The sequence below is a fragment of the Paenibacillus sp. FSL R5-0810 genome (assembly GCF_038002285.1).
GTDB classification, from domain to species: domain Bacteria; phylum Bacillota; class Bacilli; order Paenibacillales; family Paenibacillaceae; genus Paenibacillus_AQ; species Paenibacillus_AQ lactis.
In genome coordinates this window covers 2,309,215-2,424,557 of sequence record NZ_JBBOCF010000001.1, presented here as the reverse complement: position 1 = coordinate 2,424,557, position 115,343 = coordinate 2,309,215, and the positions used below count along the sequence as shown (strand labels likewise).

113 protein-coding genes and 1 other annotated feature (2 of these 114 only partly in view) are annotated in these 115,343 nt (G+C 51.1%); of the genes, 84 read left to right on the top strand and 29 right to left on the bottom strand.

From position 1 onward, the window contains the following. From MKX76_RS10915 to MKX76_RS10890, 6 genes are all read left to right on the top strand, one after another. Window positions 1-489, top strand: the 3' portion of a protein-coding gene (locus MKX76_RS10915) for an SDR family NAD(P)-dependent oxidoreductase (RefSeq protein WP_007130037.1). Its footprint begins 285 nt before the window's first position; 489 of the gene's 774 nt are visible here — the last part of the coding sequence; its start codon lies beyond the left edge, outside the window; it ends in the stop codon at window positions 487-489. A gap of 122 nt (window positions 490-611) precedes the next feature. Next, on the top strand, window positions 612-1,499 hold the full coding sequence (locus tag MKX76_RS10910) for an aldo/keto reductase (protein ID WP_007130038.1): 888 nt from the start codon (window positions 612-614) through the stop codon (window positions 1,497-1,499). Window positions 1,500-1,965: 466 nt separating this feature from the next. Next, the gene (locus MKX76_RS10905; RefSeq protein WP_007130039.1) at window positions 1,966-3,312 is read left to right on the top strand and encodes an ABC transporter substrate-binding protein; all 1,347 of its coding nucleotides are present in this window, start codon (window positions 1,966-1,968) and stop codon (window positions 3,310-3,312) included. A 119-nt stretch (window positions 3,313-3,431) separates the two neighbouring features. Next, a complete protein-coding gene (locus MKX76_RS10900) occupies window positions 3,432-4,289 on the top strand; it encodes a carbohydrate ABC transporter permease (RefSeq protein ID WP_007130040.1) in 858 nt (285 codons plus the stop codon). A gap of 21 nt (window positions 4,290-4,310) precedes the next feature. Further along, window positions 4,311-5,183 carry a carbohydrate ABC transporter permease gene (locus tag MKX76_RS10895; protein ID WP_007130041.1) on the top strand — a complete coding sequence of 291 codons (873 nt, stop codon included), beginning with the start codon at window positions 4,311-4,313 and terminating at the stop codon, window positions 5,181-5,183. 167 nt (window positions 5,184-5,350) lie between these two features. Continuing rightward, window positions 5,351-5,767, top strand: coding sequence for a MerR family transcriptional regulator (locus tag MKX76_RS10890; RefSeq protein WP_007130042.1), 417 nt, complete (start codon window positions 5,351-5,353; stop codon window positions 5,765-5,767). Window positions 5,768-5,838: 71 nt separating this feature from the next. Here MKX76_RS10890 and MKX76_RS10885 read toward each other — a convergent pair whose 3' ends face one another. Both MKX76_RS10885 and MKX76_RS10880 read right to left on the bottom strand, forming a co-directional pair. Further along, window positions 5,839-6,756 (bottom strand): NAD(P)-dependent oxidoreductase, encoded by a 918-nt coding sequence (locus MKX76_RS10885; RefSeq protein WP_285852552.1) that lies wholly within the window; start codon window positions 6,754-6,756, stop codon window positions 5,839-5,841. Window positions 6,757-7,163: 407 nt separating this feature from the next. After that, the gene (locus MKX76_RS10880; protein ID WP_251536766.1) at window positions 7,164-7,625 is read right to left on the bottom strand and encodes an Hsp20/alpha crystallin family protein; all 462 of its coding nucleotides are present in this window, start codon (window positions 7,623-7,625) and stop codon (window positions 7,164-7,166) included. A 119-nt stretch (window positions 7,626-7,744) separates the two neighbouring features. Between MKX76_RS10880 and MKX76_RS10875 the strand changes: the two genes are divergently transcribed. From MKX76_RS10875 to MKX76_RS10850, 6 genes are all read left to right on the top strand, one after another. Continuing rightward, window positions 7,745-7,966 (top strand): spore germination protein, encoded by a 222-nt coding sequence (locus MKX76_RS10875; RefSeq protein ID WP_007130045.1) that lies wholly within the window; start codon window positions 7,745-7,747, stop codon window positions 7,964-7,966. 17 nt (window positions 7,967-7,983) lie between these two features. Continuing rightward, window positions 7,984-8,211 (top strand): spore germination protein GerPB, encoded by a 228-nt coding sequence (locus MKX76_RS10870; protein WP_040738616.1) that lies wholly within the window; start codon window positions 7,984-7,986, stop codon window positions 8,209-8,211. A gap of 41 nt (window positions 8,212-8,252) precedes the next feature. Further along, window positions 8,253-8,867: a spore germination protein GerPC gene (gerPC, locus tag MKX76_RS10865; protein WP_341033749.1), complete on the top strand. Its 615-nt coding sequence runs from the start codon at window positions 8,253-8,255 to the stop codon at window positions 8,865-8,867. After that, window positions 8,845-9,030: a hypothetical protein gene (locus MKX76_RS10860; RefSeq protein WP_007130047.1), complete on the top strand. Its 186-nt coding sequence runs from the start codon at window positions 8,845-8,847 to the stop codon at window positions 9,028-9,030. Before gerPC ends, MKX76_RS10860 begins: the two co-directional genes overlap by 23 nt. Further along, complete coding sequence (locus MKX76_RS10855) at window positions 9,027-9,446, top strand: spore germination protein GerPE (protein WP_341033748.1); 420 nt, start codon at window positions 9,027-9,029, stop codon at window positions 9,444-9,446. The genes MKX76_RS10860 and MKX76_RS10855 overlap by 4 nt, the downstream gene beginning before the upstream one ends. A gap of 243 nt (window positions 9,447-9,689) precedes the next feature. Further along, window positions 9,690-10,316, top strand: a complete 627-nt coding sequence (locus tag MKX76_RS10850; protein ID WP_341033747.1) for a LysE family translocator — start codon at window positions 9,690-9,692, stop codon at window positions 10,314-10,316. Between the two features lie 78 nt (window positions 10,317-10,394). Here the strand turns inward: MKX76_RS10850 and tlp are convergent, their stop codons facing one another. Continuing rightward, window positions 10,395-10,619, bottom strand: coding sequence for a small acid-soluble spore protein Tlp (gene tlp / locus MKX76_RS10845; protein ID WP_007130050.1), 225 nt, complete (start codon window positions 10,617-10,619; stop codon window positions 10,395-10,397). A 212-nt stretch (window positions 10,620-10,831) separates the two neighbouring features. Here tlp and MKX76_RS10840 point away from each other — a divergent pair, with 212 nt between their 5' ends. The 11 genes from MKX76_RS10840 to MKX76_RS10790 all read left to right on the top strand — a co-directional run bounded on the left by MKX76_RS10840 (window position 10,832) and on the right by MKX76_RS10790 (window position 23,834). After that, window positions 10,832-12,127: a WD40/YVTN/BNR-like repeat-containing protein gene (locus tag MKX76_RS10840; RefSeq protein ID WP_341033746.1), complete on the top strand. Its 1,296-nt coding sequence runs from the start codon at window positions 10,832-10,834 to the stop codon at window positions 12,125-12,127. 201 nt (window positions 12,128-12,328) lie between these two features. Then, window positions 12,329-12,748, top strand: a complete 420-nt coding sequence (locus tag MKX76_RS10835) for a DUF2500 domain-containing protein (RefSeq protein ID WP_007130052.1) — start codon at window positions 12,329-12,331, stop codon at window positions 12,746-12,748. Between the two features lie 65 nt (window positions 12,749-12,813). Further along, window positions 12,814-13,563 carry an SDR family NAD(P)-dependent oxidoreductase gene (locus tag MKX76_RS10830; protein WP_007130053.1) on the top strand — a complete coding sequence of 250 codons (750 nt, stop codon included), beginning with the start codon at window positions 12,814-12,816 and terminating at the stop codon, window positions 13,561-13,563. A 374-nt stretch (window positions 13,564-13,937) separates the two neighbouring features. Continuing rightward, the gene (locus MKX76_RS10825; RefSeq protein ID WP_341033745.1) at window positions 13,938-16,265 is read left to right on the top strand and encodes a helix-turn-helix domain-containing protein; all 2,328 of its coding nucleotides are present in this window, start codon (window positions 13,938-13,940) and stop codon (window positions 16,263-16,265) included. Between the two features lie 131 nt (window positions 16,266-16,396). Continuing rightward, entirely contained in the window at window positions 16,397-18,019 is a 1,623-nt protein-coding gene (locus MKX76_RS10820) for an extracellular solute-binding protein (RefSeq protein WP_007130055.1), read from the top strand. Window positions 18,020-18,131: 112 nt separating this feature from the next. Continuing rightward, on the top strand, window positions 18,132-19,073 hold the full coding sequence (locus MKX76_RS10815; RefSeq protein WP_050954030.1) for an ABC transporter permease: 942 nt from the start codon (window positions 18,132-18,134) through the stop codon (window positions 19,071-19,073). An 11-nt stretch (window positions 19,074-19,084) separates the two neighbouring features. After that, window positions 19,085-19,966, top strand: a complete 882-nt coding sequence (locus MKX76_RS10810) for a carbohydrate ABC transporter permease (RefSeq protein ID WP_007130057.1) — start codon at window positions 19,085-19,087, stop codon at window positions 19,964-19,966. A gap of 14 nt (window positions 19,967-19,980) precedes the next feature. Then, a complete protein-coding gene (locus tag MKX76_RS10805; RefSeq protein WP_341033744.1) occupies window positions 19,981-21,108 on the top strand; it encodes a glycoside hydrolase family 88 protein in 1,128 nt (375 codons plus the stop codon). A 355-nt stretch (window positions 21,109-21,463) separates the two neighbouring features. Next, entirely contained in the window at window positions 21,464-22,129 is a 666-nt protein-coding gene (locus MKX76_RS10800) for a copper resistance CopC family protein (protein WP_007130060.1), read from the top strand. Next, window positions 22,129-23,217 (top strand): copper resistance D family protein, encoded by a 1,089-nt coding sequence (locus MKX76_RS10795; protein ID WP_007130061.1) that lies wholly within the window; start codon window positions 22,129-22,131, stop codon window positions 23,215-23,217. The genes MKX76_RS10800 and MKX76_RS10795 overlap by 1 nt, the downstream gene beginning before the upstream one ends. 167 nt (window positions 23,218-23,384) lie before the next feature. Beyond that, entirely contained in the window at window positions 23,385-23,834 is a 450-nt protein-coding gene (locus MKX76_RS10790) for a GNAT family N-acetyltransferase (RefSeq protein WP_007130062.1), read from the top strand. Between the two features lie 103 nt (window positions 23,835-23,937). Here the strand turns inward: MKX76_RS10790 and MKX76_RS10785 are convergent, their stop codons facing one another. Then, a complete protein-coding gene (locus tag MKX76_RS10785; RefSeq protein WP_007130063.1) occupies window positions 23,938-24,231 on the bottom strand; it encodes an RNA polymerase alpha subunit C-terminal domain-containing protein in 294 nt (97 codons plus the stop codon). Window positions 24,232-24,393: 162 nt separating this feature from the next. On the opposite strand from MKX76_RS10785, the gene MKX76_RS10780 reads away from it, so the two are divergent. From MKX76_RS10780 to MKX76_RS10765, 4 genes are all read left to right on the top strand, one after another. Next, window positions 24,394-26,097, top strand: a complete 1,704-nt coding sequence (locus tag MKX76_RS10780) for a GAF domain-containing sensor histidine kinase (RefSeq protein ID WP_007130064.1) — start codon at window positions 24,394-24,396, stop codon at window positions 26,095-26,097. Continuing rightward, entirely contained in the window at window positions 26,090-26,734 is a 645-nt protein-coding gene (locus MKX76_RS10775; protein WP_007130065.1) for a response regulator, read from the top strand. The genes MKX76_RS10780 and MKX76_RS10775 overlap by 8 nt, the downstream gene beginning before the upstream one ends. Window positions 26,735-26,905: 171 nt before the next feature. Beyond that, the gene (locus tag MKX76_RS10770; protein ID WP_341033739.1) at window positions 26,906-27,526 is read left to right on the top strand and encodes an FMN-dependent NADH-azoreductase; all 621 of its coding nucleotides are present in this window, start codon (window positions 26,906-26,908) and stop codon (window positions 27,524-27,526) included. A gap of 79 nt (window positions 27,527-27,605) precedes the next feature. After that, the gene (locus MKX76_RS10765) at window positions 27,606-28,436 is read left to right on the top strand and encodes an NmrA family NAD(P)-binding protein (protein WP_007130067.1); all 831 of its coding nucleotides are present in this window, start codon (window positions 27,606-27,608) and stop codon (window positions 28,434-28,436) included. 261 nt (window positions 28,437-28,697) lie between these two features. Here MKX76_RS10765 and MKX76_RS10760 read toward each other — a convergent pair whose 3' ends face one another. Further along, on the bottom strand, window positions 28,698-29,600 hold the full coding sequence (locus MKX76_RS10760) for an AraC family transcriptional regulator (protein ID WP_341033737.1): 903 nt from the start codon (window positions 29,598-29,600) through the stop codon (window positions 28,698-28,700). A gap of 197 nt (window positions 29,601-29,797) precedes the next feature. Here MKX76_RS10760 and MKX76_RS10755 point away from each other — a divergent pair, with 197 nt between their 5' ends. Then, complete coding sequence (locus MKX76_RS10755; protein WP_341033736.1) at window positions 29,798-32,476, top strand: glycoside hydrolase family 78 protein; 2,679 nt, start codon at window positions 29,798-29,800, stop codon at window positions 32,474-32,476. A 1,134-nt stretch (window positions 32,477-33,610) separates the two neighbouring features. On the opposite strand, the gene MKX76_RS10750 is transcribed toward MKX76_RS10755, so the two are convergent. The 3 genes from MKX76_RS10750 to MKX76_RS10740 form a co-directional block, all read right to left on the bottom strand. Continuing rightward, a complete protein-coding gene (locus MKX76_RS10750; RefSeq protein ID WP_244152709.1) occupies window positions 33,611-34,471 on the bottom strand; it encodes an IS3 family transposase in 861 nt (286 codons plus the stop codon). Between the two features lie 11 nt (window positions 34,472-34,482). Next, entirely contained in the window at window positions 34,483-34,779 is a 297-nt protein-coding gene (locus tag MKX76_RS10745; protein WP_007129247.1) for a transposase, read from the bottom strand. Window positions 34,780-35,127: 348 nt separating this feature from the next. Next, a complete protein-coding gene (locus MKX76_RS10740) occupies window positions 35,128-35,550 on the bottom strand; it encodes a hypothetical protein (RefSeq protein ID WP_341033734.1) in 423 nt (140 codons plus the stop codon). Between the two features lie 514 nt (window positions 35,551-36,064). Here MKX76_RS10740 and MKX76_RS10735 point away from each other — a divergent pair. The 4 genes from MKX76_RS10735 (at window position 36,065) to MKX76_RS10720 (ending at window position 39,369) form a co-directional block, all read left to right on the top strand. Beyond that, window positions 36,065-36,487: a cell wall hydrolase gene (locus tag MKX76_RS10735; protein WP_007130406.1), complete on the top strand. Its 423-nt coding sequence runs from the start codon at window positions 36,065-36,067 to the stop codon at window positions 36,485-36,487. Window positions 36,488-36,538: 51 nt separating this feature from the next. Continuing rightward, entirely contained in the window at window positions 36,539-36,967 is a 429-nt protein-coding gene (gene gerQ / locus MKX76_RS10730) for a spore coat protein GerQ (RefSeq protein ID WP_007130405.1), read from the top strand. A gap of 425 nt (window positions 36,968-37,392) precedes the next feature. Then, a complete protein-coding gene (locus tag MKX76_RS10725) occupies window positions 37,393-38,712 on the top strand; it encodes a hemolysin family protein (RefSeq protein ID WP_007130404.1) in 1,320 nt (439 codons plus the stop codon). Between the two features lie 312 nt (window positions 38,713-39,024). Further along, the gene (locus tag MKX76_RS10720; protein WP_232239339.1) at window positions 39,025-39,369 is read left to right on the top strand and encodes a hypothetical protein; all 345 of its coding nucleotides are present in this window, start codon (window positions 39,025-39,027) and stop codon (window positions 39,367-39,369) included. Window positions 39,370-39,441: 72 nt separating this feature from the next. Here MKX76_RS10720 and MKX76_RS10715 read toward each other — a convergent pair whose 3' ends face one another. The 4 genes from MKX76_RS10715 to MKX76_RS10700 all read right to left on the bottom strand — a co-directional run bounded on the left by MKX76_RS10715 (window position 39,442) and on the right by MKX76_RS10700 (window position 43,831). Beyond that, window positions 39,442-40,257 (bottom strand): DUF4367 domain-containing protein, encoded by an 816-nt coding sequence (locus MKX76_RS10715; protein WP_007130402.1) that lies wholly within the window; start codon window positions 40,255-40,257, stop codon window positions 39,442-39,444. Then, entirely contained in the window at window positions 40,235-40,825 is a 591-nt protein-coding gene (locus tag MKX76_RS10710; RefSeq protein ID WP_007130401.1) for an RNA polymerase sigma factor, read from the bottom strand. Before MKX76_RS10710 ends, MKX76_RS10715 begins: the two co-directional genes overlap by 23 nt. Before the next feature lie 366 nt (window positions 40,826-41,191). Then, complete coding sequence (locus tag MKX76_RS10705) at window positions 41,192-42,421, bottom strand: aminopeptidase (protein WP_028405501.1); 1,230 nt, start codon at window positions 42,419-42,421, stop codon at window positions 41,192-41,194. 177 nt (window positions 42,422-42,598) lie between these two features. Next, the gene (locus tag MKX76_RS10700) at window positions 42,599-43,831 is read right to left on the bottom strand and encodes an aminopeptidase (protein WP_007130399.1); all 1,233 of its coding nucleotides are present in this window, start codon (window positions 43,829-43,831) and stop codon (window positions 42,599-42,601) included. A gap of 152 nt (window positions 43,832-43,983) precedes the next feature. Here MKX76_RS10700 and MKX76_RS10695 point away from each other — a divergent pair, with 152 nt between their 5' ends. Beyond that, entirely contained in the window at window positions 43,984-44,268 is a 285-nt protein-coding gene (locus MKX76_RS10695) for a hypothetical protein (RefSeq protein WP_007130398.1), read from the top strand. 139 nt (window positions 44,269-44,407) lie between these two features. Here the strand turns inward: MKX76_RS10695 and MKX76_RS10690 are convergent, their stop codons facing one another. Then, the gene (locus tag MKX76_RS10690; protein ID WP_007130397.1) at window positions 44,408-45,760 is read right to left on the bottom strand and encodes a TrkH family potassium uptake protein; all 1,353 of its coding nucleotides are present in this window, start codon (window positions 45,758-45,760) and stop codon (window positions 44,408-44,410) included. Window positions 45,761-45,839: 79 nt separating this feature from the next. Here MKX76_RS10690 and MKX76_RS10685 point away from each other — a divergent pair, with 79 nt between their 5' ends. From MKX76_RS10685 to MKX76_RS10655, 7 genes are all read left to right on the top strand, one after another. After that, entirely contained in the window at window positions 45,840-46,757 is a 918-nt protein-coding gene (locus MKX76_RS10685) for a DMT family transporter (RefSeq protein ID WP_341033732.1), read from the top strand. A gap of 120 nt (window positions 46,758-46,877) precedes the next feature. Further along, entirely contained in the window at window positions 46,878-48,014 is a 1,137-nt protein-coding gene (locus tag MKX76_RS10680; protein ID WP_007130395.1) for an alcohol dehydrogenase catalytic domain-containing protein, read from the top strand. Between the two features lie 190 nt (window positions 48,015-48,204). After that, window positions 48,205-48,930: an AzlC family ABC transporter permease gene (locus MKX76_RS10675; RefSeq protein WP_007130394.1), complete on the top strand. Its 726-nt coding sequence runs from the start codon at window positions 48,205-48,207 to the stop codon at window positions 48,928-48,930. Further along, the gene (locus MKX76_RS10670; protein ID WP_007130393.1) at window positions 48,921-49,247 is read left to right on the top strand and encodes an AzlD domain-containing protein; all 327 of its coding nucleotides are present in this window, start codon (window positions 48,921-48,923) and stop codon (window positions 49,245-49,247) included. Before MKX76_RS10675 ends, MKX76_RS10670 begins: the two co-directional genes overlap by 10 nt. Before the next feature lie 206 nt (window positions 49,248-49,453). After that, window positions 49,454-50,170 carry a glycosyltransferase gene (locus MKX76_RS10665; RefSeq protein WP_007130392.1) on the top strand — a complete coding sequence of 239 codons (717 nt, stop codon included), beginning with the start codon at window positions 49,454-49,456 and terminating at the stop codon, window positions 50,168-50,170. A gap of 11 nt (window positions 50,171-50,181) precedes the next feature. Beyond that, entirely contained in the window at window positions 50,182-51,408 is a 1,227-nt protein-coding gene (locus tag MKX76_RS10660; protein WP_007130391.1) for a glycosyltransferase family 4 protein, read from the top strand. A 19-nt stretch (window positions 51,409-51,427) separates the two neighbouring features. Next, the gene (locus MKX76_RS10655) at window positions 51,428-51,592 is read left to right on the top strand and encodes a hypothetical protein (RefSeq protein WP_007130390.1); all 165 of its coding nucleotides are present in this window, start codon (window positions 51,428-51,430) and stop codon (window positions 51,590-51,592) included. Window positions 51,593-51,685: 93 nt separating this feature from the next. On the opposite strand, the gene MKX76_RS10650 is transcribed toward MKX76_RS10655, so the two are convergent. Further along, window positions 51,686-52,312, bottom strand: a complete 627-nt coding sequence (locus MKX76_RS10650; protein WP_007130389.1) for a DUF1796 family putative cysteine peptidase — start codon at window positions 52,310-52,312, stop codon at window positions 51,686-51,688. A gap of 196 nt (window positions 52,313-52,508) precedes the next feature. Here MKX76_RS10650 and MKX76_RS10645 point away from each other — a divergent pair, with 196 nt between their 5' ends. Continuing rightward, window positions 52,509-52,844 carry a hypothetical protein gene (locus MKX76_RS10645; RefSeq protein ID WP_341033729.1) on the top strand — a complete coding sequence of 112 codons (336 nt, stop codon included), beginning with the start codon at window positions 52,509-52,511 and terminating at the stop codon, window positions 52,842-52,844. A gap of 12 nt (window positions 52,845-52,856) precedes the next feature. Then, window positions 52,857-53,924, top strand: coding sequence for a glycosyltransferase family 4 protein (locus MKX76_RS10640; RefSeq protein ID WP_028405508.1), 1,068 nt, complete (start codon window positions 52,857-52,859; stop codon window positions 53,922-53,924). Window positions 53,925-54,397: 473 nt separating this feature from the next. Here the strand turns inward: MKX76_RS10640 and MKX76_RS10635 are convergent, their stop codons facing one another. Continuing rightward, window positions 54,398-55,315 (bottom strand): NAD-dependent epimerase/dehydratase family protein, encoded by a 918-nt coding sequence (locus MKX76_RS10635; RefSeq protein ID WP_210095281.1) that lies wholly within the window; start codon window positions 55,313-55,315, stop codon window positions 54,398-54,400. Between the two features lie 190 nt (window positions 55,316-55,505). Here MKX76_RS10635 and MKX76_RS10630 point away from each other — a divergent pair, with 190 nt between their 5' ends. From MKX76_RS10630 to MKX76_RS10600, 7 genes are all read left to right on the top strand, one after another. Beyond that, on the top strand, window positions 55,506-57,422 hold the full coding sequence (locus MKX76_RS10630) for an LTA synthase family protein (RefSeq protein ID WP_341033728.1): 1,917 nt from the start codon (window positions 55,506-55,508) through the stop codon (window positions 57,420-57,422). Window positions 57,423-57,835: 413 nt separating this feature from the next. Next, entirely contained in the window at window positions 57,836-58,831 is a 996-nt protein-coding gene (gene bioB / locus MKX76_RS10625; RefSeq protein ID WP_007130384.1) for a biotin synthase BioB, read from the top strand. A 142-nt stretch (window positions 58,832-58,973) separates the two neighbouring features. Next, a complete protein-coding gene (locus MKX76_RS10620; RefSeq protein ID WP_007130383.1) occupies window positions 58,974-59,363 on the top strand; it encodes a rhodanese-like domain-containing protein in 390 nt (129 codons plus the stop codon). Window positions 59,364-59,542: 179 nt separating this feature from the next. Further along, window positions 59,543-59,881 carry an antibiotic biosynthesis monooxygenase gene (locus MKX76_RS10615; RefSeq protein WP_007130382.1) on the top strand — a complete coding sequence of 113 codons (339 nt, stop codon included), beginning with the start codon at window positions 59,543-59,545 and terminating at the stop codon, window positions 59,879-59,881. Window positions 59,882-60,043: 162 nt separating this feature from the next. Beyond that, window positions 60,044-61,404 (top strand): IS1182 family transposase gene (locus MKX76_RS10610; RefSeq protein WP_341033727.1). Its coding sequence is split into 2 segments (ribosomal slippage): window positions 60,044-60,611 and window positions 60,611-61,404, totalling 1,362 coding nucleotides; the frame shifts between segments, so codons are not numbered across the junction. 229 nt (window positions 61,405-61,633) lie between these two features. Beyond that, on the top strand, window positions 61,634-62,884 hold the full coding sequence (locus tag MKX76_RS10605; protein ID WP_251535236.1) for a DHH family phosphoesterase: 1,251 nt from the start codon (window positions 61,634-61,636) through the stop codon (window positions 62,882-62,884). Between the two features lie 180 nt (window positions 62,885-63,064). Further along, a complete protein-coding gene (locus MKX76_RS10600; RefSeq protein ID WP_007130380.1) occupies window positions 63,065-63,607 on the top strand; it encodes a GrpB family protein in 543 nt (180 codons plus the stop codon). Window positions 63,608-63,853: 246 nt separating this feature from the next. Here the strand turns inward: MKX76_RS10600 and qoxD are convergent, their stop codons facing one another. From qoxD to qoxA, 4 genes are all read right to left on the bottom strand, one after another. Further along, window positions 63,854-64,141: a cytochrome aa3 quinol oxidase subunit IV gene (gene qoxD, locus MKX76_RS10595; protein WP_028405513.1), complete on the bottom strand. Its 288-nt coding sequence runs from the start codon at window positions 64,139-64,141 to the stop codon at window positions 63,854-63,856. A 1-nt stretch (window position 64,142) separates the two neighbouring features. Then, entirely contained in the window at window positions 64,143-64,739 is a 597-nt protein-coding gene (gene qoxC, locus MKX76_RS10590) for a cytochrome aa3 quinol oxidase subunit III (RefSeq protein WP_028405514.1), read from the bottom strand. After that, window positions 64,736-66,679, bottom strand: a complete 1,944-nt coding sequence (gene qoxB, locus MKX76_RS10585) for a cytochrome aa3 quinol oxidase subunit I (RefSeq protein ID WP_007130377.1) — start codon at window positions 66,677-66,679, stop codon at window positions 64,736-64,738. The genes qoxC and qoxB overlap by 4 nt, the downstream gene beginning before the upstream one ends. Window positions 66,680-66,743: 64 nt before the next feature. Further along, window positions 66,744-67,745, bottom strand: coding sequence for a cytochrome aa3 quinol oxidase subunit II (qoxA, locus tag MKX76_RS10580; protein WP_028405515.1), 1,002 nt, complete (start codon window positions 67,743-67,745; stop codon window positions 66,744-66,746). Window positions 67,746-68,251: 506 nt separating this feature from the next. Here qoxA and MKX76_RS10575 point away from each other — a divergent pair. The 5 genes from MKX76_RS10575 to MKX76_RS10555 all read left to right on the top strand — a co-directional run bounded on the left by MKX76_RS10575 (window position 68,252) and on the right by MKX76_RS10555 (window position 73,577). Beyond that, a complete protein-coding gene (locus MKX76_RS10575) occupies window positions 68,252-69,403 on the top strand; it encodes a sensor histidine kinase (RefSeq protein ID WP_210095285.1) in 1,152 nt (383 codons plus the stop codon). After that, a complete protein-coding gene (locus MKX76_RS10570; protein WP_210095323.1) occupies window positions 69,400-70,032 on the top strand; it encodes a response regulator in 633 nt (210 codons plus the stop codon). Before MKX76_RS10575 ends, MKX76_RS10570 begins: the two co-directional genes overlap by 4 nt. A gap of 212 nt (window positions 70,033-70,244) precedes the next feature. Beyond that, window positions 70,245-71,177, top strand: coding sequence for an ABC transporter ATP-binding protein (locus tag MKX76_RS10565; RefSeq protein ID WP_341033724.1), 933 nt, complete (start codon window positions 70,245-70,247; stop codon window positions 71,175-71,177). Between the two features lie 16 nt (window positions 71,178-71,193). Then, window positions 71,194-72,474: an ABC transporter permease gene (locus MKX76_RS10560; RefSeq protein WP_210095287.1), complete on the top strand. Its 1,281-nt coding sequence runs from the start codon at window positions 71,194-71,196 to the stop codon at window positions 72,472-72,474. Further along, window positions 72,474-73,577: an ABC transporter permease gene (locus tag MKX76_RS10555; protein WP_210095288.1), complete on the top strand. Its 1,104-nt coding sequence runs from the start codon at window positions 72,474-72,476 to the stop codon at window positions 73,575-73,577. The genes MKX76_RS10560 and MKX76_RS10555 overlap by 1 nt, the downstream gene beginning before the upstream one ends. Before the next feature lie 189 nt (window positions 73,578-73,766). Here the strand turns inward: MKX76_RS10555 and pdxR (MKX76_RS10550) are convergent, their stop codons facing one another. Beyond that, a complete protein-coding gene (gene pdxR, locus MKX76_RS10550; RefSeq protein WP_210095289.1) occupies window positions 73,767-75,212 on the bottom strand; it encodes a MocR-like pyridoxine biosynthesis transcription factor PdxR in 1,446 nt (481 codons plus the stop codon). Between the two features lie 140 nt (window positions 75,213-75,352). On the opposite strand from pdxR (MKX76_RS10550), the gene MKX76_RS10545 reads away from it, so the two are divergent. Continuing rightward, complete coding sequence (locus MKX76_RS10545; protein WP_007130373.1) at window positions 75,353-75,973, top strand: LysE/ArgO family amino acid transporter; 621 nt, start codon at window positions 75,353-75,355, stop codon at window positions 75,971-75,973. Window positions 75,974-76,250: 277 nt separating this feature from the next. Here the strand turns inward: MKX76_RS10545 and MKX76_RS10540 are convergent, their stop codons facing one another. Both MKX76_RS10540 and MKX76_RS10535 read right to left on the bottom strand, forming a co-directional pair. Then, window positions 76,251-78,140, bottom strand: coding sequence for an ABC transporter ATP-binding protein (locus MKX76_RS10540; protein WP_028405516.1), 1,890 nt, complete (start codon window positions 78,138-78,140; stop codon window positions 76,251-76,253). Then, a complete protein-coding gene (locus tag MKX76_RS10535) occupies window positions 78,133-79,869 on the bottom strand; it encodes an ABC transporter ATP-binding protein (protein ID WP_213616907.1) in 1,737 nt (578 codons plus the stop codon). The genes MKX76_RS10540 and MKX76_RS10535 overlap by 8 nt, the downstream gene beginning before the upstream one ends. 199 nt (window positions 79,870-80,068) lie before the next feature. On the opposite strand from MKX76_RS10535, the gene MKX76_RS10530 reads away from it, so the two are divergent. From MKX76_RS10530 to MKX76_RS10520, 3 genes are all read left to right on the top strand, one after another. Next, on the top strand, window positions 80,069-80,989 hold the full coding sequence (locus MKX76_RS10530) for a M15 family metallopeptidase (RefSeq protein ID WP_445669842.1): 921 nt from the start codon (window positions 80,069-80,071) through the stop codon (window positions 80,987-80,989). Further along, on the top strand, window positions 80,989-81,510 hold the full coding sequence (locus MKX76_RS10525; RefSeq protein WP_144870112.1) for a VanZ family protein: 522 nt from the start codon (window positions 80,989-80,991) through the stop codon (window positions 81,508-81,510). Before MKX76_RS10530 ends, MKX76_RS10525 begins: the two co-directional genes overlap by 1 nt. Before the next feature lie 159 nt (window positions 81,511-81,669). Beyond that, complete coding sequence (locus tag MKX76_RS10520; RefSeq protein WP_007130368.1) at window positions 81,670-82,077, top strand: hypothetical protein; 408 nt, start codon at window positions 81,670-81,672, stop codon at window positions 82,075-82,077. 159 nt (window positions 82,078-82,236) lie between these two features. On the opposite strand, the gene MKX76_RS10515 is transcribed toward MKX76_RS10520, so the two are convergent. Beyond that, window positions 82,237-83,145, bottom strand: a complete 909-nt coding sequence (locus MKX76_RS10515) for a phosphotransferase (protein WP_341033722.1) — start codon at window positions 83,143-83,145, stop codon at window positions 82,237-82,239. A 229-nt stretch (window positions 83,146-83,374) separates the two neighbouring features. On the opposite strand from MKX76_RS10515, the gene MKX76_RS10510 reads away from it, so the two are divergent. Beyond that, on the top strand, window positions 83,375-84,316 hold the full coding sequence (locus tag MKX76_RS10510; protein ID WP_210095291.1) for an aminoglycoside phosphotransferase family protein: 942 nt from the start codon (window positions 83,375-83,377) through the stop codon (window positions 84,314-84,316). 7 nt (window positions 84,317-84,323) lie between these two features. Here MKX76_RS10510 and mraY read toward each other — a convergent pair whose 3' ends face one another. The 3 genes from mraY to MKX76_RS10495 all read right to left on the bottom strand — a co-directional run bounded on the left by mraY (window position 84,324) and on the right by MKX76_RS10495 (window position 88,683). Next, window positions 84,324-85,274, bottom strand: a complete 951-nt coding sequence (gene mraY, locus MKX76_RS10505; RefSeq protein WP_028405522.1) for a phospho-N-acetylmuramoyl-pentapeptide-transferase — start codon at window positions 85,272-85,274, stop codon at window positions 84,324-84,326. Between the two features lie 338 nt (window positions 85,275-85,612). Beyond that, on the bottom strand, window positions 85,613-86,482 hold the full coding sequence (locus MKX76_RS10500) for a cation diffusion facilitator family transporter (protein ID WP_007130364.1): 870 nt from the start codon (window positions 86,480-86,482) through the stop codon (window positions 85,613-85,615). 248 nt (window positions 86,483-86,730) lie between these two features. Beyond that, entirely contained in the window at window positions 86,731-88,683 is a 1,953-nt protein-coding gene (locus MKX76_RS10495; protein ID WP_341033720.1) for a translation factor GTPase family protein, read from the bottom strand. Window positions 88,684-88,984: 301 nt separating this feature from the next. Between MKX76_RS10495 and MKX76_RS10490 the strand changes: the two genes are divergently transcribed. The 11 genes from MKX76_RS10490 (at window position 88,985) to MKX76_RS10440 (ending at window position 101,552) form a co-directional block, all read left to right on the top strand. Further along, window positions 88,985-89,428 (top strand): GNAT family N-acetyltransferase, encoded by a 444-nt coding sequence (locus MKX76_RS10490; RefSeq protein WP_341033719.1) that lies wholly within the window; start codon window positions 88,985-88,987, stop codon window positions 89,426-89,428. Between the two features lie 231 nt (window positions 89,429-89,659). Next, window positions 89,660-91,465 carry a cache domain-containing sensor histidine kinase gene (locus MKX76_RS10485; protein WP_341033718.1) on the top strand — a complete coding sequence of 602 codons (1,806 nt, stop codon included), beginning with the start codon at window positions 89,660-89,662 and terminating at the stop codon, window positions 91,463-91,465. Beyond that, window positions 91,455-92,228 (top strand): response regulator transcription factor, encoded by a 774-nt coding sequence (locus tag MKX76_RS10480; RefSeq protein ID WP_341033716.1) that lies wholly within the window; start codon window positions 91,455-91,457, stop codon window positions 92,226-92,228. Before MKX76_RS10485 ends, MKX76_RS10480 begins: the two co-directional genes overlap by 11 nt. 209 nt (window positions 92,229-92,437) lie before the next feature. Then, the gene (locus tag MKX76_RS10475; protein ID WP_028405527.1) at window positions 92,438-93,355 is read left to right on the top strand and encodes an ABC transporter permease; all 918 of its coding nucleotides are present in this window, start codon (window positions 92,438-92,440) and stop codon (window positions 93,353-93,355) included. 51 nt (window positions 93,356-93,406) lie between these two features. Further along, window positions 93,407-94,282 (top strand): carbohydrate ABC transporter permease, encoded by an 876-nt coding sequence (locus MKX76_RS10470; protein ID WP_341033714.1) that lies wholly within the window; start codon window positions 93,407-93,409, stop codon window positions 94,280-94,282. Window positions 94,283-94,318: 36 nt separating this feature from the next. Further along, entirely contained in the window at window positions 94,319-95,947 is a 1,629-nt protein-coding gene (locus MKX76_RS10465; RefSeq protein WP_341033712.1) for a hypothetical protein, read from the top strand. Then, entirely contained in the window at window positions 95,944-96,831 is an 888-nt protein-coding gene (locus MKX76_RS10460) for a DUF6528 family protein (protein ID WP_341033711.1), read from the top strand. The genes MKX76_RS10465 and MKX76_RS10460 overlap by 4 nt, the downstream gene beginning before the upstream one ends. 32 nt (window positions 96,832-96,863) lie before the next feature. Continuing rightward, complete coding sequence (locus MKX76_RS10455) at window positions 96,864-97,736, top strand: sugar phosphate isomerase/epimerase family protein (RefSeq protein WP_341033710.1); 873 nt, start codon at window positions 96,864-96,866, stop codon at window positions 97,734-97,736. Window positions 97,737-97,761: 25 nt separating this feature from the next. Beyond that, entirely contained in the window at window positions 97,762-98,796 is a 1,035-nt protein-coding gene (locus MKX76_RS10450; RefSeq protein ID WP_341033709.1) for a DUF6528 family protein, read from the top strand. A gap of 163 nt (window positions 98,797-98,959) precedes the next feature. Next, on the top strand, window positions 98,960-99,448 hold the full coding sequence (gene infC / locus MKX76_RS10445) for a translation initiation factor IF-3 (RefSeq protein ID WP_341033708.1): 489 nt from the start codon (window positions 98,960-98,962) through the stop codon (window positions 99,446-99,448). Window positions 99,449-99,513: 65 nt separating this feature from the next. Continuing rightward, window positions 99,514-99,780 (top strand) — a binding site (T-box leader). A 74-nt stretch (window positions 99,781-99,854) separates the two neighbouring features. Continuing rightward, window positions 99,855-101,552 carry a glutamine--tRNA ligase/YqeY domain fusion protein gene (locus tag MKX76_RS10440; RefSeq protein ID WP_341033706.1) on the top strand — a complete coding sequence of 566 codons (1,698 nt, stop codon included), beginning with the start codon at window positions 99,855-99,857 and terminating at the stop codon, window positions 101,550-101,552. 65 nt (window positions 101,553-101,617) lie between these two features. Here the strand turns inward: MKX76_RS10440 and MKX76_RS10435 are convergent, their stop codons facing one another. Beyond that, window positions 101,618-102,475: a pentapeptide repeat-containing protein gene (locus MKX76_RS10435; RefSeq protein ID WP_341033705.1), complete on the bottom strand. Its 858-nt coding sequence runs from the start codon at window positions 102,473-102,475 to the stop codon at window positions 101,618-101,620. A 200-nt stretch (window positions 102,476-102,675) separates the two neighbouring features. Here MKX76_RS10435 and MKX76_RS10430 point away from each other — a divergent pair, with 200 nt between their 5' ends. From MKX76_RS10430 to MKX76_RS10385, 10 genes are all read left to right on the top strand, one after another. After that, window positions 102,676-103,101: a DMT family transporter gene (locus MKX76_RS10430; protein ID WP_341033704.1), complete on the top strand. Its 426-nt coding sequence runs from the start codon at window positions 102,676-102,678 to the stop codon at window positions 103,099-103,101. Between the two features lie 44 nt (window positions 103,102-103,145). Next, on the top strand, window positions 103,146-103,847 hold the full coding sequence (locus MKX76_RS10425) for a Crp/Fnr family transcriptional regulator (protein WP_007130348.1): 702 nt from the start codon (window positions 103,146-103,148) through the stop codon (window positions 103,845-103,847). Between the two features lie 47 nt (window positions 103,848-103,894). Beyond that, window positions 103,895-104,374, top strand: a complete 480-nt coding sequence (locus MKX76_RS10420; RefSeq protein ID WP_028405533.1) for a DMT family transporter — start codon at window positions 103,895-103,897, stop codon at window positions 104,372-104,374. A 2-nt stretch (window positions 104,375-104,376) separates the two neighbouring features. After that, a complete protein-coding gene (locus tag MKX76_RS10415) occupies window positions 104,377-104,781 on the top strand; it encodes an NUDIX hydrolase (protein WP_007130346.1) in 405 nt (134 codons plus the stop codon). Window positions 104,782-105,039: 258 nt separating this feature from the next. Continuing rightward, window positions 105,040-106,284: an MFS transporter gene (locus tag MKX76_RS10410; RefSeq protein ID WP_007130345.1), complete on the top strand. Its 1,245-nt coding sequence runs from the start codon at window positions 105,040-105,042 to the stop codon at window positions 106,282-106,284. Between the two features lie 222 nt (window positions 106,285-106,506). Beyond that, window positions 106,507-106,959, top strand: a complete 453-nt coding sequence (locus MKX76_RS10405) for a DoxX family protein (protein WP_341033701.1) — start codon at window positions 106,507-106,509, stop codon at window positions 106,957-106,959. Between the two features lie 27 nt (window positions 106,960-106,986). Then, the gene (locus MKX76_RS10400; protein ID WP_007130343.1) at window positions 106,987-107,613 is read left to right on the top strand and encodes a TetR/AcrR family transcriptional regulator; all 627 of its coding nucleotides are present in this window, start codon (window positions 106,987-106,989) and stop codon (window positions 107,611-107,613) included. Further along, entirely contained in the window at window positions 107,610-108,071 is a 462-nt protein-coding gene (locus MKX76_RS10395; protein ID WP_341033699.1) for a DUF2269 family protein, read from the top strand. The genes MKX76_RS10400 and MKX76_RS10395 overlap by 4 nt, the downstream gene beginning before the upstream one ends. Window positions 108,072-108,346: 275 nt before the next feature. Then, a complete protein-coding gene (locus tag MKX76_RS10390) occupies window positions 108,347-109,561 on the top strand; it encodes a Bcr/CflA family efflux MFS transporter (RefSeq protein ID WP_007130341.1) in 1,215 nt (404 codons plus the stop codon). Between the two features lie 60 nt (window positions 109,562-109,621). Next, window positions 109,622-111,268, top strand: a complete 1,647-nt coding sequence (locus MKX76_RS10385; protein ID WP_341033697.1) for an alkaline phosphatase family protein — start codon at window positions 109,622-109,624, stop codon at window positions 111,266-111,268. Window positions 111,269-111,284: 16 nt separating this feature from the next. On the opposite strand, the gene pdxR (MKX76_RS10380) is transcribed toward MKX76_RS10385, so the two are convergent. Continuing rightward, window positions 111,285-112,703, bottom strand: coding sequence for a MocR-like pyridoxine biosynthesis transcription factor PdxR (gene pdxR, locus MKX76_RS10380; protein ID WP_341033695.1), 1,419 nt, complete (start codon window positions 112,701-112,703; stop codon window positions 111,285-111,287). A gap of 120 nt (window positions 112,704-112,823) precedes the next feature. On the opposite strand from pdxR (MKX76_RS10380), the gene MKX76_RS10375 reads away from it, so the two are divergent. The 3 genes from MKX76_RS10375 (at window position 112,824) to MKX76_RS10365 (ending at window position 114,351) form a co-directional block, all read left to right on the top strand. After that, complete coding sequence (locus MKX76_RS10375; protein WP_341033693.1) at window positions 112,824-113,321, top strand: DMT family transporter; 498 nt, start codon at window positions 112,824-112,826, stop codon at window positions 113,319-113,321. After that, window positions 113,296-113,799: a DMT family transporter gene (locus MKX76_RS10370; protein ID WP_341035038.1), complete on the top strand. Its 504-nt coding sequence runs from the start codon at window positions 113,296-113,298 to the stop codon at window positions 113,797-113,799. Before MKX76_RS10375 ends, MKX76_RS10370 begins: the two co-directional genes overlap by 26 nt. A 201-nt stretch (window positions 113,800-114,000) precedes the next feature. Beyond that, entirely contained in the window at window positions 114,001-114,351 is a 351-nt protein-coding gene (locus tag MKX76_RS10365; RefSeq protein ID WP_007130337.1) for a DUF2512 family protein, read from the top strand. 103 nt (window positions 114,352-114,454) lie between these two features. On the opposite strand, the gene MKX76_RS10360 is transcribed toward MKX76_RS10365, so the two are convergent. Further along, complete coding sequence (locus MKX76_RS10360) at window positions 114,455-114,961, bottom strand: DUF3231 family protein (RefSeq protein ID WP_007130336.1); 507 nt, start codon at window positions 114,959-114,961, stop codon at window positions 114,455-114,457. Window positions 114,962-115,144: 183 nt separating this feature from the next. Here MKX76_RS10360 and MKX76_RS10355 point away from each other — a divergent pair, with 183 nt between their 5' ends. After that, window positions 115,145-115,343: the start of a manganese catalase family protein gene (locus MKX76_RS10355; RefSeq protein ID WP_007130335.1), read on the top strand. Its footprint extends 656 nt past the window's final position; only the first 199 of its 855 coding nucleotides appear in the window; its start codon is at window positions 115,145-115,147; the stop codon falls past the right edge of the window.

Here is a 115,343-nt window from a genome sequence, read left to right as displayed (position 1 = left end):
GCCGGAATGAATATCCGCACACCTGCTCTTGAAGTGACGGACGACGAGTGGGAGCTGATCGTGCAGACCAATCTGAAATCTGCTTTCGTTGCTTCCCAGGCGGCTGCAAGGTACATGAAGGAACAGAAGGAAGGACGCATCATCAACATCGCTTCAGTCGGCGGACATACCGCGCTTCGAACCGGGGTTGTGTACGGATCAACGAAGGCGGCCCTCATTCATATGACCAAAGTATTGGCCATGGAGTGGGCGCAATACGGCATCCAAGTCAATGCGGTCGGCCCGTGGTATTTCCGCACGCCGCTGACGGAGAAGCTGCTTAGCGACGAGGCCTATCTGAAGGACATATTGGACCGTACGCCGATGAAGCGGGTCGGGAAGCTGGAGGAGGTCGTCGGTCCCGTTGTTTTCCTGGCATCCGATGCCGCGAACTACATGACGGGACAGACGCTGCTTGTGGATGGCGGGATGAGCATTTACGGCTTTTAGAAAATTTGGGAATCCCAACTGACCCCTGTTAGAAAAGGGTTCAATAATGGGTAATAAAGTATGGAACTTTGTTAAATTTTAAGATCGGATGCTGCGATCAGACAGTAGAGGAGCGTGAAGGGATGGAACGGAGAGCGTTTGGAAACACGGATATGTCTGTCAGTATTTTGGGATTCGGCGGTGCGGAAATCGGGGAGGCCGACCAGCGCACGGTTGATCGGCTGCTGCATAGCGCCATGGATGCAGGACTGAATATGATCGATACGGCGGAATGCTACGGCAACAGCGAGGAACTGATCGGGAAGGCATTGGCCGGCAGACGGGATGATTGTTATCTGTTTACGAAATGCGGTCACGCGTCAGGGATGGATTATCCGGATTGGGATCCGGTGCTGCTTGCAAGAAGCATTGACCGCAGTCTGAAGCGCCTCAAGGTAGACTATGTCGATGTCGTCCATCTCCACAGCTGCTCTGAAGAAATTCTCCGGCGAGGAGAAGTAATCGAGGTGCTGCAGAGAGCCAAGGAGCAGGGGAAGACGCGATATATCGGATACAGCGGCGATTCGACGAGCGCCCGATATGCGGTTGAGACCGGCGTCTTTGACAGCTTTGAGACCTCAGTGAACATCGCGGATCAGGAAGCCATCGAGCTGACGATCCCCTTGGCGGTGAAGCAGGGAATGGGGATCATCGCCAAGCGCCCTATAGCGAATGTAGCCTGGAAGCATGAGCGTTTAAGCGAGGATGATTACGCGTATCCGTATTGGCTGCGGCTTCAGGAATTGAACTATGATTTTCTGAATGATGTGCAGCAGGGCGTCGAAATCGCGATGAAGTTTACATTAAGCACGCCAGGCGTCGCTACGGCTATCGTCGGTACGGGCAATCCGGACCGATGGCACCAGAATGCGCAGCTCCTGCGAGATGGCATGCTGCCCCAAGAGACCTATCAAGCGATCCGAAGCCGGTGGAAAGAGGTTGCCGGAAGTGATTGGGTCGGCAAAGTATAATGATTTCGATATTTTAGTCGCAAAAGCTCGATTCGGGATTGATGGTGACAAAGTCAGCCTTCCGTGCCCGATCCGGGCTTTTTTTTATGGTCAGAATCGGCATGGTTCTAAGCAATATTAGCACATCAACACATCTACTTATTCCAATATTACACAATATGAAAAATTCACAATAGAAACGATATTAACCTCCCTCGTATCTATCTCCTGTGCTCCAATCACGGTTACCCAAGCCTCACCTATTTACGTTTGAGCGTTGCATTTTTCGTGCTAAACAGGAGTCCTTCCGTGCAATATTCAATCAGGAGGGAAATGGAAATGAATTGGATATCCCTTGATTCCCTTGGAAATATTTCCCCCATCAGAAGATGATTATCCCCCTTTCGGTCCAACAAGGCATGGACTAAAATGCTGGTAGACAGCAAGTAATACATACGTCATGAAAAAATACTTAGGGGGATTCCAAATGAAAAGGTCTTCAATGTTACTTCTGAGTGTCATGCTGATGCTCACGATGTTCCTTGCCGCTTGCGGAAACAACGGGAACAACGGTGGCACGACGCCGGCGGCGGATGGCGAGAAGCAGAACACGGAAACGCCTGCGCCTGATAAGAAGGATGACGCAGCTCCCGTTTCTCTCCGCGTGTTCTCGACGTTCGGCGGCACGGACGCAGCACGTGAAGCATTTCAGTCCGCACTGGACGAATTTACGGCAGCGCATCCGAACGTAAAGATCGAGAATGATACGATGTCCGCCAACGATGACGGATTCAGAACGAAGGTCAATACCGATATGAACAGCGGCAATGAGCCGGACCTGCTGTTCTACTTCATCGGGGCTGATGCTGAAGGCTTCGTGAATGCAGGCAAGGTCGTTCCTTTGAACGAACTCCTTGATGCCAACCCGGACTGGAAGAACGGCTTTATCCCGGATGCGCTGGAGCTTGCAAGACAGAAGGATGGCAACATCTACGCGGCTCCACTGACCGGTTTCTATGAAGGGTTGTTTGTTAACAAGAAGATTTTCGAGGAGAACGGCTTGGAGCTTCCTACCGACTGGGAGAAGCTGACGACAGCTGTGAAAACGCTGTCCAAGAAGGGCATTATTCCTTTATCCGTACCATTTGACCAATCCCACTATCTGATCGAGCATACGATTCTGTCTGCAGCCGGTCCTGAAAGCCAGGCCAAGGGCCTGATCGACAGTATCGATCCGAACTGGGAGAAGGGCTATGCAGCCATGAAGGAGCTGTATGACCTTGGAGCGTTCCCGAAAGACGCGGCTACGATTGACCTGGGCATGGCAGGAAACTACTACAGTGAAGGCCTTGCAGCCATGATTCTGGAAGGATCCTGGGCTGTCGGCGGCTGGAGCGACGAGACTCGCGACAATTCGACCGTCGTGCCATTCCCGACTGTCCCTGGCGGCGCCGGCAGCGGCAACGATATCGTCGGCGGTTTCGGATCCGGCTTCTATCTATCGAAGAAAACCTATGATGATGCAGCCAAGAAGGATGCTGCGGTTGAGCTCTTGAAGCATTTGACTTCTCCGGCAACCATTCAAAAAATCGCTTCCGCGAACGGCGGTACGCCTGCAGCTGACGTTGAAGTAACCGGCTTGCCGCAGGTTGCGCTTGACGGCTTCGCGATGGCAGCGAAGGCGAATTCGATCAGCTCTCCGGTAGACAGCAAAGTGTCGCAGGAAACATTCAGCAATCTGCGTGCGAGCGTTCAGCCAGTCGTTGAGGGCAAAAAATCGCCAACAGATGCGATCGCCGAAGCGAAAAAGGTTGAAGACGCCAACAAAAAATAATTCATGTTTGTAGAAACGGTAGAATTATAAGTGACGAAACGCCGCCCCTGTTGTTTTTCATTCGGGCGGCGTAGTCATTTCGAGAGAATTGCACAAAATAACCTCAAAGGTGATGAAAAATGAAGGGTGATCGAAAGTATATCGTACTGTTTTTATTGCCTGCGGTAGCGATCATGACAATCTTTCTGTACTATCCGTTCTTTAAGAGCTTGTACCTGAGCTTCTATCGGACCACCGGTTTCTTCGACAAGAAATTTGTCGGCTGGGCGAACTACGAGAGACTGTTCACGGATAAATTGCTCGGCGCGGCAACCTTGCATACCTTAGAAATCATGCTGTATGTTATCGTGTTCCAGGTCGGTATTGCCCTCGTGCTCGCCGTCCTTGTTGACAATATTTCCAAGCTGAAATCATTCTACCGGACCGTTTTTTTCTTCCCTGTCGTCATTTCCGGTACGGCTATATCGCTATTGTTCGTCCTGTTCTACAATTACAATTTCGGCTTGCTAAACAATTTGCTTGCCCAGTTCGATATCGAGAAGGTGCTGTGGCTGGATGATAAGAATGCGTTAAAAGCGGTATCCATTCCGACCGTATGGCATTATGTCGGGTTTTATTTCGTTTTGTTCCTCACAGCGATGTCCAAAATTCCTTCGGACTATTACGAGGCAGCAAAACTCGAAGGGATATCGGCCTTCAAGAGAACGACGATGCTGACCATTCCGCTGATTATGAGCGATATCAAGGTTGTGATCACACTGGCGATCACCGGTACACTGAAAGTGTTCGAGTTCGTATGGGTGATCACGAGCGGCCAGAATGGGACCGAGGTGCTCGGAACCTATATGTACAAAAAGGCCATGGTAGACCAGAACTTCGGCTACGGTTCGACCGTGGCGATCTATATGGTGGTCTTCGGCGTCCTGCTGGCGGTCATCGCTAACCGATTGCTGAAGAGAGATGAGATTACATACTAAGCATTATAGGGGTGTACAGTTATGGAGCCAACCATCGTCGTTGAACACAAAACGCAGCGAGTGAAAAAGCGTCGGTTTAAAATAAGCACCGCTGTGATGTATATCGTATTGACCCTATGGTCTTTAACAACGATCTATCCGTTGTTCTGGATCGTCAACAACTCCTTCAAGGTTTCCAGGGACGTTATGAATAATTCCTTTGCCATCTCCTGGGATCCGGTGTTCGTAAATTATCAAAATGCGTTTGACCGTATCAATATCGGGCGCAGCTATATCAACAGCTTGATCATGTCGTTCGGCACCGTATTTCTGGTGCTTCTGCTCGGGGGATTAGCCGCCTACGTGTTATCCCGATTCAACTTTAGAGGAAAGAGAACGATTTATTCCATTTTGTACGCGACGCTGCTTATTCCTGCGTTTGCAACGGTCGTTCCCGTGTACGAGCTTCTGATCAAAACGAGTCTCGTCAATACGTACTGGGGGTTAATCTTCCCTCAGACGGCTGGCAATCTGACCTTTGCCACTCTCGTGATTGCGGGGTATATGTCCACCATTCCGAAAGAGCTGGAGGAAGCCGCCTTTATGGACGGCTGCAATCGGTGGCAGATGTTTGCCAAGATCTTCGTGCCGATCTCTCAGCCCGTATTTGCATCGGCAAGTATATTTGTTTTCATGTGGTCTTATAACGATCTCTTCTCGGCGTTGATCTTCGTAAACAAGGAGAATGTTCGCCCGATCGTGGCGCTCCTTAACGAAATCAGCTCCCAATACGGGACGGACTTCGGCTTGATGGCTACCGCCGTTTCCTTGACTGTCATCCCGGTGCTTATCGTGTATCTGTTCATATCAAAATATATTCAAAAGGGATTGACGGAAGGCGCGGTTAAAGGCTGATCCGAGCTGCGGAACCAACGAATAGGCAAGTCAAGAGCCGACCTTTGGGCCACTCGGTTGACTTGCCTATTCGTTGTGGGCTAAGAGTGCAAAATATTCGTTGACCTTGACACTAGTGTCAAGGTTTATAATGGAAGGGAATCCCTGTTTACCGAGGAGGTTTCTTCATGAAAATTAGCCAGCTGTCTAAACTGACAGGTGTAAGCGCCCGGTCGATACGCCATTACGAGAAGAAACGGCTGATTCGCCCGAAGCGCCTGGATAATGATTACCGGGAGTTTGATGAGGACGCGGTCGAAAGGGTCAAGGCCATCCAAATCTATTTGGGAATGGGATTGACGACGGATGAAATCGCGGAGGTTCTGGACTGTAATGATGATTATTCGGAAGTATATGAATACTGCGAAGAGATGATGGATTTCTACGAAGACAAGCTGGACGAAATTAATGCCAGGATTCTAAGGCTCGCTGCCGTCAAGCAGAGGCTTGAGGAGAAAATCGGCGAGATGAACCGGATGAAAGACGATGTGCCGCAGATGGCGGAGGACCGCATGTCCGAAGCCGGCTACGGCGTTATGAATTGAGGCCCGAACGGCGTTTAAAACGCCGTTCGGGCTTTTTTTCCTCCGTTCCGAGCGTTGATTCGAGAGCATCGTCACCGTTTATGGAACTCAACGAGACGCGAGAAGCCTTCCTCCCCGAACCCTGCCTGAATCGCCTTGTTGGCGACTGTCAGTCCCGCACCAAGTATGCTGCTGTCAAGGCCGTGATGCTCCGCAACGTGCGTGATATGCTCCATTGAGGCAGCCGCAGAGATAATGTTCGAGCGGTCCCCCGGATAGACGCCGCGGTCGGCTTCTTCTGCAAGTTGGGTCATGATGGCAGGCATGATCTCTACGATACCATGGGCATAAGGAGCCAGATCAGAGGCTGCAATGTTCTTGGCCCGTGCAAGGGCAAGCGAATGCATATAACCGTTCATGGCCGTCCAGTAAAGATTAAGTAAGGTAATGTCGTAAGCGGCCGCACGCCCGGGATCCCTGCCGAGGTAAGACGCCTTTCCTCCCAAGCTGGCCAATGTTTGCCTATGCCGCAGGTATACATCCTCCGAGCCGCTGTATAAAATGACAGCCGTGGCCTCGCCAATGGTCGGGGTTGGCGTCATAATGGCCCCGTCCACGTAATCAATGCCGTTGGCAGATGCCCAGCCGGCCATCTCCCTGGCCCGTTCCGGCGTGTCTGCCGTCAAATTGATGACGGTTCGGCCTTTCAGTTCTTCCACAGCCGGTGATAGAATGGAGCGCACGGCATTATAATCGAGCACGCAGATAATGATCAGCTCGCTTGCGGCTGCTGCATCCGTCACGGATTCCGCAAGAACAGCCCCTTGCCGGGTCAGTTCATCCGATTTGCCGGGCGTGCGATTCCATACGGTCACCGGATGACCGTTCTTCAGAAAGGCGCCTGCGAGCGCTTGACCCATAGGCCCAAGTCCGAGCACCGAGACGGCTTCTTTCGTTTGCCGTTCTGAATCATTGTCAATAGGGCTGGAAAATCCCCATTCGTTACCCATTAGATGTTCCTCCTTATATGTGTCATCCGGTCTTATTCTAAACCTTGGCACTAATGTCAAAGTCAACATGGTATTCGCGAAGGCAGCAAAAAACGAGTCGCGTCACGATCTCAACGCAATTAAAAACGAATGGCATATCGACTGCTACCGGTCCGGAGCGATAGGATGTAGATTTTGAACAGAAACAACCTGATAAAAACACCATGTGAAAAATTCATAATAGAAAAAAGCATTTCTCTCTCCCTAGTTCTTTTCCACAACTTCCCACCATTAGATCTTACCTAATGCATATCGAGCATGTTTTAAATGGAGGGGTTAGAGACCCCATATTAAACAGCTTGCTGCGCGCCATCGGTGTAATGGCCCGATTTGACGGTGATGGCGCGCATTTCGCTGCTCCCGAACAATCATAGAAACCGGATCTGTACGTCGTGATAGCGTCCGCTGCTCAATTTAGGCATTTTGATTTGCAGGGAGGACTGTTTGTACGTAGCGATGCTTTGTGAGGGCTGCACGGGCGCAGGAAGCTGAATGATCTGGACATGCTCTTTCGGAAGTCCATTGATTTTAATATGTGTCCGGTTCACCTGCACCCATAAATTCTCAGGGTGAATGCGCATGGGAACATGGCATTTCACAACAAGGAATTTATGGGTATCAAAGGTTTCATAACGCAGCTCGGACGGTTTCGAGAGAATATCATTTCCTGATATAGCCTGATTGATGGTGTTTTTTACATAATCCTCTATCATGGCCGCATCCAGCTGAACTTCTTCACTCAGATTGTTCAAGTCTTTGAACGGAAACGGGTTGCTGCTGAAGAAGGAATCCTGGGTCAGCCATTCGGGACGTCGATTCTTGGAGCTCAAGTATGCTTCACCCCCTTTTGCCATTGATTCATTGTATGGGCGAATGAAGGTCGCAGTGACATCTGGGCATATATCTACATAACCTATTTAAGGACGATTCTGATTAAAGAGGTGGAATTGTGGTTTCGATTATCGGCAATATGAAGATTGTTAACGTGGGCCCCAGTTCTACGGTCTTGGTTGGAAATACCGGCGCTATTGTATTGAACAGCTCCGCGAAAACCTATTCGGGCTCCAACTCGTTCAATACCGGCGACAATATCGGTCTCAATATCGCGAATAACCAGGGCAACAGCTTAAATACGGTGGATCCGGACCTTATCGATTCCGCGAATGCTTAGTAAGGTTGTGATACATTGTGAATGTGACGGTTCATCAGAGCATTACGATTCATCAACTGCGCGTGGAAGCCGTAACGAATTCATCCGTGCTCCAGATTGGGACTGCGGGAGAAATCAGAGCCTTATCCAATATATATAATACCGGTGGTTTTACCGGACCTGCGCCAGAGTTCGAGCCTATCGATAACGCCAGCCCGATCGTTCCCCTGCCTGCTCCCGAGGAAGGATTGTACAGGCAAGAATGACGCGATTCCACCCTGCATACAATTGCAGGGGAGGGGGTTCTATGTACCCGTATCATTTACAGCAGCTGCTGAACGGTCTTCAACTCCAAGCGGAGCAGTTACGTCGGATCGAGCAAATGGTGAAGGATTTGAGGACAGAAATGGATACGCTGCGCCAGTCCAAATCGAGTGCTGCCGACCGGATTGAATATCATTTTGATTTATTAAAAATCGAGAGGCTGGAAGGAACATTGAATATCGGAGTCATGCCTACAGGCGGCAAGCCGGAAGGGGATATTGAGGTTAACGGTCAATCTCTGGTCCCGCCGCAAGGGGGCAATGGCGGAAGCGCAGCATATACCGATATTTACGAAGACGTTACGCAATATCTGGATAATGATATCGCCGGGGAGCTTGACAGGAGTCTGAAAAAGCTTCCGGTCGATTCAGCAGGAACTAGTCTTTCCATTATTCTCGAGGACATTCGCAAACAAGTCGGGGAACGCATCAAGGTATATATGGACCAATACGGCCGGAGCGGCGAAGAGCCGGACGCCGTGCTGATGAAGCAAACCATTGCGCAGCAGGTCAAAAAGGAGATTGCTTACGCAATCAATCAGCATCTTCAACAAGTGCAGGGGAAGTGGAAAAGGAATGAAGCTGACAGTCATCAATAAGGAGCTGCATGTGGGCTCCATCCGGGTAACCGCGGTATCCAGCTCGTCCGTACTGTTAATCGGAGATACGAAAATCATCAACAGCTCATCGATATACGATACGCCATCGGAGTCGTTACTCGTCAGTCCGCTCGTACCGTTAGCATCGGGATCCGCTCCATGAAGCGAAACGTATTTGTGGAGAACATGCATATCATTAACATCTCGGACGGCTCGGCATGTATTTGCGGTAAATCCGAGGATCTTCATGCGTATACACAGGCACTCGCCGTACAACGGCAGGTGCCCGTCTTTTACGAGGATGAAGGCCGCTTTGAAGATTACCCTATTTTTACGAGAGATATCCCGAAATTACCGGACTCATCGGATGTAGATATGGACGTCATCCAAGAGCATAATCTGATCCGTGTGAATCGTGTCGATGTCTTGTCTGTCGCATCCGCGTCCACGGTCCAAATAGGAACCACGGAGCAGCTTGATCTGGAAGCGCGGGTCAAGGCCATTCGCCATTTTATAACAGACCAACCGATGGCGCTGGAACGTTATAAGGGCATCATTATTTTGCCCTATCCTGATTGAAAACGAATAGGAGAGTCTGCTCGGGTAGGGGGAAGCGCCCTGCCTGATGCAGGCTCTTTTTACCGGAAGATGCAGATGGCCCAGGACAGTAATGATTCCATTTATCATTTTTCCCGCCAGTCATGACGCTCCTGTGTTAAAATATGTTGTGGTTAAATAACGTAATCATTCAATGCAGGGGGATCGATTCACCCTTTCCATGGCAGGATCGCAGCTCAACATGATAGAGAGAGGACCGAATATATGTTTACCATCACTTCTTTAATGCTGTTTCTAGGATCGGCGATATTGCTTATTCTGGTGCCGGGTCCGGATCTGCTGTTTGCCGTAACGCAGGGCATGACCAGCGGCAAGCGGGCCGGCATTTTAAGCGCCGTCGGCTTGAGCTTAGGCAATATCGTACATACGCTTGCAGCTGCGCTCGGCGTATCCATCATCATTAAAGCGTCTGCGACGGTGTTTACGCTGTTTAAAATCGCGGGCGCCTGTTATTTATTCTATCTTGCCTATAAGTCGTTTAAGCACCGGAAGGATCCGATCGGTCTTCGGGAAGGCAGTCCTGAATCCGGCCGGAATTTGATCTTAAAGGGGTTTCTCATGAACGTGCTGAACCCGAAGGTGGCGATTTTCTTTCTCTCTTTCCTTCCGCAGTTCGTCAATGATAAGCAAGGTCATGCCGGTTTACAGCTCTTTATCTTAGGCATGATGTTCCTCATCCTGACCGGTCTGATATTCGGGATCTTGGCGTACTTTGCGGGGGCATTCAGCCAGCGGCTTCTATCGAAATCGCGTTTTGGCGAATGGATGAACATCCTGGGAGGCTGCATTTTCACCATCATCGGCATGAAGCTGGTATTTACCCGATTATAGGAAGGTTCATGTATTTACAAAAAAATCAGGAGGCGCATAAGAAGCGAACCTCCTGATTTTCTTATTGCAACATCCCGATTATTCGCCCTGATGGGCGGCCTCGTCTTTAATTTCCTCACGGAAGCCGGAGATGCTTCTCTTGCGGCGCTCATTGCGATCCTCGATTTGCTCCTTCTCCGAGGCAGGAATCTCATCGCCGAACTCTTCCAAATAGTCCTCAGCTTCGCGGAAGTTTTCAATGGTGTTCTGCACGGCATCCTGCAGATGCTCTACGTTATCTTCGCGATTGTCCGGTTTTGCCACGAAAATCACCCCCTGGGCATGATATGGTTTCTTGCACCTCAAAAGTTTTCCAATCCGAGGGCTCCCTTATGCATCTTGACGAACAATATCCGTAAAAAGCTACAGGATTGTAAATATTGCAAGCCGGATCTGTACTTATCTGATCGAATGAATATGTTATAATGTCGAAGAAACGCAACCTGGCTTAGTGGTATGGAAGAGGAGGAACCGTTTTGAGACCACGACGTTTTCTATTGCGGCTTAGCACGCTGGCATTCATTGTATGCATGTTAGCGTCATGTACCTCGGAGCCGGTAAAAAAACAACAGCAGCCTTCGACAGAAGGACCTCCTGAACCGATCATGCAGGATGCAGCGGAAGAAGAAGGACAGCTAATTACGCTTGTAACGCCGGAGACTAGCCAGAAAGCTCCGGAGGAGAAGAGCAAATACCAGATACATACCCGGCTCACCGACTTTCACCTGTTAAGCGAAACGACAGGCATCGCCTGGGGAATCACCAACGCTTCGCTCCGACTCTATCAGACGCAGGATTATGGTGAAACGTGGATGGACATCTCGCCTTCGTCCAATGTCGAATTCGGCAGCAAGCTGGTGTATGGGAAAGATATCGTATTTACCGATAAGGATCATGGATGGATCATACGGAACATGCAGGGCTCGACGGAGACCGTGCTGCTTCACACCTCTGACGGGGGAAAAAGCTGGAAAATATCGGCGCTTCCTAAATCCGGCATCGTGACGGCGCTATCCTTTGTGTCCTCAGAGCAAGGCTGGATCATGGCTTCAGGCAGTTCCTCCAAAGGCTTGGAGGAGAAGCTGCTGTATCGAACCAACGACGGGATCGTATGGCATGAGGTTATGCAGAATACAGAGTACCCAAGAACCCGTATACCGGGAACGGTGATTCCAAGAACAGGCTCCATGATCGGCATGAGGTTCACCAATCCTCAAGTCGGGTTTGCAACGGTGCAGGAGCTGCAATCGTCCAAGCTGTACATCACACGCGACGGCGGGAGTCAATGGAAATCTTCCGCTCAGGTATTCCAGAGCGATTCGCTCGACCGCTGCGGTTCGGTCTATGCAGGTACGCCCCAAGCGCTCGGTTTCGTTGGCGAAGAGGTCTATATCCCCGTTGTGTGCATGATCAAAGATGCCCCTAAGTACATGGGTTATTTTACAGCCGATACTGGGAGGTCATGGAATTTGGTTTCGTTCCCAATGACGGGGGATCCGAACAAAGGCAGCATCCAACCGGTGTTCCGCAGACTGCATGACGGATGGGCAATGGTGAACGGCATCGTGTACCATACAACCGATATGGGCCGGAATTGGAAGCCGTATCCAAGGGATGAGCTGTTGACAAGCAATTTGAAAAAGTACCCGAAAGTGGTGAAAATGCAGTTTATTTCATCAGACGTCGGCTGGCTCCTGATTGAAACGGAAGACAAGAAACGCTCCCGTCTGATGATGAGCACGGATGGCGGGGTATCTTGGCAAGGTCTATAATCATGAATAAGCCAGGCTTTACCGGCGGGAGATCCGTGACGGTGAAGCCTTTTTTATATGGGATATCGAAAAGCGACGCGAACAACGCTCTCTGGTGGACAACTTTCCTAAATTTTTCGCTAAAACTTCCCTTTCGAAGGAGTTAAATTGTCCGAGTCTAAGCATATACATATTTCAAGACAAGGTGGAGGGGGGAGCCGCATGGGATCGGGATCGGAGTGGATGTTCGATTTTTTCGGCAGCGTTATGCCCATATTTTTCATCGTCGTCATCGGGATTATTATACTGTCGGCAGGGAAAGGAATATTGCAATGGAGCCAGAACAACCGACAGCCTTTGCTAACCGTCGATTCTAAAATTGTGAGCAAGCGGACCGAAGTGAAGCATACGCATCATACAGATGAAGCGATGTCGAGCCGTACTCGAACCACCTATTATTTAACGTTCGAAGTCGAAAGCGGCGACAGGATGGAGTTTGTCGTGAATGGCGAGGAATTCGGCATGTGTGCGGAAGGGGATGAGGGACTGCTGCGTTTTCAGGGGACCCGCTATTACAGCTTCGTCCGGCATCCGAAGTCGAATCGTGATACCGTCCGAGGCTATGGGCATCACAAAACCTAATTTGCAAGGATTTTAGTCGGGCTCCTCCTGTGGTATATAATGAAGGAGATAAAGGAGGAGCTCGCATGAAATTTAACAATAAATCGGTGATCATAACCGGTGCCGCAAACGGTATCGGACGCGGATTGGCGGAAGCGTATGCCTCCAGAGGCGCGCAGGTCGTATTAAGCGATATCGATGAAACGCGCGGTGAGGAGACGGCAGCTGCCTTGAGGGAGCAGGGATTTACCGCGCTCTTTGTACCTTGCGATGTCCGCAAGGAGGAGGATATCCGCCATCTGATGAATGAAGCGGTAAAGCAGTTCGGCGGAATTGATATTTTGATCAACAATGCGGGGGTTTCGCGTTTCAAGTCGCCTTTTGATTTGACCGTCCAGGATTGGGAGGATGTGCTGAACACGAATGCAAGAAGCTGCTTTTTGGCTACCCGGGAAGCGGCTGTACATATTAGGAAATCCGGCCGTGGCGGTGCCGTTGTCAACCTGTCTTCCACCCGCTCCATGATGTCGGAGCCGAACTCGGAGGCTTACGCCGCATCCAAGGGGGCGATCGTTGCATTAACCCATGCCATGGCGGTCAGCCTGGGACCGGATCGAATCCGGGTGAACTGCATCAGTCCGGGGTGGATCGAGACCGGCAGCTACAAGGAGCTTCGCCCGGAAGACCACAGCCAGCATCCGGCCGGCAGGGTCGGGGTTCCATCCGATATTGCGAAAGCATGTTTTTATCTGACCGATCCGGAGAACGATTTCGTCACGGGCACACATCTGGTCGTCGACGGCGGAATGACACGTAAAATGATATATGAGCCATGATAATGGATAAAGAGAGGGAGCCTACCCACGGAATTTGCTGTTTGGGGACGGGCTCTTTTTGCATTTATTTTTATGGTCAGCGGTGGGATTCTAAAGCCCTAGCCTGAATGCATGGATGATTAGCGCCATTCTCTCTTGTATAAAACCCTCCTGTAGTATTTTTATATTCCCGTAAGGATTTTACATAATCCTCGTAAAGAAATGGTGCGGCATCCCGCTTGCCGAAAGACGCCTTCCAGCGGGAATGATACGATTTCGTGATCGATTAACATTTTTCAAGAAAGTCTGTTCATGAAAATTAATTCCAGTATGATGGAATTAATCTAATGTGGTCATCATGAATCATTCAAATCGAACTGGAGGGAAGAAAGTAGATGGGAGTATTTCCAACTAGATTGAAAGCCGAACGATCGAGCCGTACGTCCGTATTTGTTACATTGCTCCTATCCTATCTTGTAGTGCTGCTCATTCCGGTGATCGTATTCGGAGGGCTGTATACGAGAATCGAAAGCATCATGGTCGAGAACGCCAACAACGCCAATATGGCCCTGATTGAACAGGCTAAGCAAGTGGTGGACGGTCGGCTGGATGAGATGCATCTGATCTCCCGGAATACTTCATCGCATCCGAAGCTGGACACCCTGCTCAAGTCTGGAACGCTCCAAACCGCCGAGGAACGGTATGATTATTTGAGCTTTATGAAGGAGCTGGAGCGTTATCGGAACAGCAGCAGCTTCATTACGGATTTTTATGTGTATCTTCGGAAGAGCGATACGGTGGTGAGCCCGGGCTTCAAAACGAATTCATCCATTCTGTTCTCGGAAATCTACGGCTACCCCAATTTAACGTATAAGCAGTTTCAGGACGATATCCTTCACGGCGTTCATTTTAATCGCTTTCTCCCGGTAACCGAAGTCGGCAAGGGCTTAAACAAGAAACGAATGCTAACCTATTTGCAAACGCTTCCATTCGGGGAAAAGAGCAGCCCGAAGGGCGCTTTGGTGATCCTCATCGAAGAACGGCAAATCATGGGATTGCTTGAGGAGATCGTGAAAGCGAATCACGGCACGATCTACATCAAGGATGCGGAGGGGCAGGTCCTGCTCAGTGCGGGTGAGAGGAGTGAGCTCGCTAACGGGGCATCAGCTTCGGAGAGCGGGATGATGACCGTGTCTACCACTTCAGCTCGTAACGGCTGGGAGTATGTATCGCTCGTTCCCGAAAATGTATTTATGGCGAAGGTGATCATGGTCAAGCGAATGGCGGTCGGTGTTCTGGCCTTATGTCTGGCTGCCGGAATTATCGTGTGCGCATATATGACCTATCGGGCTTATCATCCTCTTCGTGACATCATTCGTTTTATCCGGCAATCCCATCCGACTAAAGGAGGGAATATCCGAAACGAATATGAGTTTATCAAATCCACCATGGCGGATTCCTTCGGCAAGCAGGTGGAGATGGAAGAGCAGCTGTTCAGGCAGACGCCGGCCATCCGCGCGAATTTCCTGCTTCGCCTGTTAAAGGGGCATGTCGATACGGATGATATTTCGCAGCAGTCCCTTTCATTCATGGGCATAACCTTCCCGCACTCAAGCTTCGCCGTGGCGCTGATTGAGCTCCGGGACGCAAGCGGCTTTATTCATCATGATTGTGAGCGGGAATGGGCGTTAATCCGATTCGTGACCGGGAAAGTGGCGGAAGAGATGCCGGGTTATGCCGCCTACGCCGTTGAGCTGGAGAAGAACGAAGTCGCCATTATTCTGAACGTTCCTGAGGAATGCGGTAAAGGAGTTGAGCTGTATGAATGGGCCGAGCAGGTGAAAAGAGTCATCGAGCAGCGCTTCCGGACGGTGACCACGATCGGAATCAGCAGCATCCATGCAGGGATGGGGCAGCTGCCAAGCTGTTATGCAGAGAGCGTAAGAGCGCTGGAGTACTCGATCTTTACAGCCTATAAACCCATTCTGTTTTATGAAGAAATGAAACGGGAAGCGGAGGTGTATTATGACTTTCCGATCGAAACGGAAATCCAGCTGATCAATGCGATGAAGAGCGGGGACGCGGTGAAAACGAAGGACATCATTCAGCAGCTGTATGAAAACAACTTTACAGGGAAGCAGATTACCCCGGAGCATGGGCGGCTGCTGTTTGCGAATCTGCTCAGTACCTTGTTTAAATTGCTGAATGCTTTGAATTTAAAGTATGAGGATATCTTGGGGACGCCTGCAAAGCCCATTGAAAACATGACGGAAGCGGGTTCTCTGGAAGAGCTGTATTCGGAGATGCAGTTTATGTTCCATCAGGTTTGCCTGTATGTAAAACAGCAGAGGGGCGATTCCTCAACGCTGCTGCTGGAAAAAATCAAAAAATACATTATCGAGCACCACGACGACGCGATGATCAGTTTGGCATCCATTGCCGAGCAGTTCAATATTACGCCGCCGTATTTATCGGCTTTCTTCAAGAAGAACAGCGGCTCGAATCTGACCGATTATTTGGCGAAGATCCGAATTGAGCGCTCCAAGGAAATGATGAAGGATGCGGGGAGCACCATCTCGCAGATCGCCCGATCAGTCGGGTATACCAGCGACGTCGGCTTTATCCGGGTATTCAAGAAATACGAAGGGATTACGCCCGGAAAATATAAGGAAACGCTGCATTCCCTATCATCCACATTAAGAAAAGATCATGCCGAATCTTAATTGGTGTTTACCGATATTGAAAATGTATGATGTACGATCCCGGCGCTTTCTCCCTAATATTAGGCAAGGGCGGCAGAGCTGTCCCGAGGCTGACACGAAAATCATGCATTCAAAAAAAGGAGGCGTCGACTATGGGAACCATTCGAAAACGTACGGCAAAAATGGCGATCTTGATCTTAATCGTGGCGATGATCGCCGGCTGCAGCGGTAAAGGCTCCGGGGCGGAGGAGCAGGGAGGCGAACAAGGCAAGGAGGTTGCATCCGGCGGTGAGGTCGGTTATCCCGGCAAGCTGACTTATTGGGTGACATTAAATGCAAACGCTTCCGCGACCATGCAGGACATGAATGGCATCGCTGCCTATCAAGAACTGGAGAAGACGACAGGTACCAAAATCACCTTCCAGCACCCTCCGGCCGGGCAGGAAGCGGATGCCTTCAATATTATGGTGTCCTCGGGCAATTTACCGGACGTCATCGAGTATGGGTGGGCAAACGTATCCGGCGGTCCGGATAAGGCGATCTCGGATGGCACGATCATCCGACTCAATGAATTGATCGAGGAGCATGCGCCGAATTTAACCAAGGTATTGAATGACAACCCGGAGTACCGGAAGCTCATTACGACCGATGACGGCAATATATACGTGTTCCCGTTCCTGCGGGGAGACGAATACTTGCTGACGTTCAACGGGCTCATTATTCGGCAGGATTGGCTGGACCAGCTCAAGCTTGAGGTCCCGGAGACGATCGATGAATGGTATGAGGTTCTGAAGGCGATCAAGACGGGCGATCCGAACGGAAACGGGAAGGCGGATGAAATCCCGCTGCTGCTTGACCTGGACATGACGGGGATCAACCATGCTTTCGTGGGTGCGTGGGGAATTACGACCGGATTCTATCAGGTCGATGGTCAGGTGAAGTACGGTCCGATCCAGCCGGAGTTCAAATCTTATCTGGAAACGATGAGCAAGTGGTATGCCGAAGGGCTGATCGATCAAGATTTTGCCGCCACGGACGCCACACTGAAGGACGCAAAGGTCACGAACAGCCAAGTGGGTGCTTTCTCGGGCTACATGGGCAGCAGTTTGGGTCGTTATACCGAGCTAATGAAGGCATCCAATCCGGATGTCAAGCTGGCGGCAGCGCCAAACGTCGTGCTGAAGAAAGGAGATATGCCGATTCTGGGTCAGAAGGACTCGGCGTATAACGGCTTTGGAGCAGCGATTACGAAGGCCAACAAAAATCCGGCCGAAACGGTGAAATGGCTCGATTACAAATACGGCGAAGAAGGGCATATGCTGTTTAACTTCGGCGTCGAAGGCGTCAGCTACGAGATGAAGGACGGGTACCCGACGTATACGGATGAAGTGATGAAGAATCCGGACGGGCTGTCCATTACCCAAGCGCTGGCCAAATACAATTTGGCGAGCTACTCCGGTCCATTCGTGCAGGACCGCCGGTATATCGAGCAATATTCCGCGCTGCCTGAGCAGAAAGCGGCGATCGAGACCTGGATGAAGGCGGACAACAGCCGCCTGATGCCGGTCATTTCCCCTACGGCTGAAGAGAGCACGCGGTATGCATCCATCATGAACGATGTAAACACCTATTACGAGGAAATGGTGAACAAATTCATTATGGGCGTGGAGCCGATCAGCGGATTCGACAAGTTCGTCGAGACGATTCAGGGTATGGGGATCGAGGAAGCGGTGAAGATCCAGCAGGCGGCGCTGGACCGTTTCAACAGCCGTTAAGCCCGTTAGGGCATGCTTCGCCATGCGGGAGGGCAGCCGGATTGGCGCTTGTCTCCCGCATGGTTCTATTTTCCAAGTCAGGGGAGGGCTGAAATTGCAGCTTAAGCAGGAGATGAACCCAATCGTCAGACCGGTGAAAAAAGAAAGCTTCAGGACCAGGGCAGCAAGGGATTTCCGGCGGAATTCCGTGATTTATCTCATGCTGCTCCCGGTGGTGGCATTCTATGCCGTATTTCATTACGGGCCATTGTACGGCCTGCAAATCGCGTTTAAAAACTTTTCGGCCGGACTTGGCATATGGAACAGCCCCTGGGTGGGCTTCGATCATTTCATTGAATTTTTCAATGGCTTCTTCTTTGAACGCGTCGTCACCAATACGATCGTCCTGGGGCTCTATGACCTGATCTTTGTATTCCCGGCCTCGATCGTGCTGGCACTGCTGCTCAATGAAGTGAGGAATCGGATGTTCAAGCGGACGGTTCAGTCCATCACGTATATTCCGCATTTTATCTCGGTTGTGGTCGTCGTCGGCATGCTGGTGGATTTTTTGTCCGTTGACGGGCTGATCAATCAGTTGATCGCTTATTTCGGCGGCAAGCCGATATCATTCATGCGGCTGCCGGAATGGTTCCGCACCATATATACCTCGTCTGCAATATGGCAGGGAATCGGCTGGGGCTCGATCATTTATCTGGCAGCCATATCGAACATCGATCCGTCGCTGTATGAGGCGGCGAAGGTCGACGGGGCGGGACGCTGGAAGCAGATGCTTATGATTACGCTGCCCGGCATCATGCCGACGGTGATCATTTTGCTGATCCTGCGGATCGGTTCCTTCATGGCGCTGCAGGATGAGAAAATACTGATTATGTACAATCCGGTCACGTACGAAACGGCGGATGTGATCGGGACTTATGTCTACCGCAAGGGCATCTTGGAGGCGAGCTACAGCTTCAGCGCCGCGGTCGGCATGTTTAATTCCTTAATCAATTTTGTACTGCTTATAGGGGCTAATTACCTCAGCAAACGATTTACCGAAACGAAGCTGTGGTAGGGAGGGGAAGCATGCGAACTTCGAGATCTGTGAGTGAAATCCTATTCGATACGGCCAACGTCGTCTTGTTGTGCCTGTTATCCATCGTGACCTTGTATCCGTTTTTGTACGTCTTGTTTGCATCCGTCAGCACGCCCTCCGAATTCGTTCAGCATCGCGGGATTCTGCTGTGGCCCAAGGGTTTCTCGCTGGACTCCTACCGGATGGTGTTTGAGAATCCGAATATTATCCGAAGCTATCTCAACACGCTGCTGTACGTGGTTGTCGGAACGACGCTGAACATTTTCATGACCGCGCTGGGCGCATACGGCTTATCCCGGAAAAATGTCATGTGGAAAAGCACCATCATGATGCTGATCGTGCTGACGATGTTTTTTGACGGCGGACTGATCCCGAAATATTTGCTCGTAAAAAATATCGGCCTGCTGGATACGTACTGGGCGCTCATTATTCCCAGCGCCATGACGACATGGAATCTGATCATTATGCGTACGGCCTTTCAGGGGGTTCCGGTGGCACTCGAGGAGTCTGCACGGATCGATGGGGCCAATGATTGGACGATTCTGTTCCGCGTCATTATTCCGCTATCGCTGCCAGTCATCGCCGTCATGATTTTGTTCTATGGCGTATGGCATTGGAATAAATGGTTTGATGCGCTTATTTATTTGAGAGACCGAAATTTGTTCCCGCTGCAGCTGATCCTGCGCGAGATCCTCATCCAGAACGACACGAACAGCATGATGACATCCGTCGGAGGCGGCGATCGGATGCCGGTGGGCGAAACGATCAAATATGCGACCATCATGGTGGCGACGCTGCCGATTTTGTTCTTGTATCCATTTTTACAGAAATACTTCGTGAAGGGCGTCATGATCGGCGCGATCAAAGAATAGGAGGTCTTTAGGTTATGTGGGAGCAAGCGATTCGCGATGCGGTTGAGAAGACGAGAAGAAATCTGGAACGACACCCGATGAAATTTCCGCATATCACGCAGGAGCAGCGTTATGAGTGGGGGGAGAGCACGGATTGGATCGAAGGCTTCTACACAGGGATGGTCTGGCTGTGCTATGAGCACACGCAGGACCCGTTCTTTAAGGAAACAGCGCTTCTGCAGATGGATGATTTTAAAATAAGGCTGCAGGAACGCAAGCATCTGGATCATCATGATATCGGCTTTCTGTATCTGCCTTCCGCATTGGCCGCATGGATCTTGGACGGCCGGGATGAGGGGAGGGAGCTCGCGCTGAAGGCTGCGGATCACCTGATGCTCCGTTTCCGGGAAGGCGGGCAGTATATCCAGGCTTGGGGGCCTAAGGGAGACGAGAAGAACGGCGGCCGCATCATTATCGACTGCATGATGAACATTCCGCTCCTGTACTGGGCACACCAACAGACCGGAGAGGAGCGGTACTTCAACGCCGCCATAGCTCACGCAGAAAAGAGCCGTCGCTACTTGATGCGCGGGGACGATTCCTCCTACCATACCTTTTATTTCGATCAGTCCGACGGCACGCCGCTTCGAGGAGGAACGCATCAAGGCTATCATGACGGTTCTACCTGGACACGCGGACAGGCTTGGGCGATCTATGGATTCGCGCTGTCGTACCGGTACACCCGCAATCCGTTGTATCTGGAAACGGCGAAGCGTGCGGCTCGTTATTTTATTCAGCATTTGCCGGAGGATCACGTCGCGTATTGGGATTTCGATGTGCCGATCGAGCCGGGGACTCCGCGTGACAGCTCGGCTTCGGCTATAGCCGCATGCGGTATGCTGGAAATAATGGAGTTTCTCGCTGAAGGGGACGCGGACCGGGTGCTGCTGAACGAAGCGGTGCAGAAATCGATGAGCTCGCTTGTCCGGTCGTATTCCACAATGCATGAGCCTGAAGAGGAGGGGCTGATCAAACATGGCTCCTATTATGTAAGAGGAGGCATGGGGCCCGACGATTACATGGTCTGGGGCGACTATTATTATCTGGAGGCGCTGATGAGGCTAACGTCCGGTATACCGGGTTATTGGTATGAGCGAGAGTAGCTATATAAGATGAACTTAAGAATACGATGCAGGCAATAGAGAAGAGGATTGTCGAAAAAGTCGAATACTTTCTAAGGGAAACAGCTACATCGGAAGCAGGTGCAGTAATTGATGGGAGGATATCCGATGTCAATGGCCATTAAGGGCTACCTCTCTTATGATCAGGTCATCCGAACGATTCGGGTGGCCTTCTTGTTGTTCACGAAGATACGGCGTTGGCCGGGAAAATGCGGGCTGCCCCTGCCTATCCGATCAGGTAAAGAACGTTCACAAATTACTCGATAGCTTTAGGATAATCTCTTTGTTATGATGGGGATGATTAAAATTTAAGATACGTGGTGTGGAGGAGATTAGCATGTTGAAATCATTAAAGACCTCATTCTTATTAACGTTGGGTCTCCTGCTTGTGCTGGTATTTCCTACAGCAACCTGGGCCCATTCCAAACTAGAGACCAGCAGCCCGGCTGCGGATGCCAAGCTCACCGAAAGCGTGAAGGAGTTCAGCCTTACTTTCAATGAGAATATAGACGAGAATCTAAGCACGCTCAAAGTGAAGAACGAGAAGGGGGAAGAGGTCCAGCTATCCGGAACGCAGGTAAGCGGAAAGACGTTGTCCGCAGCGGTTGACGAACCGCTTCCTTCCGGAACCTATACCGTAGAATGGAAAATTGTAGGCGGCGACGGACATCCGGTCGACGGAACCTATTCCTTTCAAGTGGATGCTCCCGAGAAAGAGCCTGTCCTGGAAGAAGAGCCTGCTCCTGATGCGGCAGCAGGTACCGATAATGCATCAACGAATGGCGGCACGGCTTCGAATGGAGAAGCTGACGCGGGTCAAACGGACAGCGCAGCAGATACGGATCAGCAAGCAGATAACGGGGCGGATACCGAGCAGCAAGCAGATAACGGCGAGCCGAAGCAATCCGAAGGCGGAAATTCGACGGTTTGGATTGTAGTCGTTGTTATCGTAGTATTTATTGCGGCCTACTTCGCTATTAAAGCTTCACGCAAGAGAAAATAATGTCTTACTATTGGATAACCGAACCGCTGCTGTATTTCGCCTATGCTCTTCTTGCAGGACTGACCGTCATGGCACTGATTACAAGAAGCAGCACGCCTGGCGTGTCCGTTCCGGCCTGGCTGGGACCGGCTGCCTCCATTACGGTGGCGGCATGCAGCTTTATCCCGCTTCTCAAGATCATTATGTTCTTTAAGGATGACATCGGATTCTGGCAGTCCTTCAACAGCATCATGTTCAAATTCAGCGAAGGCGAGCGCTATGCATGGATTTTGGTGCTTTCCATCGTGATGGCCGTGTTGACGGTAACCGTGCGGCGGAACCCGGGGTCGATGCTTCGCTGGCTGATGCCTGTTGCTTTGCTGGGCATAGCGGCGGCGATGTCCTCTTTTAATCATGCGGCATCGTTGTTCGAAAGCGCCGGGCAGCTGGCCTTCTTCGGGCATTTTACGGCCATGGCGATATGGTCGGGCACCCTGCTGCTTGCGGGATGGTTCGGCAAGGCGCTGGACCGTTGGGACGCCTTTTTGAGATGGTTCCACCCGATGGCCATCATTTGCGTTATCACCGTCATTGGTTCAGGTCTGTTTCTGATGACAGGCGTCACGCCGGACCCTGTAAACAGCTGGGCTTTATCTTACGGGCAAGCGCTGCTGGTCAAGCATATCCTGATTCTGCCGCTGCTCGTGTTCGGGTTCGTTAACGGGTATTTGGTGAAGCGGAAGCTGTCCCGAGACCGGTCCTTCCAGCCGGAGCGCTGGGCGAAGTGCGAAGGAATCCTGATCGGACTGGTGTATATCGTGACCGGATACATGAACCAGCAGCCGGCGCCTCACGAGGTTGCCGATACGCTCGTCGTATACGGACCGGCACCAACCTTTGAATGGTTTCACCCGGGGTATGCATCCGGTTCGCTTACTTTTGGCTGGAGCTGGTACGGGATCGTTAGTCTAGGGATCGGCTTGGTGCTTCTATGGAACGTGATCCGGGCCTTTCGCAAAAACCGGAGCGCTCTTGAAGGGTTGCTCAGCGGGATGGCTGCCGTTATCCTTCTGTATTCCGGTCTGATGTTTTCGGTAACCGCCATATAACCAAAGGTCATGACAATGAAGGTCCTTGCTGCCTGGTGCAGCAAGGATCTTTTTTATGCCTCTGTTAATTACGGATGAATCACTCGTGGGCTGGACTGGATAATGATGGTATACTAATAGGGATTCTTGCATTCAGAAGACTTCGGGAAACGTTGGGAGTGGATTTCATGAATCGAGTACCAAAGGTGCGTTTGGCCACAAGCTCGGATGCGCCGGCTCTGGTTAACTTAAACGATGAATTTAATGGAGGAAAGATGCCGGTCGCTACCGTGGAGCGGCGCTTGCAGCATGGAGACGAGATCGTCGTGATTGCCCTTCTGAACGATGAACCGGTCGGCTTTGCTTGCGCGCAGACCTACACGTCGTTCTGCTATGAGGAGCTGCTGGCTGAGATTACGGAAATGTACGTGCAGGAACAGGCCCGGGGCATCGGGCTTGCGGGGATGATGATCGAATGCATTGAAGAGCAGCTGCGTACGCAGGGCGTCGCTACCATTAAAGTGCTGACTGGCTGCGATAATGATGCGGCGATCCGTGCTTACGGGAAATCAGGCTTCGTCAAGGAAGATGAAATCATGCTTGAGAAGCAGCTATATGTGAGCCCGGATCAGGCATAGGAAAGAGGGCTCTTTAAGCTGAGCCCACTTGAGAGGGACGCGCGCACCGATTTTTCCTCAATCGGTATGCAGACAATGAGATTCAGGCAGGCATATTCCGTTGCTACTCTTTGAACGATAACCCCCTGGCTTCCAAAGCCGTTCGCAGCTTCGGCAGTGAAGCGGGTCCCATCCCGTGAAACTTCAAAATGTCCTTCTCGCTGTAGTTCGACAGCTCCTGCAAGGTCGTGATTCCGTGATTCTCCAAGGCCCGTCTTGCAGGTGCCGAGAGCAAGGAGAGAAATCCGTTTTCAGGCTTTAGATCCTGCTCGCAAATGGGACAGGTCGGACAATCGCTGCTTTTATAATAAGTATGGCCTTGGCTGCATGTCCTTTTATTTTTGCTTGAGGTTGTCATTGCCTTTAGCTCCTTCATCTTAAAATGGGTGCTGACCGTGTTATCAACTTCACTTTCGAATACTACTTCGCTATCAGCATGAAACTTCCTTTTCCAAATTCGAATGAAATGATCCCTATTTATTATAAGTTACTATTTTCCGATAGACGAGGTGTGGCCTTTATGTTAGAGCATCCGGAGCAGCATGTAAGAGAGCTTACGATCCTTAAGACCATCGCAGAGACGCTCAACCAAAGCAGCGACATGGTGCAAATGCTGCAGACTACGCTTGAGAAGCTGCTGGCTTTGACTCAGCTTGAAACGGGCTGGCTGTTTCTGGCCGGCGATAAACCGGAGTACAGCATGATGGCAGACCGTCATTTGCCCCCTGCCTTAACTTGGGAGGGGAAGAAGCCTATGCGCTGCGGCGACTGTCTATGTCTTCGAATGTACTGGTCCGGCAGCCTGACAGAGCCGGTTACGATCATTGAGTGTGAGCGGCTGCATAATGCAATTAAAGAGAACTGGGGCGAAACTCATCAATTAACGCACCATGCGACGATCCCTCTGACAGTGCAAGGGAACCGTATCGGGATTCTCAATGTGGGTTCTCCAGGCAAAGAGCATTTTTCGGAAAGCGAGCTTGCGCTCCTGCAATCGGTCGCTTACCAGATCGGAACCGCTGTCGAGCGGGCCAGATTGTATGAACTGAGGGAGAAGCAGGCGGTGAGCAGCATGGCCCGCTTCATTGTTGATTATTATGCGAAAGCAACGAGGGTGACCAGATATCTGTGGAAGATCAACGATTTAAATCGGATGTATACGGCGATCGTCGAGCAATTGTGCGCCTCCTTTGACTGGCCGAGCGTCGCCTTGATTACGGCCGAGAAAGATGATGAGCTTTACCTGCATACCCTTTGTCATCATGGTGTGACGCACAGCCCCATGAAGCCGGTCCGTAAAAGCACGCGAAAGTCCGGCAAGGGTGAAGGAATCGTCCATCGAGCTTTTGCTGAGCAGCGAGTCGTAGCCCATGAAGGTCCTGTACGGGTTCTGCCTGGTATTGGGCCCCATCCCCATTCGGCGGCCCTGCCGTTAACCCATCAGGAGCGCACTTTTCAGACCAAGGAATCTATAGGCGTGCTTTTCATCGGGCGGGATAGCGTGCCGTTCAGCGAGCTGGAAATGGAAATTCTCGAGATGCTTGCTGAGCATATCTCACTTGCAATAGAGAAAATTTGCATTTATTACGAATGGCAGGAATTGCTTCTGGCTGAGGAGCGTAATCGTCTTGCCCGTGATCTCCATGATTCGGTCAACCAGAAGCTATTCTCCTTATCGCTCCTAGCGCAAGGGGTTCGCGAGCGGACGCTGATCGAGGATCCGAATACCGCAGAAGCGATCCATGATATCGGGCAGTTAGCCCAAGAGACGCTCGCAGAAATGCGCTCGCTTATTTGGCAGCTGCGTCCATTCGGGGAAGCAAGCGGGATCTTGTCCTCCCTAAAGGATTATGCTGAAAAGCTGGGCATCCAGATCACTTTCCTCATGAAGGAGCTCCCCGAGCTGGCGAAGGAAGTGGAAGAGGCGCTGTACCGGATCGGACAGGAGGCGCTTAACAATATCAGCAGGCATGCGGGCACGAATCGTGCCTGGATCCGGATTGCGCGGGAAGGCTCCAATGTATTCATGAAAATCTCGGATCAAGGACGGGGATTCGTCCCGGGGACCATCGAGAAAAAGCAGCGTTCGCTTGGGCTCACCAGCATGAAGGAGAGGGCTGAGGAAATCAACGGCACCTTAAGCATTAGCAGTGAGGAAGGCATGGGGACCGTTCTTACGGTGACGGTTCCTCTACAGGCCAGGAAAGAGGGAACGGATGAATAAGATAAAGGTATTGATCGTGGATGATCATCTGGTAGTATTAAGAGGTTTACGATATTTCCTGCAGACGCAGCCCATGATCGAAATCGTGGACCAGGCACTGAACGGGCTCGAGGCGCTTGAAAAAGCCGAGCTGCTGCAGCCTGACGTTATTCTGATGGATCTGGTAATGCCGGAAATGGACGGGATTGAAGCGACGAAGCAAATTATGGCCCGTTTTCCCAAAATGAAGGTCATTATACTTACCAGCTTTGCCGACCGTGATTCAGTTCTGCCGGCGATTAAAGCAGGAGCGATCGGGTACCAGCTCAAGGATATCGAGCCTAGGGTGCTGGTTGAGACAATCATCGCGGCAATGAACGGAAACCGCACGCTCCATCCGCAAGTGACGAATCAGCTGATCGCCCATGTGGCAACAGGCGACGAAGCGGCCAAAGGCATCCACATCCTGACTGCCCGCGAGCGGGATGTGCTGGAGCAAATTACGATGGGGCGAAGCAACAAGGAAATTGCGGCTGCATTGCATATTACCGAGAAGACGGTCAAGACGCATATTTCGCATATCCTCGGTAAAATGGAAGTCCAGGATCGGACCCAAGCCGCGCTGTACGCAATCAAGAATGGATGGTTCAAGACATAAATCCTTATACGACCAAGGTCGTAGATCAAGGTCTTATCTTCGGATAAGGCCTTTTTGGTATGCCAAGGTTAGACTCGTGCTGGACGTTCCGCTCCGGATTTTTCGATTTAATAGAGATAAGCACTTCACAGGATTTCTTTAAACAAATCTAGATACCGGAGGGAAACAGGGATGAGTACCGTATTATTCGTCAAAGCAAATGATCGTCCGGCGGAGGAGTCTGTCAGCGTCAAAATGTATGAGGCGTTTTTGAAGCATTACAAGCAGACGCATGCGGAGGACACGATAGTCGAGGTTTATTTGCACGAGCAAGAGCTGCCGCTGCTGGGCTGGGATATGATCCAGGCTAATTACAAATCGGCCACCGGGAAGGAGCTAAGCGGGAAAGAAAAGCATATCCGTTCCATTGTGGAGAAGCATCTGGAGCAGTTCATTTCCGCTGACAAAATCCTCATAGCGTTCCCGCTGTGGAATTTGAGCGTGCCTTCCGTTCTTCATGCGTACCTGGACCTCATGCATCTTCCGGGTAAAACATTCAGATACACGGAGGCAGGACCTGTTGGACTGTTGTCGGATAAAAAAGCTGTGCTGCTGAATGCACGGGGTGGTGTATATGGGGAGGATGCCCCGTCCGAAATGGCCGTTCGTTTCGTTAAAAATCATTTGAATTTCTTCGGAATTACGAACATTTCGACCGTCATCATCGAAGGACATCATCAGTTCCCCGACCGGGGGGCAACCCTTATTGAAGAGGGAATGCGGAAGGTCGTCATGGAGGCGAAACGGTTTTAACATGAGCAGGCTGCTGGTGGAATTTTGGTGGAGTGAGTCACACATAAGTGCTCAAACCGAATATAAGAGGAGGATTACAATGACTATTTTAGTTACGGGCGCGACGGGAAGAGTGGGCCGTCAACTTATCCAAGAGCTGCTGAACGAAGGGCACCGCTTAAGAGCGCTGACCCGGAATCCGGCTTTGGCTAAATTTCCTTCGGAGGTTGAAGTATTCGCAGGTGATCTTAGCGATCCGGCAACGTTGGCGCCAGCGCTTCGTGGCGTAACCGCCCTGCATTTAATAACGACCGGGGCAGGTTATATTCCGCTTACGACAGGGGATGAGATCATACGGATGGCTGAGAAAGCCGGCGTAAAGCGCGTGACCATCCTGTGGGATGGAAGGAAGGGAACGATTGAGCAGGCCGTTGAAGCAAGCGACTTGGAGTGGACGCAGCTGCAGCCGGTGGACTTTATGTCCAATGTGTCTAGTTGGAAGGAGTCCATTCAAACGGAAGGCGTCGTTCGGGATCTATTCGGGGATTCTTTACAGGCTTCCGTCCATGAAGGAGATGTGGGTCGTGTTGCAGCTGCGGCCTTGACGAGAGACGGTCATGCAGGTAAAACGTATTCGCTCACCGGACCCGAGGTTCTGACCGTTCCCCAGAAAGTGGACATTCTGAGCAAAGTCATTGGTAAGGACATCCGGTTCGTTCAGCTAACGGAAGCAGAGGAACGTGCACGCATGGCAAAGATGGGCGTTGAGGAAGAGATTATTGACTACGTCATCAATTGGCATAAGCATCCGCCGGTCGAGGCCTATACCGTCAACTTCACAGTGGAGCAGGTTACCGGCACACCTGCCAGAACGTTCACCGATTGGGCTCGGGAGCATGCGGGTTACTTTGCAGGAGAGTCTTCGGGATAACCTTCAACGGATGGGCAATTACGCGGGGGAACCTCAAATCTTGAAACAGGAAGGGGAGATCCACGAATCCCGCGGGGAGTAGAAAAAGGCATTCCCAATCAGAGCGGAAATGACGCCTATTGCACGGCGACATTTTTCCGCTCTGATTGCGTTACATAAGCTCGTATATTGTGATGCGGTGAAGCATAAACATGGTCGCCATGTTGAAAAAATCAGGGAGAGTGCGAGCCCTTTAAGACCGCTTTCACGTAGATACTCCATTTAAAAAGGGTCCATCAGTCCCCGGGTCTCCATGGAGCGACGAATATCTTTACGGTATTGTCCCGGGGTAAGCCCCATCCGCCGCTTAAATACCCTGTTGAAGGAATGGATGTCTTGATATCCGACCTGCTCGGCAACGGCACTGATCTTGGACGATGTGCTGCGCAGCAGCCTGCGGCTTATACGGATGCGAACCGTCTGCAGGTAATGATGCCATGTCATCCCGGTATACTGCAGAAACAAGCGCTGCAGATGACGCTCGCTGAAGCCGCTCGCATGCGCAAGATGCGTTAACGTCAGCTCCTTCATATAATGGTTCTCCACGTATTGCAGGACATCCTGAAAGGAATGATCGTTTGCCGGCATGGATCCGGCAGGTTCGAGCTCGGCTTTGGCTCGTTTCAATTCGATAATAAGCTGCAGCAGAAGCGCATGCAGGTAATCATTGGAGCCGGACATGGACCTGGCATTCTGCTCATACAGCGCATCGAATAATTGCTCGAAGCGATCATTTCGGTCCGCAACGGAGAGATGACCGAGAACCCCCTCCTCCATCTGCTTCAAGAAGGAGACAATGCCCGGATCCGACACAAAGGCGATCAGCTTCGGCAGGAGAAGGACCGAGAAGATGCAATTGTTGACAATGAGCGTTTTTCCGTTAGCGGAGGTGGGCCTGAACACGTGAGGCACGCCGAGCGGGATGAAAAACAGCTGCCCTTTGCGGACCTTTTGCACCTGATCCTCAATGTGATGAAAGCCTTCTCCCTCCGCAATGTAGGCAATCTCCAAAAAGTCATGATTATGGTAAGAAACCGAGAAGCTTTCCGAGCTCCGATTCACAAATACCATGGCACCCTGCCGGAAAAAATAGTCTCCGCGGTACGTTTCCATCGGTCGCTTCATGGCTTGTCGCCCCTTATTCATTATCGTAAATTATGTCCATTATACCTCATCTAAATGTCCTTTTTACAATCAATACTGAACATAGCAATCCCTATAATGGAAGTTGAGCCTCTCCTTGCAGAGGAGTCTAACGAGGAAACTTTTATCTGAAAAAACATTCAAAAACGCGTACATCACTCATGAACGGAGGTATGAACATGTTGGAAGTGACGGATCTTCGGTGCGAATATTGGCATCATCCGATTGGCATCGGGGAGAGACATCCAAGATTAAGCTGGCGGCTGCAATCGGATAAGCGGGCTGTCTCGCAAAAGGCTTATGAGCTTGAAGTGGCCGAGGACGAGCAGTTTACGATCCCATGCTGGAAGTCAGGGAAGGTGGATTCGGCGCAGTCGGTTCATGTTGAACTCAGCAATTTCGAGGCAGTATCTTGTAAGCGCTATTACTATAGAGTGCGGGTTTGGGATCAAGAAGGGGAATGCTCCGAATGGTCGGATACCTCCTATTGGGAAATGGGCAAGCTGGAAGGGGATGCATGGGATGGTCAATGGATTGCAGCCCCTTTGTCTCTAATCCCGGAGGATTCGACTCAACTGCCGCTGCTGCGGCGAGACTTTCGTCTTGAGGCCGCCGTGAAGGAGGCTAGAGTGTACGCAACCTCGCTTGGGCTGTATGAGCTGGAAATGAACGGACAGCGGGTAGGAGACAGATACTTTACGCCGGGTTGGACGAGTTACACACATACGATCCAGACGCAAACCTTTGATGTAACCCGGATGCTGAAGCAAGGTAATAATGCCATGGGCGCATGGCTGGGTAACGGCTGGTATAAAGGCAATTTAGGATGGCAGGGCGGTCGCAATATCTACGGGAGCCGGCTCGCGCTTCTGCTTGAGCTTCACGTCGTTTACGAGGATGGCCGGAAGGAGATCATCGGAACCGATTCCAGTTGGATGGCTGCGCCGGGACCGATCCTGATGTCGGAGCTCTATCATGGGGAAACCTACGATGCCCGGTTGGAGATACCCGCATGGAGCACTGGGGATGATGAAAACGGTGGGTGGCAGGCCGCTGAGGTGATTGATCATGGGTACGATATGCTGAAGCCTCAGATCAATGAACCTGTACGTGCGATCGAAACGATCCGCCCGGTACAAGTGGTCACGACCCCCGAAGGAGACACTGTCCTTGATTTCGGACAGAATTTGGTTGGCTGGGTCCGGTTTCGTGTTGCGGGTCCGGCAGGAACGTTGGTGACGTTGCAGCATGCCGAGGTGCTGGATGCAGACGGAAATTTTTATACCGATAATCTTCGGACGGCGAAACAGACTATTTCTTATACGCTTAAAGGTGAGGGAACTGAAACGTATGCCCCGCGGTTTACGTTCCAAGGATTCCGGTACGTTCGGCTCGCGGGGTTCCCGGAACCCATTGATATGGAGGCGTTCGAAGCCGTCGTTCTTCATACCGATATGGAAGAGACGGGGACGTTTCGCTGCTCCGAGCCGCTTGTCAATCAGCTGCAGAGCAATATCCGCTGGGGCTTGAAGGGGAATTTCCTGGATATCCCGACGGATTGTCCGCAGCGCGATGAACGTCTCGGCTGGACAGGAGATGCGCAGATGTTCATCTGGACCGCCGCGTTCCTGTCGAATACGGCACCGTTCTTTACCAAGTGGTTGTCCGACTTGGCTCATGATCAGCGGGAGGATGGGGCGGTTCCGTTCGTGGTGCCCAATATTCTCGGTGATTCGTTCGGATCTGCGGCATGGGGAGATGCCGCCGTGATCTGCCCCTGGACGGTTTATGTCAGCTACGGCGATGGACGGATCCTGGAGCGACAGTATGAGAGCATGAAGCAATGGGTGTCATATATTCAAGCGCAGGGCGAGCAGGAGTTTTTATGGAATACGGGGTTTCATTTTGGAGATTGGCTGGGGCTTGATGCCAAATCGGGCGACTATGTCGGCGCAACGGAGCGGGACATTATCGCTTCGGCTTATTACGCCTATTCGGTGGATTTGCTTCAGAAAACGGCAGTTGTGCTGGGTAAAGAGGATGACGCCCGGAAGTATGCCGATCTTCGCAGCAACGTAGTAAAGGCGTTCCGGGAGGAATTCGTGACGCCTGCCGGACGGCTTGCCGCTTCCACTCAAACGGCGCATGTGCTCGCGATCTTCTTCAATCTGCTGGATGAGCCGGCGGAGAAGCGGGCGGCGGCCAAGCTGCACCGTCTGCTTGAAGAGAGCAAGTTCCACTTGACGACAGGGTTTGTCGGCACGCCTTACATCAGCCATGCATTAAGCAAACATGGCATGCACGAAGCAGCCTACAAGCTGCTTCTGCAGCAAGATTTTCCATCTTGGCTGTACCCAGTCACGAAAGGCGCGACAACCATCTGGGAGCATTGGGACGGCATTAAGGAAGACGGAAGCTTCTGGAGCAGCGACATGAATTCATTCAACCATTATGCATACGGCGCCATCGGCGATTGGTTATACCGGACTGTGGCTGGCATCCAAACGGTGGAGGCTTCTCCAGGGTATAAGCACATGGTAATAGCTCCTATCCCGGGACCGGGCCTGACGTGGGCGGAGGGCTCGATCAATACCATGTACGGGCCAGTGCGGTCGTTCTGGAGGCTGGAGGAGGCCGACGGCCTTATGAAGGTGGAGGTAACCATTCCGCCGAATGCGACGGCTGAGGTTCGATTGCCGGGTACAACCGATCCTGCAAGCATTACAGAGGGCGGGGGCGTGCCGCTAAGCCAAGCGGCAGGCATACTTTCGATTAGCGCTGGTGAAGAGGATGTCGTAGTCCAAGCCGGCTCTGGGGAGTACAGCTTTCAGTACAAGTATCGTTTGCAGGTGTCGTAAGGTCACGGGGAATCGGATAACACATCCGGCTGTTTCAGACTTAGGATTCTCGTGAGTTGAGATGTGTTTGCTTAGGAATCGTGATGTTTGCGATTGTTGTTAAAGCTTGTGGATACCATTTGAAATTGTTTGCAGTGATCGAATGCTCAGTAGTGGTAAAATCTCAGTGATCGCAAAGCCTCAGTATGATAAAGTCTCAGTAATTGTAGAGTTTCAATGATTGTATAGTCTGATTGACCGTATTGTCTTTAGTTCCTTAATAATTGGTCAGAGAGCCTCCTCTTGAACGGGTGTTCCGTTCGAGAGGAGGTTTTTGTTTGTATCATTTTAGAGGAGTGAAGTTCCAGAACCTTGTTTCGAGCTCCGCAGTCGCAGCAAGTCCTCAAAAGGGACTTGTGCGGGTAAAAGGGAGCTCCGCAGGCGCAGCAAGTCCTCAAAAGGGACTTGTGCGGGAGAAAAGGAGCTCCGCAGGCGCAGCAAGTCCCTAAAAGGGACGTGTGCGGGAGAAAAGGAGCTCCGCAGGCGCAGCAAGTCCCTAAAAGGGACGTGTGCGGGTGAAAGGGAGCTCCGCAGGCGCAGCAAGTCCTCAAAAGGGACTTGTGCGGGAGAAAAGGAGCTCCGCAGGCGCAGCAAGTCCTCAAAAGGGACTTGTGCGGGTGAAAGGGAGCTCCGCAGGCGCAGCAAGTCCCTAAAAGGGACTTGTGCGGGTGAAAGGGAGCTCCGCAGGCGTGGCAAGTCCTCAAAAGGGACTTGTGCGGGTGAAAAGGAGCTCCGCAGGCGCAGCAAGTCCTCAAAAGGGACTTGTGCGGGTGAAAGGGAGCTCCGCAGGCGCAGCAAGTCCTCAAAAGGGACTTGTGCGGGAGAAAGGGAGCTCCGCAGGCGCAGCAAGTCCTCAAAAGGGACTTGTGTGGGAGAAAAGGAGCTCCGCAGGCGCAGCAAGTCCTCAAAAGGGACTTGTGTGGGAGAAAAGGAGCTCCGCAGGCGCGGCAAGTCCTCAATAGGGACTTGTGCGGGTGAAAGGGAGCTCCGCAGGCGCGGCAAGTCCTCAATAGGGACGTGTGCGGGTGAAAGGGAGCTCCGCAGGCGCGGCAAGTCCTCAATTGCTCTTCTGTCAAGAAAGTAGACACCTCTAAGCTAAGCTATGCACTCGTAATAGCACTGCTCAAAACGCACCGGGGACATATACCCAATCGTACTGTTAGAACGTTTTCGGTTGTAAAAAAATTCAAGGTAACGGTACAGCTTCTGCCCGGCTTCCTCTTTTGTTTTAAACTTAGGTTTGCTGTAAATGAATTCTCGCTTTAGGATACTGTGAAACGCTTCAATACAGGCGTTGTCGTAGCAGTTTCCTTTGCGGCTCATACTGGGCTTCATGTTAAATTGCTTCAACTGTTCACGGTACTCTTTAGCGGCATATTGCGAACCGCGGTCGGAATGGTGAATCAATCCCTTCGGAGGCTTCTTCGCAGCATACGCCATCTTTAGGGCATCGAGGGTAAGGTCTGTGGTCATCCGATCGCTTAGCTTCCAACCGACGATTTGTTTGGTGTACAGATCCAGGATGCTCGCAAGATAGAGTTTCCCTTGGCGGCAGGGGATGTACGTGATGTCAGCGACCCACTTTTCGTTGGGCTTTGTGGCTTTGAAATTTTGTTCCAACACGTTAGGGGCAATCGGGAGATCATGCTTGGAATCGGTCGTAACCACTCGGAACTTACGGGCCATGCATGAACGAAGGCCATGTTCGCGCATAATGAGGCCCACCGTACGTTCCGATACCGTCCATCCTTCCTTCACCAGCTCGTTTCGTATTCGGGGACTGCCGTAGGTTTCATCGGAGTCATAGAAGTGCCATTTCACACGTTCAGCCAGCGTTGCCTTACGTTTTTCCCGTTCAGAAGCTTCAGAGGTACGCCATTTGTAATAACCGCTCCGAGACACGTGAAAGAGAACGCACATCTTCTCCAATCGAAACTCGGAGCGATGATCTTCGATAAACTGGAACCTTAGTTCTTTTCTTTGCTGAAGATGTGCATGGCCTTTTTTAGAATCGCAATTTCTTCTCTCAAATCATCAATTTCGCGTTTTTGGTCTTCGATAAGTTGGGTTTGCTGACGTAAGGTTTCCCCATGATTGACAGGCTCGTGCTCGAATGCTCGATACTTTTTGACCCAGTTACGTAATGTGCCTGGATTAATGTTCAACTCATCGGCGATCTGCTCCAGCGTCTTCGACTGTTCTTGCACGTACTTTACGGTTTCACGCTTAAATGTCTCGTTGTAATGTTGTCTATTGCCACTCATTTTTTTTTGACACCCTCTCGTCTGCTTTGTTTCATTATCGTTTTATCACTAAGGGGTGTCCACTTTTTATTCTAGCTGCAAATAGGGACTTGTGTGTGCATCTTGCGTGCCGCTAAAAGTAAACTTACTTCATGTAGTGGGTCGCATCATCGGCTAGTGTATATCGGTGATAGCGTTTTGCATTTGGATTAAGCGGTTTAATAAGCCCCTTAGCGAGTAAACTATGCATGATTTTAATAGACTTGTTTCGAGAAATTTTGAAGTGTCGCCGTACGTCCGCAAGGGCGAATGGGGTGTGTAACGTGCTGAAATATCGCATGGCCTCTCGTTCATATAAGGATAACTCTGCTATTTTGGGCATGGTGTGACTGTAGTAATCAAGAATATCGGCCAATGAGTTTCTGCAAGTCTCCGGGCGCTTCTCGATATCATCCATGCTGAATGGCAGGCTGCCATGGTTCGAATTTTGCTTCTTTCGAAGCTGAACCGTTCACGGGTTATCGTTTCGGCGTGCGCAGCGAATCCCTCACATTCCAAACCAAGCCGAAGCGGAGTATAAAAGACATCGATAAACAATGACACACCCGCGGAGTTCTTAATTCGATACTCCAGATCCACTCCTTGAAGGGTGCCGAGGACTGGCAAGACAACATTCTTAATTAGAAGCTTAGTACCTGTCATATCCCGATTCAGCATTTCAAGGCGGCGTTTGTCGGTTGTGCTTTTTTGTTCCTTGAGAAATAAATTGAACCTATCTTCAAAGCTAATCATAATGTCCTCCTTTTCAATCAGAGTACAAAAAAAGCCTCGATTGTTCCTGACGGAACTTTCGAGGCGTTCTTCGCTAACGGTAATACTCTGCAATATTTACTTGATTTCATTCTACTGCATTTAGTTTACCAAGTAAATGAATATGAAATTGCATTCTGTTCCGGGCAAGGTAAATGCGTAGCTTACAAATGATTTGTTGTGAAGGTCATCTGCCAGGTATGAGTGTGCGCCGTAAAAGTTAGCTAGCAAAGATCTAAATTGGACGGAGCAGCAGCGAGTATTTCAAGTGAGCGCCCTATCCGGAACGAAAATTCCCTTGTGCCTCAGCGAAATGAATACCGGCGGAAATGGTACATAAACGGGATCAAGGTTATGCTGTTGGTCCCCTGACCGCGCATGAATTTACACAACTCCCCGCTCAAACCATTCCAGCAAAAATTTTGCGAGCACAGGCACATTTCTGGGCGAATGCACATACGATACAGAGTGATATCAAGGAAGCGAGGGGAAATCTGTGGCAGTCATCAATGTCAACTCAAACGATGTGGATCTGCTGGCTAGACTCATTCGCGCAGAGGCGGAGGGCGAAGGAGAGCAGGGGATGCTCATGGTGGGGAATGTCGGCGTAAATCGCATTCGCTCCAACTGCTTGGACTTTCAAGGCATCCGCACCATGAACCAAATGGTGTTTCAAAACCCGGGAGGATTTGAAGCCACACAAAAGGGATACTTTTATCAAAGAGCCCGGGATAGAGATCGGCGGCTTGCTCAACGAGTCATCAACGGGGAACGAATCTGGCCTGCTTCTAACGCCCTCTGGTTCTTCCGCCCGGCTGGAGAATGCCCGGCAACCTGGTACAATCAGCAGAATACAGGGCGTTTCAAGGCGCACTGCTTCTTCACCCCGTCCTACGCCGATTGTCCGAGTGTGTTTTGATTTATTCTGTAAACCACCGCATCTTGCGGGCATATAGAAGGAGGAATACTTATGTTTAATCAAGGCGTGCCACCTGTGAATTACATGAATGGAGTTCGTTATCCGGGCGTACCAAGCCGTGGAACCGCAGGGTATACCGGAAATGTACCGCCACAAGTTTCAAGTGGGAGCCAAATTACGCAGGGAGGCGCCGTCATGCCGATGCCTCAATTCGAGCAGTCCTACGTTGAGAACATTCTTCGTCTGAATCTAGGCAAAACCGGCACCTTTTACATGACTTATGAAAATAACTCGCAGTGGAACGCCAAAGTGTTCACTGGCGTAATCGAAGCCGCTGGCCGCGATCATATCATTATCAGTGAGCGCTCAACCGGCCGTCGCATTCTTCTCCTGATGGTCAATCTCGACTATGTCGTGTTTGACGAGCCGCTTCAATACCAATATCCGGGTGTGATCGGCAACCCGCCGACCGGTCGGTAAATCCGATCATATTCACCGCTCGCTAATGTAACCTTCGCTTCCCTGGGAAAGCGAAGGTTATTTAGCATGTGCAACGGGCTGCAGAGAAACCAGTGCTGACGTTTATCGAACATGAGGAACCAATTCTATCTGTTATTAATAGAATATATCAATTCCCGGGAAACGAGGGTTAAGTGAAGAAAATCAAAACATAGCTTGTAACAACGCGTTTTAATGTCATAAGACAAAGTTTGACTGTGTATCGTAGTACTATATAATTACTTATATAGCTCGTAAACGTCGGAATAAGATAAGGAGATGAGTCCATTGGGAAGTTGACGCTTTGTCCGAACAGGTCGTTATGCTTAATGGCACCACACATTTTTAATAACCGAAGGAGGTGTTCCTGTTCGTCATCGCATCTGGAATGACGGATAGGAGATCGATTGAGTGACCCCTTACCGAGTTTGATTAGTCTTACCTTGGTATTGTTTCTCGTATTGTTAAACGGTTTTTTTGTATCGGCTGAAATCGCTTTGGTTAAAGTGAAGAGCAGTCGAATTGATGCATTAGCTGAAGAAGGGCATCGGAACGCAAGGTATGCCCAGAAAATATTAAGAAATCTGGACGGATATGTATCGGCCTGCCAGTTCGGCATAACCTTGGTGTCGATTGGACTCGGGTGGATCGGCGAACGGACGATATCCTCCCTGATCTCGCCATGGTTTACCGGAATCGGCTGGAGCGAAACGGCCATCCATGCGGTATCTCTGGTGATTGCATTCGTACTTATCTCCATCATGCACATTGTGTTCGGGGCGCTAGCGCCAAAAACGGTTGCTGTCCGCAAGGCAGAACGAATTGCGCTGTTATCTTCAGCACCGCTCAGCGTATTTTACAAGATTATGTTTCCTTTTATCTGGTTCGTCAACGGATTCTCGAATACCATTCTGCGCCTGTTCCGCATGCAGCCGGTGGTTGAACGGAACGTTCACACCGAAGAAGAGCTTCGGGATATGATGAAGGAGAGCAGTGAGATCGGCCTGATCGATAATACGGAAATGACGCTGGTCGACAATATCTTCGAATTCTCCGATACGACAGCCCGAGAAATCATGATTCCCCGAACTGAAATGATCTGTCTCTACAACAATTTGCCGATGGAAGAAAATATGAAGATCGCCAGCGAAGGCATGCGGACCAGATATCCCGTCTGTGATGAAGATAAAGACCATATTATTGGCTTCATTCATATTAAAGACTTGATGCGTGGACACATCCGTGACCAGCTTTCCTTGATTCGTCCGATTCTCGCCGTGCCTGAATCGATCAAGATTAGCGAGCTTCTGCGCAGAATGCAGCGAAGCAAGACGCAGATCGCAATTCTCATTGATGAATACGGCGGTACTTCCGGTCTGGTAACATTGGAGGACATTATGGAAGAGATCGTCGGCGAAATTCAGGACGAATTCGATGAAGAGCGGCCGGGAATTGAGTTGGTGGGGGAGGATGAATACTCCATCGACGGATTGATGCTGATTGAAGAAATTAACGAACAGTTTGGTCTGGATATGGAAACGGAGGACTACGACACCATCGGTGGATGGCTGTCATCGCGTCTGGAAGTTTTGCATCCGCATAAAGGCCAATTCGTCATGTACGGAGATTATTCGTTCATGATTGAGGAGACGGAAAATAAACGAATCTCGCGCATCCGCCTTGCAAGACAGCAGCAGGAGCTGCTGCAAGAGGAAGCAGGGGCTTAAACTGGGTGTTATAAGAAACAACGACAATAATTGTCGTTGTTTCTTTTTATTTGCAGAAAAGTTTCAAAAAATATATCAAAAGATGAAGAAAACGATAAGATTGCATTAATAGACTATGTTAAAATATGGATGTTCCTATCAAATTGAGAGAAAGGTGATGTTATGTCAAACGTACGCAGTCCTAAACGTATGGTCTCCGCTCTTGCAGTAAGTGCACTTTTAAGTTTAACCTTGGCGGGAGGGGCTTACGCGGATTCGGCTACAGACATTGCACCCGGTGCCTTAACTCCTCCGCCACCAGTGGAATTGAACGTGAATTCTATGAATCTGATGGCCAACAACTATCTTACGAGTTACTACTCTTCGATCAGCAAGGCTAGCAGCTCGCAGGTCAGCGTTTATGGCTCTACGAGTGCCGGACAAGCCGTCGACGCCATTGGCATCCAGTTCGTCCTTCAGCGATGGACGGGAACCGCGTGGGTCGATGCAGGCGCGTCTTCCGATAACGGGACGAACAAAGCTTCCCACAGCGCTACCAAGACATTCAGCGTGACTCAGGGCTATTATTATCGTGCCAAGACTACGCATTGGATCAACGAGAATGGTACATATGAAGATGGGGTTTATTATACGAATTCCTTGCTGGTAGAAAAATAAGCATAATGAAGAAGAGCACCCAATGAGGTGCTCTTCTTCTATACAACCGACTTCACACGCCTTGCGTGTGGCTTACCGGATGCCGTTCGCGATCTTGAGAAACTCTTCCTTCGAAATAAACCCGCTGATCATAACAAGGATCTGGTCATTATTATGCAGGAAACGAAGGTTTGTTTCCGTGATATAAGCAGCAGCTCCGGAATCCAGCTTCAGTGTGCCCGTTACCTCGCCGCCTACGCTGATGGCTTTATCGGCGGTTATTTCGATAAAGCTTACATGGATTACTTTACCGTCCCCATTCATATATTCGAGTTTCAGATCCTCGATAGGGCCGTCTTCTGAATTGGAGATTCCTGACGCCTGGATGAACTCATAGCCATTAGGAATATAGCCGACTTCAGGAATCTTGAAATTCACGCGTTTCTGGGATTCGGTTAGGGATGCATCCGAATCGGTGAACTCATAGGTCTCGGTTTCAATCAGTTCGGCAGGTGGCACATATTCTTGACCAGGTACAGACGATACATCCGGCGGAGGCGGGGTGAGGGCTTTGCTCTCGTCAACAGGTGCTTTCTTGCCAAAGATTTGACCGGCTAAACCGTTGCCCCAATCCACAATCTGCTGATAAATCGGTGATACCGCTTGCGTGACCGTAGGCTGCGAGAACATGAAGGCGCCGAAAGCCATCGAAGCGGCAACAATTCCGGCATATTGAAATCTGCGCCGGCGTTTCTTGCGCTGGTTCAGCTTCTCAAGCTGCATCTTGACTTGCTGCCAGGATTGACGCTTGCTATCGTCGTTCGTAGGGTATGAGGAGCTAGAAGCTGCACGATCGAAGGCTTCATCAAAAGCCTCATTAAACCAATCATCGTATTTTTCGTTGCTCATCTAATTCACCCCACTCTCTATATAGCATTTTCTTCACGGATTCCCTAGCTCGAAACAATCGCTGCTTGACGATCTCTTCCCGAGTATCGAGCAGGTCAGCAATTTCCTTGTAAGTCATGTTATGCTTCCAGCGGCACTCGATCAAAAGCCGGTATTCCGGCTTTAACTGATCCAGGTATTGCACAATCGCCTCTTCCAGCATATTCGACTCCACCTGCTGCTCAACATTGGTGGAAGAAACCACCATTTCTTCTTCATTAATAAAAACACGTTCAACATCCACTTGGTTACGGTATTTTTTATTTTTTCGCAAATAATTCATGGTCGAATTTTTGGCGACGACCCGGAACCATCCGCGCATCTTGCTCTCCATGTCAAATGTAGGCTTACTGGTAATGACTTTAATAAAGGATTCTTGAATTATATCCTCAACAGCAGCATGATCCCGGACTACATACAAAATTTGTCCATACACAAGATCATAAAATTCATAATAGATTTCTTCCTGAATAGGTTCACTGAGTTCCGTGAAATCTGCTGCAAGGAGGAGTTGTAATCGGTTAGACACGCGATATTCCCCTCTCTGGTGTAACCATCCTATTTCTCTCATCATTTTACAACACATTGAAAGAAAAAGCCCTATGATTTCAATTAACAATTACAGTAAGAGACTCTTATAAGAATATGCCAGCGGTCTTCACGATATTATCGGGTAAATCATTCAGGGTCGAACAAGCTGGGTTGAATAGAAGGGGATAGGCAGGACATGAGAATGCTGGAACACCAGTTAAGGAGGGCATGAGTATGCTGAAACAGCAATCAAGCAAAAGAGGCCGTCCCGGTAGATAACTCCACGTTTGGACAGCCCCTGTGCCACATTCAGATGAGGTTGTAACGATGATCAAGTTGAGCCAAGGCTTTTTAGAGAATGAGCTTATGCCCAGTTTCCGTTAATGAAGACAGGCTCTTCTCTGCCGTCACGGGTAATGCCGGTAATTTGCAAATCTTTGGAGCCCATCATGAAATCGACATGCGTAATACTGGAGTTCAAACCGTGTTCCTGAAGCTGTTCAGGTGTCATCGTCTTGCCTCCTTCGAGGTTAAAGGCATACGCGCTGCCAATGGCGAGATGACACGAGGCATTTTCATCAAACAGGGTGTTGTAGTACAGTATTCCGCTTTCGGATATCGGTGAGCGATAAGGCACGAGAGCGACTTCACCCAAGTAATGCGAGCCTTCGTCCATAGAAATGAGACGGGACAGCGTATCCTCGCCTTGCTCGGCAGAGAAGTTGACGATACGCCCGTTCTCGAAGGTCAGGGAGAAATTGTCGATAATGTTACCGCCATAGCTGAGCGGCTTCGTGCTGCGAACCGTTCCGTTGACTCCGGTTTTGAGCGGAGCCGTGAATACTTCTTCTGTCGGGATATTGGCCACAAAGCGCTCGCCCTTTTCATTATGACTGCCGGCTTGTGCCCAAATATGCCCTTCCGGCAGCTCGATTGTGAGATCGGTCCCGGGGGATGTAAACCGCAGCTTGCTGTATTTCTTTTGGTTCAACTCATCAGATTTGCGCTGAAGCGTTGCGATATGATCTTCCCAGGCTTGGATCGGATCCTCAAGATCGGCACGCACGGCGTGAAAGATGGCGTCCCACATTTTATCCACCTGTTGTTCTTGGGGAACGTCAGGGAACACCTTGGCGGCCCAATCGGGCGAGGCGTAAGCAAGACCCGTCCAGCTCATTTTATCCGCTTGCTGGTATTGACGGTATTTCGACATGGCGGCGCCGTACGTGCGTTGATAATTGGAAATCCGCTCCGGGTCTACCCCTTTAAGCAGATCCGGATTTGAGGACAGGATCGTTAGAAATGCTGCCCCCTGCTCCGCGAGCTCCGTAACTTCCTCGGCATAGTATTTCGGCGGTTCAAGAAAGGATTCGTCCGGCGCCAAATCGTAACGGATCCGGTTGACAACCTCATCACTGTAATTCACCTTTACCAGCTTGGCACCGATTTCATAAGCCTTCTTCACGATTAGGCGCACGAGCGGGGCAGCATCAATCATGGCATTGACGACAAGCGTCTGGCCCGGCTGCACATTGGCACCGACTTTCACGGCAAGTTCTGCGTAATTTTCTAATTTTTGTTCAAAGCTTAGCATGGATGATCCTCCAATTCTTAGCGTAATTCCGAAGGTCCCCGCAAAAGTTATGGAATTATGCTTGCGCCTCCACAATCTCTTTGCGAATCGACCTCAGGTCAATAAAAGGTGAAGCTTAGCTTGTTAAGAAAGCAGCTGCTTAGGAAGCAGCTGCTTTATGTACGATTCATCGAGTGCTTAAAATGCCCAATTTCCTTTCAGGAACACAGGCTCTTCACGTCCATCCTCGGTAATGCCGTAGATATCCATTTCGGCCGAGCCGATCATGAAATCCACATGGGTAACGCTCGTGTTCAGGCCCTTCTGAGCAAGCTGCTCTTGATTCATGTCTTTACCGCCCTCGAGGCAGAAGGCATATGCGCTTCCTAAGGCGAGGTGATTGGAGGCATTTTCATCGAACAGGGTATTGTAGTATAAAATGTTGGACTCGGAGATTGGGGACTGGTGGGGTACCAGCGCGACTTCGCCAAGATAACGGGCACCTTCGTCCATGTTCAGGAGACGTTCCAGTGTTTCGTAGCCCTGCTCTGCCGTGAAGCTGACAACCTTGCCGTTCTCAAAGGTAAGCGAGAAGTTGTCCACGATATTGCCGGCATAGCTCAATGGCTTCGTGCTTGCGACCGTCCCGTTGACACCGGTCTTCAGCGGCGCTGTAAACACTTCTTCCGTCGGCATATTCGCAACAAAGGAATGGCCGCGCTCATTGATGCTGTCGCCTTGCGCCCAAATATGACCCTCCGGCAGTTCAATGGTGAGATCCGTACCCGGCGCGACGTAATGGAGCTTCTTGTACCTCTTAGCATTCAGCACGGAGGACTTTTGCTCCAGCACAGCCAAATGCTTGTTCCAAGCTTCTACAGGATTCTCCTGGTCCACGCGGACCGTATGGAAGATGGCATCCCACAGCTTCTGTACTTGCTCCGATTCAGGAACATCCGGGAAAACTGCGGCTGCCCATGCTGGCGACGGAATCGCGATCAAACACCAGCTGAATTTATCAGCTTGCTGGTAAGCACGGTATTTCTTCATTGCCTCGCCGCGAGTTTTGTAGAAATTCGCGATTCGCTGCGGGTCAATTCCGCTCAGCAGGTCCGGATTCTCCGACAGCACGTGCAGAATAGCGGCACCGTTCTCGACAAGCTCCGTCAGCTCCCCCGCATACCATTTTGGCGCTTCGGTGAACACGTCATCGGCTGCCTTCTCGAATTGTAGACGAGTGATGGCTTCATCGTTCCACATGATCTTTACCAGGCGCGCACCTGCTTCATATGCCTTCTCGGCAATCAAACGGGTAAAATCGGCGGCTTCTACAGGGGCATGCACGACCAAAGTTTGCCCTTCCTGTATGTTAACCCCAACCTTTACGGCCAGCTCGGCATACTTGTGGAGTGATGTATTCAAATCGGACATTTGGTACCCTCCATTGCGATAATTAATTTTAACACTCATATTATATACTAGACCAAGCATCATATGAAAAACAATAATCAGGAGCAAATAAAAGTGATATACTAAAATTCTATGATGAGTCATCATCGGATAACCGAAGGAGAGTGAAACACATGTCACAAGTCCGGATTGAACGTGCGGACATGAAACGTGATGAAGAGGATCAATTCGTGGGATACACCGTGTTTTCCATAGATGGACATGCAGCATCCTATGAAATTACATTCCTGAGCAAGAACGGCCGGGATTGGGATTACAGCCTGAACTTTGCGGCCGAGCCCGGGCTTGAAGAGCAATTCCTGCAGGTGGATGAACGTCTTGAAGAGGACGACGAGCTTTTTGACGATCTGTTGGATGCCGCGATTGATGCGGGCAATTTCGATGACGCTTCGGAATGAAGCATTGCCGTTCCCGGGTAATTCACCGTTAGCCGTTTGAAATTCTTGACGATGAGAAACAACAAACCGTACACTTCCGGTTCATGAGGAGGCGTACGGTTTGTTTTTCGCGTGTACGAAGGCAAATGACTTCAGCCGTCTAACCGATTGTGATACGGCCTTCCGGGTGCCGGTACAGCTCTTTGCTGTTCTTTCTGCTGATCGCATACGCCAGTGTCAGCGGCCCAAGACGGCCCAGGAACATGAGTAATGCGATCGTGATTTTTCCGATCCCGGACAGCTCGCCGGTGAGGCCCATGGATAATCCGACGGTACCGAATGCCGAGACGGCTTCGAACAATATTCGCAGAAATTCGCCGGATTCGGTGATGGACAGGAACATTGAAGCACCGACAAGGAGCAGCAGGGACAGAATGGTTAGCGTAACGGAACGGTAAACAACGGCTTGCGAAATTCGGTGCCGGTAGAGGACCACATCTCGTTTCCCCTGAATCATCGTAATGACCGCGCCGATCAGAACCGCAAACGTTGTTACTTTGATGCCTCCGCCGGTTGAACCCGGGGCAGCTCCAATGAACATGAGCAAGATCATGAAGAATTGGGTCGACTGCTCCAAGCTTGCAATATCGAGCGTGCTCACGCCACCTGAGCGCGGCGTAATGGACTGAAAGATGGCGGCCATCCATTTCGCCGGGTACGATAACGGACCAAGTGTCTTCGTATTATGATATTCCAGCACGAAAATCATGAGGGCTCCGATGACGATCAGGAGCGAAGTGACGGTCAATACCACCTTGGAATGCAGCGACAGCTTCCGGCACTTCGGATATTCAATCAGGTCGAAAATGACGATAAACCCGATGCCTCCGAGAAAAATCAGCACCATCAATACAATATTGACGAACGGATCCGTCACGTAGCTGGCAAACCCGGCAAAGGGTCCGTGAATTTGGCTCATGAGATCAAATCCGGCATTATTGAATATGGAAATACTTTGAAATATCCCAAAATAGGCAGCCTCGGATAGCGGCATCATCGATGAGAACCGCAGTGTCAGCAGGAGAGCGCCGGTGCCTTCGATGATCAAGGTGTAGATCAGAACCCGGCGAATCAGATCGACGATACCCTGGATTTGATATTGTCCCATGGCCTCTTGAAGTATCATTCTTTCCCTCAGCGAGATTCGCCGGTTGAACATCAGGGCGACCCAGGTTGCAGAGGTCATGAATCCCAAGCCTCCAAGCTGAATCAGCAGAAGCATGACGACTTGTCCGAATCCGGACCAGTGCAAGCCGGTGTCTACGACCGCCAGGCCGGTTACGCTGATGGAGGATACGGCCGTAAAGAAAGCATCGATGATGGGCGTCGATGTTCCGTCTGCCGTTGAAATTGGAAGCTTAAGTAAAAACGTACCCAACAAGGTGATCGCCGCAAACCCGATCGCAAGAAATTTTGGCGGGGTCATTTGGTTTCGCAGATCTTTCTTTTTCATTCCCTTTTGATCCTTTGCATGTAAAATAATATTGAAATCTTTCTCTAATATAACACGAAAGGTGAATCATACAACTAACATGAAGGCAGACAGAGCACCTATCCCCGTATCCATCCCTTTATTTATAGGCATTATTGCCATTTCATTCTCTTCCATTTTTGTGAAATGGTCCGACAGTCCTGTATCCGTCCAGGCCATGTACCGCCTGATGATCACAGCGATCATGATGCTGCCCTTTGCGGGCAAGTATGCGGGCGATGCCAGATCGTTAAAGCGCTCGGAATGGGGGCTCTTGGCTCTCTCTGCTGCGATGCTGGCCCTTCATTTTCTATTGTGGATGGGCTCCTTGCAGTGGACCAGCGTCGCGAGTTCCACGATCATTTTAGCGCTTCAGCCGGTATTTGTCATGATTGGAGCGTACTTATGGTTCAAGGAGAGAACCTCGCTCGGAGCGCTGTTTGGGATGTCGATTGCATTCCTGGGCGTATTTCTGCTGATCGGCAGCAGCAGCTTCGGCGGACAGGAAGGACATTTCAAAGGCGATCTCATGTCTCTTCTCGGTACGGCTGCCGTTGCGGTCCATATGCTGCTCGGACAGCTTCTTCTAAGACGTCTTCCTTCCTTTCTGTACAGCTGGCTCGTGTTTGTGATGGCGTCACTGATTCTGGCCGTCTATAACCTGATTCAAGGCTATTCCTTTACCGGATACTCGGGCAGGGAGTGGGGAATCTTCCTGCTGCTTGCCATCGTGCCCACGGTCTTCGGGCATTTGCTGTTCAATTGGCTGATGAAGTTTGCATCGGCTTCAACCGTGTCCATGAGCGTGCTGGGGGAGCCGGTTGGAGCAAGCGTGCTGGCTTTTCTTATCCTTCACGAAACGATGTATCCGCTGCAGGCTGCCGGCGGAGCGCTTGTGCTGCTGGGGCTTATTCTGTTTTTGCGGGTCGGAGCATCCCCTAAGCGTCCGAAAGAGTTTGAGCAGAAGGGAGCGGCTTAAAAGCGCTTCGCCTCTTGCTGCCGACTAGTTACGCGTGTAATGGCGCACACTGAGATTATATTGCCCGATGCCATATATTTGTTCGCATGGGCTGCGGACGGTCAAAGGAGAATCTTGCGTGTGAAAGCTGTTACCTATCAAGGCCGGCATAACATCAAAGTCAAAGAAGTGAAGGATGCATCGCTTCTCCGCAGGGATGACATCGTGATCCGGGTTACAACGACGGCCATATGCGGCTCGGATTTGCATTTGTACAATGGCGAGCTCAGACAGATGACCGATGATTATATTATCGGGCATGAACCGATGGGCATTGTTGAAGAGATCGGGCCCGAAGTCGGCAAAGTGAAAAAAGGGGACCGCGTCGTCATCCCGTTCGTCGTCTCTTGCGGGAAGTGCCTGTACTGCCTGAACCAAATGGAAAGCCAATGCGATTATGCCAATGACGCGAGGGACACCGGAGGCTTCTTCGGCTACAGCAGCGCTTTTGGCGGTTTTCAGGGCGCGCAGGCTGAGCTTCTGCGGGTCCCCTACGGAAACTTCATGCCATTTGTCATCCCGCCGAGCGCCGAAATCGAGGATGAGAAGCTGCTGATGCTGTCCGACGCGCTGCCGACGGCACTATGGAGCGTGGAGAATGCCGGCGTGAAGCCAGGCGATACGGTTGTAGTCCTCGGAAGCGGCCCTATCGGTTTGTTAACCCAGAAGTTTGCCTGGCTCAAAGGCGCCGAGCGTGTCATTGCCATTGACCATGTAGATTACCGACTTGAGCATGCCAAACGGACGAACCTTGTGGAAACCTACAATTTTCAAAGCTTCAAGGAGATCGAAGGGTATATCCGGGAAATTACCAAGGGCGGGGCCAGAATTGTCATCGACTGCGTTGGTTTGGATGCCAAACGGACGGGGCTGGAGATGGTAGGCACGTTGATGATGGTGCAGGGAGGGTCACTCGGAGCATTCCGGATGGCAGCCGGCATGGTCCGCAAATTCGGGACGATTCAGCTGACCGGGATTTACGGGCTGAAGTATAGCGCATTCCCGCTTGGTCAGCTGTTCGAACGGAATATTACCCTGAAGATGGGGTTGGCTCCCGTGACTCACTACATTCCGGTGATCTATCAGATGCTGAAGGACGGAATCGTCGACCCTTCGGATATCATTACGCACCGGCTGCCAATTGATAAAGCTCCGCATGCGTATGACATTTTCAATGAGCGCAAGGACGGATGCATTAAAGTCCTATTAAAGCCTTGACGGTGCGAGACCTGCGGGACCGGAGGACCGAAGGATATAGAAGATTTGAAAATGCTGCGTTTCGACAGATTCCCAATCTGATCGAAGCGCTTTTTTGTGCGAAGCGAAAAGAAACAAGGCCGTTGACAGAATGTTTGGAAGTATTATAGTTATTAGAAAAAGAAATGGGAGTAGGAGAGGGATCACCAACATGAGCATCAGATACAGCGAGCTCACGCCGGATGCGGCAGAGCACTCGTTTCTGCAGGGGGTTAAAGACTGCATTCCGACCTTGCTCGGATATTTAAGCATCGGCTTTGCAGCGGGGGTCGTTGAGCGCACGGCAGGCTTCAGCCTGCTTGAGATTGCGCTGATATCGCTCCTGCTGTATGCAGGTTCAGGACAATTTATCGCGGCCGGCATGGTTGCCGCAGCTAGTCCGGTCATCTCGATTATTGTGACCATTTTTTTTGTGAATGCGAGGCATTTTCTCCTTAGCGCGGCCCTAGCGCCCTATTTCAAAGGCTTGTCGCTAGGAAAGAGCTTCTTCATCGGATCCCTGCTGACAGATGAAACCTTCGGAGTGGCATCGGCGAAGGCGGTCGAGGAGAAGAGACTGGGTTATAAGTGGATGGTCGGGCTTAATATAACCGCTTATCTGTTCTGGTGCGCAGCGAACGTTGCTGGTGGATTGGTCGGAGAGTGGATACCGGATCCGGAGCGGTACGGGCTGGATTTCGCGTTGCCGGGCATGTTCATCGGCCTTCTGGCGCTGCAGCTGATCAGTCGCAAGAAGTATAAGCTGGATTTGCTGGTTGTTGTCGTTTCAGTGATTGCCGTCATGGCAGCAAGCACAATCGTGCCTGGCAGCGCTGCGGTAATTATCGCGATTATGGCCGCGGCTACGGCGGGATTGGCGGTGGAACGATGGAAATAAGATGGCATATCGCTCTTCTCATTATCGGCTCAGCCGTGGTCACGCTTATACCGCGTGTGCTGCCGCTTATGATTCTTAGCAAGCTCCGTATCCCCGAGTTGGCGATCCGTTGGCTCGACCATGTGCCGATCGCCGTGATGTCCGCGCTGCTTGCCTCAGAGCTGCTGCTTTCGGACGGCCGGGTTGATCCCGGCAGCCATTTGCTTGAGTTGATCGCCGCTGTGCCTGCTTTTCTTACCGCCTTTTTGACAAAGAGCTTGTTCGCCACGGTGGTGGTCGGCATTCTATCCTTGGTAGTGCTCCGACTGATCGTTTGATATCAAGCGCTCATCAAGTCACAACAGCTATTCTTGCCTGCCGGACAGCAGACAGGAATAGCTGTTTTTATATGAAACAGGGATGAATTGGTCTAATGTCAGGGGACAGGGGTCCTAGCGGACAGCGGAGGCGCTGCATATGGTGTACTAACCCATGATGTGTTAACACGAGGAAAGAAACAAGGCAGAAGGAGGAGAGACGGGGGATGATGCCGACGGTTACGATAGTCGTACCTTTCTATAACTGCCCGTATATACAGCAAGCACTGGATAGCGCGGTCCAACAAACGTATCCCGCGGTTGAAATCATCGTGGTGGACGACGGGTCGACGAGTCACGCAGATCTGATCGCTCCTTACACGAACAGGGTCTACTATATGGGGAAAAGCAACGGGGGGACGGCCAGCGCCTTAAATCACGGAATTTTGCATGCTTCGGGAGAATACATTGCTTGGCTCAGCTCGGATGACCGGCTGGTTCCCCAAAAGGTCGAGCGACAGATGGCGTTCATGTTGAGCCGGGGGCTCGATATCAGCTACACTGGTTTTTCCTTAATCAATGAGCATACCCACATGATCAAGCCCTATGAGGGAATCCCGATGGCCAGCACAGCCGATCTATGCCGCAAGTTCATCTATTCCAATCCCATCAACGGATGCACCGTTATTGCGAAAAAAGACTGGTTCCTCCGAGTAGGCATGTTTAACGAGCATCTTCGTTACACCCATGATTACGACTTGTGGATTCGACTATTAATGAGCGGCGCGGCCTTCGGCTTCTTACCGGATATGCTTACGCTGTACCGCGTGCATTCACAAATGGGAACGCTGCGTTATAACGCGACGATTGCAAAGGAATATGAAATGGTCAAAAACAATTATCGGGGCATTCTTGAGCATCTTGCTCGGAAGCACGGCGGATAGCGGGGGATACGATGAAGATTTTGCTTGCAACCCATTGGCTGGTCCCTCATGTAGGCGGCGTTTGGAACTTCATGCAGCAGCTCAAGTACCGACTCGAGCTGCTCGGTCATGAAGTCGATTTGCTTGGCAACAGTCCGGACTATAAAAAAATCCATATCGTCAACCGAGGACTGGAGCTCTCTAAAGACCACCTGGTGCCTATGCTTGAGGCCAAGCTGACTCCCCAGGCGGCGCCGGGATTGAATCAGCACTTTGCTATTCGCCATTATGAGCTCGAGCGCTATTGCATGGAACTGGCGGCAGCCTACTTCGGGCTGGAGCAATACGACTTGATCCATACCCAGGATATTTTCTCGGCTAGATCACTGGGCCGCGTAAAGCCGAAGCGCACCCCGCTCATTTCCCATGTCCACGGTTCCGTAACACAAGAAATGACCGACTATTACCGGGATCACCCTGAAGCCGGCGTCAACGAGAGCAGCCCGGCTTGGCGTTATTTTCCGGCTGTCGAATATCATGCTGCTATGGGCTCTGACCTGATGATCACGGCAAACCAATGGTGTAAAAACATCCTGGTCCACCGGTGCGGGATCCCGGATTACCGAATCACCGTGTTTCAATACGGCCTCGATGCCGAAGCCTTCTGGGCCAAATACCGGGAAGGAAGCACACTGCGGAGACCACCCGGCAAAAAGGTCATTATCTGTCCTGCCAGACTTGTTCACGTCAAAGGAATCCACGTCCTGATCTCTGCACTTGCGATCCTCAAGCAGATGCGCAGCGATTGGGTTTGCTGGATTGCCGGGGACGGTGATCTGCGCAGCCAGCTGGAGGCGCAAACGTACTCGGCTTCCTTGCAGCATGACGTGTTCTTCCTTGGCGAGCATCATAATGTTCCGAGTCTGTTGAAGGAGGCGGATATATTCACGCATACGTGCATTCAGGACAATCAGCCGTTCTCGGTCATGGAGGCGCAGATGGCCGGTCTTCCCTCCGTCGTTTCTTCCGCAGGGGGCCTGCCCGAGATGGTTACGCACGGCCAGACCGGCTTGATTGCCCCGGTAGGCGATCCGCTGGCAACGGCGCAGTTCTTGTATCTCTTGTTGGAGAAGGATGAGTACCGTAAACAGCTGGGGCAGAATGCGAAAGCCTTTGCGCTGCAGCATTGGTCCATGGATAAGATGATCAGCAGGATGCTGAAAATATACGAGGGCGCAATCTTGCAAAAATCGGGATAGAGAGGAGAAGGTGCACGGCATGAACCAGCAGTCTTTTACGGTAATGAGCGATCTGTACAATCGAATCTTCGTTAATCAGGTGTCAACGCCGGAGCTGCTTGTGGATTACACGGTGTGGAACCGGATTCTTCAGTCGCTGCCTAAGGAATACAAGCTGCCGGACGAACCGGTCAATTACGTCTAGCCATCCGCAAGAGCAATGGAAAGGCAGACCATGTTGATCATGGCCTGCCTTTTATACTGTAAACGAAGCGAGAACGATACATAAGCTTTTTCATTAGACGACGAAAATGTCCCGAAATAAAAAGCTCCACCGATGCCTGTTGCTGATCCATATGTCGACGTTCGGCATCAGGACAGGGCATACATGCTTCAAATTCCAGTCCTGCCATTCCAACTCGACGACCGGAGCATGGTTGACGACAAGCACGTGGAATGGGCCTGTACACAGCTCTTTCAGCACAGCTTCCAATTCTTTGACTTCCTCGTAGTTGGAATCCGTTCGGATAAAGAGAATTCGTCCCCCGCTCTCCACGTATTGTAAAAATCTAGCGATGCGCCGGTCATATTTTGCCTTGATTTCAGGAAAAGCGGCAAAATGAGGGGGGAAGTTGTTATGCGTGTAAAAATCATGGTTCATGTAAAGCTCGTATTCCCGGTCCAATACGTTATACAGCTCATCGCTGGCTTGATTGACGAGAACCAAATTCGGGTAAACGAGCATCCCTTGAAACCGATTGCGGAGCATTCTCGAGATTTGAGGCAGCACGGGAGTTCCCATCCAATCAATGGGACCGGCGAACTTGCGAAGGCCGTGTGCCTTCATTTCCATACCCGGTAAGCAATTTGACCCTAGGCTGAATACTGCCGAGTACACGCCCTTGATATCCTGCAGCGTTGCCATGAGAAGACACAGCTCCTTTCATTTTTTGATATTTTATTCTTTCAATATATTAAATGCGGGCCGGAGGGAAGCGGCTTGGACCGGGTGAACCCTTCCACAGAATTGGTCGATCGTCCTCAATGGATTGGCCCTTCCGCCGATAGGTCGTCATACATACCCTGTTATTAATGATCCTTCAATAGCAGGGGGGAATACGATGTCCATCTTTCGATTAGATGCTGCAGAGTACGGAAGTATTGATGCGCGTTATATCCAGTCGGTCGATCTGACGATTACGAACACGGGCGGGGAGGACTTTGACGTATTGATCCACGGGTATTATCCCCATGGCGTTTATTACGTCGGGCTGGTGCATGCCGCAGCGGGGGCTACCGTATTTGTGCCAGATATCACGAACCAAAATATGACATTCAGCTTGCTGCTGGTAACGAACATCAACTATTCATACTCCTCGCAAATTACGGTTCATGCCAAAAATCAGGGCCAGCTTGTGGCTGTATTTTCAAAATCCGATTTTTATACGATTGAATAAGGAGGGCGCGACATGAAGGTGCTGTTCGTATACTATGTACCGAGCGGAGGCGTCGAGACATTGAACAGACAGCGGTGCCGTGCACTCCGCCTCGCAGGGATTGAATCTCATTGCCTGTATTATTCCTGGGGCTCGGGTATGCAAAATCCTGCGGACTTTCCGATATATGTGACCCGGAACGATATCGAGATCAAGCATATTTTGGACTCGTGCGGTTTTAATTGCATCGTTGTGACGACGGATCATGCAAGCTTTCCAAGATTCCGCATGCTGGGTTACCAAGGGAAAATGCTGCTGGAAATCCAAGGCTACGGACCAAGGAGCGTTGCCCAAGCACAGCTGACACAAGCCATTCCTTATGTCAATGCCTATGCGGATGGGCTGCTCAATCCGAACACGCCGCATATTTCCGCGTTATTCCGGGATTTATATCCCAACAAACCGCAATTCAATTTCAATAATTGCTTTGATGGCACCGAATTCACATACAGGCCGTCCGGGATTCATGCCAGCCCGATCATAGCGTGGCTCGGGCGCATTGAGGACAATAAGAACTGGCGCGAATTTCTTCATATTGGACATCAGCTTATGGCTCACGTACCGGATCTGCAATTATGGATGTTCGAGGATAATCAGCTCAGCATTCCATCGGAACGCGAGCAGTTTCATGCACTGATCGCCGAGCTCGGCTTGTCCGACCGGCTTACGATCCGTGCGAATGTCCCGAATGCACAGATGCCGTACTATTACTCCATCATCGGGGACTCCGGCGGCTTTCTGTGCAGCACATCGAAGGTGGAGGGAGCGCCGTACGCGGTGCTGGAGGCGATGAGCTGCCGTTGTCCGGTGCTTACGACGGATTCGGATGGTGTCTCAACCTCGGTGTATCATAATGAAACAGGAAAGTTCTATGTTCTGGGGAACATCCAGCATGCGGTACAGGAGGGGCTTGAGCTGATGAGGAATCCGGGATTGCGTGAGCACATCCGGACACGGGCGAAGAACCATGTGCACGAGAGTTTTAATCCGCATTTGTATGCGATGAACTTTGCATCCATGCTTCAGGCTATCGGGCTGTGAGGGGCGCGAGCACGGCCTGCTTTGTACGAAGTGTCGTACAGAGCAGGCCGGTTTGCATGGGTTTCGGCCGGAATGGTCCGGAAGAACATGCAAAGTGGGTCAGTTCGGGTGAACAATTACTTGATCTTTACGGAGCTCTGAAGGCGGATCACGTCCCGAAAAGGGACTTGTGCGAGTGAAAAGGAGCTCCAAGGGCGCAGCACGTCCCGAAAAGGGACTTGTGCGAGTGAAAAGGAGCTCCAAGGGCGCAGCACGTCCCGAAAAGGGACTTGTGCAGGTGAAAAGGAGCTCCAAAGTCGCAGCACGTCCCAAAAAGGGACTTGTGCCGCTGAAAAGGAGCTCCAAGGGACTTGCACCGTGACCAATAGCCCGGCTCATTCCACTTCAGGAATCGAGCCGGGCTATTTTTTAAGTGATTACCGTCAGCTCTACCCGCCCGAAAAGGGGCTGCGGAGAAGGGGCTTCGGGCCTTCCTATGTCGGCTGCACCCAGGAATGGTAGGTTTCCGCAATGCCTTCCTCAAGCCGGTAGCGGGGATACCATTCCAGGATCTCGCGAGCTCGGGAATTGTTCAGGCAGCTATGGACGATGTCACCCGGCTTAGCCGGGTGATATTCAATATGGATCGGTTCGGGATGATTACAGCGAATCAACTCGACCAGGTGATTGATCGGTTGGCTGCTTCCGGTGCTGACGTGCAGAATCTCTTGATCGCCATGATGGATGGCTGCCAGATTGGCTTCCACAACGTCCTTGACAAAAATAAAGTCCCTCGTCTGGCTGCCGTCCCCATATATGTGCAGCGGCAGCTTCTGCAGCAGTCGAGCCCCGAAAACGGCAACGACGCCGCCTTCGCCTTTGGGCGTCTGACCCGGACCATATACGTTGCCGTAGCGCAGAATCGTGTAAGTCAAGCCGAAGAAACGGTGATAGAGCCTCACGTAATGTTCGCCTACCATTTTCGATAACGCATAGAAGGAGATTGGCGATAGCGGGTCGGTTTCATGCAGCTCGGGCTTTTCAAGATCGCCATATACGCCGGCGGTCGAAGCGTACACGAACTTTCGCACACCCGCTTTGCGGCATGCTTCAAGCAGGTTCAGGGTGCCCATGATGTTCGCATCCGCGTCCAGTCTGGGACTCTGAATGGATCGCTGCACATCGGCCTGGGCGGCTAGATGAAAGACGACGTCCGGTTTTAACATCGCGATATATTCCGTAGTATGGAGGCTGTTCACATCGGCCACATGCAGAATCGCCTCACTGTGAAGGCGGCCGGGATCACCGGTTGTCAGATTATCTATAACATGAACCTCGTATCCGCGATTAACGAGTCCGTTCACCAGGTGGTACCCGATAAAACCCGCTCCGCCGGTTACAACCATCTTCATGAATGGTCCCTCCAGCCTTATAGTTTAGGATGCTCTATCCTACGCTGAACGGGGCCCTTCCGCTTGAGACAATTGACCCCACATGGAAAGGATTGGGCGGGGGGAGGCCTTGGAATTAGATCGGATTTTACATTCCTGTTATAATGGAGGCTGCACGTTTAAATTCATTTTACAAAAGAGGGATCGAGTCATGGATCGGAATCATGAGCAAAGGTTAAAAATATATATTTTTATGTTTTTGACGTTATTTTTGAAGCTCATCCTATTAAGGGTATTCTTGTTTAACGGGGTGGCATGGGGAAAGGTGCTTACGGATGCGTTGTCCCTTCTGGCCCTGCTCAGTTTGCTGGAGCTGCTTCTCCCGATAAAAGGCAAGAAAACCGCCTATGGGGTGATCAATCTTGTCTTCTCCTTCATTCTGTTTGCCTCGGCTGTGTATAACGTTCATTTCGGGTCAATCCCGACGTATACAGCCATGGCCGGTTTGGGGCAGGTGAATCAGGTGAGGTCCAGCATTATCCCTTTGCTGGAGCCGGCGCATTTTTTATTCTTTCTGGATTTGCTGATCATTCTGCTGGTCATTATTTTTCGGAAAATCCGCTCAAGAACCCATAGAGGACTGCACTTCAGCACGCAGCGCTCTTATATTTCCTCTGCCAGATCAGGAATGAGATGGCGTTTGGCCATGGGAGGCATTCTGGTGCTAGCCCTGGTGCTCTCTACTCTGATCGTAAGGAAGGCATGGGGGATCGAGAATGAAATTGTCCGGGCAGAGAATATGGGCTTCATGAACTATCAGGTATCTGCCGTCGTCCGGCAATCGCAGGAGAACCGCGCACTGGCACAAGGAAATCTGCAAGAGAAAATCGGGGAGATCCGGCAGCTGCAGGCATCGTATCCCTACGGTGAAGACAAAGGGAAGCAGCCGGAAGGATTTGGTGCCGCAAAAGGCAAAAACCTGATCATCGTACAGATGGAATCGCTGCAGCGATTCCCGATCGGGCAGTCCCTGGACGGTCAGGAAATTACACCGGTTATGAACAAGCTGACGGAAGAAGGCTTGTATTTTCCGCATATCTTCCAGCAGATCGGCCAAGGAAATACGTCGGATGCCGAGTTCGCCGTCAATACCTCCATCTATCCGACGGGCACGGTTGCGATGTCGACCGGCTTTGGCAGCAAGGAACTGCCAAGTCTTCCGAGACTCCTGGGGCAGCAAGGGTATGTCACCAGCACATTCCACGTAAACGATCTGAAGTTCTGGGATCGGAATAAACTGTATCCTGCCCTGGATTTTCAACAATTTTTTGATAAGCCTTATTATAAAAATGATCATTTTAATGATTTCGGCCCTTCGGATGAAGAGCTGTTTCGCGTCGGGATGGAAAAGCTGCTCGAGAACCGGCAGCAGAATAAGCTGTCATATGCGCATATGATTACGGTCTCGAATCACTCCCCGTATACCGTGAAAGAGGAGTACGCGAAGTTGGCCCTGCCTGCAGAGCTAAGGGGAACCCATCTCGGGAACTACCTGCAATCGGTGAACTACTCCGATTATGCGCTGGGCACTCTGGTGGATCAGCTTAAGCAAAGCGGGATGTGGGACGAGACGGTGCTCGTCGTGTACGGCGATCATTTCGGCATCAATCCGGCGGAAGCCGATGCGAATATGATCTCGCAGACATTGGGCATTCCCTACCATGAACGGATTAGCCGCTTTAACATTCCGCTGATTATTCATGTTCCGGGTATGGACAAGGGGCGCACGATTGAACAAGTGGGAGGGCAGGTTGATATTCTCCCGACCGTAGCAAACCTGCTCGGCATTTCGCTGGCGGACGAAAAGTTTACGGCATTCGGCCATGATCTGCTGAATGTGAAGCGGAATGTGATTGGCATGCGTTACTATCTGCCGACAGGCTCGTTCTTCAATAACGACATTCTGTTCGTTCCGGGAGACGGCTTTGAGGATGGGTCCGCCGTATCCATCAAGACGATGGAGCCTGTTGAGGACCTATCACCCTACCGGCAGGATTATGATTATATATTGCAGTTAATGAAGCTGTCGGACGACTATGTCAAGATGCTTCCGAAGCGGGAACCCTGACTTAAGGGATAGGTAATGACTAAGAGCTGTTTCACGAAGCGGTTAAGCGCTTGTGGAGCGGCTCTTTTGTTCGTTCATAAACAACAATATCTCTTAAAAGAACGAGCAGCTTGGGCAGTAGGCAGAGAATAACGGAAAATACATGGATTCTGTGCAAAGAGTTCAGTAACAGGCAGCACAGAACTGTCAGCACAGTACCGAGCCTCCCTGCATCAGCCGCTTTGCGTCAACCGCTCTGAATAAAGCCGAGTTTGATTGGTATGTAGCAGCCTATCGAAGGCAGATCCGTGTTTAAAGACAACGCATAAGTATTGTTGTCCCCGCTGATCGTGTGGTATGATTACCCATATTGTCAACCTATAATAGAAGTTTTTAGGTTGACGTATATTTGATTGGTAGAGGAGAAGTGAGAGATGACGACTTCCGTTCAGTTGGATTGGCTGAAGCTGGCAGAGCAAATTGTGCAAGGGTATTCTATAAAGCCGGAAGAAGCGCTGGCGATCCTGCAGAGTGACGATGGAGAGCTGCTGACGGTAATGCAAGCCGCTTACCGGATCCGCAGAGAGTATTACGGCAATAAGGTAAAGCTGAATATGATCGTAAACGCCAAATCGGGGATGTGTCCCGAGGATTGCGGCTATTGCTCCCAGTCAATCGTATCCGAAGCCCCGATCGAGAAATACGCATGGCTGACCAAGGAGAAAATTCTGGAGGGGGCCCGGGAATCGATCCGCCGCAAAGCCGGTACCTATTGCATTGTTGCTTCCGGCCGGCGTCCGTCCAACCGGGAATTGGAGCATGTGGTTGAAGCGGTGAAGGAAATCCGGGCGACAACGGATTTGAAGGTTTGCTGCTGTCTGGGTTTTCTAAGCGAGCAGCATGCGGCACAGCTTGCTGAAGCCGGGGTGCACCGGTACAACCACAACCTTAATACGTCCAAAGACAATTATGCGAATATCACAACGACGCATACCTATGATCAACGTGTAGAAACGGTCAAGCAGGCGACTACCTCCGGCATGTCTCCGTGCTCAGGTGCCATTTTCGGAATGGGCGAAAGCCTGGAAGAACGGGTGCAAATAGCATTCGCACTGAAAGAGCTTGATGCCGATTCGATCCCTTGCAATTTCTTGAATGCGATTGACGGCACGCCGATGGAAGGTAGGAAGGAGCTGACTCCGAGGATGTGTCTAAAAATTCTTGCGATGATGCGCTTTGTCAATCCGTCGAAGGAGATTCGGATTGCCGGCGGAAGGGAAGTCAATCTCCGATCCCTGCAGCCGCTCGGATTATATGCAGCCAATTCCATTTTCATCGGTGATTACCTCACAACGTCCGGCCAGACGCATACAGCCGACTGGGGCATGATTGAAGATATGGGCTTTGAAATTGAGGAATGCGCATTATAAACATGGGTTGACAATTGGCAGGGAAGCACATACTATATACCCGTAGGGGTAGAGAGGCGTGGGAGATAACCATCGCTTGATCTATCGGTTCCTTGGCGAGTATCTGCCAGGTACGAAATAACAATTACGGGGGAGTGCTTCCATGCTGATTGCATTTGCCTTTTTAATAGCGGCCTTCGTCGTTCTATACCGGCGCTATGTGCCAATCGCCGACTTGCAGCTGATGAAGTGCAGCGACCTGCAGCAAGCGAGGAAGGAATGCCCGGATTTGAAGCTGTTGGATGTCCGCGATGTCTCTGAGTTTACGCCGGACCCACATAAAGAAATGATCAATATATCGCTCGGAAGATTGCCTTATGTATGGGAGAAAGAGCTTCGCCCAGGCGATCATGTTGTAATCGTAACACCCAAGCGCTCCGACGGCTTCCGTGCGGCCCGGAAACTGAAGAAAGCAGGGTTTCGTACCCTTTCCTATCTGCAGGAAGATTGCAAGGGTTGTCAATCCGTGCGGCGTCCAACGCTAAATTCATGAAGGTCTGGTCAGCAAACTGATTGCTGACCAGACTTTTTTCAATCCGAAACATGCGCTTAATTAACCGGCGAGCTGGAACAGATGTCTCCATTGGTGCTGATTTGACAATGATAATCGTTATCATCTAGAATGGAGTTATTATGTAAATCGTATTATTATCAAAGGAGTGCTTTTTGAATATGTTAATTGAAACGAAAACCATCGTCGTAAAAGCCGGCACCTCGCATCTTGTTGTCGAGCGCTTCAGCAAGCCCGGGCCGATTGAAGAAATCGAAGGATTTATCGATCTGAGCGTTCTCGTTAAGAATGCCAAGCGGAGCGATGAGACCGAAGAAGTGATCGTCATGATCCGTTGGGAAGACAAGGAAGCCTGGAAGCGCTGGGAGACCAGTCCAGCTCATATTCAAGGGCACCGCGATTCCCGCGGCAAGCCGCAGCCCGAACATGTCATCAGCTCGAGCCATGCCATGTATGAAGTTAAGGCAACGAAAGGTCCAAGATCTGTTCAACAGGCTTAATTAGATCATAGCTGCATTTTTGAACGAGGAAGCGTATTCGCATACGCTTCTCAGGCTGTCGAGAAAGTCTCGACAGCTATTTTCTTGTGAATTTAATTCAACACGACACCGCGTTAATGTTGTATAATGGTATTAAATAAACCGTTCGGAAGGGTGTTACATATGTTGCGTTCGAATCGAGAAAAACAGCAGGCTTACGAATTTGTTTCGATTGAAGAATTGGTTCCTCAAGATCATCTGCTCCGTAAAGTGGACAAGTATATCGATTTCTCTTTCATCGACGAAAAGGTTCGTCCGCTTTACTGTGCTGATAATGGGCGGCCAGCTATCGACCCTGTCGTGTTATTTAAAATGATTTTCCTCGGTTATTTTTATGGCATCCGTTCCGAACGCCAACTCGAACGTGAGATTCAAACCAATCTTGCTTACCGCTGGTTTTTGGGGTTAGGTCTAACCGACAAAGTGCCTGACCATTCTACGATTAGCTGGAATCGTCGCACTCGCTTTAAAGACACCGAGATTTTTCAGGAGATCTTCGATGAGATTGTGCTTCAAGCTATCCAGCACCGTATGGTGGGCGGACGTGTCTTAGTTACCGATTCAACCCACGTCAAAGCGAGTGCGAACAAGCATAAATACACAAAGGAGCAGGTTTTACAAAACACCCGTGACTATGTGAGTGAACTTAATGCTGCCGTGGAGGCTGACCGGAATGCACATGGAAAAAAGCGCTAAAGCCTAGAGAGGACGTGATCGAGGAAAAGGAAGTCAAAGTGAGCACGACAGATCCCGACAGCGGTTATATGATCCGTGATGGGAAACCGGAAGGATTTTTCTACTTAGATCACCGTACTGTGGACCTGAAATACAATATGATTACGGATGTACATGTCACCGCTGGAAATGTCCATGATTCTGTACCGTATTTATCCCGTTTGGATCGTCAACAACAACGATTTGGTTTTAAAGTCGAAGGCGTTGCTCTGGACTCCGGGTATTTGACTTCACCCATTTGCAAAGGGCTGCAAAGCCGAAATATTTTTGCCGTTATTGCTCACCGAAGATTTCACTCAACCCAAGGTTTATTCCCAAAATGGAAGTTCACTTATGACGCACAGCGTAATGTTTATGTCTGTCCAGCGAAGCACGAATTACCGTACACGACGACCAACCGCGAGGGATACCGGCAGTACGCTTCGGATCCACAGCATTGCAAGAACTGCCCGTTATTAAACGAATGCACACGGTCTCGCAACCACCGAAAGGTGGTAACCCGTCATGTCTGGGAGGACAGCAAAGAGTGGGTGCGAGGCAACCGGTTGAGTCGATCCGGGAAATATCTCTACCGAAAACGAAAAGAAACGATTGAGCGAAGCTTCGCGGATGCCAAAGAGCTCCATGGGTTTCGCTATTGCCGTTTGCGCGGTTTGCAGAACGTCAGGGAACAGGCCTTGATGACGGCAGCCGTGCAGAACATGAAGAAGATGGCGATCCACCTGGATCGCCTGGAAAAACGGGGGTAGCCCCCTCATATTTTTCTTAACTTAGTTACTTTGGAAATACAGAGAAACCCTGATCCTTTAAAAGGACAGGGTTTCTCGACAATCTGGGAAGCGTATTCGCATACGCTTCTTTTTTTTGTTGATCACGGTCATCTGATCCGGAGATTAAAACGGAAGATATTAGGGAATCGTATGGTGTGGAGATTGTCCTGATTGATTCTATATACGACCTGCAAGGAGGATGCTGGATATGTACCATCTCTACAGTCACAACGACCTGGATGGCGTTGGCTGCGGCATTATTGCAAAATGTGCGTTCGGCGATGGAGTCGACGTGCGCTACAACACGATCAATGGATTGAACCAGCAGGTTGCAAGATACTTGAACCGCTTCTCCTTAGAAGAGCATCCCTACGACATGTTATTCATAACGGATCTGTCGGTAGCACCCGACATTGAGAAGCAGTTGAATCTGTTCGTAGAGGAAGGCGGACAGGTACAGCTTATTGATCATCATAAAACCGCGCTCCATTTAAATGATTATATGTGGGGCCAGGTGACGGTAACGCACAGGGACGGACGATTGGCATCGGCAACCTCCCTGCTCTACGAGTATCTCATTCAACACGGGCATCTCAGCCAATCCGAATCCCTCGATCAATTCGTGGAGCTTGTGCGGCTGTACGATACCTGGGAATGGGAGGAAGCCGAGAAGCCGGAGGCCAAGCGGCTGAACGATCTGTTCTACATGCTGTCCATCGATGAGTTTGAATCGAAGATGGTCGAGCGTCTGCGCAGTGCGGAAGAGTTTTATTTCGACGAGTTCGAAGAAAAGATTCTGGACATGGAGGAGGACAAGATTGGGCGCTATATTCGGCGCAAGCAGCGGGAGATCATTCAAACCTTCATTGATGAGTACTGCGTCGGCATCGTATATGCAGAGTCCTATCATTCTGAATTGGCCAGTGAGCTGGGGACGATCTACCCGCATCTGGACTATATCGCCATTTTGAATATGGGCGGCCGGAAAATGAGCCTGCGGACGATTCACGACCATGTCGATGTATCCGAAGTGGCAATGCGTTACGGAGGCGGTGGCCACTCCAAGGCATCCGGGTGCACGATCACGGAGGAGGTGTACAGGCTGTTTGCAGCCGAGCCTTTCGAATTGGAGCCGATCCGGCTGGATGCGCACCGGAATCAATTCAATCTCAAAGGCTCCGAATCGGGAGTGCTGTATGAGAGCTGGGGAGAGGACCTTGTTTTCGTGTACTGCCGGTCCGGAGAATGGATCGTGGAGTGGAACGGGGAGGAGCTGCCTTTTCGATTCGGCTCCTTCGATGAAGCGGAGCGGCACTTGAAGCGGCAGTATGGCGTCTGGCTCGCCCGGGACGATGCATTCGTCCGCATGCTCAAGGATCAGCTGATGCAGAGACGCTCCGGCGAACGGTTAGCCCTGTCAACCGATATGGAGGAGGAAAAGCTGCTCGAAGAACTATAATTCTCGTGCTCGATTTAAAGGGAGGCTGTCCAATAAGATCTCTAGATCTTTGGGGGCCTCCTGTTTTTGTTTGGAAAGACACTCCTTATGGCTGGATATAATTGACAAAGCCATCATCAAATGATACTCTTGGAGGTCCTGTTATATTTAGCGCCCTGATAAGGGAAGGAGGATGAATCAATGTCTAAGTATGTGGTCAAAGTAGTATCGTACAAAACGGAATGGTCTCTGGAATTTGAGAAAGAGAAAGACCGATTGCTTAACGCTCTGGCCCCTCACATCGTCACCATCGAACATGCAGGCAGTACGTCGATACCGAATCAAGATGCCAAGCCAATCATCGATATGTACGCGGCCGTCCACCCATTGCTTCAAAAACAAGACTATGCAGCTTTGCTTAGCAATTCAGGCTACCGCTTTATGGAGAACGGCATGACCGGACGCTATTTATTCATAAAAGAACATGCTGGGGTGCGCACGCATCACTTGCATATCCTGCCGAAGGAGGGATTTTACGAAAGAAAGGAATTGCTGTTTCGCGACTACCTCCGGGCTCACCCCGATTTGGTCCTGGAATACGGCGAACTTAAACGCATGTTGGCTGAACGGTATCATGACGATCCGGAAGAATACACGAAGGCAAAAACAGCCTTTATCCAGCGCGTTGTTGATTTAGCGCGAACAGAACGGGGACTTCCCCTTGAAAGCGTATGGGAAACGTAAGGTTAGGGCAATCGTAAGACTAGTACTCTTACATAAATGCTACAGGAATCGTAAGATCGGAAATCCTGCAAATGCTATGTCGAAAACGTAAAGACGGAGAAGAGCAGCCCCATGGCTCTCAATATCCACGGGTTTGATCGACAACATAAAAAAACTGTCCCGCCGTAGAAAACCTACGAATGGGACAGTTCCTTGCAGTCTAGATCTATTCTCATATTCATTTGCCGCGCTGCGGCGGACTCCCGTTTAGGAGTACCAGCCCCATACAAAGATGAACAGCGTACCCAGGATGGTCACTAGCGCAACGAAAAGGGCATAGGCGATATTGATGTAGACGGACTTCTTATCCTCGCTTTCTCCGACGTGCATGAAGAGCATAAGCTGAACGGCAGCCTGCAAAACTGCAGTTACCAGCAAAATGGCCATTTTCGATCCTGCCGGAATATCCAGCAGGACGACAAGGGCGACGGCTGAAAGGACGAGGGACGAGATATAACCCGCTACATGCTTAATAGGAAACAGCTGTTTTAACATGTCACATCAGTCCTTTCAGATAAACAAAGCTGAAGATAAAGATCCAGACAACATCAAGGAAATGCCAGTACAGCGAGAAAATGAAGGACTTGTTCGCTGTTGAATGATCCAGCCCGTATTTCTTGAGTTGAATGAGGATCGCGGTCCCCCAGAGCAGACCGAAGGTCACGTGAGCTCCGTGCGTACCCAGAAGGGTGAACAAGCTTGATGCGAAGGCACTGGTAGACAGCGTGACGCCTTCGTGCACATACGTAAAGAATTCGAAAATTTCGATTCCGAGAAAGCCTGCTCCCAGGAGAAGCGTGATGATCATAAAGATCATCATCTGCTTCTTAAGGCCAAGGCGCATCGCGTGAACCGCAAGGCCGATGGTAAAGCTGCTTGTCAGGAGCACGAACGTTTCAAGCAGTACCGGCGTAATTTCAAAGATTTCCGCTCCGCTCGGACCGCTGGCATGGCGGTCTGCGAGGACGAAGTAGACGGTAAACAAGGTAGCAAAGAGCGCAATTTCAGCTCCGAGGAACAGCCAGAATCCAAATATGCGATTACGGTTCTCCTCTGTTCCATATTCCAGCGGCTGAGAGGCATCTATTTTCATACCGTATCACCCCGCAGTTTCTGTTCGGTTTGAACGATCTCTTCAACCGGAATGTAATAACCATGATCACGGTCAAAGGACATGGTAGCCAATATGATCAGCACGGCAATACCGGCGATGATGGACGGAATCCACCAGCTGAATACCAGGAAGAAGCCAAGGAAGAAGAAGGCGATGCCCAGAATAAACGGCTTTCCGGTATTGCTCGGCATATGAATCTTCGTAATTTTCTCATTCGACAGCGGTTCGTTATTCTTCTTCGAGAACCAGAATGCATCGCGGCCTTTAACCTCAGGCGCAACCGCAAAGTTATAGACTGGCACTGGGCTTGGCGTAGACCATTCAAGTGAGCGTGCATCCCATGGGTCACCCGTTTTATCCCGCGGCTGATAACGCGTACTCCAGTAAATGTTGTATACCAGCAGGATAAATCCGATCGCCAGGCCGATCGCACCGACCATCGACAGCATGTTCAGAGGACCGAAGCCGGTCTCGGCCGAATACGTGTACGTCCGGCGCGTCATACCCATCAGTCCCAGGAAGAACAGCGGGAAGAAGGTGACGTTGAACGAAATCGCGATGAACCAGAATGCCGTTTTGCCAAGCTTTTCGTTCAGGCGGAAGCCGAATACTTTAGGGAACCAGTAATGGAAGCCGGCAATGACGGCGAATACGGCACCTGGAATGAGCACATAGTGGAAGTGGGCAACCAGGAACATCGTATTATGATATTGGTAGTCTGCGCTGGCCATAGCCAGCATGACGCCGGTCACGCCGCCAATCGTAAAGATCGGGATGAAGGCGAGTGAATAAAGCATCGGTGTTGTAAAGCTGATTCGGCCCTTATGAAGCGTAAAGAGCCAGTTGAATATTTTGACACCCGTCGGAACGGCAATCGCCATCGTGGTAATGGAGAAGAAGCCGTTGACCATTGCGCCTTGACCCATCGTATAAAAGTGGTGGGCCCAGACTAGGAAGGACAGGCCGGAGATGACAACCATACTCGCGACCATTGAGCTGTAGCCGTACAGATTTTTCCGCGAAAACGCCGAGATAATCTCACTGAAAATCCCGAACGCCGGGAGAATAACGATATAGACTTCAGGGTGACCCCATACCCAGAACAGGTTGGCCCACAGCATATCCATACCGCCATTGGCCATCGTGAAGAACTGGGAACCGAAGATACGGTCGAACATCATCAGCAGCAGGGCGATCGTAAGGACCGGGAATGCAAAAATGATGATGACACACGTAATCAGCACGGACCAAGTAAACATCGGCATGCGCATCAGAGTCATGCCTTTCGCACGCATCTTCAGGATGGTTACGATAAAGTTAACCCCCGTAAGCAGCGTACCGATCCCTGAGATCTGAAGCGCCAGGGAATAGTAGTTGTTACCGACTGTCGGACTGAATTCGATACTTGCCAATGGGAAGTATGCGGTCCAGCCGGCATCCGGAGATCCTCCAATCACGAAGGAGATATTGAACAGCATCGCTCCGGCAAAGAACAACCAGAAGCTGATCGCATTCAATTTGGGGAACGCAACGTCGCGCGCGCCGATCTGCAGCGGCACGACAACGTTCATAAGACCGAAAATAAACGGCATCGCCATAAACAGAATCATGATGACGCCATGGGTTGTAAATACCTCGTTATAGTGCTGTCCGTCAAGAAACTTCATATCCGGCGCAGCGGTCTGCGCGCGCATCATGATTGCGTCCACGCCGCCGCGGAACAGCATGATCAGTGCACAGATGATGTACATGACACCGATTTTCTTGTGATCCACGGTGGTCAGCCATTCCCGCCAAAGATATCCCCATTTCTTGTAATAGGTCAATCCGAAGAGGATTGCGAGCGAGACGAGAACAATGCTCACCATGGCACCGTAAATTAACGGTTCACCGGTAACGAAAAATTCGTCCCATTTCATAAAGGCCTAGCTCCTTTCTAGATGTATGAAGTCGATCAGACGCTTCGCATCAAAAGCTTCCAAATTAATGTCCATCATGTTGATGTGTTGAACTTTCTTCAGCCGGGGAAGTTGGCAGCGGCTCATCCGGATTGACGTTGCTCTCACTGTCGAACTCCGTTTCTTCCGTTGTGGCAGGGTCCGGATGCAGCTCTTTATGTCCCTGGTGCTCTTCATTGCCGTTACTGTCGCCGCCATGATGATGACCTTCAGGCGGAGGACTGAACTCCAAGTGGTTGGTCGAGAAAGTCATTCTTCCGACATGCTCGGTTTTCAGAAGCTTATTGAATTCGTCCTGTGTCAGCTCAGGAGCCGTATCCTTCACGTCCTTGACCCATTCTTCGTAATCGGCAGGCGACATCGCCAGCGCCTCGAATTCCATGTGGGCGAAGCCTTCGCCGCTGAAGTTTGCGTTCCGGCCCAGCATGGAGCCCGGCTCGTCGGCAACCATGTTCAGCTTAGTGACCATATCGCTCATCGCGTATTTCTGGCCGTGCAGCTGCGGGATCCAGAAGCTTGTAATCGGGCCGAACGAGTAGAGTCTGAACTCGATCGGTCGGTTGGTCGGGATGTTAACGTAATTGACGGTTTCGATCCCTTCTTCCGGATAGCTGAAGTGCCATTTCCAGTTGGATGAGGAAGCATAAATGACGAGAGGCTTCTGATTCTCGTAGCCTTCTGGCACTTTTTCAACAGCCACCGTTGTCTTAACCGTGACGACAGACAGGATCGCGACGATCACAATCGGGATGGCCGTCCACAGGATTTCCAGCCATTTGTTCCCTTCCTCGTGAGGAGGCTCATATCCCTCGTTGGATTTTCTCGCCCGGTATTTGGTGAGCATGAAGATGTAAAGCACATAAACTACAACCAAAATTCCGATCATCATCAGAATGGAGAATATGATTGTATCGGATAGGGTTCTGGCAGCCGGTCCTTTCGGATTTAATACCGTAAGCGAGCTGCATCCCGATAAGAGCAAGGTAAAAATTACAAACATTGCAAATAACGGCCCTCTTTTGTTCATGATGTACCCCTTTCCTTGAAACGGCTTCGTTCGATTCAATGTTCTTGTCACCTATATACTAGGAAGTTCTGCAATGCTTTGCAAAAGACATAAACAGGTTTTGCTAACATAAAAATCCAGATATTTGTCAATGTGTTTAACGTTATGTGTGCAAATTGTTACAAAACGAGGGGGCTATGAGAGAAATCATTGTAATGGCGCGGTTTTTCGGCAGTTCATACTTTGTTCAAAACTTCACGAGAGTTACCAGTTTCGTCACAAATCCGGGCGTGTTTTTGCTTGATTTAGAGGAAGGATACAACCTAGAGAGCCCTTTATTTATAAGGCCTCAAGCTGGTATGTTGTTAATTTCACAAATGATGAACAGCCGAAGATCATTTCCAATTTGATTGTTAACCGAGCCTAGGGCGTATGATATGATGATGCTGAACTAACAATTGGTAAAATAATGAATGGACTGATCGGTTTCGGCTGCACGGTACCATCGTAGAAAGCGGGGGAAGGCTTTGCGCTCATTTTGGATATGGCTGCTCCTTCTGATCGCCAGCTGGTTGCTTGCGTTATGGCATCTTAGTCTTGGGGATCTCGATGTACTTTCATGGCGGATCGGGAGCAGTGCCGTATTTCTGGCCGCATTTTTTATCGCACCGCTGTTCCGGAACCGTCCTGCCATGTTATTTGTCACATTATTGACGGCCTCTGTCTTTGCTGTCGTTTCGTTATGGCCAGCCAGTGAAGGAAGCCCCAATATATATAGTCTGCTGGTATTCTCCATACTTGCTGGCAAGGCTGCATACAGGGTCTCCCCGGCCCAATCCATCGGAATCGGCATAGTGCTGTTGATCGGCGCGATGTTACCGAAACTGATGGGGTATCCTGGATTACCGCTGCCGTTTCTCCTGTTGTACGCGATACTGCTTGCCCTCGGCCTGGGGATCTTTCGGATGCAAAGGGCAAGATACGAGGAAACACTGGCACGTAATGAAGCCCTGCTAAGCGAGTACCGGAATATGAAACGCCGTCTCGTCACGGATGAGCAGCTGGCGAGACGGGAGGAGAGGGCGCAGGTAGGCAGGGATATCCATGATTCCGTCGGACATAAGTTGACCGCCCTCCTCATGCAGCTTGAGATGCAGCGGCTCCAAGCAGATCATGATACCGCAAACGTGCTGCAAGGGCTGAAAGTGCTGGCAAAAGAAAGTCTCGAGGAGACGAGAAACGCGGTAAAGTCGCTGAAGCAGCAAGAAACCGGGGGCCTTGCAGGGATTATGGGCCTGCTTCGCCGGCTGGAGGCCGAGCGCTTCATGCGGGTTCATCTTACCGCCAGGCACGGTGCACTTACCACCCCGCTTAGCAATTCGCAATCGATTGCAGTGTACCGGGCGGTTCAAGAAGCGATGACCAATGCCATGAAGCATGGCAGCACCCGGGAAGTATCCATCCTGTTTGAAGCGCCGGGCGGCGGAATGTTCAGGTTCGAGGTTTCGAATCCGTACCAAGGCTTCCGGTCGTCGTTCCGCGAGGGATACGGCCTTCAATCGATGCGGGAGCGTTTGGAGAGTGAGGGCGGCTCGCTTGAGGTTGTGCATTACGACAACGTGTTCGTTGTAAGAGGAGAGTTGTTATTGAACCGGGAGACCAAGGAGGGAGTCAACTGATACGGATTTTGTTGGCGGAAGATCAGGCCATGGTTCGGCAAGGATTGAAATTGATGATTGAAAGCAGTGGGAGCATGCGGGTGACCGGGGAAGCAGGTAACGGTAAAGAGGCGGTCGCGCTCTGCGAAAGCCATATTTACGATGTAGCGGTGCTGGACATCCGGATGCCCGAGATGAGCGGTCTGGAGGCTGCCCGAACGATTCGCGCGAGATGGCCGAAGTTGAAGGTACTGATGCTTACTACCTTTAATGACGATCAGTATGCCGTGGAAGCGCTGAAGAGCGGGGCGAGCGGATACATGCTCAAGGATGCTGAGCCTGAAGCACTGATTCGAGCGATTCAAAGCTGCCTCTCAGGCGGGCTTCCGCTGCAGGAAGACGTTGCGGCGAAGGTGATCCCTAAGCTGCTGGAGGAGAGGAAGGAGCTGACGGTCGATACGTCGATTACACCACGGGAGCTGGACATTATGCGTCTGGTGGGGGAGGGCCGCAGCAACCGCGAAATCGCTGGTGAGCTTGGGTTGTCGGTCGGCACCGTGAAGAATCATGTCAGCCAAATCATGGATAAGCTGGACCTACGGGACCGTACCCAGCTGGCGATTTATGCGATTCGTCACAATGTCGTATAGACGGACGAAGAATAGGGGCCTTAATTGAGGATGATAGATACATACGAACGTAACATGACTGAAGTCATGGTTTGATATGAAAGCAGTGACCGGGGGCAGTGAATTCACTGCCTTTTTCCATGTACACTTGAAGCTGTAAGCAAGCTCGAAATATTAGGTATCCGCGGCCATTCGCTGTGCGATATTCCTTTTCATGAAATGGGGGATACAACGTGCTGGAAACGGTAGAGCTTCGTAAAGTTTTTAAAGGCAAGACGGCGGTGGAAGAAGTCAGCCTGTATTTGAAAGAGGGGGAGTCGGTTGGATTGATCGGCCCGAACGGGGCTGGAAAATCAACCACCATCTCCATGATTTCTTCGCTTCTTAAGCCGACGGCTGGAGACGTTCGACTGAACGGCCAAAGCGTCATTAAGCATCCGCAGCAACTTCGCAAGGTGCTGGGGGTTGTTCCGCAGGAAATCGCACTGTACGAGGAGCTCAGTTCATACGAGAACGTGAAGTTTTTCGGAAAGGTTTATGGACTTAAAGGGAAGGAGCTAGAGCTAAAAATTCAGGAGCTGCTCGACATGGTGGGACTTCGTGATCGCCAGAAGGAGCTCATCCGGACCTATTCCGGAGGGATGAAGCGACGGATTAACATTGCGGTGGCGCTTATGCACGATCCGAAAATCGTGATCATGGATGAACCGACAGTGGGCATCGACCCGCAGTCCCGCAATCATATCCTCGATACCGTACGTCACCTGAGCCGTGAAAAGGGAACGACCGTGTTGTATACGAGTCATTACATGGAGGAGGTCGAGCAGCTCTGCAGCCGGATGTATATCATGGATCATGGCCGGATCATCGCTTCGGGAACGAAGGAAGAGCTTCAGCTTATTTTATCCGGTGAGGAAACGCTGCTCCTTCGGCTAGACCGTCAGCATGCGGAGTTTACGGAGGAGCTGCAGACACTTGCGGCCGTCCGGCAGGTGGAGGAAACCGAACTTGGATTGAAGCTGATTGTTACGAAAAACCATCAAATCCTCTCTCGGGTCGTCCAAGCGGCTGAACGTTTTGACGTTCAAATCCTAAACATTCATATTGATTCACCGAGCCTTGAAGATGTGTTCCTTCATCTGACCGGCCGGAATTTGCGGGATTAGAGGGGAGGATCGTCCTTTGGGCATCTATTTTAAAAAGGATATCCTGCTGTTCTGGAGAGACCGTAAAGAAGTGCTGGTCGCATTGCTTTTGCCCATTGCATTGACGCTAATCCTTGGGTTTGCGTTGCCGGGCTGGGTGAATAACTCCAATCCGTCATTGGAAATGAAGGTGGCGCTCGTGAACCAGAACCGCCATACGGAAGGGGTAGCCCGTTTTCACGAGCAGCTGAAGGGAAGCTTGTTGTCTCCAGATGAACAGGATGGGCTTGTAGAGGAGACTGCAATGCTTGATCTTGATCCGGAAGCAATGCTGATGGGAATGTTTCGAAGCGAGGATGTCAGCAGGTATATAGAAGTATTGCAACTGGATCACGAAACAGCGTACACGAAATTGAAAGCGGGGGAAGTAACCGCCGTCATAACGATTCCAGAAACATATACATTGGATTCGTTAAACAAGCTGTTGCTGAACGAAGGGGATGGAGCTGCGCTTCTTCTGACTGCTGAGGAGGACACCACCAAGGTTAGCGTCCTTCAAAATATGCTAAACGGTTTACTAAGCACAGTCAATTATCAAGCGGCCTTGAGCCATGCCGCCGGTAGCGGGTCAGACGGTAGTACGTGGTCCGCTCCCCGAACACCCGTCGGCGGACTCGAACGGATCGAAGGTGTCAGGATGATTACATCTTTTCAATATTTTGCGTTTGCGATCACCATTTTTGTCACGCTGTCCATCTCAATTACAATGGCTTCGAAATCGATCACAGAGAAGAGGGAGAAGGTGTTTACTCGTCTTCTGTACTCCGGGGCACGGCCAATGCAGTTTCAACTCGGAAAGATGGCATCTACTTTTTGCATCGCCTTGCTTCAAATGTTGGTCGTGATCCTGCTCTCGCATGTCTTGTTTCAATTGTTTCCCGGAAGGCCGCTGTCCTTCTGGCTGGGGTTAGGGATATTCATGGTTTTGCTCTGTGCAGTGGTGGCTGCATTCGCCGGTTTGTTTACCGCGATGGTTTTTCGCATGAAGGATGGGGATGTGGCTGTAGGGATTTCATTTATCGCGTTGATCCTCCTTGGCGTTATTGGAGGGAGCATGGTACCGATGTATATTTTACCGGATTGGCTGATGGAAGTTGGCCGGCTGACTCCAAACGGGCTTGCGCTAACCTCCCTGATTCAATGGATTCAGGGTACACCGCTTCAGGAGCTGTGGCTTCCGATGCTGTCTTTAGGCATATATACGGTGATAATCATGGCTGCTGGTTTATGGATGTTTCCTAAAAAGGGGGGGATCTGATGGTTTCCATTCTTTTATCGCATTGGATGAGAGAACGAAGAAATCCCTTTCTGCTGCTTTTGTTCATCGGAATTAGCATCATCGCGACCCTGATGTTCGGCGGGGGCATGACGCAGAAGATGAAAATTGACGTGTTCAGCGAGACCGGGGAGTTGAAGGAGAGTGAGAAGGAATGGCTCCTTCTGTTAAACAAGGGCGATACGTTCAAGTTTAGGGCTCAAGACGAGCAATCTGCGAGAACGAAGGTGAGGGAGGGACGCGCCGATCTGGCCGTCAAGCTGACGGGGGACGATTATCGGATAATCGCCGTAAAGGAAAGTCCCAATGCTCAACTCGCCGAGCAGCATATTCGCACCGTGTTCGAGCGGGAGCTCGAGCTGCGGGCCGTATCGGCCGCTGCAGGGGATGAAAAGGGATTTCGCAGTCGGATAGACACCTACCTGGAAGAACCGCCGTTAACGCTTCAGGTCAAGGGAACAGACGGTGAGGAACTGCTTCGTTACGACATGGGCCTGCAGCTGATGTTTGGGTTCTCTTTGTTCCTCGTGATGCTGACGATCGGATTCAAAGTTAACACGATCACGAAGGACAAAATCACTGGCATATGGAGCAGACTCATCCTGTCACCTGTTCGGAAATCGGAGATTTACTTTGGGCATTTGTTATACAGCACAATGATTGGCATCGTGCAAATCACAGTCGTATTTCTGATCTTTCGCTACGCCTTCAACTTCGGTTTGGGCCATCGATACGGATTATTGCTTCTGGTCATTGCCCTGTACTCCATGACCATAGTTGCGATGTGCATCCTGCTGGCGGGGATACTCCGGACACCCGAAAAATTTAACATGCTGTTTCCGTCCATCGTTCCGATTATGCCGCTCGTCAGCGGCGTATATATGCCGCCGGGAACCATTACGAGCCCGATCCTGCTGGGGGTGGCGGAAATCTTTCCGATCACGCACGCGATGGAGGCTTTGACCGGGATTGCGATATACGACAATGGAATCGGGGAGCTGTGGCTGCCGCTGTCCAAGCTTATTCTGATCGCAGTTTTATGTATGGGCATCGGAATCAATCTGATGGAACGGCGTCATGTATGACAACACTTCTCCTAACAAATCATGTTGAGTGAAATATCTCTCAATTGCATGTATCGCCATGTTATGATCACATTATTCAATATCATAGGATCCATGCAGCGGGATAATGGCGATTCGACCTAAAAAAAGGGCAGCCGGAAGGCATCTACTCCGGTTGCCCTTATTTGTTCCGTCAATCGGATGCTCCGGCTATGCCAACCCGCGGATCATGCGGGAAAGACGCTGGAGCCCATCGCGCAGCTCCTCCATGGATGCATAGGCATAGGAAAGCCTGAGGTGCTGCCGGTCGTTCCGGTCGTAGATCATGCCGGGGTTAAGCAGTATGCCCTCCGCCAGGGCATGATCGAACAGGGACCGAATCGAGAGGGCCCGTTTGAAACGGAGCCATATGTAAAATCCGCCCTGAGGGCAGCTCCAATCCGCAAGCTCGCGATAATCCTCCTCCAATAAACGAAGGGTATAATCTCTGCGAAGCTTCAATACTCTGCGAATCCGTGTCAAATGCTCCTCATACAGCCCTTCTGACAGCCACTGCGCTACAGCATGCTGTGACAAGGCGCTCGAGCCGTAATCGGTCTGCATTTTAATGTCCGCCAGACGGTCAATGACCGGTTCCGGTCCGACAATCCAGCCGATGCGAAGGCCGGGACCTAGTGTCTTGGACATGCTTCCCAAGTAGAGCACAAGACCTTGCTGATCCCTTGCTTTTAACGGAAGCGGCGCCGGCTGCTCCAACCAGAGATCACCGTAAACATCATCTTCGATGACAGGAAGCCGTTCCCGGGAGCATAAATTCAGCAGCTCCTGCCGTCTTGCGGATGACATATGCGAGCCGGTCGGATTGTGGAAGGAGGGGATGGTATAAAGCAGTGAAGCGTTATGCTGCCGTTTCAATCGGCTGATCGACTCTGTCCGCAGCCCTTCCTCGTCCATGGGAAGCCCATGCATATGCACGCCTGCCGATTGGAATACATGAATGGAATTTAGATAGGACGGATTTTCAACGAATATGGTGGAGCCGCGGTGCAGCAGGCCTAATGAGATGAGCTGAAGCGCTTGGAGACCGCCGGATACGATCAAAATAGATGCGGGCGATGCGATAATCGCTTTGCTGCGCAAATAACGGCTGACGGCTTCTCGTAACGCCAGGCTGCCTTTCGGCTCGGAATAGCCTAGTGAAAAGGCTGCGGCATGGCTCCGGTTAAGCTTATCCAGCATCTCGCCGGCAGGCAGCAGTTCCGAAGAAAGCTCGCCCGTCCCGAGGCGAACGATGCCGGGATCGGCCTCTGCCTTATTGATGGCCTGAATCATCCGAATATTAGGCTGATAGAAGCCCGAGCTCACATATCGGTTCCAATCAGGCGAAGGTGCGGAAGACAGCAGATTCCAGGTGTTGTTGGCAACGACGGTTCCCCTGCCGGTCATGGCTTCAATCAAGCCGTCGGCAGCAAGCTCGCCCAGCGCATACACCACCGTGCTCCGGTTCACCCCGAACCGCTCGGCCAGCTCCCGCTGCGGTGGAATCCGGGTGCCGACAGGCCACTCCCCGTTCATAATCTTCTCTTTGATACGGTCATAAATTTGCTGATGAAGCGGTATGCCTGCTGACTTGTTCAAGCTCCATTCTTCTGACACAGTTACCCCAGCTTTCCGTATGGTGATTCCACTATTATATCGAATTGGTTGGGTGAAATGCCAACCAATTGGACGGAGACACCAGGGCAACCTTCCCCTACAATGAGGTAAAAATGGAGCTGGAGGCGTAATGAAATAAAATGGCCGGCGTTATTGTTCATGGATTTATATTGGCATTGGGTCTGATTCTGCCCTTGGGGGTGCAAAATGTGTTTGTATTTAATCAGGGGGCGGTCCAACCGCGACTTATTAGGGCGCTGCCTGTGATTATCACCGCAGCGCTGTGTGATACGCTGCTCATTACATTGGCCGTTATGGGAGTATCGGTGGTCGTTCTACAATACGATTGGCTGCGCATGACCATGATCACGCTCGGGATCGGGTTTCTAATCTACATGGGGCAAGCGACATGGAAGAGCAAGCCCCGGAAGCAGGAGGAAGGCAGTCCCCGTTCGTTAACCCCCAAGAAGCAGATTGCCTTCGCGATGTCCGTATCGCTGCTGAATCCGCATGCACTGCTTGATACGGTCGGTGTTATCGGCACCAGCTCTCTTCAGTATGCAGGAGTGCAGAAAGCGGTTTTTGCTGCAGTGTGCATCGGGGTATCCTGGTTGTGGTTTATAGCCCTTGGAATCGCCGGGAAGGCTGTGGGAAGCATGGACACCTCGGGCCGACTGCTTACGGTGATCAACCGGATTTCGGCGGTAATCATGTGGGGGACGGCTGCTTACCTTGCCTTTGGGTTGATTGCGGGTTCTTAAGCTGCAGTAAAGTCACACGGACCCGCAAAACGTGAATGGGGATCGATCACACCTTTGTAGGGAAGTTATAGCGTAACATGTCTCCTGGGGACTTCTAAACGGAGACAGATACTCGAATCGCTTCTGTTCTCCCTGAAGTGACTTAACGGAATGGACTAAGGATATCCGGGCAGGGCCCACATAAGCCAGCTTAATGGAATACGTTCACAAGCTAGGGCTCTTGTACGCTAAGGCGGCGCGAAAAAATCCCCATGCCTATGCATGGGGATGCCTCGCGTTACCCGGGAAGCTTGAATTGGCTGTTGTACAGATCGTAGTAGAAGCCGCGCTTTGCGAGCAGCTGCTCGTGCGATCCGCGCTCCGCAATGCCGCCCTGGTGCATGACGAGAATTTCGTCCGCTTCGCGGATCGTGCTGAGACGGTGCGCAATGACAAAGCTGGTTCGACCCTGCATCAGCGTGCGCATCGCGGACTGGATATGCATCTCGGTCCGCGTATCGATGCTGCTGGTCGCTTCGTCCAGGATCAGAATGACCGGATCGGCGAGCACAGCTCTCGCAATGGTCAGGAGCTGCCGTTGCCCTTGGCTCAGGTTGCTCCCGCCGGATACCAGCATCGTGTCATAGCCCTCCGGCAGCTTCATGATAAAATCATGGGCGTTCGCCAGCTTGGCCGCAACCTCGATCTCTTCATCCGTTGCATCGGTTCGACCGTAGCGGATGTTCTCCCTGATGGAAGCGGAGAAGACATAGGCTTCTTGCAGCACGATGCCCAGCTTGCGGCGGAGGCTGTCTTTATCGAGCAGTCGGATATCCATGCCATCCAGCGTAATGCTGCCCGAATCAATCTCGTAGAAACGGGTGAGCAGGTTGATGATGGTTGTTTTGCCCGCGCCTGTCGGGCCAACCAGTGCGATGGTTTGTCCTGGGCTGGCTGTTAGCGACACATCGTTCAGAACCGTCACATCTTCCTTATAGCTGAAGGATACCCGATCAAATACTACCTCGCCACGTAGGCGGCCGGCGTCCTGCATTGGTTCTTCATTCTCGTACTCGGATTCCGTATCCATGATTTCAAATACGCGCTCGGCTCCTGCGACGGCTGACTGCACGAGGTTGAACTGATTCGCCAGATCGTTCAGCGGACGCTGGAACTGCTTGGAATAATTCAGGAAAGCTACGACGATTCCAACGGTGGTCCAATCCTGGAAGGCCATGTAACCCCCAACCGCAGCGATCAAAGCGAAGCTGACGTTGTTCAGCACGTTCATAACGGGACCGACGGTGCCGGCATAGATCTGTGCCTGGATGCTCGCTTCGGTCAGCTTTTTGTTATACGCGTCAAACTGCTCCCCTGCATGCCGCTCTCTCCGGTAGATCTGGACCACCTTCTGCCCGGAGACGGTCTCTTCAATAAACCCGTTAAGCTCACCCAAATTTGCCTGCTGCTTGGAGAAATACTTGCGGGTACGTCCGGCTACCGTCTTCGTGAACAGCATCACCAGTGGTATGGTTACCATGCTGAGCAGAGTCAGCCATAGGTTTAAGTAAAGCATAATGCCAAGCGAGCCGATGAGAGACAGGATGCTGGCGATCAGCTGCGTTACGCTTTGGTTCAGCGTCCCGGAGACGTTCTCGATATCGTTTGTCGTGCGGCTCATCAGTTCTCCGTGCGTCTTGCTGTCAAAAAAACGAAGAGGGAGGAGCTGCAGCCTAGCAAAAATATCCCGGCGCATGTCCTGAATGGACAATTGGGAAACCTTCACCATCACATGCTGCTGCAGCCAGGCAAAGAGGGCTGTCCCTGCATACACGGACAATAGAACCGCACATAAACCGGCAAGCCCCTTATAATCCCCCGGGATAATGTAGTCATCCACAGCGCTCCCGAGCAAGTATGGAGCGATGAGGGAGAGCACCGTACTGACCAGGGTGAACAGGAATACGGCTGCCATTCCTGCCCTGTAAGGCCGTATATAGCTCCAAATCCGGCGAATGGTGCCGAATGTATTCTTGGGCTTGCTTTTTGCTACGGTCATGCCATGCGTCGGTCTTCCGCCCCGCATGCTAAGATCCGGGGCATGATCCGAACGCTGCGTTCTTTCCTGTTCCGATCCACCCTGTTCCGATCCATCCTGAGCCGATCTTTCCTGATCCGTTCTAGCCATGGGCGGACACCTCCTTGCCGTATTGGGATTGGTAAATATCCCGATACAGCTCGCAGGAAGCGAGAAGCTCGGTGTGCGTGCCTTCCGCCACGATTCTTCCGTCATCCATGACCAGGATTTTGTCCGCGTCGATTACGGACGAGACCCGCTGCGCGATCATAAAGCAAGTCCGGCCTGACATGAGCCGGGACAATTCCTGCTGCAATCTGGATTCGGTGCTCATATCGAGCGCGCTTGTGCTATCATCGAGAATTAAAATGGACGGCCTTACAAGCAAAGCCCGGGCAATCGAAATCCGCTGTTTCTGCCCGCCAGACAGATTGACGCCCCGTTGTCCGAGTACCGTATCGTAACCATCCGGCATGGCGGCGATAAAATCATGCGCTTGGGCTGCTTTTGCCGCAGCAACAACCTCCTCGTCGGATGCATCCGGTTTGCCGTAACGGATGTTATCACGGATCGTGCCGGTAAAGAGAATGGTCTCTTGCAGAACGATGCCGATCCGCTCGCGCAGCGCAGCCAAATCGTATTCCCGCACATCCACGCCGTCGATCCGCACGCTTCCGGCCGATACGTCGTACAGACGAGGAAGCAAGGCAACCAAAGAGCTCTTGCCTGATCCGGTTGCACCCATGATGGCGATTTTCTGTCCGGGCTGTGCCCTGAACTGGATATCTTGCAGAACAGGCTTTCCGCTGTCAGCTCGATAAGCGAATGAAACCTGGTCAAATACCACCTCGCCATGAGGCTCCACCTGTTTAACCGGAGCGGATGGGGAGACAATATCAGGCTGGGTGTTCATTACTTCCTGGATCCGGTCGGCCGAGACCTTGGCGGTAGATATCCTCACCAGCATCATGGCGACGGATGAGACGGCAAACAGCACCTGGGTGACGTAATTGATGAATGCGACAAGGCTGCCGACTTCAAAGCTGCCATCGATGGCATTTTTTCCGCCAAACCATAAGACGGCAACGATGCTGACATTCAAAATCATCGTCAGGATCGGCATATTCAGCGCCACAAGGCGCTGGGTTTTGACGGAAGCATCCGTGAAATCCGCGTTTGCCTCGTGAAATCTCCGCTTCTCGTATCCGGCCCTGACAAAGGCCTTGGATACGCGGATGCCTGCAAAGTTCTCTTTAAGTACCGTATTTACCTTGTCGAGTTTGTTCTGAACCTTGGAAAACAGCGGCAAGGTTGCCCGGATCAGCAGAAACATGACAATGAACAGCAGCGGTACGGCAAGAGCCAGGATGACTGCAAGCTTGGGGCTGATGATTACCGCCATGATCATGCTGCCAATGGCCAGCAGCGGGGAGCGTACGAAAATGCGGAGCAGCATTTGGACCATTGTCTGGAGCTGCACGATATCATTTGTCAGCCGCGTAATCAGCGAACCGGTCGACAGCTCATCCAGGTTACGGAAGGAGAGGGTCTGGACTTTGCGGAACAAATCCCGCCGCAGGTCGGCTCCGAAACGCTGGGAAGCGATCGAGGAATAGACGGTGCATCCGAGACCGCCCAGCAGCCCGACTCCGGCACATCCTAGCATAAGCAAGCCTGTATGCAGGATGCGGGTCGTATCATTCTGCATGACTCCTTCGTCGATAATGCGCGCCATGAAAACCGGCTGAAGGAGATCCATGGCTACCTCCAGCAGCATGAGCAGCGGTGCTAGAACAGCCGCGACCCAGTGGGGGCGCAAGTAACGGAATAATTTGAGCAAGAGTGCGATTCACCTTCTTTTAGTGTATGGGGTATGGTCTAGTTACCAAGTTAAGCCATCCTCTCACGGATTGTCAAAGGGATATATTTTTATCGTGGGCGACCGCTTCTTAAGAAAATCTTTAGGTTTCATCTGCTATTTTCTTAATAGTTGTCACGTAAGCTGAGGGAGTTAATGACGACAGAGGGAGATGCTAAAGTTGAAGAAATGGATCATGCTGTTGATCGTATTCATGCTGGCCGGCTGCGAACCGACCGAGGAACCGCACCCTACGGGGAGTGCCGGGAACGAGGGTTTGGGTCAGGGTTCCGGTGTTCACCCAGCCAAGCAGAAAAAAGATGATAATCAGACGAATCAAAAACCGGATGCCGAGGTGCAGACCGTTCTAGTAGAAGAAGATCAAGTTCGCCGAGGTAATCTGGTCCTGGTAAACAAGGAGTTCAAGCTGGATGCCGGGGCAGTACCATCCGATATCGTTAATCTGAACGATACCCCCGAGCTCTTGCAAGGGTATGTGCTGCTGGACAACTCGATCCGGCTGTCACGACAAGTAGCCGAGCAATTCAACGGGATGATGGAAGCTGCCGCGGAGGATGGAGTTGTCCATTTCATGCTCAGCAGCGGCTATCGGGACATGGAGGAACAGGAGCAGCTGTATCGTGAAAAAGGGGCTGACTATGCGCTGCCCGCCGGCTACAGCGAGCATAATCTCGGCCTGTCCATGGATATCGGCTCAACCCAGATGCCGATTGACCAATCGCCGGAAGGCAAATGGCTTCAGGAGCATGCCTGGAAGCATGGCTTTATTCTCAGGTATCCGAAGGATAAGACTGAAATTACGGGGATCCAATATGAACCTTGGCATTTCCGGTATGTCGGCTTGCCGCACAGTCTGATCATGGAAGAGAAGCGGTTTACGTTAGAAGAATACTTAATGTTTTTGAAGAAGGAGAAAGCGTACTCGACAACCGTCGAAGGACAGCAATACGATATTCGCTATGTACCCGTTGCAAACGGCGGCACCGTGATTGAGCTTCCTCAGAATAGCCAATATGAGCTCTCCGGCAGCAATATGGATGGTGTGATCGTCACGGTGAAACGAAGCGGGGGTGACCGATAATGAAGGCATTGCCCAAATGGACGTTAATGCTGCTGTATTGCGGATATTTGTATGTACTGCTCAAGGTTATCCTGTTTAAGTTCGGCGCGGTGGATGCATCGTTTCTGTTGAAACAGCTGGCTCGCGCGATGCAGCACCCCGATATGATACAGAATGGGCTGGAGTCGGCGAATTTCACGCCTTTTCTAACGATTCGACTGAATATCCGGCGGATCTCGGACCCGCATCATATGATTAATTTTCTGGGAAATCTGGTCATTTTTATGCCGAACGGCATATTCCTGGGGCTTCTGACCAAAAGGAAAGCCGTAGGAGCCTTGGTCGCTTCTCTGGCTGTCAGTCTTGCGCTGGAATGCTCGCAGCTGCTCTTCTCCTTAGGGAGCTTTGATGTGGATGATCTGATTCTCAACGGTTTCGGGGGACTTCTCGGTTATTTCGGTTATTGGCTGATACTGCTGCTATGTACCGATCACTCATCCAACCAAGGCACCGTGAGAGCTTCCAATCGTCCTGCAACCTAGGGAACATGCAGCTCTGCCATTTACCGTAATCGGAAGATTTACGCGATTCTTCGCTCTCAAAGTATACGCATACCCCGCTTATAAAGGCACAAGAAATAAAGCAGGAGCCGGCATAGGATGTAGTAACTACTAGAGTGGGAGCGAGGTGAACAGTGCAGGATGCCTTCAAGACGGAAGAGACGTGCAACATCCAGATCCGAAACGGCCAAGCGATGGGTCGGCCACCCGGTCGTTGTGGTGCTGAAGGACGGCAGCTGTTATGTCGGCGAACTGAATAAGGTGCACGGCAAGGAAGTCACCCTGTCGGGATTCCGGGTTAATGACCAGATGGCGGCCCGAATCGCCAAGAACGGCGAACGTGCTCGAATTTCCGGATTATTCAGCGATTTATTCGGTGCCGGCGCGTTCAGCAGCGGTTCTCCAGCTGCTGCCGGAGCTGCCGCCGAAGCCGAAAACCGAGGCGGACCGGGACCTCTCGGCTTCATCGGGGATATCTTGCCTCACATCAAGCTTGGCGTGAATGTGATCCAGTCTATCATGCCTCTCCTCAATATGTTGAAGATTTGAGGTCGTTCCACGGATTCTCCATGTGAAAGAAGCTTGATCGAATCAAGCTTCTTTCTTGTTTGCCTGCATGGTTTGTCGTCCGAGCGTCCACGATAATCGCGCAGCAGTCATCATTACACCTTCGCGCCGGGAGAGGCACGCGGTAAGTAAATGGGCTGTTTACGCGAGCGCACGCAAAATGGTCCGGGTTGCCTCGAGCTTGTTTCGTTCATCCCGGTCGTCGATGGACTGCAGCAAAATGAGCATCGGCATAAATACAGCGAGCATGCGTGCCAGGACATGAGTCTCATCGTCGACCTCACCATACGTTTCAAAGAAGGCGGGCCGGGAAGACGGGGGCAGGAAGCTATAGGCTACGCTTAAGTCGCATGCGGGATGCCCCACATTAACGTCGCCCCAATCGATGATCCCGGATATGATCCCGGTGTCGTCGACCAGCATGTTTTTATAATGCAGATCACCGTGAATCAGGGCTTTCTGCGTGGAAGCCCGGCCGAGCGTGATCGTATGGATATAGCTCTCTAGTTCGCCGGCCGTTTCGCTTCCGAGATGCGGGCTCAGCTTCGGCAGAAAGCCCAGCATGCGTTCTTTGCGTCCTGCGATATCCGATAGATTTCGCTGATCATGCGGAACCCCTTCCGCTTCGGCCGTATCTAGGGGGAACGCGTGAAGAGACTTTAGAAATTGCGCAAGAATCTGCGCGGAACGTGCGCGCTGAGCGTCGCTTAAGCCGGTTGGAAGCACGCCGGGTACATGGGTGTAGCCCAGAAAAGGTGCCGGATAGTCCGTGCTTTCCTTACCAAAATAAAGCGGTTTCGAATAAGGTACGGTTATGTAATCAGATAGCTTCGGCAGAATCCGTGCTTCGGCTTGCAAGAGAGGCACAGCGGCCCGTCTTCTTGGAAACCGGAAAACATAGTCGGACCCGATGCGGTAGACGATATTATCCCAGCCATGGCCCAGCCGCTCAACCGTTTCAGCAGAGAGCTCCGGGAACTGGCGGTCCAGCAATCGCCGGACGAGTGCGGAGGATACATCCCACTCGGGATCCCAAGGATTTGCACACATGGTATAACCCCCTTTGATTGGCTGCAGCTTCAAGGACTGAATGGTTTATCCATAATGGAAATGGCTCATTCATTGTAAGCCCAAATCCGTTCGTCTGCAATTCAGCGTAAGATTCCAAAAGCGATTGAATGTGTAACTGGTACGGAGGGCGGGATTCCGGCATGGAATACGGATCGACGTATTGGAGCAGGGGAGGTTATACTAATTCATGAAAGGGGGAAACGTTAGGATGCAACGGATTCAGTCCATTATGAAAAATCACTATGGCATCGAAATAAGTGGTGTCAGGCCGCAGCAAGGCGGCTGGGCCGCATTGGCATTTAAAGTGAGCGATGATCGCCGCGCCTATTTTCTTAAGCAATATGAGAAGAGCCGCGCCTCTACGCCGAAATGGACGGCGGCCATTCGGGAATACATCCCGATCCTGGCGTGGCTTTCGGAGCAGGAATCCTTTCGCGGAAAGGTGCCGGTGCCTGTTCAAACCCTGGACGGCCAGTACCGCTGTGAGGATGAACACGGGATCTATCTGCTGTTTGAGTATATTGAAGGCGAAACGATTGGCGAGAACGAATTGACGGGAGAGCAGGTCAAGCAGCTGTCCGAAATCGTCAGCGAGCTTCACCTGCTGGGAGAGGAAATCCCGTATTCTACGCAAGGCATTCGCGAGAGCTTTGAGGTTCCGTTTCTGCGCAAGCTGGAGGATCGCATGCAAGAAGGCTTGCCGGATGATATGGAAGCAGCAATAGCCCCGGCTCGTTCGCACTTGGTCAAAGGGATGCGTACGGTTCGCACGCTATCAGAGCGATTAGCAGGCCGCAATCTGCGCATGGCGCTCTGCCATATGGACCTGCACCACTGGAATCTGATGCAGAGCGGGGATGAATTAGTGCTTCTCGACTGGGAAGGAATGAAATTAGCGCCGGTGGAATCGGATCTGATGTTTATGACGGATACGCCGTATTTTGAGCAATTTATGCATATTTATCGTTCCCGGCATAACGGCTACCAGATGGATGAAGATGCGCTGCGGTTTTATCAAATCAGGCGTCGGCTTGAAGATATTTGGGAATTCATGGAGCAGCTGTTGTATGACGAACAGGCCGAAGAAGAACGCAGGAATACGCTGGACAGTCTGCGTAAAGAGCTGCTCGAGTTCGAAGCCGAGATATGAAGATTACTCACATTACATAACGAGCAATCAGCCAGCTGGTGAACACCATAAACCATGATACAAATCCGAAGATAACAACGATTTTGTTCTCGCTCCAGCCGTATTTCAAGCTGAAATGAAAATGGATGGGCGTCATTCGGAATAATCTCAGCTTCGTGCGCTTGTAATACCAGACTTGCAGAATGACTGAAAGCTGCTCGGCTAAATAAACGAAAAATAGAAGCGGAATTAAAATTTCAACCTTCTCGATAACAGCCAGGAATGAAAGGGAGCCGCCGATGGCAAGCGATCCCGTATCCCCCATGAACGCTCTGGCAGGATAAATGTTGTACAGCAGCAAACCGAGAAGACAGCCGATCATGACAAGCGAGAATGCTTGTACCTCCGGCTTGTCGGATATGAGAAAAAAGAAGAAATAAGTGGGAATGGATACGTTGATCAGCAGCCCGTCCAATCCGTCTGTAAAATTGATCGCATTGGCGGATCCGACGATAAAGAGCAGCATGATAATCACGTACGCGGCAATCGGCAGCTGCAGGGAATATCCGCCCAATAGTTCGATATCGCTTGAGAGCGAGAAATACCGGAATAGAACGAGCAGCAGCCCGCCGGTAAACAGAAATTGAAACACCAGCTTCATCCGCCCGGATATGCCGGAGGGATCCTGAAAGACAGCCTTTTTAAAATCATCCATGAAGCCGATCGAGCTGAACAGAAGAAAGGTCGAGCATAAGAAGATCATGAGCGGATCGGGATGAAATTGCAAAGAGACGATGATTCCGATCAAGAGGATAAGACCGGCCATGAGAGGCGTTCCGCGCTTGGCTTGATGATCGGGAGGAAGCTCCGTGCGGATCGGCTGCATCAGCTTCAATGTGCGCAGCCCCCAGATGAGGAGCGGCGTAAATAAGGTTACTAATAAGAACGCAAGTCCGGATACACCAAGCATACTGCTCATTTCCTATGCACCGCTTTCTTTAGAAAAATTATGCAATATGATTATATTGTATTTCTTGGTGATAGACAATTATGCCAAGCTGAAGGACTAGAAGGCATAAAAGCAGGAATCCAAGCTTCCAACATGCAAACAATTTCGCATCGTTTAGTCGGAGCATGTGTGCGGACAGGTTCGAAGGACGCCTTCGTTATCGCGGAGATGCTGGGGGCTAAGCAGGGGGCGGGTATCCATTCCATGGCTGACAAGGGATGGATGGAAGTGAATTTGCGATCATGAAAAAGGGACGGCCGTTCGATGACGGCCGTCCCTTTTTACAAGTTCGCTGCTGACTTTCCCTCTCAATTGGGCTCGATATGAACATGAACATCATAGACGCCGTGCGAGAGCTTTAATGCATGCTCCACCTCATCGGCGATATCATGAGCAACCCGAATGTCCATATTGGATTTCACGAGAATGACGACATCGACCACGGCGTTACTGCCGTAATTCCTGGCGCGGATGTTTTTAACGCCTTTAACGCCCTGAACGCGCTGCACCGTTTTTCGGAAGGCGCTGATCTTATCCTCATCGAAACCATCGGTTAAGTGGTGGGAGGCATCGCGAAAAATATCCCATGCCGTCTTGCAGATCAGGAAGCCGACAAGCACGGCCGTCACCGGATCGAGCCAAGGCAAGCCGAGAGCGGCGCCGACAATACCGACAACGGTGCCGATGCTCACCCAAGCATCCGACAGGTTGTCCTTGGCTGCAGCCATGACCGCTTGGCTGTTGATTTTGGCGGCGAGGCGCTTATTGTACCGATAGACAAAGTACATCACAATGGCGCAGAATGCTCCGGTCCACGCAGAGATCAGGTCAGGCGCCTCATGCTTGCCTTCAAATATAGAAGAAACCGCCCCAAAGAGCACCTGTATACCGACCGCCATCATGATGAAGGAGGCCATTAAGGAAGCGACCGTTTCGGCCTTCCAATGTCCGTACGGATGGTCTTGATCCGCTGGCTTCTGCGATAAGCGGAGCCCGATCAGCACCGCAATCGAGGCAACGATGTCTGTTGCATTATTCAATCCGTCCGCCCTTAGGGCTTCGGAGTTCCCGGCATAACCTATTACGAGTTTAATCGCAGATAAGCACAGATAAGCAATTATACTGATAATGGCGCCCTTTTCACCTGTTTTCAAATCTTCGTAACGCTGTTGTTCCACATCTAGCCGACTCCTTCCGCATCCCTCAAACAATACTTGACTATATTATCAAGGCGATGACGGGTGGGTCTAGAGCAACGTTGTTTCCTATCACTTAATAAGTGACGAGAGGCAAAAAGAGTTGCACCGGACTAAGAAAAATAGAGAGGGGAAATCATAGCCGCCGGTTTGCGCGCCTCATAGACAGCAGCTGCTCGAAGCTCGCCACGGACGGCCGAACAACTCGCGAAGGACGGATTAGGGTCCGGTCACATGATGTTGTTCAAGTAGAGCATATACTCCCCGCGATGAAGCGGGTTTACCTGCTTGCGGCTGTTCTCCGGAATATTGCCGCGAACACGAACGTGGCCCCCGGGCCTGATGGTCAGCAGACCTTCGCCGCTCGTCAAGGCATGAACCTCGGCTTTGAGCTGGTCAGAGGTGCGAACAGGGATCGTTCCGTTGATGTGGACGATGCCGTTCACAAACCGCGGCTCCTCGAAGGTTCCTTCTAATGCACCCAGGGACGATAACACCTTGCTCAAGCTAAATTCCGGTACGATGAATTGAAGCTTGTTCACCGGTTCATAGACATTCGTTCCAGCCTCGTTCAAGGCCTTCATCAGCACGAGCGGCGTCAGACTCCGGAAATCCTTGGCCGTCGAGACGGGACTTGCATAGCCGGTATGAGTTAACGTTACGACAATATCCGTGACGGACCATCCAAAGAGCCCTTCCTGCAGGACCTCGAACACGGTATCTTTGATCGCTTTCTGAAAGGACAGCGGAAGGGAGCCAAGCTCGACCTCCAATCGGTATTGCAATCCCGATCCGTCGATTCCCGGCTCCACCCGGAAACCGACGGTTGCATAGAAGGGGTTCTGAGGCTCTCCCATCCGCTCCACGGCCGCTCCGATAGAAACCGGCTTCTCCAAACAAATCACTTTTGGAGCGGAGAAGACGGCTTCGATGCCGTACTGCTCCCGTATGATTTCAAGCAGGATTTCCTGCTGGACCTTGCCGAATACGTGAATGAAGCTTTCTTGCGTTCTTGAATCGCGCGCATATTGCAGGAAAGGGTCCTCCATGGTGAGGTCGCTCAATGCGAGATGCAGGATAGGAGCATCCTTTGAATCCATAGCGGATACCTTGACCTGGATCGGGGGGCGTTCAAAGCGGAAGGACTTCATCCGATCGGATACAACGCCGATCACGTCGCCAACCTTCACATCCACGCCGCCCAGCACCGCGATGTCCCCGGCATAGACGCCGTCCGTTGGCACGATGGCTCCATGCATCAGGCAAAACAGCTGTTTTACCTTCATATACGTTGTGTGCCCGTCTTTCGAAACGACCGGTATTCGCTCCCGCTTCCGGATGCTTCCGGCGAACAGCCGGAGATAGACAAGACGCTCCCCATTTGCCTGCTTCATGACCTTGAATGCAAGGCCGGATAAAGGATCGGCGCTGTCCTCGACGGGAGTATGAACAGGCAGGAACGACTGTAATGCCTCCAGCAGGGGCTCGATCCCTACGCCCCTGGCTGCGGATCCCGCAAATAGCGGATAAGCTGCAGCATTCTTGGTCTGCTGGCGCATTTCCGCCTGCAATCGAACCGTAGAAACAGGGATGTCATGCGCATAATGCCGCAGCATATCCTCGTTGTTCGAAGCCAGAATCTCGAGCCAGCCAGCTTCTTGTGGGTCGGCGGGACGGACCGTGGCCCACGCCGTACCTTCCTCCGATGGGACCGACATCTCGCAAACGTTCCCGCTCAGCCGCTGACGGATCATGCTGCAGACTTTGCGGTAGTCCGCCCCCATCCGGTCGAGCTTGTTTATAAATAAAATGGTCGGGATGCCCTGTTCCTTCAACGTTTGCATCAGTACCCTTGTTTGTGCCTGCACGCCTTCAACGGCAGAAATAACCAGGATAACGCCGTCCAGAACGCTTAACGAATGCTCGACTTCCGATATAAAATCCGCATGACCAGGCGTGTCGATCAAATTGACCTTCAATTCTCCCAGCATAAACGAGACTGCCGCGGATTTGACCGTAATTCCCCGCCGGCGCTCAATCTCAAGCGAATCGGTCGTTGTATTGCCCTGATCAACCGAGCCGGCTCGATTGATCACGCCTGTCTTAAAGAGAATCTGTTCGGTTAATGTCGTTTTGCCGGCATCAACATGGGCCAACACCCCGATATTCAATATGTTCTTCATATATAGCAGCCCTCATTATTATATTCATTGAGATCGTTCCTTTCGATTGCGTATTCTGTTTCAGTTGCCGCATCAATACCGCCTCCATATTCAATAAAGTTACTAATAGTTTATCCACCCAGCCGTACTCTGGCATATGCCGAGAACATTTATAATGAATCATTCTCTTGCTCCTGACGCTTCATCCTCCGATGTTGGGGTTTCCAGGTGAATTATTCAGTTATATCTGATTAATACCGTGAACGGCTTCCCGGTTTGGATTAGGATAGACCCATACACCAGATAAAAAGGAGTCTTGCGTATGATTTCACTTCATGCGATCAATAAAAACAACTGGGAGGATTGCATTCGCCTCAAGCCGAAGGCTGAGCAAGCAAAGTGGATTGCCCCCAACCTTTACTCTATCGCGGAGGCGCAGTTTATGGAGGGATTCCGAACAAGGGCCATTTATCATGATGAGGACATGATCGGCTTTGTCATGTACGGGATTCATACCTACGATGATAACTATTGGATTTACAGGTTCATGATCGATGAGCATTATCAGGGGCTGCATTATGCGAAGCCGGCCCTGCGGCTAGTGCTCGAAGAGATCCGCAGTGCGCCTGATCAGACGAAGCATGTGATGCTTTGTTATAAGAAAGAGAATGAGCGGGCGGAGAGATTATATCTCCAGACCGGTTTTCGGAAAGCGGGGATCGCACCTTGGGGGGATATGATGGCAAAATATACATTTGCCGGCTAAGGAAACGTTCGTATGGACCCTGAGTCTTCCAATGGATCGATATGAACAACAGGCAATCGTTCCCCTTTCAGATGGCGGTTTCAGCGCATAAGAAGATGAACCTCATGATATATATGGCACCGAATCATCTTGTGCTAGAATACGGAGTTAGAAGAGGGATATGTTCCGTGGTCCGTAGCGGGGGTGACTCCGCTTGCAGATTGATAACTTTCATAGAACGGAGGAGCGTTCGTGATCACTATACTCCGGAAGTATTCCATCCGCGTTCAGCTGCTTACCATCGGTGGGGCGATGCTGCTGTTATTGTTCGGGACTTTTCTGTGGAGTTATGACCAAATGCGGGGAATCACCTACAAACGGAACAGCGAATATACCCTGGAGCTGATATCAACGATTCAGAAAAATATCGCGGACAACGCGGACTCCATTAACCGCATTTTGCCTAATATCGCTTATAATGAGACGATTCAGCGATTTTTGATGGAGCGCGAGCGCCTGGCTCAGTTCGAATTGAAGGGAGCAGTTGAAGCACTTCTTGTTAATCTTCAGTCCATGAAACAGGGGATCGATAGAATCGTGCTCCTCTCTACGGTAGGGGGAGGCTTCTATAATTGCGTAAACTGCAAGGATTATATTCCTTTTGACGATATTCCCGACCAGACCAACGCCTATTATTCAGGACTTTATCACTATAAGCTCTCAAGTCCGACGAAGAATGTGGTGTATGTGGGTACGCCTGTGTATGATAAGAAAAACGTTGTGACAATCGGGAAAAAAATCGGTTATGCCGTCATCGTTCTGGAGGCCGATGCGATCGCACCCCAGCTCGGCTCGATGTCGACCCATCTTGCCGGGAAATTTTATGTACTGGACCGTAACGGAATCGTAGTGACAAGTAACGACGCTCCAAGCATCGGCCAATCGGTTGGCGGAATGGCAGAGGATGCTGCTCGTGCGCTTCAAGTCAAGGAGGGCGAGCCCGTTAAGTTTCAGAACGAAGAGGGAGATTTTATCCTGCATGCCAGGCCGGTGCCGGCGATCGACGGAAGTATCGTAAGCGTGTTCGAAACAGGTGAGCTATTCAGCGGATTGAAGGATATGCTGACCCTTGTTCTTGGCATCTTTTCGTTGTCCATCGTAATCTTATATGCCTTTTACACCGCTATAAGCCGCAACATCCTTAACCCGATCCGCGCTTTCATGAAAATTATCAGCGGCCTGCGATCGCAAGGATTAGATAATCCGAACAAACGTGTATCGCTTGACGGGTATGCGGAGATTAGCATCATGGCCAGGCAGTTCAATACACTGCTCGATGAGATCGACGATCTGGCTGCGAAGCTTGTCGATTCAAAAACATATATTTATGAGCTGAAGCTTCTTAGGAAGCAAGCGGAGCTGCAATTTTTAAAGAATCAGATCAATCCCCATTTTCTTTACAATACGCTCGAAACCATTAAAGGAATCGCATATGTGAAGAACGTTCCCGAGATTCGGGAAATGACGGATTCTCTTGGACTCATCTTCCGTTACAGCATTAAAGGCGGGGACGAAGTACGGCTCAAGGAGGAGCTTGCGATCGTTAATGCCTATATCCGGATTCAACAGATTCGATTCCAGGATCGGTTTGACGTTGTGTATGATGTGGATGAACGAAGCTTGCGGGTTTCGGTCATCAAGATGATTTTGCAACCGCTTGTGGAGAATGCGGTGTTCCATGGAATCGAACCGAGCCTTGAGCGATGCCTCCTAACGGTAGGAAGCCGGATTGAGGGCAGCAGCATGCTGATATGGGTGCAAGACGATGGTGTAGGCATGGAGCCTGCCCAGCTGGATGAAATCCGTGCTCATTTAGAGGACAAGTCTGGCCCGGACCTGACCTCGGATACAAAATTTATCGGCATGTTAAACGTAAACAACCGAATCCGATATGCCTATGGGCCGGCGTATGGCATCGTAACAGTCGATAGCGAACCGTCAAACGGAACCAGAGTAGTTATCAAGCTTCCGCATGGAGGAATGACAAATGCAGTATAAGGTTTGGCTTGCAGATGACGAACCCTGGATCTTGGAAAGCTTGAAGCGAATGCTTGACTGGCCGTCCCACGGTTTTGAAATTGTGGGGCAATCCAGCAACGGACTGGATGCTTACCGGCAGATGAAGCACCATCGACCGGATGTTGCGTTCATTGATATCCGGATGCCGGGCATGAACGGAATCGAATTGATCCAGAAGCTGTATGAAGAAGAGACCGGGGTCTGTTGCGTGGTCGCCAGCGGATACGCGGAGTTTGAGTACGCCAGGCAAGCCATGCATTACGGGGCTGGCGGATATATCCTTAAACCATTTCGTAACGAAGAAATATCCGAAGTGCTGCAGGGTTTGAAGAATCGTCTGAAACGCGAAAAGCAGCCCGAAGCCATTCGGCCATCTGACGCGATTACGGATACGGCAGATTCGCGCCCGGGGGACGATACACTGCGCTCGATTGAGCAGTACATTCGCGGGAATTTCCGGGAGCCTCTAACGGTTCAGGATACTTCCAGACAGTTCTTTCTCCATCCGAACTATTTAAGTTCGCTGTTTAAACGGGAATTCGGGGTCAATTTCACGAAGTTTCTAAACGATATCCGAATGGAGCACGCTTGCAGCTTATTGCTCAACAGTCGCTTATCCGTCCGAGAGGTGGCGGAACAGGCCGGGTACAAAGACTATTTCTATTTCGCAAAAATGTTTAAACGGCACACGGGCTTGACGCCGACCGAGTACCGTTCCATAGATGCATCGACAAAACCATAGATTCGGATCAGCCCCGCTGAATGCCTCGGAACACCTAGTGTGTCCGGGGCTTTTTCGTGCGACTGAAGCGGATTTGACACGCAAGGCTTTGAGCGAATGATGTTAGAAAAGTACATAGCATATCTGAGGATCGTACATATGGTTTACCTTCAGCGCACCGTATACTTGGAGCATTAAAAGATAACGCCATGAAAGAGAGGGCAGATGCGATGGAGAAAAGCTTATGGGCGCGGATGGTGGAGCATAAATACATGTACTTGCTCGTGTTTCCGCTGCTAGTGTTCTACATCCTGTTCGAGTATGTCCCGCTGTATGGCCTGCAGCTTGCCTTCAAGGAATTTAATTTCGCCGAGGGCGTATGGGGCAGCGAATGGATTGGACTGGCCAATTTTCAGGAGATCTTTTTATTGGATGACTTTTGGACGGCCTTCCGAAACACGGTCATCATTGCACTTGGCCGGCTGATCTTTGAATTTCCCGTACCGATTGTAGTTGCACTGCTTCTGAATGAAGTCCGAACGGCCAGACTAAAGAAATTTTATCAGGTTGTGTACACGTTTCCGCACTTTTTATCTTGGGTTATCGTTAGCGGAATTCTCGTTAATTTTCTAGGCTCGTTCGGCGTACTGAATCAATTGCTGGACATGTTGGGGTTTGAAAAAGTCAGCCTGCTGGTAGACCCCGAATCATTTCGCGGTCTTTTGTTCGGCAGCAGCATTTGGAAGGATATGGGGTGGGGGACGATCATTTATTTGGCGGCCATCGCCGGGATTAATCCGTCACTCTACGAAGCGGCCAGCATCGATGGAGCCAATCGGTTTCACCAGATGCGATATATTACCTGGCCGTCTCTAAAGAGCACGGTTGTGATCCTGTTGATTCTGCAAATCGGCAATACGATGAGTTCCGGTGGGAGCGGGTTTGACCAAATTTTTAATCTGTACAACCCGGCTGTTTATGAAAAAGCGGATATTCTCGATACCTATGTCTACCGAAGGACTTTTTCGGTCGGCGACAGCTATGGGACGTCAACGGCCGTCGGCTTGTTTAAATCCATCATCAATCTTGCGCTGCTGGTAGCGGCAAACCGCGCGGCCAAGAGGTTGGGCCAGGATGGTCTCTACTAAAGCATGCCAAGCTGCGTTGCTGCTTGTATTTCGGGTGAAAGGAGGACGCCAATGAAACCGAAAGCGAATGGAGCCGATTACATGATTCACATCCTGCTTATGCTGATGGCCGTCATGACCATTCTGCCCTTTTACAATGTATTCATCACTTCATTTGCCGATCCGGCGTCGGTCGTTAAGCAGCAGTTCTATTTAATTCCCACCAGCTTTAATCTCAGCTCATACCGTATGCTGCTTGACGGCAGTTATGTCGGGAAAGCGCTGTTGAACTCCCTCATTGTCACGGTGTTCGGAACGTCGGTTAATATGCTGGTGACCACATGCGGAGCTTATGCCTTGTCCAAGAAATCCATGCCCGGCCGCTCCATTATGATGGCAGGCATCGTATTTACGATGCTCTTTTCGGGAGGACTTATTCCATATTATTTGACGATTAAGGGGCTTCAGTTGATCAATCACTATGGAGCCATGATATTCCCTGTAGCAGTCAGCACCTTCTTCTTGATTGTCATGATCAATCACTTTCGCACGATCCCGCCGAGTCTCGAGGAGTCCGCTAAGATCGATGGGGCGAATGATCTGTATATCCTCTTTCGCATCGTCATTCCGATTTCCAAGCCGACGATTGCTGCGATTACCTTGTTTTACGCGGTCGCCAGATGGAACGAATGGTATAATGCGATGCTGTTTATGACTGACACCGATAAGCATCCCATGCAGCTGTTCTTAAGGAACATGCTGGCAGACGTAACCAAGATGGCCAGGGACGATATGGGCGCGGCCATGATGTCGCAGCTCAATCAGGGCTACCCCGACGGGATCAAAATGGCAAGCGTCATTATAACCATGGTGCCGATTATGCTGATGTATCCATATCTGCAGAAACACTTTTCGGCAGGCGTAACATTGGGTGCTATCAAAGAGTGACACATATTCACGAATATCGATGGGGGAGGTTTTACTATGCAAAGCGTCCGCTGGCAAGGAAAATCCGTTTTGATCGCGATCATGATCCTGGCACTTGTCATTACAGGCTGCACCGGGAAGGCAGGCAATAGCGATGCTGGAGAAGGTGGATCCGGGGGAGGGAAGAACGGGAAGAAGCTGGATATATCGGTCTCTTTTTTTAACATCGGGCTCGCCTTTCCGAACCGTGAAACAGACGAATATTTGAAGCAGCTCGAAAGCAAATTTAATGTCCGTTTCGTTGACAAAGTGATCAGCTATTCGGATTACAAGGAAAAATACCAGCTCTGGAGCGCCTCCGGCGAGCTCCCCGATGTGTTCAGTCACGATATCATTAACTCGGAGACGTATTATTCCTGGATTAAACAAGGGATCATTCGCGCACTTCCAGACGATCTCAGTCCCTATCCGAATGTAGCCAAGGTGCTTTCGCTCGACGAAACCAAGTCGCTTCGTGTGGACGGGAAGGCCTATATGATTCCGCGCCTGACGTACCGGGATTATGATACATGGGCGATGGAACGTTCCTTGATCGTCCGCAAGGATTGGATGGAGAAGTTAGGGATTGCGGATCCCGTTACCTACGATGATTATTTGAATATGCTGAAGGCTTTCGCCAAGGATGACCCGGACGGAAATGGCAAGAACGATACGGTTGGTCTTACCTTCCGGTCGGCTGCGATGCTGGCTCCCATTGCCGGAGGCACCTTTCCACACCTGCTGAACAGCTCGTGGGTGAAGGAGAATGGAACGTATATCCCTTACTATGCCTCCGATAAGATGAAGACGGTCGTCAAGCAGATGCGCCAGCTCTTTACGGAAGGCGCGATCGATCCGGATTTTGCCATTATGAAAACAAACGACGGGATTGAAAAATTCGGCCAGGGTAAAGTGGGCGCGATCTCCATGCAGGCTACTCCGAACGGTTTAGCCAAGCTCAATGCGGCATGGAGCAAATATAACAAGGACACAAAGTTTGAGGATATTGCCCACATCATTCCGGTGACATGGCAATCGGATGACGGAAACCGATACCGCTATACGGCCGTTACGTTCTGGTCGGAAAGCTATTTCAGTGCTCGAGTGAACGACGAGAAGATGGACAGAATCCTGCAAATATACGATTATCTGCTCTCTGACGAATTTATCAGAGATAAACAGTACGGAATTGAAGGGAAGGACTATACCATAGAAGGCGAGAAGATCACGATTACGCGAGAGAAGAATGAAGAGGGCGAATTTAAAACGATTGGCAGCTTGTATCCGTCCTTCAACCTGTTTGGTTCGCTCGCGGCTTGGGGACAAGAGCTCGAATTCGTAGAGAGTGAAGTCAACAATATTGCATATGGAGAGAAGCTGTCGAGGATGTCGAGGGAAGGACTGAAGCAGCGAATCGCCGAGCATGTCCCCGTGCCGACCAATTATCAGCTGGAACTGCTGTATACCCCGGCCAAATCGAAGCTGAGCGCCATAAATCCGACGGAGGATTTGACTAGGGTCATGCTATCCAAGGAGGACCCGGTAGCGATGTGGGAGAGCATTGTGGCAGGTTACGAGAACAAAGGCTTGTCACAGTCTATACAGGAAGTAAATGAAGCTGTGCGAGAGCAGGGGCTCGACAAATGAGCGACAGTCAGAGCATGGATTATCCGATTGCCTGCACAGACCAGAAAAGCCATCGAATCCTGGTTTTCGCCCCGACAGCGCCCGATTGGAACATGGACGAATCATTGATATGGTCCTGGTCTCTCTTAGACGTGGACGGATTCAGCGAGCTCCTTCCGGCATGGGGGCTGCCGACTGAAGCCAAGCTTCGGCATGATCCGATTCGCGGGGGGCAGTGCATGATCGTTACGGATTCTTGCGGGCTTGCAGCGATCGTTCCTTATCCCGGAGGAGAATCCCTCATATGGGGGGCCTGCGTAGGCGGCAATCCTCACTCGGCCGAGCTGCTTCCTAACGGGAATCTGGCTGTGGCGGCCAGTACAGGCGGTTGGGTCAGGATCTATGCTTCTTCCCAAGGGCTAACAGATCAAGTTTATGCCGAGCTTCCGCTTCCTGGTTCGCATGGTTTGCATTGGGATTCTCGCCGAAATGTATTATGGGCTCTAGGCGATCATGATTTGGTAGCCCTCCGTCTCGAAGGAACAGATGATCAACCGGAGATCGCGGTGGACGATCGGGTTCCCCTGCCAAGCAGGTACGGCCATGATCTCCAGCCCGTGTGGGGAAACGACGATCGCTTGTGGATCACTACGGTTTCGCATGTCTACCAGTACGTCATATCATCCGGTCGGTTTGTGAGTGAATATGCGGATTGCCCGTTTGTGGATTGGCATGATGTGAAGAGCATCGGCAATCAACCTTCTGGCGTAATCGTTTCTGCTGCGCCCAAACCGGGAGGACTTTATGAATGGACGACGGACGAGATCCGCTTACACGGGACATCGAATCGGATCCGCAAAGGGACAGCGATATACAAGGCTAGGATTTGGGCCCCGGGATATTAGCCCGTCTATGATCACAATAAGGAGGCTGGAGCATGACTTCACTAAAGAAGCAGCGGTCTGTCCTATCGGATCATCCTTCCAGGTGGCCGCTTGGAACATCGCTCTCGTTAAATGATTGGGCCGATGGTCATGTCGATATTGAAGCTGTTCATCAAGCCGGCATTAAGGTTATCGAGCTGGCTTGGCGAAACGATGCCTTCGATCTGTTCAATCCGGTGAATGAGCGGACCTGCAGATTTTGGATCGAGAATAGTCGAGAGCTTGGAATCAGCATTTGGACGCTGCATCTGCCTTATGGCCCCGCCTTCGATATATCGGCCGTCAGCGAAGCGGCTTCTGTCGAGGCTTCCCGCTTATTATGCCGGTTGATGCAGCTTGCCCATGAATGGGGCATTCCCATGGTTGTACTCCATCCAAGCTGGGAGCCAATTACGGATGAGGAACGTCCGCAACGGCTGGAAGTGTGCAGGAGGGCATTATCGGTGCTGGCAGATGAAGCGGAAGCGCTCGGCATACGGATCGCAGTTGAATGCTTGCCGCGCACGTGCCTCGGGAATTCGGGCCGGGAGATCGCAAGTCTGCTTGCAGCGGATCCTCGGCTCGGCATATGTTGTGATGTCAACCATCTTCTGCTGGAAGCCCCGGAATGCTTCATCAGAGAACAGGGCGAACGCATCTTCACGGTCCATATGTCGGATTGCGACGGTCGAGATGAAAGACACTGGATGCCGGGCATGGGCTCCATTCGGTGGAACGAGGTTTTGCGAGCATTGGTTCTGCACGATTACCAAGGTCCGTTTATGTTCGAGGTCCGCAGACCTGTTCCTTCGGAAGTGGCAGCTTGCTGGGAACGATTGATCGAAGGCTATGATCTTGCTTATCCGAAAGCAATCGAACTTCCGTGAACACATGATGAAAGGAAGGGATCGAATGAATAATCGGAAGAAGATGACATCCCGGCTGCGCCATTTGCTGCTCGCTGTTGGTATCTCTCTGGCTGCCCTGACTCTCTTTATTACCGGAGATAACCTAAGAATGAGCTGGGTGGACGCATCTTCGCCTCTCCAGGAGGATTATGATATCGCTATGAGCGATCAAGCGTCCAAAAAAATATTGGTGATGGACCCTGGCGTCTCTGATTGGAATGATTCCAGGGCCGTTAAATGGTCTTGGGCACCCAGTGCATCCAACGGCTTCGCTGAGTTTACCGCCTATTGGGGATTGCCGACGGAAGCACGGATTAGAAACAGCGATTTCTTCGGAACCCAGGTTATGCTCGTTACCGACTCAAGGGGATTGGCCGCGATTATTCCATATCCTGCAGGAAATTATAAGCTCTGGGCAGCGAATGTAGGCGGCAATCCCCACTCCGCCGAACTTCTGCCCAACGGCAACATTGCCGTTGCAGCAAGCACTGGAGGCTGGGTACGGATTTATACATCGTCTCAGAGCTGTCATTCAATGACATACGCAGAGTATCGTTTGGAGAGCGCTCACGGCGTATCTTGGGATCCGCATAATGAAATATTATGGAGCCTGGGAAATGGGGCGATCGTTGGGTTGAAGGAAGGGGGAACAGCCGCGAGCCCGACGTTGACCGAGCATGTTCGACTGGATGTTACCCGCTTGAACGGGCATGACATACAACCGGTGTATGGAGACCTTGACCGATTGTGGGTGGCATCGGGTGGGAAGGTATATCAATACGTCAAATCGACCAATTCGCTCGATCTTACGTATGCGGGAGCTGACGAGATCAGCCGGGTGGGCGTAAAGGCTGTCGGTAATCAGTCATCAGGCCAGGTGGTGCAAACGGTCGCGGATGTCGCGAAGAATCCGGTCGGCGGCTGTACGCTTTACACGTGGTGTACGGATTCGGCAGACTTTTTCCTTCCGAGTGCAACACGTACCAAGACCGGTGCTGCATTCTACAAAGCACGGATACTGAATCCTAACTATCAGTAGTTGAAGATAGCCGGGATCGAGAGTCCCTTTCAAAAGCTCTTAAGGCGACGAGTGAGGAGATGCTGCTGAGGATCGTTCAAGCGATGTGCTTGGGCGATCTTTTTTTGCCTGGTATGGTATGCTATCCTTACGTATCAGGGATGGATCTGAAGGAGGCAATCGGATGTTGATGATGAACGAGAAAATAAAAGCACGCGAGGTTGAACTGACGGGACTCGACGGTGATGACCTCGGCATCATGCCACGGGACGAGGCATTAGCGCTGGCGAAAGCGAATAAGGCGGATTTAGTGTGCACTTCGCTGTTCAGCAGCCCTCCGCCATGCAAGCTAGTCAGCCGAGGAATGGCCAAGCAGGAGGCCGCGAAGGAGAAGAAAGGACAGAAGCCGGCCAGCGGTCCGATCAAAGTGAAAGAATTTCGCCTCACCGTACATATCGAGGAGCACGACTATGACACCAAGCTGTCTCAAATGCAGAAGCTGCTTGAATCGGGCAAGGCGGTCCAGCCGATCATCCGCATTCAGGGCAAGGAGGGCGATGCCGCCAGGAAGCTGCTGGAACGGTTGATCCACGATCTGGCCGGGAAGGGAACGAAGGAAAACGGCATCCAAGTGAGCGGCAAACAGGCGACGGTGAAGCTGCTCCCGGTGTAAATGCCACCAGGCGTGCAATTCCATGATTTACTTTTGCGTTCTTTGATGATACTATAATTCAAATTATAAACGCGATGAAGAGAAGAGTAGACGAGTCAGGATTCCCTACAGAGAGCCCCAGCAAGCTGAAAAGGGGCGGGAAACCCTTCGTTGAACCAAGCCTCTGAGCGGCGCATCGGAACTTGTGGTTTACATAAGCAGATGGTGCGACAGGAGCTCCTGTTATAGAGCTAGGGTATAAGCCGTCAGCCGATGGCCGTACCTGATGAGGCCGGTATCGTGAGATATCGGCAAATAGGGGTGGCACCGAGAAATCAAATCTCGTCCCCAAGACATTTGTCTTGGGGGCGGGATTTTTTGTCGTTCCAGAGGAAATGAACATGTTAATTTAGAAGAGGTTGTACCCATGAGCACTGACAAAAGAAACGAAGCTATGAAGTCCGACTTTCTGACGGACATTGTGCGGGAGGACATCGCGAGCGGAGTGTACTGCAGGCCGATCGCGACGCGTTTCCCGCCCGAGCCGAACGGTTATCTTCACATCGGAAGCGCATATGCCATCCAGGTTAACCATTCGATCGCTGACCGGTTTGACGGCAGGTTTAATCTGCGCTTCGATGATACGAACCCGCTTAAGGAAGACGTTAAATATGTGGAGGCGATCAAACAGGATATTGAATGGCTTGGATTGAAACCGGATGTATATTTCGGATCGGATTACTCGCAGCAAATCTACGAGGCCGCAATCAAGCTGATTCGCAAGGGCAAGGCCTATGTCTGCGACCTTAGTCCGGAGCAGATGACTGCTTACCGGGGAACGCTGACCGAGCCGGGGAAGGATAGTCCATACCGAGGCCGGACGGTGGAAGAAAATGAGTCCTTATTCAAGCAGATGAAGAATGGAGAGTTTGCAGCCGCCTCGAAGGTGCTTCGGGCGAAGATCGATATGGCATCACCTAATCTCAATTTGCGGGATCCCGTACTGTACCGGATTATCCATGCGGAGCATTACCGAACCGGAAATGAATGGTGTATCTACCCGATGTATGACTTTGCCCATCCGATCCAGGATGCCATTGAAGGGATTACGCACTCCTTATGCTCGGCTGAGTTCAAGGATCACCGCCCGCTGTATGAATGGGTACTGAGGGAGCTTGATATTCCGGAGCCTCCCAAGCAGAGGGAATTCGGCCGGCTGAATATTTCGGGAACGGTTACGAGCAAGCGATATTTGAGGGAGCTGGTTGATGGGGGTTATGTCGACGGTTGGGATGACCCGAGACTGCCGACACTGCAAGGGTTGCGCCGTAGGGGCGTGACTCCGGAAGGGCTTCGACGATTTCTCGAAGAGCTTGGCGCGCTAAAAAATCCTAGTACCGTGGACTCGGCGATGCTGGAGCACTTTGTCCGCCAGGATTTGAAGATGCGGTCCCTGAATGCCATGGCTGTGATGCACCCGCTGAAAGTGGTCATCACGAATTTTCCGGCGGACCGGACGGAAATGCTTGTTCTGCCGAACCATGAAGGCGATGAATCCCTGGGAACCAGGAAAGTCCCGTTCACCAGGGAACTGGTGATCGAACGGGAGGATTTCATGGAGGATCCGATCGCAGGGTTTCACCGGCTGTCGCCGGGGCAGGAGGTGCGGCTGAAGGGAGCTTACTTTATCCGCTGCGAGGAAGTCGTAAAGGACCCGTTAACCGGTAAAATAACCGAGCTGCACTGCACCTATGACCCGTTGACACGAAGCGGAAGCGGGTTCAACGCACGGAAAGTCAAGTCGACGGTTCACTGGGTATCCATGAGTTGCGGGATCCATGCAGAGCTGCATCTGTATGATCGCCTTCTGAAGGAGACCGCTGTTCTTGCAGAATCCGGCAACGATTGGAAGGAGCTCCTGAACCCGGCATCGTTGATTCGGGTGGAGAAGGCTTTTCTTGAGCCGAGCATGAGCAATGCCTCTTTCCATCAAACCTACCAGTTCATCCGACACGGCTACTTCTATCTCGATAACAAGCACGCCCATTCCGGGCATCTTGTGTTTAACCGCGTTGTACCGTTGAAGGATTCGTGGAAGAGGCAGAACAGCGACATGTTCAAATGACCATGTATGCGATGCATTAAGCTTTGCGAACGCTAGGAATAGAGCTGCATTTCATCGGGAACGAATCAGGCCGGCCAATGCTCAGGATGCGTTAACGAAGGCGGGAGCTTCGTGCTCGCATCCCCGATGGCGGCTTGGACTTGGGCTTGGGTTAGGAAGAGGCATCCGGTCAGATTGGCTCCCCGAATGTCCGCATCCCGGAAATCCGCGCCGATCAGATCGGCTACCCTCAGATCCGCGCCGCGCAGATCAGCTGCGATGAGATAAGCCCCTCTCAGATTGGCATATCGAAGATCGGCGCCCTTAAGCTTGGCGCCGATCAGATCCGCACCCCGGCCGCCGATGTTCTTCCTGACGGGAGGACCGGTGTGCTTACGGCGGGCATTCTCCCGGACAAGCTCGCTTGTCCGAAGCAGGAGCAAATTGACTTCGGCCCGATGAGCTGCCACATCGAGCTTCAGCAGAGCTGGCGGAGGGAGAAGCGTCATGCGCTCGGTCTCCTCCAGCGCTCGTTCGATATCGGCATGAATTTCTTGCGCCGGCCGTTGTTCCAATGCTTCGCTTAAATACCATAACAGCTCGTGGAGCTGCCGCATTATCGGGAATACCTCGAACATTTCCTTGGCGGTCTCAGCTGACTGCCGCCAGTCGCGTCTCTGGTAAGTAAGCTGGGATACCTTCTGTCCTGCGCCAAAGCAATCGAAAACGGTGCAGCCGCGGAAGCCCTTTTGTCTAAGATGATCGTGGATGCCGCAGCGGAAATCGGCTCTCAGATTGCTGCAGGGTGTTCCGGCGTCCTTATTCACCGCAAAATCCGATGAAGCCGCGAAGGGCAGCGCCACGCAGCATAAGCCGAAGCAGCTGGAACAGTCCGATTGCAGACTATGCCGCAGCGATTCGGATGAGGTTTGTTTGTTCGTCATGAATGATATGAATCTCCTTCCACATGGGCGATGAACATGAATACATAGATTCTATTTTAGACCATAGAGAGGGTAAAGTCATAGATGCAATCTCAGTTTTATCATTTTCGCCCCATTTTAGGACATATGTCCTTTTCCCCAATGCCGGATATACTCTTAAATAATATACAGATCAATGACGACGCGAGGAGTTTATACGCATGAGAGGAATTGTATTTGCTATACTGGGCGGTGCATGCATAACGCTGCAGGGTGTGGCGAACGCAAGGATCAGTCAGGATATGGGAACATGGCCGGCGGCATCCGTAACGCAGCTGACGGGGTTTTTGATGGCATTGGTAATTTTGTCGTTTGTCCGTGACAGCAAGCAGTATTGGGTTAGGCAGGTGAACCCGGTGTATGTATTAGGAGGCGCTTTGGCGGCACCGATCATATTCAGTGAAGTTACCGCGATCCGGCATATCGGGGTAACCTTGACGATATCGGCGCTGTTGATCGCACAGCTGAGCCTGACGTTCGTGATTGACGCCGGCGGATGGTTCGGCGTGGCCAAGAAGAGGATTACGGCAGCTCAATGCATTGGCATTGCCATGATGATCGCCGGTGTGCTGTTCCTTAAAATGTAGCAGCAAAGGACAGAATCATGAACAGATGGGAAGTGAACTGATCGATGAAAGAAAGTCGCGATCCGGAACGCCTGCGTTCCTTAATTCGCGAGCACCAGATGGAGCATGTGTTCCCGGAAGAACTGGAGCCCCATCTGCTGCTGTGTGAGTACGAACAGGGAGAGAGCATTTGCAAGCAGGGGGAGACAGCTGAATACCTTTATGTGCTTGTTGGAGGGAAAATCAAGGTGTTTACAACGTCACCGGAAGGCAGGGCGCTCATTCTGTCCTTTAAAACGCCGCTGGAGGTGATTGGTGATATTGAGTATATTCAAGGAAATCCATTCATCAACACGGTGCAGGCGGTGATGCCTTCGACCATGGTTGCCGTTCATCATCGTTGGCTGAATAAATACGGTCAGTCCCATCCGCCGCTGCTGCAGTTTCTGCTGCAGATCGTCACCCGCAAATTTTATATTAAGTCCAATTTTATGAGCTTTAATCTGATGCATCCGGTGGAAGTTCGTCTAGCCAGTTATCTGCTTTCGGTCTCGCAAGGCGATTCCGGAGCGTTCGCAACCGATCCTCCAGATGTCTTCCAGCTGTCAGATATTGCGAATCTGCTCGGGACAAGCTACAGGCATCTGAACCGGGTGATTCATAAATTTTGCAAGGACGGCTTGATCGAGCGCCGCCGCGGCATCATCCTGATCAAGAATCGGGAGAAGCTGTTCGAGGTGGCCGGGGGCAATATTTACGAAGAATAAATGACCGCTAAGAACGACATATGGGGAAAGTGAAGGAGGAGCGGAATGTGGCCGGAGGATTGGTATTGGCGCTTATAGCCGGCGCTCTGGTAAGTCTGCAAAATATATTCAACAACCGGGTTAATGCTGCCACGGGACTATGGTCAACGACAACATTGGTGCTTGGATTGGGCTTTGCTGCATCCTTCATCATAAGCTTGGCAGTCGAGGGTACCGCCACCTTCCAGCTGGACCGGATGAAGCCCTGGTATTGGATCAGTGGGGTCATCGGCGTAGGCGTGGTGATCTGTCTGGTTCAAGCTACGAAAATGCTCGGACCGACGTTCGCCATATCGATTGTCATGACGTCACAGCTCGGGTTCGCCCTCTTGTGGGATTCCATGGGATGGCTCGGTCTTGCTAAGGTTCCTTTTACAATAAACCAGCTGATTGGAGTTCTGGTTATCATCGGCGGCATTCTGGTGTTTAAATTAGGAGGATCACAAGAGAAGCAAGAAGCTCGAAAAGTTCGCGAAGGAGGAGAGTAAACATGGGATCGATCATTGATAAAGTCGCATGGCTGCATGTGGTTGACGGACGCATCTTATGCGCCCGTTCCAGAGGCAAGGATACGTACTATGTTCCCGGCGGAAAGCGTGAGGCCGGCGAGACGGAGCTCGAAACGCTTGCCAGGGAGATTGAAGAGGAGCTGTCCGTTCGGATACAACCGGAAAGCGCCGTGCACTACGGAACCTTCGAGGCGGAGGCTCATGGTAAAACCGATGGAGCCATCGTGAAGATGTCCTGTTATACGGCAGAGGCGGACGGAGAGCTGTCGCCAGCCTCGGAGATCGAGGAGCTGGCATGGTTGACATATCAAGATAAAGGACGTGTGTCCGAGGTGAGCCGGCTGATCTTCGAGCGGTTATACGAGACCAAGCAGCTGAACGATTAACCAGAGAACGATGAACCATTTAAGTCTAAAAAAGACGCCTCCGCGGAGGCGTCTTTAATCATTAGATTTAGAACGTACGTTCGATTTAAGGAACATTTGAATCAAACGGGGTCTTATTCGATTTTCATATTATTAGTATAAACGAACGCCTAATATAAGTCTATATTTTGCCAGGAAATTATTTTATAGTAGGTGATACCCGGCCGGGAAGTCAGAGCTTAGCCATCGCGTTGTATAGCTAAAGGGAGCCTATTTCTTATGCAAATTCGATTATGGAATACCAATTTAAAAGTTCGCTTATTTGGCGAAGCGCTGTTCAATATGCTCGTGTGGATGTACTTTCCGTTTATCGCGGTTTATTTCGGGAATGCGTTAGGAAATGATATCGCGGGGATGCTGATGACGGTTCCCCCGTTATTCAGCATGGCAGGGAGCTTGATCGGAGGCGCTTTGGCGGACCGGATCGGACGCCGTCCCGTCATGCTGACGGGCGCTGCGCTCCAAACCTTGATGTTCGCCGTATTCGCCTTGTCATCTTCCCATTGGCTCGATTATGCGGCGTTTATTGCCATTGGCTTCGGCGGTGCCATTTATAGGCCGGCCAGCACGGCCATGGTGGCGGACCTGGTTCCGGCACAGGACCGGCGTCAAGTGTTCGCTACGTTCACGACCGCCAATAATATCGGGGCAGTGTTAGGCCCGGCGCTTGGAGCGGTATTCTTCTTCCATTACCGGCAGGAGCTGCTGTGGACCTGCTCGTTCATCCTGCTGCTGTATTTCATCGCTATCTATTTGATCGTTAAAGAATCCATGCCGCCTGGGGAGGGAAGCGCTGGCCGTTCAGCAACGGTTGGCGAAATATGGAGGGAGCAGTGGAAGGGATACGGCGTTATTTTTCGCGACAAGGTGTTTCTGGTGTACATACTAGCAGGGATATTCGCGCTGGTAGCGATTATGCAGCTGGATTTGTATTTAGCCGTCTACGTCACGAACTACGTGCCTGCTCAGGCTTTGTTCTCCTGGGAGGAGGGCAAGCTGATGCTTTCGAGCACCGAGATATTGGGCTGGCTGCTCGGCCTGAACGGTCTCTTGTTTGTGCTGTTTATCCTGCCGGTAACCAAGTGGCTGCGCCATTGGAAGGAGCGCGACGTATTCATTATGTCATCGCTGTTATCCGGATTAGGGACGTTTGCCCTCGGCTTCAGCACCAATCTATGGTTCTTGTTTATCGTTACGATCGTGTTTACATTCGGCGAGATTGTCCGCTCACCGGTCATGCAAAGCTTTATCAGCCATTATGCTCCGGAGCATGCAAGAGGACAATACATGGGTGCTGACAATCTGCAGTATACGATCGGGCGATTTTTGGCGCCGGTCACTGTGTTTTTATCGGCGTGGATTCCGCCAATGGGAATATTCAGCCTGATCCTGCTGTCCGCACTTATTAGTGTCGTTCTATACGTACATTTGTTCAGAATATACCCCGCCTCGTCAAAACAATAGATGGTCCCATGCCGGATAGATTGGGGAAGCAATCCTCCGGGCAATCAAACAGATCAAAGCAAAGCCGTCAGATTTGCAGCTTGCTCATTTGTCGTCGCGGCGATCGCATGGCATTGTGAGCGGGTCGTAAATTTGGACGGCTCTCATTTATTGTCGTTCGTATTTACAAACCGATGGTCGGTATATATAATAAGGAGCAAAGAGGATGAGGAGTTGATGGAGATGGCACCATTTATAGGCATGGTCTTTTCGTTTCTCGTTTTTCGGACACTCGGTTTAGCCGGCTGGGAGTACATGAACGACACCGTCATATCGCTTCGCTTTGCAGCAGCGGTGATGCTGCTGATCGCAGCGTCGGCTCACTGGGGCAGAATGCGTCCCGATTTGATCGCGATGGTACCGCCATGGATCCCGAAGGCGGGGATGATCGTAAGTTTGACAGGCATTTTTGAAATAACGGGTGCCTTTCTGCTGCTCTTCCCGTCGACGACAACGATAGCAGCAACCTTGCTGACGCTGCTGCTGATTGCCATGTTTCCAGCTAACATGCATGCAGCCCGTCATAAGCTCAAGCTAGCGGGCAGGCCGGTTCCACCGCTTGGGATCAGAACGGTTATTCAAATCGTGTTTATAGCCGCTATATTAATTGCAGGCTGGCTGCCTTCCCAAGGATAATGCAGTACCTATAAGGAGGAATCGCATATGAAGCAAGAAGAACGCCGAGAGCAAACGCAGCACATCTTGCTGGAAGCAACAGAGGAATTGATTCGGGAGAAGGGCTGCAGTCAAACGACGTTGACGGACATTATGAAACGCACCGGACTCTCCAAAGGCGCGATCTTTCATTACGTCTCCGGCAAAGATGAGCTGTATATCAATGTATTGAAAGCGAAGCTCGCGGAATCAAACGAACGGTTTATGAATGAAGTAAACAAGCAGGGGAAGAAGAAGCAATTTGAAGGACCCATGAACGCCATCGCGCATGGAATGACGAAGCTGGAAAGCCGCGATGACGTCAGCAACCAGATTTTGATGTATTTGATCGGAAAGAGCGATCAGCCGGGGATTGCCGAAATTGTAGCCGGGTTTTACAGGGAATCGACGGCCACCTCGAGGAAGTGGATCGAGACCGGGCAGGAAGCGGGCGTAATTCCAAAATCCATCGATGCCGAGCGGACGGCTGAGCTGTTCGAATTGCTGTCTTTCGGGCTGCGGGTACGGGGATTGATCGGGGCCAAGAGCGACGTCTTCGGTACGAACGAGTACGAGGATTTTATCATCGGTATTCTCCAGCCCGGAGAAGCCGGGAAGGGGGGCAGGAGCAGATGACGGTATGGCTGTTTCTTCATATAACCGGAAGCGTGCTGTTTGTCGGGAATATCATAACGGCAGCGTTCTGGAAGGTAAGGGCCGATATCGAGGGCAATCCGCCCCACATCCACCGGACGGCGAAGAATGTGATGCTGGCCGACTACGTGTTTACCCTTCCGGGATTATTGCTGCTTATCGTTTCCGGCATCGTGATGGCTGGTCGCTCCGGATTCGGGATTGGCGGAATGAATTGGCTCACCGCATCGCTTGTCTTGTTTGGCGTGACGGGGCTGATTTGGGGAGGCGTATTGATCCCTTTACAGAAAAGCATGATCAGGCACAGCGGGCATTCCGTAGAATGCGGAGCGGTCACGGCAGGGTATAAGAAGGCCTCAAGGTATTGGGCCATATTCGGAACGATCGCAACCCTGCTTCCCCTAGCCATCCTTTATTTTATGGTGTCAAAGCCATTTTGATAGAAGAGATGGTCAACTCGTACTCCGCTAGGATTCCATGTAAGGAAAAGGAAGGAAACTGAATCATAAGAAGAAGGCGAGCGCACGGTAAAACATTACCGTGTGTTTTTTTATAACGAACACTTAACAAAAAGAACGGAACCCCTTATAATGGTCAAAGTCTTGTCGTCCGGGAACCAACATGCTTGAGCATGCATTTACTTGCTCGGCAAGCTATGGCTTGGCTGTTACATTCATAGTTTAAGCTAAATTCTTCGTAAAGGTGTTTGATACGCATGCTTCATAATCCAACAGGAAGAGAACGCCTCGGCCTAGCATTTCTACTAAGTTTGCTGGGGATATTGGGACCATTCAACATCGATATGTATCTGCCCAGCTTCCCCGATATATCGGCTGACTTGGGAGCGCGAGCCTCACTGGTGCAGCTGAGTTTGACTTCGTGCTTGATTGGTCTGGCTTTGGGACAAATGATCGTGGGTCCAATCAGTGACGCACGCGGAAGAAGAATGCCCTTAATCATCTCTTTGGGGCTGTTCGCATTGTCTTCTCTGTTTTGCGCGCTTGCCCCGAATATTACGACACTGATTATCGCTAGATTCTTGCAGGGATTTACTGCTGCTGCCGGCCTTGTCATCTCCCGTGCGGTCGTGCGGGATGTGTTCAGCGGCAGGGAGCTGACCAAGTTCTTTGCGCTGCTGTCGGTCATCAATGCCGTTGCGCCGATGGTCGCCCCAATGTCGGGCGGAGCGATTTTGCTGCTTCCATCCGCCAGCTGGCATTCGATCTTTTATTTTCTAAGCTTATTCGGTCTGTTTATCGTGCTCACCATTACGCTGCGGTTGAAGGAAACCTTGCCGCCCGAGAGACGGATGTCAAGCTCGATTGGCCACTCGATAAAGACCATGGGGGATCTGTTCAAGGATCGTTCCTTCATCGGATACGCCTTGACGGTCGGCTTCATCCACGGCGGGAGCTTTGCTTACGTGTCAGGCACTCCGTTTGTATATCAAGGGATATATGGTGTATCGCCGCAGGTGTTCAGCATTCTGTTCGGCATCAATGGCCTCGCGATCATCTTCGGCAGCTTTCTGATCGGACGCTTCGGCGGCATCATTCCGGAACGGACATTGCTGCGCTTCGGCGTATGGACGGCGGTAAGCGCAACTTCATTGCTGCTTATCATGACGGCGATCCGAGGTCCGCTGGCCCTCATCGTCATCTTAATCTTTATATACATGATCACGATCGGAATCGTCGCAACCAGCACATTTACCTTGGCCATGGAGAAGCAGGGACATCGGGCTGGTAGCGCAAGCGCTGTGCTTGGATTGGTACCGTTATTGCTGGGCTCGGCGGTATCGCCCCTGGTCGGCATTGACGAGACGACAGCCGTGCCGATGGGAGCGGTGTTGTTCGTCACCTCGTGCCTTGGCGCATGGGCGTTTACCAAGCTGACAAGAGCGAACGGGGATGGAGCATCGGCAAGCTAAAAAATCCCTCGAATGACATTTCGTTATCCGTTGCAAAATGTAGGTAAGGCGGGTGACGATATGCGAAAAATGGGAATGAAATGGTTTGCTGTGGTTCTCATCCTGGCGGCTGCGGTAGGCTGTGGGAATAAAGAGACGAAAGAGCATGATTTGCTGCATGTGAAGTCCAAGCAGGGGGCCGATAAGAAGAAAGTGATCTTTCTTATGATAGACACTTTGATGGCCCAATCCATCGATGAAGGGATCCGTCAAAAGCAGCTTCCAACCTTTCAGTATCTTATCGAGAATGGACAGTATCATAGGGATATGGTCAGTTCGTTTCCGACGATGTCGGTGACGATTGACAGCTCGATGCTGACCGGAACCTATCCTCATGAACATCGAGTACCCGGGCTTCTTTGGTATTCGGCCGAGGAGAAACGGTTAATCAACTACGGAACCGGTCCGATGGAGATTCTGAGGCAGGGCGTGAATCATGTGCTTGAGGATGCCCTAATCAACCTGAACGGCCGGCACCTCAATCCGAAGATTCCTACGATTTATGAAGAAGCGGCCAGACTCGGGTTGACTTCCGGCTCGATCAACGGTTTGGTGTATCGGGGAAAATCGGCGCATACCCTCTCAATTCCAACGTGGATCGAGGTACCGACCTCACTTCATCGCAACATCAAGGTCAAAGGCCCCGATCTGTTGACCTTGGGTGCCCTCTCCAATCCGCTGAACGGCAAAAAGAATATGCCTGACAGCATTGCCAACCGATTGGGAATGGATAACAAATTTGCGCTGGAAGCCTTGGAATACTTAATCAAGGAGAAGAAGCTGCCGGACTTTTTATACGTGTATTTGCCGGATCTGGATCAGAAGCTTCATAAGAAGGGGCCTTCGGATTTGGAAGGCGTCAAGAAGCTTGACGCTCAGCTTCATTCCATGCTGCAAGCCTTCGGATCGCCCGAACAAGCGCTGGATGAAGCCGTGATCATCATTGCGGGCGACAGCGGCATGACGCAGCTGCTGCCGGCTGATCAGCATTCGGAAATCGACCTTCCGGCCATACTGAACGGGTACCGGATCCTGCGTCCGGGCGAGCGGCCGACGGATGAAACCGATGTGATCCTCGCCGTGAATGAAACGATGGCTTACGTATATAACGCGAATGGGAAGTACTCGCTGCAAGAAATTGCAGGCAAGCTTCTTAAGGACAATCGTATCGACATGGCCGCATGGAAAGATGACGGATGGATTCATGTTACCCGCAGTTCTTCAGGCAAGAAACTGAAATATCATGCGGATGGTCCGTTCTCGGACACCTATGGGCAGAAGTGGGCGATCGAAGGGGACATGGACGCTTTGGATCTGAAAACAGGCAAGAATGATCGGGATGGAGGACAATCCATAAGCTATGGAGAATACCCTGATGTTCTGCAAAGACTGGCGAGCGCTCTTCATTCCCACGCCGGGAGCTATATGGTCATTACCTCGAAACCCGGATACGAGCTCAAAGACCAAAGCTCTCCGACGCATGAGGGAGGGGGCGGGCACGGATCTATAAGGAAGAAGGAATCGCTTGTGCCGCTCATTATTTGCGGAACAGACCGTGAACCCCGGTACTTGCGTATGATTGATCTAAAGGCGTTCCTGCTGGATTTGCTGGTGGAGCCATCACAAGGCGAGAAGCAAAGGAAGATCGACGGAGAAACCGCGCGATAGCGCGGTTTTTTCATGGTTATTTAAGGGGGGCAAGCCGAGCGGATGACATATATCCCCGGGCAATCAGAAATTCTTTCAGCACCGCAAGCCCATCTTCGATCTGTTGAGGTTCCAGGTGACCATAGCCGAATAACAGCTTATTGGCGTGAAGTCCTTTGGCAATCGCGTGATATTCAACAGGTGTTATCCGGATCCGGTTGCTCCTGCACATGTCTTTAAAGGACGGATCGAACTGCATATCCTCGAATTCGACCGCAAGATGCAGTCCGGCTGCATCGCCCCATAGCCGCCAACGGTCACCGAATGATGCCTTTAATGCTGTCAGGAGCGCTTGTCTACGTTCACGATACAGCTTGCGCATGCTTCGGATATGCCTGTCAAATTTCCGTGACCGTAAAAATTCTGCTAATGCCGCTTGCTCGAAGGGAGGGTTCTGCACATCCGTATGCGTGCGCAAATAACGCCATCGCTCCTGAAGGCAATGCGGAAGAATGACATAGCCGATCCGAAGGGCCGGGAACAGTACTTTACTGAACGTTCCGATATAGATCACGCGATCCGGATCCACGGCATAGAGGGGGGAAACCGGGTCTCCGTCATACCTAAATTCACTGTCGTAATCATCCTCAACGATATAGCTGTCATTTTCCCTCGCAAATCGAATCAAAGCCGCACGACGATCGGCAGGCAATATTCCGCCAAGCGGGAATTGATGCGAGGGGGTTACATAGACAGGGCCGCTAATTCTTGGGAGCTTGTCTGTTAATAAGCCAAACTCATCCACCGGAACGCGTTTCACTTGATAGCCTTTATTGATGAACGACTGGAGCATTTCGATGTTCGTCGGATCTTCAACGATAATCGCCTGATCCTGCCTGTACAACAGGTGGGCAATGACACTCAAGGCGTGGGTCGCGCCTGCCGTTATGAAAATATCCAGCGGATCGACCACAAGTCCTTTACTCCGGTACAGCCAGGAGGATATTTCAAAACGCAAGCTTGGCAGTCCCTGGGGGCCCGTATACCCGAGCATATCGTTAGACATCTCGCGGAAAGCCTTGATCGAGATTTGCTGCCACAAATAATTAGGGAACCGCCGGAGCTCCGGTTGGCCAGTACGGAAATCGGCGAGGAGGGGAAGAGGCTGTTCCTCGCGCTGCCGAGCAACCTCTTTTTTCTCCGTATGGACAGCTACGCCTTCCGTGATCCTTGTTGGAGCTCCCTGGCGGCTTACAACGAATCCCTCAGCCAACAGCATATCAAAAGCCTCATTCACCGTATTTCGGGAGATCTTCAGTTCCTCCGCCAACTGACGGGTGGAAGGAAGGGCTTCCCCTGCACGAAGCTTTCCGGCAACAATTTGTTCCTTGATTGCCAGATAAATTTGACGCTTAAGCGGAACCTCGATTTCTCGCCGCAATTCGAATCCCCACATAATTCCTCCAACTGGTTTGTATGAATTCAAGCTGAACTGGTTCTTCAACCAACTCCGATAAGATTGTACCATGTTGAGGATATCAAGCGACTATTGTTTTTTGTGAGGATGTGAACTCGGGTGGAAAGATGGAAAGGGATGTTGTATCTGTTCGGGGCGTTTATGCTGGCAGGTACTTCGGTTATTACGGCCTGGCTGTTGAACGGCAAGCTGGCCGCGTTCACGATTACGGCGATCAGTCTTCTGCTCGCGCTTATGATTCTAGTACCGATGCGATTGCAGGCGCTGGTTCGTACGCTCAGGAGCCGAGCCGGCACAAACTGGCGTCAACTGCTGCTTCAAGCTGTCTTTGGCATGTTTTTGTTCCGCATGTTCATGCTCTTTGGCCTCTCCCATACTAGCGCTGCGGAAGCGGGGATCATTACTGGGGCAACGCCGGCTATTACCGTAGTGCTGGCAAGTCTTGTTCTGAAGGAGCGGGTAAACCGCTTCAGTCTGCTCGGAATCGCTAGCACGGTCAGCGGAATTATTCTGATTCAGGGGCTGTTTCTCGCAAGATTATTCCTTTACCGTACAGCACTTGATCGGAAATGTGCTGGTGCTCTGCGCGGCTTCTAGTGAATCGGTATTCAATATCCTGTCGCGTATGAGCTCGACAAAAAATGACGGACGATCTCAACAACCGGTGGATCCGGTTGTGCAAACGACGCTGGTATCTGCGATAGCGTTCCTTCTTTGTCTTATACCGGCGGGGTTTGAACACCCGCTTCGGTCCCTTGCAGGGATCGCATGGGAGGAGTGGCTAGCGCTGATCTGGTACGGTCCCTTTGTGACGGCACTTGCCTTTGTGTTTTGGTATGCGGGAATCCGCCGATGCGATGCTTCCACGGCGGCGGCATTTTCTGGAATGATGCCGTTTACCGCCCTGGTGCTGTCCGTGGTCTTGCTGGGCCAGCGGGCAGGAGTGGAGCAATGGGCCGGAGGGCTGCTGGTGGCGGGTGGCATGGTGCTGATCGGCGTGAACCAGAAACGAATAGGAGTTGAACGTAACATTGGCAAATCCGGACTGAATCTAAATACGGCTAAAAGAACTTAACAGTAGCAAACAACGGAGCGGGGAGAGAGGGTTATTTAATCGATAGCTTGCATTTTCCCTGTATCCCCGATTTCAACGATGAAAATAAAACGACAGGGCACGCACACGGTTCCATTAGAGATCATTCTTGCTGTTTGATTGTGCTGAAACGGGTTATAAATGTAACAATTGGATAACCTAACTTCAGAAGGAGTGATAATTATGGAAAAGCTGTTGGTTAAGCTGCTGGTTCACGGCGTCATGATCACGGGCTTGCTGCTCGCTCTTTCAAACGCCACGCTGATTGCGGCCCTGATCACCGCGCTGGGCATAGGCATTGTTGCTTATCTGCTCGGGGATCTTCTAATTCTGCCAAGGACGAATAACATGGTAGCGACCATCGCGGATGCAGGCTTGGTATTCGTCATGCTGTGGATCATTGCCGATGCCGCCAATTGGACGCTAAGCTTCCCGGAGATACTGCTGCTTACGGTTTTGGCAGGAGGCTTTGAGTATTTGTTCCATATGTGGCTCCTGCGGGATCATACCCCGGTTCGAAGACAGCGCGCTTAAGCCGTGTTGGAAGCCGCATTAAACGACCGTCCATCGATCAAAAGGAAGAGACTCAGCCTGGCTTTGATCCTGCTGAGTCTCTTTGCTATTCGTGCGGCTGCTGCTACTCAGGCCTCTTCGCTTGGAGCGGCGGAGGAATAAGCCAGCCCTTCTCCTTGTTCATGCGAAGAATCCGAAGGCCGAGGGCCGCTTTGGTTGTATGGTATTTCGCAAACAAAGCGCCGATATCTTCCCGGATGCTCATTCCCATCACTTTGCTGCAAGAAGCGAGTCCTAGCGCATTCTCGGCAGCGATTTTGGCGGCGATTTCCGGATCGGTGAACCGGGCGCCCATCGGGATTTCCTCGAGCTTGGCAGGAGGCCGTTCAGCCAGCGCCGGGGCCGGCGTAATGCCGTTGTCGGTCAGCAATTCGTCGCATTCCTTCATTTCAAGTCTCGCTTGGTCGAGCAGGTCCTCAAGGATCTTCTTCAGCTCCTTGTCTCCTGCATGATACATATACGCCTCATAGCAAGAGATGGTGCCCTTGGCCATCATGGACGTTTCCCATACGCTGAAGATTTCGCCGTAATGCATAGGCTCATCTTTCGGATTGCCGCTTAAAATACCCAATATGATTCGCTCCTTTATATTTATTGAACATCGTCATTATGTACAGGAACCATGTATTTCATGCTGCAACTTCTTGGGCGTGCACAGCAGGTAATTATTACATAATCCCCAGCGTGCATGAAACTTGTCCCTGGGAATGAAACTGAAGGCATCAATACAATCCAGGAAAGCGGAGGCATCGCCATGTATTTCTACAAAGAAGACCTGATCAATTTGATCGTGCCGGATCAACCCGATCCCGCTGCCGCAAAGGTGCTGCAGGAAACGCTTGGCGGACGGTTCGGCGAGATGCGCACGATGATGCAGTTCTTTTTCCAGAGCAATAACTTCCGGGGACTGGACACCCAGTTTCGGGATTTGATACGAGGCGTGTTTTTGGAGG

Coding starts and splice junctions, on each gene's coding strand:
- MKX76_RS10775 (WP_007130065.1), top strand. CDS start 26,090: ATGAATAAGATAAAGGTATTGATCGTGGATGATCATCTGGTAGTATTA.
- MKX76_RS10905 (WP_007130039.1), top strand. CDS start 1,966: ATGAAAAGGTCTTCAATGTTACTTCTGAGTGTCATGCTGATGCTCACG.
- MKX76_RS10770 (WP_341033739.1), top strand. CDS start 26,906: ATGAGTACCGTATTATTCGTCAAAGCAAATGATCGTCCGGCGGAGGAG.
- MKX76_RS10425 (WP_007130348.1), top strand. CDS start 103,146: ATGAAAGAAAGTCGCGATCCGGAACGCCTGCGTTCCTTAATTCGCGAG.
- gerPC (WP_341033749.1), top strand. CDS start 8,253: ATGTACCCGTATCATTTACAGCAGCTGCTGAACGGTCTTCAACTCCAA.
- mraY (WP_028405522.1), bottom strand. CDS start 85,274: ATGAGCAGTATGCTTGGTGTATCCGGACTTGCGTTCTTATTAGTAACC.
- MKX76_RS10540 (WP_028405516.1), bottom strand. CDS start 78,140: ATGGCTAGAACGGATCAGGAAAGATCGGCTCAGGATGGATCGGAACAG.
- MKX76_RS10755 (WP_341033736.1), top strand. CDS start 29,798: ATGTTGGAAGTGACGGATCTTCGGTGCGAATATTGGCATCATCCGATT.
- MKX76_RS10430 (WP_341033704.1), top strand. CDS start 102,676: ATGAGAGGAATTGTATTTGCTATACTGGGCGGTGCATGCATAACGCTG.
- MKX76_RS10895 (WP_007130041.1), top strand. CDS start 4,311: ATGGAGCCAACCATCGTCGTTGAACACAAAACGCAGCGAGTGAAAAAG.
- MKX76_RS10640 (WP_028405508.1), top strand. CDS start 52,857: ATGAAGGTGCTGTTCGTATACTATGTACCGAGCGGAGGCGTCGAGACA.
- MKX76_RS10805 (WP_341033744.1), top strand. CDS start 19,981: ATGTGGGAGCAAGCGATTCGCGATGCGGTTGAGAAGACGAGAAGAAAT.
- MKX76_RS10765 (WP_007130067.1), top strand. CDS start 27,606: ATGACTATTTTAGTTACGGGCGCGACGGGAAGAGTGGGCCGTCAACTT.
- MKX76_RS10815 (WP_050954030.1), top strand. CDS start 18,132: ATGAACCCAATCGTCAGACCGGTGAAAAAAGAAAGCTTCAGGACCAGG.
- MKX76_RS10490 (WP_341033719.1), top strand. CDS start 88,985: ATGATTTCACTTCATGCGATCAATAAAAACAACTGGGAGGATTGCATT.
- MKX76_RS10630 (WP_341033728.1), top strand. CDS start 55,506: ATGGATCGGAATCATGAGCAAAGGTTAAAAATATATATTTTTATGTTT.
- MKX76_RS10685 (WP_341033732.1), top strand. CDS start 45,840: ATGAAGGCAGACAGAGCACCTATCCCCGTATCCATCCCTTTATTTATA.
- MKX76_RS10545 (WP_007130373.1), top strand. CDS start 75,353: ATGGCCGGCGTTATTGTTCATGGATTTATATTGGCATTGGGTCTGATT.
- MKX76_RS10390 (WP_007130341.1), top strand. CDS start 108,347: ATGCTTCATAATCCAACAGGAAGAGAACGCCTCGGCCTAGCATTTCTA.
- MKX76_RS10600 (WP_007130380.1), top strand. CDS start 63,065: ATGTCTAAGTATGTGGTCAAAGTAGTATCGTACAAAACGGAATGGTCT.
- MKX76_RS10405 (WP_341033701.1), top strand. CDS start 106,507: ATGGCACCATTTATAGGCATGGTCTTTTCGTTTCTCGTTTTTCGGACA.
- MKX76_RS10615 (WP_007130382.1), top strand. CDS start 59,543: ATGTTAATTGAAACGAAAACCATCGTCGTAAAAGCCGGCACCTCGCAT.
- MKX76_RS10820 (WP_007130055.1), top strand. CDS start 16,397: ATGGGAACCATTCGAAAACGTACGGCAAAAATGGCGATCTTGATCTTA.
- MKX76_RS10460 (WP_341033711.1), top strand. CDS start 95,944: ATGAGCGACAGTCAGAGCATGGATTATCCGATTGCCTGCACAGACCAG.
- MKX76_RS10365 (WP_007130337.1), top strand. CDS start 114,001: ATGGAAAAGCTGTTGGTTAAGCTGCTGGTTCACGGCGTCATGATCACG.
- qoxD (WP_028405513.1), bottom strand. CDS start 64,141: ATGTTAAAACAGCTGTTTCCTATTAAGCATGTAGCGGGTTATATCTCG.
- MKX76_RS10825 (WP_341033745.1), top strand. CDS start 13,938: ATGGGAGTATTTCCAACTAGATTGAAAGCCGAACGATCGAGCCGTACG.
- MKX76_RS10410 (WP_007130345.1), top strand. CDS start 105,040: ATGCAAATTCGATTATGGAATACCAATTTAAAAGTTCGCTTATTTGGC.
- qoxA (WP_028405515.1), bottom strand. CDS start 67,745: ATGAACAAAAGAGGGCCGTTATTTGCAATGTTTGTAATTTTTACCTTG.
- MKX76_RS10450 (WP_341033709.1), top strand. CDS start 97,762: ATGAATAATCGGAAGAAGATGACATCCCGGCTGCGCCATTTGCTGCTC.
- qoxC (WP_028405514.1), bottom strand. CDS start 64,739: ATGAAAATAGATGCCTCTCAGCCGCTGGAATATGGAACAGAGGAGAAC.
- MKX76_RS10670 (WP_007130393.1), top strand. CDS start 48,921: ATGGAAATAAGATGGCATATCGCTCTTCTCATTATCGGCTCAGCCGTG.
- MKX76_RS10790 (WP_007130062.1), top strand. CDS start 23,385: ATGAATCGAGTACCAAAGGTGCGTTTGGCCACAAGCTCGGATGCGCCG.
- MKX76_RS10660 (WP_007130391.1), top strand. CDS start 50,182: ATGAAGATTTTGCTTGCAACCCATTGGCTGGTCCCTCATGTAGGCGGC.
- pdxR (WP_341033695.1), bottom strand. CDS start 112,703: ATGTGGGGATTCGAATTGCGGCGAGAAATCGAGGTTCCGCTTAAGCGT.
- MKX76_RS10800 (WP_007130060.1), top strand. CDS start 21,464: ATGTTGAAATCATTAAAGACCTCATTCTTATTAACGTTGGGTCTCCTG.
- MKX76_RS10705 (WP_028405501.1), bottom strand. CDS start 42,421: ATGCTAAGCTTTGAACAAAAATTAGAAAATTACGCAGAACTTGCCGTG.
- MKX76_RS10885 (WP_285852552.1), bottom strand. CDS start 6,756: ATGGGTAACGAATGGGGATTTTCCAGCCCTATTGACAATGATTCAGAA.
- MKX76_RS10520 (WP_007130368.1), top strand. CDS start 81,670: ATGCCTTCAAGACGGAAGAGACGTGCAACATCCAGATCCGAAACGGCC.
- MKX76_RS10395 (WP_341033699.1), top strand. CDS start 107,610: ATGACGGTATGGCTGTTTCTTCATATAACCGGAAGCGTGCTGTTTGTC.
- MKX76_RS10645 (WP_341033729.1), top strand. CDS start 52,509: ATGTCCATCTTTCGATTAGATGCTGCAGAGTACGGAAGTATTGATGCG.
- MKX76_RS10620 (WP_007130383.1), top strand. CDS start 58,974: ATGCTGATTGCATTTGCCTTTTTAATAGCGGCCTTCGTCGTTCTATAC.
- MKX76_RS10455 (WP_341033710.1), top strand. CDS start 96,864: ATGACTTCACTAAAGAAGCAGCGGTCTGTCCTATCGGATCATCCTTCC.
- MKX76_RS10605 (WP_251535236.1), top strand. CDS start 61,634: ATGTACCATCTCTACAGTCACAACGACCTGGATGGCGTTGGCTGCGGC.
- MKX76_RS10900 (WP_007130040.1), top strand. CDS start 3,432: ATGAAGGGTGATCGAAAGTATATCGTACTGTTTTTATTGCCTGCGGTA.
- MKX76_RS10555 (WP_210095288.1), top strand. CDS start 72,474: ATGGTTTCCATTCTTTTATCGCATTGGATGAGAGAACGAAGAAATCCC.
- MKX76_RS10715 (WP_007130402.1), bottom strand. CDS start 40,257: ATGAGCAACGAAAAATACGATGATTGGTTTAATGAGGCTTTTGATGAA.
- MKX76_RS10435 (WP_341033705.1), bottom strand. CDS start 102,475: ATGACGAACAAACAAACCTCATCCGAATCGCTGCGGCATAGTCTGCAA.
- MKX76_RS10780 (WP_007130064.1), top strand. CDS start 24,394: ATGTTAGAGCATCCGGAGCAGCATGTAAGAGAGCTTACGATCCTTAAG.
- MKX76_RS10835 (WP_007130052.1), top strand. CDS start 12,329: ATGGGATCGGGATCGGAGTGGATGTTCGATTTTTTCGGCAGCGTTATG.
- MKX76_RS10400 (WP_007130343.1), top strand. CDS start 106,987: ATGAAGCAAGAAGAACGCCGAGAGCAAACGCAGCACATCTTGCTGGAA.
- MKX76_RS10385 (WP_341033697.1), top strand. CDS start 109,622: ATGCGAAAAATGGGAATGAAATGGTTTGCTGTGGTTCTCATCCTGGCG.
- MKX76_RS10465 (WP_341033712.1), top strand. CDS start 94,319: ATGCAAAGCGTCCGCTGGCAAGGAAAATCCGTTTTGATCGCGATCATG.
- MKX76_RS10810 (WP_007130057.1), top strand. CDS start 19,085: ATGCGAACTTCGAGATCTGTGAGTGAAATCCTATTCGATACGGCCAAC.
- MKX76_RS10470 (WP_341033714.1), top strand. CDS start 93,407: ATGAAACCGAAAGCGAATGGAGCCGATTACATGATTCACATCCTGCTT.
- MKX76_RS10855 (WP_341033748.1), top strand. CDS start 9,027: ATGAAGCGAAACGTATTTGTGGAGAACATGCATATCATTAACATCTCG.
- MKX76_RS10665 (WP_007130392.1), top strand. CDS start 49,454: ATGATGCCGACGGTTACGATAGTCGTACCTTTCTATAACTGCCCGTAT.
- MKX76_RS10675 (WP_007130394.1), top strand. CDS start 48,205: ATGAGCATCAGATACAGCGAGCTCACGCCGGATGCGGCAGAGCACTCG.
- qoxB (WP_007130377.1), bottom strand. CDS start 66,679: ATGAAATGGGACGAATTTTTCGTTACCGGTGAACCGTTAATTTACGGT.
- MKX76_RS10525 (WP_144870112.1), top strand. CDS start 80,989: ATGAAGGCATTGCCCAAATGGACGTTAATGCTGCTGTATTGCGGATAT.
- MKX76_RS10850 (WP_341033747.1), top strand. CDS start 9,690: ATGTTTACCATCACTTCTTTAATGCTGTTTCTAGGATCGGCGATATTG.
- MKX76_RS10440 (WP_341033706.1), top strand. CDS start 99,855: ATGAGCACTGACAAAAGAAACGAAGCTATGAAGTCCGACTTTCTGACG.
- MKX76_RS10480 (WP_341033716.1), top strand. CDS start 91,455: ATGCAGTATAAGGTTTGGCTTGCAGATGACGAACCCTGGATCTTGGAA.
- MKX76_RS10655 (WP_007130390.1), top strand. CDS start 51,428: ATGAACCAGCAGTCTTTTACGGTAATGAGCGATCTGTACAATCGAATC.
- MKX76_RS10745 (WP_007129247.1), bottom strand. CDS start 34,779: ATGAGTGGCAATAGACAACATTACAACGAGACATTTAAGCGTGAAACC.
- infC (WP_341033708.1), top strand. CDS start 98,960: ATGTTGATGATGAACGAGAAAATAAAAGCACGCGAGGTTGAACTGACG.
- MKX76_RS10510 (WP_210095291.1), top strand. CDS start 83,375: ATGCAACGGATTCAGTCCATTATGAAAAATCACTATGGCATCGAAATA.
- MKX76_RS10860 (WP_007130047.1), top strand. CDS start 8,845: ATGAAGCTGACAGTCATCAATAAGGAGCTGCATGTGGGCTCCATCCGG.
- MKX76_RS10910 (WP_007130038.1), top strand. CDS start 612: ATGGAACGGAGAGCGTTTGGAAACACGGATATGTCTGTCAGTATTTTG.
- gerQ (WP_007130405.1), top strand. CDS start 36,539: ATGTTTAATCAAGGCGTGCCACCTGTGAATTACATGAATGGAGTTCGT.
- MKX76_RS10515 (WP_341033722.1), bottom strand. CDS start 83,145: ATGTGTGCAAATCCTTGGGATCCCGAGTGGGATGTATCCTCCGCACTC.
- MKX76_RS10890 (WP_007130042.1), top strand. CDS start 5,351: ATGAAAATTAGCCAGCTGTCTAAACTGACAGGTGTAAGCGCCCGGTCG.
- MKX76_RS10635 (WP_210095281.1), bottom strand. CDS start 55,315: ATGAAGATGGTTGTAACCGGCGGAGCGGGTTTTATCGGGTACCACCTG.
- MKX76_RS10760 (WP_341033737.1), bottom strand. CDS start 29,600: ATGAAGCGACCGATGGAAACGTACCGCGGAGACTATTTTTTCCGGCAG.
- MKX76_RS10695 (WP_007130398.1), top strand. CDS start 43,984: ATGTCACAAGTCCGGATTGAACGTGCGGACATGAAACGTGATGAAGAG.
- MKX76_RS10830 (WP_007130053.1), top strand. CDS start 12,814: ATGAAATTTAACAATAAATCGGTGATCATAACCGGTGCCGCAAACGGT.
- MKX76_RS10415 (WP_007130346.1), top strand. CDS start 104,377: ATGGGATCGATCATTGATAAAGTCGCATGGCTGCATGTGGTTGACGGA.
- MKX76_RS10650 (WP_007130389.1), bottom strand. CDS start 52,312: ATGGCAACGCTGCAGGATATCAAGGGCGTGTACTCGGCAGTATTCAGC.
- MKX76_RS10700 (WP_007130399.1), bottom strand. CDS start 43,831: ATGTCCGATTTGAATACATCACTCCACAAGTATGCCGAGCTGGCCGTA.
- MKX76_RS10795 (WP_007130061.1), top strand. CDS start 22,129: ATGTCTTACTATTGGATAACCGAACCGCTGCTGTATTTCGCCTATGCT.
- MKX76_RS10740 (WP_341033734.1), bottom strand. CDS start 35,550: ATGATTAGCTTTGAAGATAGGTTCAATTTATTTCTCAAGGAACAAAAA.
- MKX76_RS10475 (WP_028405527.1), top strand. CDS start 92,438: ATGGAGAAAAGCTTATGGGCGCGGATGGTGGAGCATAAATACATGTAC.
- MKX76_RS10495 (WP_341033720.1), bottom strand. CDS start 88,683: ATGAAGAACATATTGAATATCGGGGTGTTGGCCCATGTTGATGCCGGC.
- MKX76_RS10690 (WP_007130397.1), bottom strand. CDS start 45,760: ATGAAAAAGAAAGATCTGCGAAACCAAATGACCCCGCCAAAATTTCTT.
- bioB (WP_007130384.1), top strand. CDS start 57,836: ATGACGACTTCCGTTCAGTTGGATTGGCTGAAGCTGGCAGAGCAAATT.
- MKX76_RS10785 (WP_007130063.1), bottom strand. CDS start 24,231: ATGACAACCTCAAGCAAAAATAAAAGGACATGCAGCCAAGGCCATACT.